This window comes from Metallibacterium scheffleri (assembly GCF_002077135.1).
Classification (GTDB): Bacteria; Pseudomonadota; Gammaproteobacteria; order Xanthomonadales; family Rhodanobacteraceae; genus Metallibacterium; species Metallibacterium scheffleri.
Genome location: NZ_LDOS01000001.1, coordinates 1,012,501 through 1,125,454, shown reverse-complemented (window position 1 = coordinate 1,125,454; position 112,954 = coordinate 1,012,501). Strand labels below are relative to the sequence as shown.

The window sequence follows — 112,954 nt, the reverse complement described above, 5'->3', positions numbered from 1 at the left end:
CTCGCGCCGGCCCAGCGGAAACACCAGCACACGCAGCAGCCACGCCACCGGGCGGATGGGGAAGTTGCGGATCACGCCGTCCAGCGCGTTCTGCAGGCGCCAGATGCTTTCGTGGAACGCGAATGCCAGCAGCGGACGCTCGGCCTCGGGGCGACCGTTGTCCTCGTAGCGCTTGAGCAGGGCGCTGCCGATGTACAGATAACTGAGCACATCGCCGAGGCGCGCGGAGAGTTTCTCCTTGAATTTCAGGCGCCCGCCCAGCGTGCCCATGGCCACGTCCGCGCACAGCGCCAGCGCGGCCGAGTAGCGGTTGAGCTTGCGGTAATAGCGCTGGATGTGCGCGTCACCCGGCGCATTGCTGAGCCGCCCCAGACTCATCGCCAGAACGAAACTGCGCACCGCGTTGGACAGGCCGAAGCCGACGTGGCCGAACAGCGCCGCGTCGAAATCGCGCAGCGCCTTGCGCCGGTCGGGCTCGGCCACGGCGGCCATTTCCTTGAGCACCCAGGGATGGCAGCGAATGGCCCCTTGGCCGAAGATCATCAGCGAGCGCGTCATGATGTTGGCGCCCTCGACGGTGATGCTGATCGGCGCGCCCTGCCAGTTGCGCCCCAGATAATTGCCCGGGCCGAGGATGATGCCCTTGCCGCCGTGCACATCCATGGCGTCGCGCACCACCTCGCGGCCGATCTCGGTGGCGTGGTACTTGGCGATGGCCGAGGTGACCGCCGGCTTCTCGCCACGATCGACCGCCGCCGCGGTGGAACGCGACAGCGCGGTGACCAGATAGCTCATGCCGCCGATGCGCGCCAGCGCTTCCTCGACACCCTCGAAACGCGCGATGGACAGCCCGAACTGCTTGCGCAGGCGCGCGTAGGCGCCGCTAGCGGCGACCGCCAGGCGCGCGAAACCGGCGGCATTGGATGGCAGCGAAATCGCGCGCCCGACCGACAGGTTCTCGACCAGCATGCGCCAGCCGTGGCCGGCCATATCCGGCCCGCCGATCAGTTGCGTCAGCGGTACGAACACGTCCTTGCCGCGCACCGGGCCGTTCTGGAACGGGATGTTCAACGGCATGTGCCGGCGCCCGATATCCAGCCCCGGCGTCTCGCGCGGGATCAGCGCGAGGGTGATGCCGCGATCCTCGCTGTCGCCGATCAGGTGTTCGGGGTCATACAGGCGAAACGCCAGGCCGATGATCGTGGCGACTGGTGCCAGGGTGATGTAGCGCTTGTCGAAGGTGAGCCGCACGCCGGGCACTTCCTCGCCCTTCCACAAGCCCCTGCAGACGATGCCGTAGTCAGGAATCGACGTGGCATCCGAGCCCGCATACGGCCCGGTGAGCGCGAAGCACGGCACCTCGCGGCCATCGGCGAGGCGCGGCAGGTAATAGTCCTTCTGCTGCTCGCTGCCGTAGTGCAGCAACAGCTCGGCCGGGCCCAGCGAGTTGGGCACGGCGATGGTCGATGAGGCCGTGGGGCAGATGCTGGAGACCTTCTGCAGCACCGCCGAATGCGCCAGCGCCGAGAACTCCAGGCCGCCGTAGCGCCTGGGGATGATCATGCCGAAGAATTTTTCGCGCTTGAGGAACGCCCACACCTCGGGCGGCAGATCGGCCAGCTCGTGGGTGATGTGCCAATCGTCGAGCATCGCGCACAACTGCTCCACCGGGCCGTCCATGAAGGCCTGTTCCGCGGCGCTGAGCACCGGCTTGGGCTCGGCCAGCAGCTTGTGCCAGTCGGGCTTGCCCGAGAACAGCTCGGCCTCGAAGCCCACGCTGCCGGCATCCAGCGCGGTGCGCTCGGTCTCCGACAGACGCGGCAGCGCATGCGCGAAGGCTTTCAGCAAGGATCGGCTGAACAGCACGCGGCGCAGCGGCACGATGGCGAACGGCAAGCTCAGCACGGCCAGCACGATGGCGGCGATGAGCGCCTCGCGCGCACTGCCCTCGATCAAGCCCATGACCGCCGCCAGCACGATGCTCGACACCGACCACAACCAGGCGCTGCCGCGCAGGAACGCCAGCAGCAACGACAGCGCCAACAGCGCCAGCACGATCAACACGATGGTCATGACTCTACCCCGGCAGGTGTGCGCGGCAACGCGCGCACGAAATCGGCGATGGCGGCGACGAAGGCATCATTGGCGTCGCCCGCCAGCATGTGCGTGGCACCCGGCACGTTCACGTGAACAGCGCCGGGCAGGAGCTGCATGAACTCGTCCACGGTAGTCGCCGAGACGACATCGCTCAAGCCGCCGGAGACCAGCAGCGTCGGCAGGCGGATGCGGCGCGTGGCATCCAGCAGCGCCTGCTGTTGCGCGCGGCCCTCGTGCTCGACCACGTCCAGCAGCGCCGGATCCCAGTGCCAGCGCAGGCGGCCATCGTCGCCACGGCGCAACAAGGCATGCAGGCGCGCCTCGCTTTTGCGCGCGCCGCGCTGCGGCAGATAGGCGGCGACCGCCTGCGCGGCGGCCTCGTAATCGGCAAAACCCTGCGGATGCGCGCGCATGAATTCGAGGATGCGCGCCACGCCGGTCGGTTCCCAGCGCGGGGTGATGTCGATGAGTGCCAGCGCCGAGAACGGCACCGGACGCTGCGCATCACCGGCCACCACAATGCCCAGCAGACCGCCCATCGATGCGCCGATCAGCACCGGTGGCGTCGGCTGCGCGGCTGCCAGCGCGCGCAAATCCTCGATGAACTGCGCGAGGTGGTAGCGGCCATCGGCCACGCGCCCGCTGTCGCCGTGGCCGCGCGCGTCGAAGCTGACGCATTGCCAGCCCGCGGCCGCCAGCTTGCGGGTCGCGCCGCGCCACGCCTGCCGGGTCTGGCCGAAACCGTGCGCGAACAGCAGGACCGGCGCATCCGCCGCGCCGCAGCGTTCCACCGCGAGGCTGAGGCCGTCGGGGGCGATGAAGTGCTGCGTCTGCAGCGCTGCGTGTGCGTTGAGCGAATCCATCGCGACAGTGTGCGCAGGCTGTGGCGCGCACGTCAATACGCTTGCGTACGGGGTAATTGGGCGCGCGCCGTCCTACCATACGTGCATGCCCAATCCAGGTATGGTCAAAATCGAACGCTCGCGTCTCAGCGCCGCCGACTGGGAACGCGCGGCACTGGCGTTGATCGCTGAGCAGGGTGTCAACGCGCTCAATGTCGAGGGTCTGGCGCGCGAGCTGGGCGTGACCAAGGGCAGCTTCTACTGGCATTTCCCGAGTCGCGAGGCGCTGCTGAACTCCGCGCTCGAACGCTGGGAATCGGACGTGGAGCGCGAGCTGAGCGCCGAGGTCGAGTCGGTCAGCGACCCGCGCGCACGCCTGCGCGAGCTGTTCCGCCGCATCGCGCACGAGGTGCAGCCGCATCGCGTGTATGCCGCGCTGCTGCGTGCGCTGGATCATCCACGCATACAGTCATTGATGGCGCGCGTGTCGCAGCGACGCATGGATTTTCTGGCCCTGGCCTACCGTCAGGCCGGCATGGAGCGCAGCGCCGCGAGCCATCGCGCGCGCCTGACTTACGCCGCCTACGTCGGCTTCCTGCAAATGAACGTGCACCTGGGCGTGCCGCGTCTGAGCCAGGACGACTACGAGGCCTACGTCGAACACGTGATCGACACCTTGATCGCACCATGAGCCGCGGCCGGCGCAGCGCCGCTGCAGGCGCGCTGGCAATGCCGTCTGCGGCGCCCGCACGACCCGCGCGACGCGGCCTGCGGCCGTAAACGTTTCCATCGATTCGCGCGCTGCACTGCGGCGTGATCATGCTCGCGCACGGCCGTTATGGTCGGGTGCAACCGCCTCGGAAACCGCCGCATGCCCAGCACGCTCGCCGCCTTGAATCAGTGGCTCGATGAAGTCGCGCTTCTGACCCAACCCGCACGCATCCACTGGTGCGACGGCACGCAGGCCGAATACGCCGCGCTCGGCGCGCAGATGCTCGAACGCGGCGAACTGCACGCGCTGAATCCGCACACGCATCCGCGCTGCACCCTGCACCGCTCGCATCCGGGCGATGTGGCGCGCGTCGAGCACCTCACCTACATCTGCACGCGCGAGCGCGCCGATGCCGGCCCCAACAATCCGTGGTTGGCGCCCGCGGAAGCGCACGCGAAGATGGATGCGTTGTTCGCCGGCTGCATGCGCGGGCGCACGCTGTACGTGGTGCCGTACTGCATGGGCCCGATCGACTCGCCGCTGGCGCGCTGTGGCGTGGAGATCACCGACAGCGCCTACGTGGTGGCCAACATGCACCTGATGACGCGCATGGGCGCGCCGGCGCTGGCGCGCATCGAGCGCGAGGGCCGCTTCGTCAAGGGTCTGCACTCCACCGGCGAGCTCGACCCCGAGCGCCGCTTCATCATGCACTTCCCCGAAGAGCTCGCCATCAAATCCTACGGCTCGGGCTACGGCGGCAACGCACTGCTGGGCAAGAAGTGCCACGCGCTGCGCATCGCTTCGTGGCAGGCGCGGCAGGAAGGCTGGCTGGCCGAACACATGCTGATCGTCGGCATCCAGAGTCCGCAGGGGCAGACGCACTACATCGCCGCGGCGTTTCCCTCGGCCTGCGGCAAAACCAACCTGGCCATGCTGGTGCCGCCCGCGGACATGCGCCGCGCCGGCTGGAAAGTGTGGACGGTGGGCGACGACATCTGCTGGATGGCGCCCGGCAAGGACGGCCGCCTATGGGCGATCAACCCCGAGGCCGGGTTCTTCGGCGTGGCCCCCGGCACCAGCGCCAAGACCAATCCCAACGCGCTGGCCATGCTCGATCACCACACGATCTTCACCAACGTCGCCGTCACCGCCGATGGCCAGCCATGGTGGGAAGGCCTGGACGCGCGCGTGCCCGCGCTGGACTGGCAGGGGCGCCCGTTCGACCCCGCACGCGGTCCGGCGGCGCATCCCAATTCGCGCTTCACCGTCAGCGCGCGGCAGTGCCCGAGTTTCTCGCCGCACGCCGAGGATGCGCAGGGCGTGCCGATCAGCGCCATCGTCTTCGGCGGCCGCCGCGAATCGCTGCTGCCCCTGGTATTCGAGGCCCGCGACTGGGCGCACGGCGTCATGCTGGGCGCGGCCATGGGCTCGGAAACCACCGCCGCCGCCAGCGGCGCCGTCGGCGTGCTGCGCCGCGATCCGATGGCGATGAAACCCTTCTGCGGCTACAACTTCGCCGACTACTTCGCGCACTGGCTGAGTTTCGACCGGCCCGGCCTGCAGTTGCCGAGAATCTTCCACGTCAACTGGTTTCGCAAAGGCAGCGACGGCAACTTTCTATGGCCGGGCTTTGGCGACAACCTGCGCGTGCTGGCGTGGATGCTGGCGCGCTGCGAGGGCGGCGCCGCGGCCGTGGAGACACCGATCGGCCGGATGCCGCACGCGCACTACCTGGACACGGCCGGGTTGCGCCTGCCCGCTGCGGCGCTAGAGGCGCTGCTGCATGTCGACCCGGCGGGCTGGCAACGCGAAATGGCGGCGCTGGGGGATTATTTCAGCGAATTCGGCGCGCGCCTGCCGGCCCGCCTGGAAAGCGAACGGCGGCGCGTGCTGGAGGCGCTGGAGGCCAATAAACCAACGCGACGCGCGGCGCAGGGCTGATGAATCAGTCTGTCGTGTAACCCGCCTGGCGGATCGATTCCGCCAGCGTCGGCAGCAACGGCGCGAAGACCCGCGCGTAACGCCGCCAACGTCCGATGCTGTCGGCGCGCAAGGACTCGACCACCTGCGCATAACTCGGCGTACTGATGTAGCCGCGCTGCTGCGCGCTGGACGCGAAGTGGGCCATCGCAGTCGTATCCAGGACACCAAGGCAGTTGCCAAGACCTTGCAACGCGGCTTGCGGATGGGTCACCAGGTCCTCGTAGCGCAACTCGAATGGCGTGGCGCCCAGCAGCGCGGCCTGCTCGCGAAATTGCGCATCGAACGCGGCATAGGCGCGGGCAAGACTGGCAGGCGACGCGCTCATTTCCGCAACCTCTGGATCCGCAAACGGCTGCATATAGCAACTCAGGACCACATCGCATGGATGGCGTCGACAGATGACCACGCGCGCAAGCGGAAACAGCCGCAGGATCATCGGCAAGGCCAGCATGTTCAGCGGATTCTTGTCCACCAGACGCTGTCCAGGCGCGCGCGTGGCCAGGGCATCGGCCGCGCGCCAGTAGCCGGCGCGCAAATCCTCGATCTGTTCCGCGCGCAGCGCGCCCAAGCCCTGCGGATAGGCAATGCCTAGCGCCTGCATGCGGCGTATGGCGGACAACACCAGCGGGCGCTCATCGATGCTGGCGAAATCCGGGTGTGCCGCGAGCATCTGCTCCAGCAGCGTGGTGCCGGAGCGCGGGAAGCCCAGCACGAACACCGGAGATTGTGCAGCGGATGGTGCGGGGGCCCGCTGCGAATACGCGGTCTCCGCCGCTGGCAATCCCGTGGTCAGCACAGGCAGCCAGCGTTCATGGATCGTGCGCTGCGCGCTGGTTGCCGCGAGCAAGGCATGCGCCTCGCGCAACACGGCAAGCGTGGCATCGACATCACCCAGGCGATCACACGCACGCGCCAGGGCGAAATACATCGCCGCGCGACCGCGCGTGCTGCCGGCGATGGCCAGCGCTTGTTGCAACGCCTGCCGCGCAGCCGGCCAGTCCTTGCGCCGCGCCGCCAGGATGCCGCGTGCATGCAGCAGTTCCTGTCGTGCTTCCGCTGCCGCGATCTGGTCGGGATCAGGCAGGTCTGCAAGCAGCCGTTCGGCTGCATCCGGCTGATTGATGCGCTCGAGCAGCAATGCATGGCGTGCCTTGGCACGGATTCTGGCCGCAACTCCGGCGAACGCACTCGCGAAAACGTGCTCGGCATCGTCAAAGTGGCCCAACTCGAGCAGCAACCAGCCCAGTTCCAGCCAGGCCTCGTCGGAATCGCGTGGCCAATGCTCCCAGCCCCGCACCAATTCTTCCGCCGTGACGGCGTCACCCGCCGCATGGGCGGCCACGGCGGCCCAGATGCGCATGCCCGGTTCCGCATCGGGCGCCGCGCTGGCGGCGCGCAAATGCGTCGCGGCCTGCGCTGGATTGCCGGCATTGAGCAGCAATAATCCGAGGTTGGTGCGCACCCGCGGCGCGGCCGGATTCAATTCCAGCGCGCGTTCGAAGGCCAGGCGCGCGTGCTCGACCTGACCCAGCGCGCGCTGCGCATTGCCGAGGTTGTTCCAGTATTGCCAGGTGCGCGGATGCGCCTGCGTCAGGCGCGCAAAAAGCACGGCCGCCAGATCGTGATTTCCAGCCTGCTGTTCGCAGCTCGCGCACAGCGACAAGGCGCTTTCGTCATCGGGGTAGTCGGCGAGCAGCACGCGCGCGGCATGCAGTGCAGCGTCGATGCGCTGCTCGCGCAGGGCCGTCAGCACCTGCCGGGCGCGGTCCTGCAGCGAGATGCGATCCATGTCAGTACCCCGCAGGCAGGTAATTGAATCGGCGCATGACTTCGCGATGGTCGGCGATGATCCGCGCGACCTGCTCGCGACCGAGGCGCTCGCGCCATTGTTTGGCGAGGCCCTTGCGAAAAAACGGCACCGCGCCGGATACCGCCTCGCGAAAGCCATCGCTGCGCTCCATGCGCTGCAGACGCTTGAAGTCACTGAACTCGATGGCGCGCATGATGCGCGCGCGGTCGTCGCCCAGCTTGAGCATGCGCGCGACGCGGGTGAAGGTCTTGAGTGGTTTGTCCAGCATGTCCTCGTAGCGCACCAGCAGCACGCCACGTGCCTCCAGCGCGGCCCAACTGGCGACATGCTGCGACCACGAGCCGATGATCTCGCTGACGAACAGCGCGTCATTGCCGGTGGCGAGATTGGCATCCGCCATGCGCGCGATGGCGGTGTCGAGCGTCAGCCCGAAATGTGCCGCGAAGCTGATACACACGTCCAGCGGATTGCGTATCACGTAAATCGCCCCCGCAGTCACCGTCCAGTTCTGCAACGCGTGTCCGTCGAAACTGCCGGCGAGATTGTGCGTTTTGACGAATACCGTGCCACGCGCTGCAGCGGCGATGTCTGCCTGCACGGCAACGCGCGACCGGCACAGGGCATCGACATCGAGATCGGTGGAAGGCGCGCCCGCGACACGGCTGAAGCGCTCCGGATTGGCCTCGTCCACGGCATATCGTGGCCACGTGTCGAATGCCAGCGGCGCGCGCGCGTCGGCGACCAGGTTCGCGATGAAAGCGCGTAGCCAGGTGTTCCCTGACTTCGGATAGGACGACAACCAGACGATGTTGCCCATGATGCTCCCGGCGCGCGCCCGCGAATGCCACGCGCAGCAGATGGTAATGGCCCCTGGAAATGCACGGGCCGCCGTGATCAGGCCAGATTCAATTCCTGCCCGGCCGCCTTGCCGAATTCACCGATGGCGATGACCAAGTCGCCGATCGCCAGGCGCTCGGCGTCGGTCAGATGCGGATTCCAGGCATCCATCAGCACGATGACGCGGTTGTGCTCGCTGCGATTCCACGCTTCATGCTCGTAGGTATCGTCGAACGCCACGGCCTCGCCCTCGCGCCATGCGTGCAATTCACCGCCGACATTGAGCGCGCAATCGGCAGGCACCAGCAAAGGCAAATGCACCACCGTGCGCGTGTTGGTGACGCCGCGATGCGGCAGGATGTGCGAACCCGGCGTCAGCAAGGAGAAGCAGATCTCCGGCGCATGCTCGCGGATGCGCAGCAGTGGCGCGGCTTCGAGCGCGGCAAAGGTTCGCGGACACTGTTCGCTGTTGTCCGCATAGCGCTCGCCGTGGCGGTAAAAGAAATACGCGTTCCAGTGCCCCGTGCCGTCCTTGCCGGTCAAGTAATTCCTGGCTTCTTCGGTCTTGTGAAAACGCAGAAACGGCTCGAATCCGCGTTGCTCATCCAGCACACGCAACATCTCTTCGCGAATGACGGAGGTGCTGGCTTCAAGCCGGTCGAGCCAGCGCATGGCGGCTTTCGGCAGATACGGTGCTGTCGGCAGGCCCGGGAAATACAAGAAGGTCGGCCGCTGGCGTGCATCCTGATACGGCGGTGGCTGCAGGTGCAGATAAATGCGCAGGCACTGCTCGACGCGCGCCAGTTCCGACGTCCCGAAACGCTGTCGCAAAGGTTCGAGTACCTGGTCATACAGGGCCAGCCGGCCCTTGTCGACGTAGGCCATCGCGCGCTGCAACGGCGCGCGCAGCGAGGGGTGCGTGGTGGCATCGTTGAGCCAGCGCCCACTGCCTTGGGCCTCGCTGATCGCGCGGAAATAGTGCACCAGCGCGCCATGCGCATCGCCACTGCGTTCGAGTGTCTGCGCCAGATGAAAACGCGCGACAAAGGCATCGGGCGCCAGCGCCAGAGCCGCACTCAACGATGCGCTCGCCTCGGCAAACTGGCCGGAGGTCAACTGCGCCTGACCGAGACCGGTCAGCGCGGTCACATCACCTGGCTGCGCCGCGACCAGGCGCGCGTACAGGCTCAGCGCATCACCCGCGCGCCCGCTGGCCAGCGCGCGAGCGGCCACGAAGGCCAGCGCCTCCGCATGCGCCGGCTCGATATCCAGCACCGCGGCATACGCGCGTTCGGCCTCGATCATCACCCCACGCGCGAGCGCGGCCTGCGCGGCCTGCACGAGGCGGGCTACCGCTCCCGCACCATCAGCAGAAATTGGATTCATCCGGATCGATGCTTGGCAAATCAGGTGATGGGCGACTGTAACTGATGCATTCAACACCCTCAAACCGCACCGGCAACCGCTGCGGGCGGATGCTTTACAGGAACGATTTCAGCTCAGGGATGAATTCCAGGTAGTGCCGGTAGCGCCCGATCGAGCTGGCATACACCGGCTGGCGCGCTTGCCACAGACTCGAGGTGGCAATCTGCCCGGTCGGCGCCACCGGCGCGACAGCAGACACGGACGCGGACGCAGCGGCGTCATAGCCGATGTGCGCCAGCACGCGCACCATCGCGGCGTGCCGATCGTGCACCAGATCCTCGTAAGCCACACGCAGAATGCTCGCGCGTGCGGACCAGTAAGACACGATTTCCTCGCAGCCGGCATCGACTTCCCTGATCCAGGCGAAGTCGTGGCTGAAGCGTGTCGCCGGACTCTCGAAAAACTGGAACCACAGCGACAGCGCGACATCGGCTTTGTGCCGTGCGCAGTAAATGATCCTTGCCTCGGGAAGCGCGGCCGTGATCCAGTCGAGGTGCAGAAAGTTCATGGGGTTTTTGTCGATATAAACCCGTGCCGCTGCATCATCCCGGATGATGTGCGTCCGGTACATGGCGGCACTGGAAGTCAAGGCATCCTCCCATGCCTGTCGCGGCGTGCCGGTGACGGCGCGATCGATATGCTCGGCGAAGTTGAGTTCTCCGCGCGACACGATGCCGGCGTGGCGCGCCATCAACTCGGACAACAGCGTGGTGCCACTACGTGGCATGCCGATGACGAAAACCGGCACGCATGCCCGATCAGGTGCCCGATTGCGCGGCAACTGCCCCTGCAAGGCACGCGCCTTGTCACGCAACCACTGCGCGCGATCCCATGGCTGCACGGCGCGCGCGGCGGCGTTGGCGATGCGCAAATGCTCCGCGGCAGCGCGGTAATCACGCAAATCGTCACTGATCTTGGCGCGCGCGAAATGGACGCTGGCCTTCGTGCTGGCGGGAGCCGACCTCTGTAGCATGCCATCGATGAGCGCGATATCCGTGTCGGCCGCATTGTCGAAGCGCTTGCTCAACGCCAGGCCAAGTGCCGCAAGCCGAGCCCGCGCAGCATGCGGACCAAGCGCGAGGTCGCGATAGAAATTTCGCGCCTCATCGAATTGCCCTGTCTCCAGCGCCGTTTTAGCCAGCAACTCCATGAGGGGAAGGTGATGTGGATGCGCCACCATTGCCGCGCGACCCAACGCATGGGCCAAGCCTGACTCGGCGCATTCGATCATGAACTTCATGCAGGTGCAGACCGTGTCGACATCTTTCAGGATTTCAGGCTGCATGGCGAAATCACACAGCATCGATGCCGCTGCATGCGTGCGTCCGCGCTCGCGCAATCCATCCGCGACGAACCAGACCGGCTGCAGCCACTGCGGTGCCGCGCGCGCGGCCGCCCGCGCGCAGGCAGCCGCATTGTCCATGTCGCCGATGGCGCGATAGGCTAAGGCGCGATGAAACTCGATCAGTGCCTGCCTGCCGAAACGCACCTCGGCCTCGGCCAGAACGGCAAGTGCCGCCTTGGGCCACGATTGCCGTACCAGCCCGTCGGCGACAGCGGCCCAGACTTGCACGGGCAGCGGCGACAGGCTGCCGACCAGATCCAGCAAAGGATTGGCGGGGTCCGCGCGCGCAATCGCGTCCGCGAATCGCGCCAGCATTTTTTCAACATCGACCATTGCCCCGCCTTGCCCTGGTTTCAAATTCCGCGGATCACCGCGGTATCGCATCCATCACAGCGCGTACCACGGCATCATGTCACCGGATGAATCACGCGTGCCTGCAGGCGCGCCAGCACGCCCAGCCTGGATCTCGGCGCTGGAGCTAATCGACGCACTCCCCTGCGAAGTGGCCTGTGCACAACTGACCGCAGCGCTCGCCGATGCAACCGTAACCGAGTGGCTGCAGTGCATTCAACAGCTGCGCCTGCGTCGGCAATCGGCACTCGCCGGGCACGTCGCGCGGGCCGCGCTCGCGCAGTATCCGGACACACTGGATCTACGCCGCACACTTGCCATGGTCCTATTCGAAAGTGGCCAGCTCGCATTGGCCACGGCAGCGCTCGAAACCATCGAGCGCGATTTCCCGGGCGATGCCGCGACGACCTTGACCCTGGCGCGCGCCCTGGCGCAGGCCGGCCGCGCCGGGGCCGCGGCCAGCGTGACATCGCAGCTGTTTGCCGCGACTACACAGCCAGTCGATGTCTTGATCCAAGCAGTGGAAATCCTTGATGGCTGCGATCGCAAAACTGAAGCCCTACGCTTATGCGAGAACGCCATCGCTGGCGGTTGCACGGATGCGCGCCTGCACATGCAGGCCGGAAGCCTGGCCAACCAGCTCGGGCACTTTACCCATGCGCGCGCCCATTTCATGCAGGTCGTGGCGCATGACGAGCGGGCCCACGAATGGTTTGTCGCCAACGGGCTGGCCATCGCGCAGCGTTATGCCGAGGCATCGCATCCAGATTTCGCGTTGTTCGAACAGGCGCTCACGCGCAGCGATCTTTCGCTACGTGCACGCGCATCCCTGTTGTTCGCGCTGGGCAAGGGCTTCGATGATATTGATGAGATCGGGCAGGCGGCCACACGGTTCTCCGAAGGCAATGCACTGCGCAGGCAACTGCGATCCTGGTCGCGCGATGATTGGGAGCGACTGGTGCAATCGCGTCTGTGCGCACAGGCACCGGCGCCGATGCCACGACCGGCTGACTGGACCCCGGTCTTCATCGTCGGCATTCCACGTTCCGGCAGCAGCCTGGTTGCCGCGCGTCTTTCGAGTCATGCGGGCGTGCGCAATCGCGGCGAGTTGCCATGGCTGCAACACTTGGCGCGGCAACTGCCCGACCCTGCCAGCGCCGCCGCGTCGCGTTTGCACGAGCTTGCCGACATCTATCAATCGCACTTGCTGCAGGATGACGCGCCGGCACGCTTCTATCTCGACAAACAGCCCTTGAACCTGCTGTTTCTCGACCTGATCCTGAGCCTGTGGCCGCACGCGAAAATCGTGCATTGCCACCGCGCAGCGCGCGCTACGGCGCTGTCGCTGTGGATGCAGGACTTCGCCGACGCGCAGCATGGCTACGCTTTCGATTTCGACGAGATCCGCGCCTTCATGCATGGCTGCGAACAATTGATGGCGCACTGGCAGCAACGCTATCCGCGTGCGATCCACCGCGTGGATTACGAAACATTCATCGCCAGACCCGACTCGTGCATTGCTGCACTCGGCGCATGGATCGGCATCGATCCGCTGCAATCCTCGCCCGATGCAACCGCGCCCGGCAGTATCGCCACGGCAAGTTTGTGGCAGGCGCGACAACCCGTTTATTCGCGCTCGATTGGTCGCTGGCGCGCGTATGCGCAAGCGATTCCGGAACTCGCCATGTTTCCTGATGCGTGATGGCATGCGCGACGAACGCATCTCGCGCTAGTCGATAGCGTAACCCCAGTGCCGCAACATCGGCTCGAGGATCGGCAGGGCCGGCTGCAGCGCCTCGCGATAGCGCTGCCAGCGATTGACCCGGCGCGGCGTGATCGGCTGGATGACCTCGGTGTAACTGGGCGTGGCGATGTAGCCCTTCTCCTGGGCGCGCGCCTGCGAATTGAGCAGGGGCTGCGCATCCATCAGCCCGAGGAACGCCGCCAGGCGCCTGGCCTGCAATTCCGGTTCGGCGACCAGCGTCTCGTAACGCGACACGAATACCTGCGGTTTGAACAGCTCGACGTGGTGCAGCCAATACGTCATGGCAGTGACATAGCCGCGCGCCAATGATTCGACATCGGCGCACACCGCGCCCAGCACTACCGAACGAAAGTTCTGGAAGTAATTGCTCAGCAGCACATCGCGCGGATCGCGCAACGCGAGAATGTAACGTGCGTTGGGAAACAGCCGGTGGATCAGCGGCAGCCACAGCATGTTCAGCGGATTCTTGTCGACCAATTGCGTGTCCGGCTTGCGCGCAATCTTCGAGCGCACCAGTTCCCAGTAACCCTCGCGCAGCAAATCGCAGTCGCTTTGCTGCATGCGCGCCAGCTCACGCGGCACGCGCAACCCTGCAGCGGACAGCCGATCACCCAGCACATTGAAGAACGGACGCTCGTCCATCGACTGCAGGGCCGGATGTGCGTCGAGCATTTGCTCAAGCAGGGTCGTGCCGGAGCGCGGGAAGCCGACGATGAAGATTGGTGACTGCGCGGTATCCGGTGCACGCAACTGCGGCCAGGCTGTGTAGTCCTCGTTGCTGAGCGTGTAGTTGGCAGCCGGAAACATCGGTGCATCGGGCAGGAAACGCTGTGGCGCGGCGCGGCGCATGTCCTCGATCTGCAGCGCATGCGCGGTTTGCAGCGCCTGCAGCGCCGCCGTGCGCTCATCCAGCTTGTCGCAAACCTGCGCCAGCGCGAAGTAGTGATCGAAATCCTCGGGGCTGCGCGGGCCACGCGCATCGAGCAACGCGCGCGCACCGGTGAAATCACCGGCACGCTCGGCCAGTCTGGCCTCGCTGTGTGCGATGTCGTGCGCCACCGATCCCGCTGGATCAGGCACCTGCAGCTTGATGCGCTCGATCAGCACGCGCGCGTCCTGCAGCCGGTTGCTACGCTCATAGACGCTGGCCAGCAGCGCGATCGCGTGAAGATGTCCGGGCGCGCGCGCCACCAGATCCTCCAGCAATTCCTGCGCGGCTGCTGCGTCGCCGATGGTCATCAGAGCGAAGGCGAGATCGAACTGGGGACCATCGGCCAGCGGCAACCATCCGCGCCAGCCCTGAATCAGATCTTCAGCAAAATAATCGCGGCAGGCGAGCGCGGCCTGCGCAGCCTGTATGGCGATGTCGGCCGCTTGCGGCTTGAGCGCGTGCGCATGCAGCAGCAGATCGCGCGCGGTTTCATACTCGCGCAGGCGCAAGCGCATGCTGCCCAGGCTGGCCAGCAACTCGGGGTCGTCGGGCGCGGCCCGCAAACCTTGCTCGCAGGCGCTGATGGCCTCGGGCACATGCCCGCTCTGACGCAACGCCACGGCAAGATTGGCCCAATGCAAGCCGGCATCCGGAAACAATTGCGTCAGTTGCTGGTGCACGGCCACGGCTTCTTCATTGCGACTCTGGTGGTGCAGGCTTAGCGCGAGCAGCACCAGCAGATTCTCGTCGCCTGGTTGAGCGCGCAGGCGTTCGCGACTCAGTGCTTCGGCATGCGCCGGGTCGCCGGACCGCAACGCGTGAACGATATCCTGCATGGGTATCCCCGCAAAAAAAGAGCCGCGCGGACGCGCCGCGCGGCTCGATTCTAAAGGCAAGCGTAGCGTCAGAACTTGACGGTCACGCGACCCCAGTAGTAGCGCCCGATCAGGTCGAAATCGGCCGGATCCGTGTTCGCATTCAGCGTGTTGTTCGCATACAGGAACGGCGGCTGCTTGTTGAACACGTTGTTGATGCCCACCTGGATCTTGGTGTTGATCGGCTGGATCTCGTAGGCAAGCGAGACGTCGTTGTAGGTGGTCGAGCCGAAATCAAGCTCCTGCGGATTGTTGGCCGCGAAGCTCGGAATCGCGCTCATGCCCTGCGACGGATCGGTGGAACCCAGGCGGAACTTGCCGATGTAGCGCATGCGCCACGACGCTTCCCACGGGCCCATCGTCCAGCCGATGTTGGCCTGCGCACGCCAGCGCGAGAACAGGCAGATGCCGCCGACCGAGGTCGGGCACGCACCCTGTGCCGCGGAACCAAACGGCAGGAAGTGACCCGCCATGTGGTACACGCTGTTGCCCGGCAGGCCCGGCGCGGTCTGTACATCGAACTTGGACAGGTAGGTGCTGTTGAGGCCGACCGTGAAGTGGCCAGGATCCACACCCATCACGTCGAACTGCGGCAGGTTGTAACGGAAACCGAAGTCCACACCACTGGTGTCCGTCCGCCCCAGATTGACCGTGGGCTGCAGGATCTGCGCGATCTGACCCTGGTTGGGGCCGGGTCCGAAACGCGTGATCAGCGGGCAATACTGGGTCTGACCCGCGGAGCACAGATCCAGGATCGTCTGCGCGCCAACGCTGGTGATGGTGTTGTTCAGGTAAACGCGCCAGAAATCCAGCGAGGTGGAGAAGCCAGGCAGCCAGCTCGGGTCATACACCAAGCCCCAGTCGAAGGACTTGCCCTTCTCCGCGCCCAGCGGGAAGCCCGCGTAGGCCGAGCCGGAATTGACCGCCTTGATCTGCTGGCCGGTGGCCACGTCGTTGTTCACGAAGGTGCCATTGGTCGGCACGTTGACGCAGGCCGGATCGACCGGGCTGCCGGTATAGCCGTTGCAGGGATCGCTGCTGAGCTTGGGCGCGCTGCTGACGGGCGAGCCGTACACATCGCCCACCGTGGGCGCACGGAACACCGTGGTCACCGTGCCGCGCAGCAGCAGGTCGTTGATCGGACGCCACTCGAACGCCAGTTTGGTGTTGTTGGTATTGCCGAAGGTGCTGTACTTGGAATAACGATCACCCAGGGTCACGTTCAGCGACTTGGCGAAGGGCAGGTCCTTGAGGATCGGGACGAACAACTCGCCGTAGGCTTCCTTGACGTTGTAACCGCCCTGCAGATTGGCACTGCACTGGCTGCCCAGGGTGCAGTTGCCGGTGGCCGGATTCAACAGCAGGACCGGGTCGACGATGCTGTTGGAATACTCCTGCCGATAATCCGCACCGACGGCCAGACGTACCGTGCCGCCCGGCAGATCGAACAAGGCGCCGTTGGCGTCGAAATGCTCGTAACGCTGCAGGCTGTAGGCGTTGCTCACGGCCTCGGCCGCAGCCGCCCTGAGCAGCGCAGCATTGGCACCATCATTCACGGCGAATCCATTCAGCGGGATACAGCCCGAGATGATGTTGGCGGTCGGAACGACCCCAGCTACAGGTACACCGCAGACCACATTGCCGGCTGCATCAAGGCCTGACGGACCCATCTCCTGATTCAGTGTCTGCACGTTGGGCAGGCCGCCGGTGATCGTCACCTGCGAGGTGTGGCCGTAGCCCAGGCCCAGGTTCCAGTCCCAGTCGTGCCCGAGTAGCTGCAGGCTGCCCTTCAAACCGGTGAACAACTGGTCAGTCGTCGTGCCGTACTGCGCGAAGCGGTTGCCCGCGCCGGTGAGACGCGCGCGGAAGTCCAGACCATTGACACCGTTGTAAGCCACGCCGAAGGGGTTGTAATAGCTCTGCGCCGAGATCGAAGCGCCGTATAGCGAACCCAGCAGCGCCGGAGCCAGCTGGAACGCCGAGGATGCCTTGGTGTGATAGAACTGCAAGTACGCGTCGACGTTGTCCGACAGATGGTAGTCGCCGCTCAACCACGCATAGGTGCGCTCCTGCGGGGTCATGATCAGGTTGAGCGGCGCGTAGTTGAATTTGTCGCTGTTGCCAAAGCAGTGGTAATTGGCGGTGCTGACGACCTGGCTGTTGCCACCCGGATTCAATGACACGCGCGAGCAGCCAAAGGTGCTCTGCATGGCGGTGGGCAACTGAATGTTCTCGGCCGGGTTGAAGGTCGAACCACCGACATACTGATACGGCGGGGTGTTGGTGCTGCCGGTGAGCGAGACCGAGTTCTTGGAGAAACTGCGGTTGCCGGCCAGGATCGCATCCTGCTTGTTGTACTGGATGCCGCCCATGATGCTTCCCTTGTCGCCAGACTGGCCGAAGGTGAAGCTGTAACCCTGACGCGCGCCATCGCTGTGATCGGAGATGCCGTAGTCGGTGCTGAACTCTGCGCCCTGGTAGTTCCTGCGGGTGATGATGTTGACCACGCCGCCGATCGCGTCGGCGCCATAAATGGCCGAAGCGCCATCACTCAGCACCTCGACGCTCTCGACCATGGAGGTCGGGATCGAGTTCAGATCATTGTTGATGATGCGGTTGCCGTTGAGCAGGACCAGTGTGCGGTTGGAACCAAGGCCGCGCAGATTGACGGTGGATGCACCGGTGCCGCCGCCGTTGTTGGTCTGCGGATTGGCAAAACTGCCGGTGTTAGCCGGGATCGCCTGGATCACGCTGCCGAGGGTCGGGCTGCCGGTGCTCTGGATCGCCTGACGGCTGATCGAGATGACCGGGTTCGAGGTTTCGATGTCCACGCGGCGGATGCGCGAACCGGTAACCACGATGGTCTGCAGTTCTTTTGCCTTGGTGCTGCTGGGTGGAGTGGTGGTGGTGTCCTGCGCCATGGCGCTGCCGGCGACACCTGCAGTGGCAACCGCGCCCAGCGTGAGCGCCAGGCGTACGGCTGATGAAAGCTTGTTCGTATCGAGGTTCATTAAACTCTCCAACGTCGGTGGTGTGACGTGTGTCGGGACATTGTGGTTTCGTCCTTGAACGGCCTAGGGAGGCCCTACCCTTACCCTGGTGCGACCGACTCTAACAACTTTCTAACCCCGTTGGAATACCCACTTCACTTCGCCACCGTAAGCATCGTGGCAGCCAGCGCTGCCCCGCAGCCCGACGACGCAAGCATGCAGCGCCATGCGCGAAGTTCAGACAGGCTGGAGATAATCTTGCGGGCGGAGCACGACCCCGCTCGCGATCAAGCCACGGAGCCGTCATCTGATCGCAAGCGCGTGAGGCACGCAGGCCACGCGCATGCCAACTCGCCGCCGGCATCAGCGGCCCGAGCCTGGAACGGCGTGCCTCAGAGATCCTGTTGGTATTGCACGTAGGGAATCCGCGCGGCAGCACCGGGCACGTTGGCGCCCGGCGGTGGTGCACCCTGCGACCACAGGTTTTGTGCACCGACGCTGAAAGCGCCGTGCCATGGCAGACGCCAGGTGATGCCGAGGTCCACCGTGGTCCAGGACTGCAGATCAAGACCGTTGCCCAACGCGCTGCCGGGGGTGAGCACGCGACCGGTCACCACCCCGGTGATGGAGCCGCGGCCGATGCCGAAGTGCAGGGACTTTTCGTTCAGGCCATCGAGGCCGGGCAGCAGGGTGGCGTCGGTGTTGATGCGGCCGTAGCTGGCGCCGAGTTCAAAACGCAAGCCACCCATGGCGAGGTCGCTGTTGGCGCTGAACCGCGTGGTGCTGCCGAGTAAATCCAGGGGCAGGCCAGCCATCACGCCAGCGCCGCCGTACAGCGGAGCCAGCGTGGGCGCAACCAGCGGCCCGCCGAGAGTGCTCGGACGCGACAAACCCAGCGAGAACGCCATGCCCACGGGGCCGCGCGCATAGCCGGCGCCGAATTCCGCCGTGGTCACGCTGCCCAGATTGGTTTGCCCGTCCGCGCACAGCCCGTCGCGCATGCCCGCCTGCGCCACGGCGCACCCAGGCGCGCGCCAACTGCGTTGCGCGATGCGTGCATCGGCGCGCAAGCCGTTGTCGAACTGATAACGCAGCGTTTCGGTGAGCAGCGGTGAGGCATCGACCGCGCGCAGATTGAGTGCGCCGCCAAGCAAGGGCGCACGCCAACCACCTGCGTCACCCGCCGGACTGGACGCCACGATGGCCAGCAGCTTGCCGTCGTTGCCGCGCCACAACGGCAACACCACGCCGGGCGCGATTTCGGTGATCTGCGCCGGCACACGATGCAACAGTGAACTGGCCAGAGCTTCCTGCGAGCGCGCATTGCTCAGCGGCCGCCCAAACGCCAGCGCTGGCGCGGAAAATCCGACAGCCAGTGCCACGGCAGGCAGCAACAACGAGAGCAGGCGGGACAGCTTCATGGCGGGGTTCAGGACGATGCAACAGCGCTCAATGCATGTGTCGCCGAGTTTACCGCTTTTTACATTTTTCTAATAGCAGGGCTACGCACCACCCCATGAATGCGTGGGCTGTATCACACATCCCATACAATGATCTGAATTGCCGGGCAATGTTGGCACTTCGTCCATTGCGGGCAGTATGCAGGGCGGTGGGGTGATCCGCCGATGCCATGGGCGACACCTCACGATTGGCACACTCGACTGCGCGTTGCGCCGCGCCGCACTGGCCGAAGTAGGACTCGAACAAACCGTCCAAGTCACTGTCATGCAAGCGCTTTCCAACATGAAGTTTTTCGAGTTACTCCAAAAGTTACTCACGCCAGAGCAAAGTGACCCCTGCCGGCAGACTCACTCACGCCTGCGTGTAGTCCTGCACGAAGTCACTCGCGCCCGCGTGTACTGGTCGGTAAATCTCCGGGCCTGCCGCGCAGGTGGAGACCGCGCAACTGAAGACCTCAAGGCGCGGGTGGGGTGACATTGGCGGCGATGATGCGCAACGCATCCACGATGGCCGCGAGCGCGTAGAACAACGCGCAAAACACAATCCCCTCGCCGATTGCCTCACCCAACACCAGAAAGCCGGCTGCGGTTTGGTTTGCAAACTCGATGGCGTTGAACAGGCCGCCAATCACGCCGCCGACCACGCTTAAGATGCCCAGGGTCCGCAGGCTGTGCTGGAGAGTGGTCGAGATTCCTTCATGCTGTTTCGGCGCTGCAGCCTCAGGCAGCGGGTCGGACGCAAACGCCTCTTTCAAGATGCCCATTTCACTTTCTCCTCTAGGTAACTGACAAAGGCAGCCGGCGCCACACTTGCCCCGCACGGCGCCGGGGCTATCGGTCATCCTGAAATGTGGATCAGCAGGCAGTGACGCCGCCGCACTCATTCGTTTTCGTTGTGCTGACGCTCGCAAGCACCCCATTTGCGGTGAACTTGAGCGTGGTGCCGCGCACGGTCGAGTTGGCGTGCCCTACGAATGGACCCACGAACGGGATGAAGCTGGACGCGCTGGGCGTCGCATGGATGTAGCTGTATTGAATGGTCGTTGTGCCACCGCGTTGTGCGTGACGGTGTTCGGCTTGCCCAACTGAGCTTCGACCTGCGCCAGCGTAGTGACACCGGGCTTGAGTGCCGAAAGCTGCGACGGCTTGATGTCGGTCCCGACGTTCATACAGCCGGCGAGCAAAAGGACTGCTGCAACAATGATCAGAATTCGCATGGCGGTCTCCCCTGTTGACGCCACCAATCTAGCACTGCACGTTCGTGAGGAGCTGCAGACTCAACCGCGCCGCGTGTACTGTGCGGGAAATCGCCGGCTGACTCATTCGCACGCATACGCGCGCATGGCCGGAAGGTACACATCGGCTAGCATTTCGCCCATGGCAAGTTCGTCGTGCATCGCGCCTTGCCTTCAGCCGTGCGCGGGCCAGTCGATAGGCCGCCATGCCACTTGCACCGACCGCCGCGAAGCTTGAGTGCGCGGCACGGCCTGCCGGACTTGGTGCGGGCGTTGCACAGGTTCGGATTGGTGCCGTCGTAATCGTCCGCCACGCCGCGCTTGGTGCTGCCGGCTTTGCGCTGGCGGATGGTCGCTGTCATAGGCCCAGCACTTGCAGCCAGCGCGCGACGGTCAAGGCGATCAAGAACAGGCGGGTGCTGACAACGCTATTCATGGGCGCGTGTCCGCTTGTCCGTAGCGTGCCGCAGACAGCCGGGACGGGTTTATGGTGCGCGCACGATAAACAGTTGCGGTGGTCATGGCTGGGACTCGGCTGCTGCGTGGGCGCCTTGCGCTCGGTCAATGGCGAGCTGCATGCAGCCGCGTTCGATGGCGCAGAAAGCCGCATCCATTTCCGCGAGCAGCTCGGGCGAGTCGGGTTGCAGAGTACCGGCGAGTATCTGTTCGTTGCGGGCCGGGAGTAACAGGCGTCTGGCCCGTGCCTGCATGACCATCGAAACGGTTATGTCGTTGCCGCCCATGCCCGCGAACAGCGCTGCCAGGCGCTTGAGTTCGCCCGTTCGATGTCCACGTGTCCGGCACGCTGGCGAGCAAGTCACTGCGTCGCTGCGCCGGGTGTCGAACAACCCGTCGCAGATGGCGCAGCACGTAATGCGACGGATGCGGGTATCCGTTACGGCGCTCATGCGACAGCCTCGGGCATGTGCGCCGCGCTCGGGATCAGCCAGCCGTGCTTGAGGGTGCCTATGCGGTACGCCTCACGGGTGCCGGTGATGTTCAGCCAGCGCGTCAGCGCCGCATCGGACATCGGCATGCAGAAGCCCAGCGCTCGATCGGTGGCGACGGCCCGCACAATCTCCGGGCCGATGCCGTGCACCTTGGCGATGGCGTGCAGGCGCTCGCGTGTGGCGGCGTGGGCGTCGGGCAGCAGGGCCAGCAGTTCGGCCTTGTGCTTACGGGCAAGCTCGATCAGGGCAACGGGCAGCGGTTCGCCGGATTGCGTCGAAATCTCGATCACATCCCCGTCACGGCGGACGCTGACGCCGGCGTGTTGCAGTTGGCGCAAGGCATTCATAGGCGCACCCTCGCCGGTAGGGGGTTTCTATCCGCCACACCGCCACAAGCCGCGTCGTGCTTAGGTTTGGGGGCTTTTTCATCCGCCACAGGCGGCACTGTGTGGCGGATGTCGAAACCGCTGGAACCCGCGTCCTGTCTACGTTGTGGCGGTGTGGCGGATAGAAGGGGGGTATCTGGCGACGCAAGGTATCTGGACCACGCATCTTCGAACGCGTGTCGGTGGTAGCCCTTTGGGGTCGCGCCGCTCGGCAGCCTGATATTGACGGGCGAAATGCCGAATTCGCCCAGCTTGCGGGCTACCTGCCGGGGCGTGATCGGCTTGCCGCGATTCCAGGTTGCCCAAGGCCCTTCGGCGTCGGCCGCGAGTGCCTCCACAACATCGGCGGATGCGATTCGGTCAACACCGCGCGCGTCGAACGCCTCGCGGATGGCGGCAAGCAGTTCATCGGCAGGGGCGTCCGTAGGCTGTCCACAAAGCGCCATGGCCGCATCACGCGCAAGCTTGGGCCAGTCACCGCCGGCCACCTCGGCAATCGCCAGCAGCGGCTCGAAATTGTCTTGCGCACGATCGTTCAAGCCCGGCACTGAAGCAGGCAGCGTGCGCCCGATGCGCTCGGCATTGTCGGCGGTCCACCGGATGATCTGCGCGCGAACGATGCCGAAGGTTTCCGGCGGGGCACGGCGCAGAGACTCCACGCGCTCGCCCTGCAACTTGCGGCGCATGCGCAGCGGGATGGCTCGATCTTCGAGTGTGTCAGCAATCCTGCCAATGCCCGAAATGGCTTTTCCCGCCCATGTGCTGAAGCGCTGCGGCTCGAAATCGTCGCCCTCGCACCTGATGACAAAGGCAGAATCTCGCGTGTGACCTGAATTCAGGATTCCGCGGAGTGGTTCGTTGTCGCGCAGGAATGAATCGGCTTCGTCGATCAGCAACGTTGGCCGCCACTTTTCTACAGCCCTGAAAACTGCGGCTGGGCTGATGCTGCTTGCTTGCAGTGGGCGGTGCGCGAGCTTGCCCACACACGAAAGCATGACAGTCTTGCCGCAACGTTTTTCGGGTGCGGAAATATGCGCGATCGGGCTGACTGTCAGCACGTCCAGCAAGTGCGTGTGGACCGTCCAGAGTGCCGCTGCGTGGATCGTCGGCAGATCGGCGACCACGAAGCGGCTGAAGGTCCCGGCGATCTCCGTCAGCAGCCGCGCGCCGTCCACCGGATGCGGCCAGGCGGCGGGTTCGTCGAACATGGCTGCGGCGCTTTCCACTTGATCGGGCTTCTTGCGCTGGGCTCCCACCTGATCGTCAAGCACCGACGCTCGCAACCCAAGTTCAAGTGCAGCGTCGGTGCGCTGGCGTTCGTAATCTACGGGGCCAAGCTGGGCCAGCTCCGCGATGCGCTCGGCGGTCGTGTCGGGCTGGGCGTAGGTGGTCTCGGGGTCAACTTGACCGGGCCGGTTGTCGCGGAACACGCACAACGCGGCGCGGTCGGCGGTCATCGCTCACCGCCGTTGCCGCGTGCGCGGATTCGGTCGGCGATCCAGGCGGTAACTTCGACTTCAGGCCAGGCGCTCAAGCGCGCAAGTTTGACCGGCTTCGGGAACGTGCCGCCGCGGATGCCGTCGTAAATGGTCGAACGTTGCAGGCCGGTCGCGGCGATGACTGCGGGCAGTCTCAAAAGTCGTTGCGTGTTGTCCATGATAGTCACCGGTGCCGCGCGGATGTCGCCGGCTTCGGATTCGCAAGCTATGCGCCCGACCGGCGCTGCGCCACAACAGCAGCCTGCTATTTTTCTGGGCTGGTGTTGTTGCTTTCGGTCAGGTATTGACGTACCGCCCGCAGCGGGTCACCAGCGCCGGCGGCGTCGTAGGCCAGCACGGCGACTTCGAGGAATGGCGAACCTGCGCATGCACTCACGGGGACCGCTGGGCCGTCTGCCGACAGCGCGGCATCGATCAGTTGCACCGGGTAGGGGGGCGAGACTCGGCGCGTCTGCTGGCGTGGCATGTGCTCGACCGCGTGGCTGGCGGCTTGCTCCACGTCTTGCAGCGTCGCCAGCAGGCGCAGTGCTTCCGGCTCGCGGCGGTCGTAACGATGGAAAAACGACACGCGCGCAGGGTCCGCTTGGCAGCGCTCGGGGTGCCGCGCTTCGATGGCTTCCAGCAGTCGCAGCCGGCTTTCCTGCATGGCCTCGTCGCTGGCATCCAGCAGCACGCGCAGCGCAGCAGCGGCCTTGTGTGCATCGGTCGCGAGCTTGACCAGCGGCGCGCGTGCGTCCGCCAGGCGCGGCCCTTGCGCGGTGTAGTAGGCAATCGCCGGCAGGATGCGTTCCAATCGCTCAACCTGCGCAGGGGTGACTTGCAGCCGGTGCAGTTCGCGCTTTTGGGCATCAGTGAACGTGCGTCGCCAGCAGTCCTTGCGTGCGTCGGGTGGCAGTGCATGCGCCAGCAGGTGCTGGGCCTGCTGGACAGTCATGGACCCGGATGCTTTCTGCTTCGGCATGCTGGCCTTCTCCAGCCCTTCAAGGATCGCCACGGCAGCCGGTGAAGGTGACCGGCGTTCGGGAGCTACCCTAGCCGTGGCGAAGTCGGGTCATTGGCTGCGCGTCCAGTTTTCGCAGCGCAGCCCCGGCACGCGTCGGAACTCGCGCAGGTTGTCCGTCACCAGCACCAGGTTGTGCGCGACGGCCTGCGCGGCAATCAGCAGGTCCAGCGGGCCGATACTGGCGCCCTTGCGTTCCAGCACGGCGCGGATGCGCCCGTAGGCTTCCGCGTCCGCAGCCTCGAACGGCAGTGCAGAAAATCCCTGCGTCACGATATCCAGGGCGCTGCGCACTTGCGCGGCACGTTGCGACTTCTCAGCGCCGTACAGCAATTCAGACAGCACGATCCCTGACATGTGCAGACGGTTCGGCGCGAGTGCCGCCAGACGATTCAGCAGCGCATGCGGCTCGCCCTTCATCGCAGCGATGATCGTGCAGGTATCCAGAAGGTAGGCATCCGCCACGGCATCAATCCAGCGCAGGCACGGGACGTGCGACGCCTTGTCCGGGCCGCTCCCAATCCTTGAATGCGTCCCCAGCTTTGGCACGGGCCAGCGCGAACACGTCGGCAGCAGTGCGCGGCTTCGGGCGCAGGATCAGTGCGCCATCCTCGGTGCGACTGATCTCCACTTCCTCGGCATCGATGCGGAAACGCGCGGGAATACGCACGGCCTGCGAGTTGGCGAGCGTGAACAGTTTGGCGGTGGCGTTCATGGGTAGGCTCCCGGCATCCGCAGTGGACGCCTACGGTTCAGTATAGACCGCTGCGGATATGGTGCACAGATATGAGTCAAGCGCGCCGGATCGGCACCACGTCAGCACCGATGCGCAGGCCGTCCAGATAGTCAGCCCACGCCTGCATCATGGCCTTGCGTTCGGGCAGGTGCTGGGCGCGGTTGTAGGCATCCTTGACTGCGTTGCTCTCCTTATGGGCCAGCTGGCGTTCGATCACGTCGGACGGGTAACCCTGTTCGTGCAGCAGCGTGCTGGCGGTGCTCCTGAAGCCGTGGCCGGTCATGGTGTCGCCCGCAAAGCCCAGCGCGCGCAGGGCCACCGTGATTGCATTCTCGGACATGCAGCGGCCGGGGGTGCGTGGTGACGGGAACAGGTACTGCCCGCGTCCGGTCAGCGCGTGCAGGTCGCGCAAGATGGCGACGGCCTGCGATGACAGCGGCACGATATGCGACGCGCGCATTTTCATCTTGTGGGCGGGAATGCACCACGTGGCCTTGTCCAGATCGATCTCTGACCATTCCGCATGCCGCAGTTCGCCGGGGCGGGTGAACACCAGCGGCGCGAGCTTGAGCGCGGAGGCCACCACGAAGCCGCCTTGATAGCTCCACAGCGCGCGCAGCAGATCGCCCAGCTTGCGCGGATCAGTGATTGCAGCGTGGTGCCGGACCTTGGGCGACTTGATCGCACCGCGCAAGGCAATCGTCGGGTCAGTCTCAGCGCGACCGGTGGCGATGGCGAAACGGAACACGGCGGACAGTTTCACCTTGATGCGCTTGGCCGTTTCCAGCTTGTCGGCATCCTCGTACCTGCGCAGCATGGTCAGCACCTCGGGCGACGTGATCGCGGCAACAGGCCGATGCCCCAGCGCAGGAATCGCCACCTTTTCGACGAGCCACGCATCTTTGGCGGCGGTGGCTTCGGACACGTCGCGCCGGGCCAGCCAGTCGCGGGCGACGGCCTCGAACGTATCGGCGTCGATGGCCTTGGCGGCCTTGCGCTCGGCGCTGGGGTCGATGCCTAGCGCCACCAGTGCGCGCGCCTGATCGCGGCGCTCGCGGGCTTGGGCCAGTGACACAGCCGGCCATGCGCCCAAACTCAGCATGCGTGCCTTGCCGCTGTGCAGATACCGGAAGCGCCACAAGCGCGAGCCGTTCGGCGGCACCTCAACGCATAGGCCTTTGTCATCTGTGACCCTGTAGAGCTTGCCACGCGGGCGCATGGCCTTGAGCTTGGTATCGGTCAGCATTTGAGTAACTCGAAAAGCCGCTTTTTGCGGGTTACTCAGAATCCTACTCAAGCCAGAGGCCGGCTGCAAGCGCACAGCCTCGGACCTTCCCGGACGGGAAAGTGAGCATTTTGCTGGGTTTCTGCCGGGTTTCTGGACGTCTGCGGACGTGCCCGGAAGTGCTTGTGGCGCCCGAAGTAGGACTCGAACCTACGACCCCCTGATTAACAGTCAGGTGCTCTAACCGGCTGAGCTATTCGGGCGTGAGCTGCGTATTGTTGTGTCCGGCGTGCAGCGCGTCAAGCCGCGGTGACCAGCGTCAGCCGTCCGTCGTGATCCGGTAACAGGGCTGGTAACCCTTGCCGCCGGGCAGCTTCATGCGGTGCTGCGCGACAAAGGCCTGCAGCATGGCGTCGAGCGCGCGCATGATCTCGGGTTCGCCGCTGATCGCATAAGGGCCGTCGGACTCGATCGCGCGCATGCCTTCTTCCTTGACGTTGCCGGCAACGATGCCGGAGAAAGCCCGGCGCAAATCAGCGGCCAGTTCGTGCGCGGGTCGGTCGCGATGCAAGCGCAGCGCCGCCATCGCCGCATGCGTGGGCTGGAACGGCTGCTGGTAGGCGAACGGCACGTTGAGCGACCAGTTGAAGAAAAACGCATCCTTGTTGTCCAGGCGCTGCTCACGCACGCGGTCGACGCCTTTCGACATGGCCTTGGCCACTGCCTGCGCGTCGTCGATGATGATCCGATAATGGCGTGCGATGCCGGCACCCAGAGCCAGGCACAGAAAGCGATCGATCTGTTCGAAATAGGCCGCCGATTCGCGCGGCCCGGTGAGGATCAGCGGCAGGTTCTGTCCGGTGTTGTCCGGATGCAGCAACAAACCCAGCAAATAGAAAATTTCCTCGGCCGTGCCGACGCCACCGGGGAACACGATGATGCCGTGACCGATGCGCACGAACGCTTCCAGGCGCTTCTCGATGTCCGGCATGATCACCAGATGGTTGACGATCGGATTGGGCGACTCGGCGGCGATGATGCCGGGCTCGGTGATGCCGATATAGCGGTTGTGGTGCCGGCGCTGCTTGGCATGCGCGATGGTCGCACCCTTCATCGGCCCTTTCATGGCGCCCGGCCCGCAGCCGGTGCAGATGTCCAGCCCGCGCAGGCCGAGCTGGTAGCCCACCTGCTTGGTGTAGTCGTATTCAGCGCGCGCAATGGAATGCCCGCCCCAACACACGACGAGGTTGGGATCGGCATGCGGGCGCAGGATGCGCGCGTTGCGCAGGATCTCGAATACGGCGTGGGTGATGCCCACCGAGTCATCGAGATCGAAGGCGCCGGCCGCGAGGCTGGTCGAGGCATAGACGATGTCGCGCACGACCGCCACCAACAGCTCGTTGATGCCGCGGATGATCTGCCCATCGACGAAAGCCTGCGCCGGGGCGTGGCGCAATTCCAGCTTGATGCCGCGATCCTGCTGCAGCACCTGGATGTCGAAATCGGGGTAGCGCTCGAGTGTCGAACGCGGATCATCGCTTTCGCTGCCCGAGGTCAGCACCGCCAGCGCGCAGCGGCGCAGCAAGCCATGCAGCCCTGATGCGCTGACATCGCGCAGCAAGGCCACCTCGTTGCGCGACAGCACATCCAGGCCGCCCGACGGTGAAATGCGCGCGCTGACCACGCCTTTGACCGGCGGTTGCGGCGGCAGGTAGTCCTCGTCGCGCGCTTCCCTGTTGCTATTCATGGCATCGACTCCGCTGGCGCGCCGCGTGCGCGCAAATTTCGACCGGGCAGCATCAGCCCTGGCGCTGGCGATTGCAAGCCGCTGGCGGGAAAACGCCCAATGGAAACAAAAAGCCGGCATCCTTGCGGACGCCGGCCGTGCTGGCAACAAAACACCGGTCAGAATTTGTAGCGCACCGTCAGCTGCACCGACCAGCGCGACAACACATCGGATTTGTTGGAGCCCACGCTGTCGAGCAAGCCGAAGGTCTGCGGCGTGTAGTTGCCGTTGGCGTCGGTATAGCTGCTCAGGTCATAGATGTACTTGCCGGTGGCCGGATCGATGCCGGCAAGATTGGCCAGGGTGCGCGTTTGCGGGTCATAGCCGAGCGCCGGCAACTGGCCCCACTTCTTGTCGAGCATGTTGAGGAAGTTGTAGATGTCCAGCACCACCTCGCCCTTGTTGCCCTTGAACAGGCCCGGGATCTCCTGACTGACGCGCAGATCGAGTTGGTGTGTCCAAGGCAAATAGCTGGAATTGCGTGGTACGTCGCGACCGGCGTATTGCTGCAGACCTGGCTGTGACTTGATGTAGTTGAAGAACTGCTGTTGCAACTGCGCCGAGGTGTTGCTGGTGAACTCGACATCGCCGGGGCCACTCGGCACGTAGACCAGATCGTTGTAATACACGCTGTCGCCATTGCCATCGCCGCCATAGACCCAGCTGTACGGCGTGCCGCTGGAAATGTTGAGGTAGGCGCCGAAGCTGGTGCGGTAGTCGCGGAAGAACTTGTGCGACCACGACAGATAGCCGCTGAGTCGATCCCGCACGTTGTAGTTGGCCGGGTAGGCCACATCGGCATTGGGATTGACGGCCGGGTTGTAACGCCAGTTGGAGTAGGCCACCGACGACGAGCCGGCATTGACGCTGCTGGCGCGGCCGTGGGTCCACGCCAGTGACCAGCCAAACCCGTCGTTACCGCCCGGATGCTGCAAGCGCAACGTGGTGTAGGTGGCACTACCCAGGTCCGAATTGCCCAGATACATGACGCTGCTATAGGCCGGGTTGGCGTTGGCCATCGCGCAGCTCGAGCTGGTGCAAAGAGTGCCATTGCTGTTGAGCTTGAAAAAAATGGGCCGGCCATCCGGGCCGATCGCCGTCGGCTTGCCAAGGTTGAGGTTCTGGTACCAGATCGCGTTTTGATCCTTGACGTAGGAGATCTCTGCACTGGCCACCATACCCCACCACGGTAACTCGTGGTCCAGCGCCAGCGAGGTCTTCATCACAGTGGGCTGCTGGAAGTTATTGGCCAGCAGATCGATGGTCTGCTTGGGTTGGTTGGTGGCTGGCTTGGGCTGGTTATATGGATTGGATGACAGCGGGCCACCGGTCGCCTGGTTGTAGGCGGTGTAGGTGACGACGTTGATGCCATTGTTGGTGAACGGATTCGACTGCCACACCGCCGGCGTGGCGCCCATGAACAAGCCGATACCGCCACGCAACTGCGTGGGCAGTGCGGTGTCGAAGGTGTAGTTGAACGACAGCCGCGGCTCGAGCACCGAATGGCCGTTGATGGTGTTGTTGTTGGGCATGCCAAAGGCCTGCGCGAATCCGGCGTTGTAGGCCGGCTTGGTGCCGACCTCGGGGATATCCCAACGCAGACCGTATTGCAGGTTCAGCGCATCGTTGATCTGCCACACGTCCTGCGCGAAGAGGCCCCAGTTTTCGTAGGACCAGATCGCCGAGGCATTGGCAAGGTTGCCGCCGGTCGGCTGGCGCAATTGATAGTAGGAATAGTTGCCGGCCTGGAAATTGGCGATGCTGTTGAACTGGTAAGCACCGGCGAAATACTGCAGGAACAGGTTGTTGTAGTCGTTGCGCAGATAATCAACGCCGAACTTCACGGTGTGGTCATTGAGAAACAGCGTGCCCGCCCAGAATCCGGTCCAGGTCTTGGTGTCGAGGCTGTTGGCCTGATACGAATAGTTGGTCCCCATGTACACGCTGGGGCCACTGGTGCCGTTCACGTAGACCTGCACCTGCGGCGACAGCGGTCCATTCAACTGCGGCGTGCGCGCGTAGCTGCCATAGGACACGGTGGCCTCGGATGAAAACGTGTCCGACCAGTCGTCATAGCTGTTGATGACGTAGTTCCTGAAATCGCGCAACTGCGAATAGTTGGCACTGGCCAGGTTGATGGTGCCGCGCGAACCGCCGCTGCCGCCGACCACGGCCAGCGTGCTCTTGTCGCGGTCGTAGCGAAAACTCATGCGATGGTTGTTGTTGATGTTCCAGTCGAACTTGGCGAGGTAGCGCTTCTCGTCGGTATTGGGCGCGCCGAGCGCACTGCTGCCGGTGACCAAACCATAGCCCTGCGCGATTTGCGTGATTTGGTCGAGCTGCGCCTGGGTGATCGGCACGATGCTGCCCTTGCCCGAGCCGATGATGCCGACGTCCGGCGCCGGCGCCGTGGTCTTGCTGTCCTCGTAAGCCACGAAGAAGAACAGCTTGTCCTTGACGATGGGGCCACCGAGGGTGAAGCCGGCCGTGGTCTGCTTGTTGAAGCCCGAGAAACCGTTGCCGGACTGGTCATCACCGACCCATTTGCTGGGCAGGTACACGTAGTACAGGTCACCATGGAACTGGTTGGTGCCGCTCTTGGTCACCGCGTTGATCTGCGCGCCGGTGTTGCGTGCGTTGGTGACGTCGTAGTTGTTGGTGGCGACGTTGACCTCGCTGATGGTGTCGATCGAAATCGGCGAGCCCAGCGACGGCGTGCCGCCGGCCTCGAGGCCGAACGGGTCATTGGTCGGCACCGCGTCGATGCTGATGTTGTTGTAGCGGCTGTTCTGGCCCAGCGCGGAAATAGCGTTGCTGCCGGGCGTGACGTTGACCATCGGATCGAGGCGCACGTAATCCTGCAGACCGCGCCCGGTGCCCGGCAAGGTGTCGATCTGATGCTGCGTCACCGTGGTGCCCAGGCCGCGATTCTCGGGCTGGAAGATGCTGTTCATCGCGGTAGCCGTCACGGTGACCGCGCCGAGTTCCTTGGCCTGCACGCCGAGGGTGAAATCCAGCGTGCTGGTTTCCGCCAGCTTGAGGTAGATGCCGCCCTTCTCCGAGGTCTCCATGCCCTGCTTCTTCACCGTGATGTCGAACGGGCCACCCACGCGCAATCCCTGTGCGTTGTAGTTGCCCTTGGCATCGGTGGTGAGCACGCGCGTGGTGCCCGATGGCACGTTGACGATGGTGACGGTGGCGCCCGCCACCGGCTTGCCCTGCGCGTCGACCACCTGCCCGGTAACCGATGAGGAGGTGTTTTGCGCGAGCGCGCTGGAAAATGCCAGCAGCGACGCGATGGCGAACGGCAGTGCCTTGACCCGGATGCGATGATTCATGGATGTGCCCTTGATCACGGAAGAGAGGGATGGGGCACAGTCGCGCTGATCCGCGCATGCGGACGCAATGACGTGGCTGCGAACCCCTTACGCGAAGCTTTCGGACGCGTAACAAAAGGCTAACAGCTTCGCATGACAGTTTTGTAAAACATGCCGGATTGTAAACAAGCAATCCATGCCGCACCCGGCGGCTGCCGACTGCGCCAATCGACACTGGCCGGCATCCGCGCCGGCAATGGCGGCATCTGGATGCCAGAGTGCTCGGGTCATCACGGCCAGCCGCTGCGCGCAAACGGATGAGTCCGGCGATATCGCACCCGCCGCGCCCGTTGGAACACGCGCGAATCAGTGGCTACGATCAGATCACGTTTTGGCCTGGCGCCGCACCGGCCGCCGTCCGCGCCGCCGCCAGACCCTGATGCCGGACGCTGCGCCCGCGCAACCGCGCGCAGCAGGGTCTTCACGCAGGCCCATTCGTCACCTGGCGGACATGATCGATGACCCCGCGTGAGGTGGATCCGCTTGCCAGCGGTCGCTGCAGCGGCGTTTCAGCGCGCCGCCAGTCCGGACTGTCGATCAGCCCGCGAGCCGGCGCGTCTTGGCATCATCCGAACGCGTGATTTCAAGGGCTTCGAGATAGCCCGCGTCCAGTCCGGTGACGTATTCGCCGTTGAAGCACGAAGCATCGAAGTGCGTCAGCGCTTCGTTACCCTCGGCGACCGCCGCTTCCAGATCGGCCAGATCCAGATAGACCAGCCAGTCGGCGCCCAGCAAGGCCTCGACTTCGGCCTCGCTGCGCCCGTGCGCGACCAGCTCGTGCACCGCCGGCATGTCGATGCCATAGACATTCGGGTAGCGCACCGGCGGTGCGGCCGAGGCGAAGTAGACTTTGCGCGCACCGACTTCGCGTGCCATCTGGATGATCTGCTTCGAGGTGGTGCCACGCACGATCGAGTCGTCCACCAGCAGCACGCTCTTCTTGCGGAACTCAAGCTCGATCGGATTGAGCTTGCGGCGCACCGACTTCGCGCGCTCGCCCTGCCCCGGCATGATGAAGGTGCGGCCGATGTAGCGGTTCTTGACGAAGCCCTCGCGGAACGGCACGCCCAGCACTGCCGCCAGCGAACTGGCCGCGGTGCGCGCCGTGTCGGGAATCGGGATCACCGCGTCGATATCGTGGTCCGGGCGCAGGCGGCGGATCTTGGCGCCGAGGCGCTCGCCCATGCGCAGCCGCGCCTTGTACACCGACACGTCCTCGATCATCGAATCCGGCCGCGCCAGATACACATACTCGAAGATGCACGGCGCATGCACCGCACCGCGGGTGCAGACGCGGCTGTGCAGACTGCCGTCGAGACCGACGAACACCGCCTCACCCGGTGCCACGTCGCGCAAGCGCTTGAAACCGAGTATGTCGAACGCCACCGATTCGGAGGCCAGCGCATAGTCGTTGCCGGCGCTCCCTTCGCGCACGCCCAGCACCAGCGGGCGGATGCCGTTGGGATCGCGGAACCCCAGCAGCCCCTGCCCCATGATCAGCGCCACGCAGGCATAGCCGCCGCGCGCGCGCCGATGCACCTGGGCCACGGCGTCGAACAAAGCCTCGGCGCTGAACTTGAGCGGCGCCGCGGCAGCCAGTTCGTGCGCGAGGACATTCAGCAATACCTCGGAATCGGAATCGGTGTTGATATGCCGACGGTCATCCTCGAACAGCTCGCGGCGCAACGCATCGGTGTTGACCAGGTTGCCGTTGTGCGCAAAGGCGATGCCGTAGGGTGAGTTCACGTAGAACGGCTGCGCCTCGCCAACCTCGGCGCTGCCAGCGGTCGGGTAGCGGCAATGGCCGATACCGGCGCGACCCCGCAGCATGCGCATGTGCTCTTCGCGGAACACATCGCGCACCAGGCCGTTGTGCTTGTGCAGGCGCAAGCGCGCGCCGTCCAGCGTGGCGATGCCGGCGGCGTCCTGGCCGCGGTGCTGCAGCACGGTCAGGCCGTCATAGAGCTGTGGTGCAACATCGCTGCGACCAACGATGCCAATGATTCCGCACATGGTTTCAGGACTCGGGGGATGCTGGGGGCGGAGTGACGCGGCGGGGCAATGCAAACGGCAACTTGACGGCTGCCAGCGGTGATGGATCAAAACGCACGTAGCGCGCCACCTCGGGCGGCAGGTGTGCCTGCAATGCTTCGGCCGCGCGCTGAAAACCGGGCAGCAGGACCGAATGACGCCACCAAGGATCGCGCGGAAACGGCGTCATGCCCAGCAGCAGTACACCCAGGGTCACGATCAGCACGCCGCGCGCCGCGCCGAACAGCATGCCCAGCATGCGATCGGTGCCGGACAGGCCGGTACCTTGCACCAGCATGCGCAACAGCCAGCCGAGTACGGCACCCGCGATCAGCACCAGCACGAAAATCAACGCCCACGCCGCGAACAATCGCGCCGCCGGCGCGCGCAGCGCCGCGGGCATGTAGGCCGAGACCGCCGCGCCGAATTGCCATGCGGCCCACAGCGCCACGATCCAGACCGCCAGCGCCAGCACCTCGGCGATCAAACCGCGCCACAGTCCCAGCAGCACCGAGATCACGATGATCGCGATGATGATGTAATCGGCAGTGCTCACGGCAATCCCGCCGGCTCAATGCGCAACGGCCACGATGCCATCCTGCGCCAGTTTGGCCTTCAACTGCGCGCGCAAGGCCACGGCGGCATCGCGGCTGGCCTCCGGCCCGACGCGCACGCGCCACAACGTGGCTCCCTGCGCGGTGCGCACGGTGTCGGTATAGGCCGCGAATCCGGCGGCAAGCGCACGGCTCTTCAGGGCCTGCGCCACGGCAGCGCTGTCGAAGGCGCCCAGTTGCACCACCCAGCCGCCGGGCTGCCCGGCCGGCAAGGCACTGGCCGCCTGATCGGTGCCAAGATTGCCCGGACTGGAAACCAGTACCGCCGGCGCGTTGGGCTCGTGCGCGCGGATACGCAAGCGCGCCGCCTCGGCCAGCGCACGATTGGGATAGGGCCCGGCGGTCACCCGCGTCATCGCCTGCGCCTGGCGCAGGATCGGGTGGATGGTGGCGTGGATGCCGAGCTTGGCCAGGCGCCGCACCAACTCGCGTGCATTGACCGAATTGATGTACACCCCGAGGTCGATGATGTAACTCGAGCGTGCCGCGGTACCCACCGGCAACGGCACCGAGAGTTGCTTCGGCTTCACCACGGTGGCGGCCCGCGGCGGCTGCATGGCCGGCGCGGCAAGTGGTGCGGTGGCGTTCTCGCCCGCGACCGCGGACGCGCCCCCGCGAGGCATGCGCGGCGGCGGTGCGAACGCCTGCGCCATGCCGGGCGCCGGGCGCGGCAGCGCCTCGCTGCTGGCGGCATCCGGCGGCGCACCGGGCAGGGTGACCGTCGCCAGACGTTGGCCGGGCAGCGCCGAAGCCGCGGCGGCCTGCGTCATGGGCGCCTGGCCCGTGCTGGCAGCCGCTGCCGTCGGCGCCGGCGCGCCCAGCTCCAGCGTCTTGCTTTGCAAGGGCGGCTCGGGCTGCGCCGGAATGCCGAGGCTGACCGAGGTCGTGGCGCTGCCACCCTGCTCGTGCCCGGAGAAGAACATCGGCACCGCGATGACAACCAGTGCCAGCAACACGGCGGCACCGATCAAACGCTGTTTCAGGCGTGTATCCACGACGGTGCTCGCGGGCGGGAAAGGCGGCAGATTATAGCGCCTGCGCCGTGTCCCTTCGCTGCCAGCGCCAGCGGATTCAGGCCTGCGGCGGCGATCGCTCCAACACCGCGCCGGCAATATGGAACGAGCCGAAGGCAAGTACGCGCCCGCGCATGGGCAGCGCCGCACGCGCCGCGGCCAGCGCGGCGTGCACATCGGCATGCAGGCTGATCGCCGCCTGCGGCAGTGCCATCCGCAAGCGCGCGGCGACGCTGGCCGCGTCAAGACCGCGCGCGCCGGCATCCAGGATGCCGCAGACGTGCCAGTGCGCGATGCGTGCGCCGAGCGCGGCGCCGATGCCGGCAATGTCCTTGTCGGCCAGCGCGCTGAACACGGCGTGGGTGAGCACCCACGGTTGCGCATCCAGCCACGCCGCCAGCCCGGCGGCGGCCTGCGGATTGTGCGCAACGTCCACGATCAAGTCGGGGGTGCCGCCCAGATCTTGCAGGCGGCCTGGCAAACGCACCGACGCAATACCCCTGGCGTAGTCTTGCGGCGCCCATCCGAGTCGCTGGCGCAGCGCCCACAGCGCCGCCAGCGCGGCAGCGACGTTCTCGGGCTGGCGCGGGCCGGCCAGCGACAGTTCGAGCAGGTCGACGGCGGCGATCTCTCCGGCCGCGGGCAAGGCATGCCCAGCGCCTGCCGGGGTGCTCCAGCGCCAGCCGTCGACCTGCGCCACGATGGCGAAATCCAACCCCAGCCGCAGCAGCGTGGCGCCCGCATCCGCGGCGCTCCCGGACAGTCCGTCAGGCACGTCGCTGCTGCCCAGGATCAACGGCCGCCCGCTGCGCGCGATGCCGGCTTTCTCGCGGCCGATGCTGTCGCGATCCGTGCCCAGATACTCGGTGTGGTCGATGCCGATCGTGGTGACGATGGCGGCATCGGCGTCGATGATGTTGACCGCATCCAGGCGCCCCCCGAGGCCCACTTCCAGCAACGCGACCTCGAGCCGTGCATCTGCGAACAGCAGCAGCGCGGCCAGGGTCCCGTACTCGAAATAGGTCAGCGGAATGGCGCCGCGCGCCTGCTCGATGCGCGCGAAGGCCGCGCACAGGGCGGCATCATCGGCCTCGCGTGCGTCGATGCGCACGCGCTCGTTGTAACGCAGCAGGTGCGGCGAGGTATAGGCCCCCACGCGCAACCCGCGCGTGCGCAACATGGCTTCGAGAAACGCCACGGTCGATCCCTTGCCATTGGTGCCACCCACGCTGATGACACAGCGCGCCGGCGATGGCGCACCCAGCGCCTGCCAAACCATGCGCACGCGCTGCAGGCCCAGTGCGATCGGCTGGGCGTGCTGGCGTTGCTGGTATTCCAGCCAATCGGCAAGCGTGTCGGGCAGGGTCATCGGTGAGTTCCGCAAGGCGGCGCGCAGCATGCGCAGCGCGCGCGGCGTGTGCAAGCATGGCGCGCATGTTGCGTTTGCCGCGCGGCTTTGGCCTGATGCACCGCATGACCCGTGATCTGCGCACCCGTCTCGGCGCCGCGCTTGCGGCCGCGCCGCCTGGCGCATTGCGGGTGGCGTACAGCGGCGGACCCGATTCCAGCGCGCTGCTGCATGCGCTGAGCCTGCTGCCGGCGGCGCGCGCGCGCGACCTGCAGGCGCTGCATGTTGATCACGGCCTGCACCAGGACAGCGCGCGCTGGGCCGCGCACTGCCTGGCGCAATGCGCGTGCTGGCAGGTGCCCGTCACCCTGTTGCGCGCGCGCGTGGATACGCGCACTGGCAGGGGCATGGAGGCCGCAGCACGCAGCGCGCGCTATGCCGCGCTGGCCGATCGATTGCCGGCGGGTGGCCTGCTGGTGCTGGCACAGCACCGTGAAGATCAGGCCGAAACCGTGCTGCTCAAGCTGCTGCGCGGCGCCGGTCCCGAAGGTCTGGGCGGGATGCGCGACCTGCGCACCTTCGCCGGCGGCTGGCTGTGGCGGCCACTGCTGGAGGTGCCGCGCACCACGCTGCATGCGCATATCGAAGCGCACGGATTGCACGTCATCGACGATCCCGCCAATCGCGATCCCGCCCATGCGCGCAGTTTTTTGCGCCAGCACGTCATGCCGCAACTCGGACGCCACTGGCCCGCGGCCTCCACCGCGCTGCTGCACGTCGCGCGCGTGCAGCGCGCGCTGGCCGATGATCTTGCACAGCGCAGCGCGGAAGCCTTGCGCACGCTGCTGGATGCACCGACGCAAACACTCGACATCGCCGCCTGGCTGGCCTTGCCGGAAGTGCTGCACGCCCCCGTGTTGGCACGTTGGCTGCACCCGCTCGGCCTGGATGCGCCCGGCAGTGCGCAGCGCAGCGCGCTGCAAACCATGCTGCGCGAGGCCGCGCGCGATCGCAACCCGCAGCTGCGTTACGCCGGCAGCGTGCTGCGCGCCTGGCGCGGCCGACTGTATGCGGAACCTTGGTCGCCGCCACCGCCAGACGAGTGGACTCTGGCCTGGGATGGCGCGCCGCTGGCGCTGGCGGGCGGCGCTTCGCTGTACCTGGATGCCGCCGCGCGATTCAATCCGCTGTTGCGCGTGCGTGCGTGCCGCGTGGGCGAGCGCGTGCGCCCGGCCGGCGCCGCACATGCGCGCGATCTAGGCAGCCTGTTCCAGCGCGCCAACGTGCCGCCATGGCAGCGTGCGCGCTGCCCGCTGGTCGAGACCGCCGCGGGCGAGATGCTGGCGCTGGGCGATATCGCGCTGAGCGCAGCCGGACAGGCTTACTTCAACGCGCACGGCGTGCGCCCGCGGTGGCGGCGCAGCGCGCCGCTGCCACCCGCTCAATCGATGCCGGCGATTGAATCGCCGCCTGCGCTGCGCTAGCGTTCGCGGCCATGGCCAAGTCCACGCGCAACGCAACAACCGTCCCCGGCCCAGCGGCCGCCTTCGAACAATCCCTGGATGAACTCGAGGCCCTGGTCGCACGCATGGAACAAGGCGATCTGAGTCTGGATGATTCGCTGGCCGCGTTCGAACGCGGCGTTGCCCTGTACCGCAACTGCCAGGGCGCGCTGGACCAGGCCGAACTGCGCGTACGCAAACTGCTCGATCCCGAAGCCCCCGATCTCGCCGAACCCTTTGAATCCGACGCACCTTGAGCTGGGCCCTGCGTTCGTTGCGTTGATCCGCCGCAGCGAAGCCGCACTCGAACGCGCCCTGCCACCCGCCCATCCCGGTCCCGGTCGCCTGCAGCAGGCCATGCGTTACGCCGCTCTGGGCAGCGGCAAGCGCCTGCGGCCGCTGCTCACCTATGCCACCGGCGTGCTGCTGCAAGCGCCGCTGGCGCGCCTCGATGCGCCGGCCGCGGCGGCCGAGCTGATCCACGCCTATTCGCTGATCCACGACGATTTGCCGGCAATGGACGATGACGACCTGCGCCGCGGCCGCCCCACCTGCCACGTCGCTTTCGGCGAGGCCACGGCGATCCTCGCCGGCGATGCGCTGCAGGCACTGGCCTTCGATCACCTCGCGCATGACGCCGCGCTCGATGTCGATGCCGACACGCGCCTGGCCATGTTGTGCACCCTGGCCACAGCGTGTGGTGCCGAAGGCATGGCCGGCGGCCAGGCGCTGGACCTGGCCGCGACCGGCGGCGATCTGGATGTGCCCGCGCTGGAGCATCTGCATGCGCTGAAGACCGGCGCGCTGATCCGCGCCTGCGTGCGCATGGGCGCGCTGGCCGCCGCGGCCGATGCCGCCACGCTACACGCGCTGGATGACTACGCGGCGGCGTTCGGCCTGGCTTTCCAGATCCGCGACGACCTGCTCGATGTCGAAGGCGCCACGGCGACGCTGGGCAAGACCGCGGGCAAGGATTCGCGCCAGGGCAAACCCACGTTTCCGACGCTGCTGGGCGTGGACGGCGCGCGCCAGCGCCTGCATGAAGTCACCGCGCAGGCGCTGCAAGCCCTGGCGCCGTTCGCTGCCCGGGCCGACTTGTTGCGCGAACTGGCGCAGCACGCCGCGGCACGCGCGCGCTGAGGCACGCGACCGCGGCGCATGCCTCAATTGATGAAGCGGATCGTCAGCGGATAGCGGTAACGCGTGCCGTTGCTGGTCTGCACCGCGGCGATGATCGACATCACGACATCGAACACCACGACCAGCGGTATCAGCAAGAAGCCGATCAGCATCAGCATCAGCACCCAGGAAACGAGGAATGCGATGAGCATGGTGAGCTGGAAGTTCACCGCTTCCTTGCCGGCCTCGTTGACCAGCGGCATCTGCTCCTTCTTGATCAGCCACAGCACCAACGGGCCGAGAATGAATCCTAAGCCGCTGACCAGGCCGAGCAGCGCCGACAGGTGCGTGAACATGGCCCAGTTGCGCTGATCCATCTCGCTGGATTGCGCCGGCGCGCTGGCGGTCGGTGGTGGCGGTGGTGGTGGCGTGGTGTACTGGGTTTCTTCGCTCATGGCAGGCTCCCCGTGGTCATGCCGGCAAGCCTCACGCGCGCCGCGCGCAGTGTCAATCGCAACCTCGCCGCAGGCGCCTCACGCCGCCAGGGCTGCACGCAACAAACCACCCTGCGGAGCCAGCGCGGCACTGCCTGGAAACACGCGTGTGGCCAGCACGCGCTCGCCGATGCCCAGGTGTGCGGCCAGCAAACCCTTGAACACGGCGCGGAAATCGGTGGTCGCGTGGATGTCGCGATTCTGATACAGCTGCTGCGGGCGCATGCCCGGCCACTGCCCGCCGACGCGCCCGCCGGCCACCGCGCCGCCGGCCACGAACATCACCCCGCCGGTGCCGTGGTCGGTGCCGTTGGTGCCGTTGATGCGCGCGGTGCGGCCGAATTCGGTGACCACCACCATGACCATGCGCGACCACACCGGCTGCGCCGCCTGCGCGAAACTGGCGAAGGCGTTGTCGAGCTCCTTGAGTTTGCGCGACAGGATCGCGGCCTGATTGGCGTGGGTATCCCAGCCATAGTCCTCGACGAAGCCGATGCGCGGACCGTCGGCCCTGGCCATGAACGTGCCTGCGGCCTGCATCAATTGCGGCAGGCGGCCGCCGCTGCCCATGGCCTTGGCCTTGCCGGCCGCCATCGCGTCAGCCGGAGCCAGCGCCGCGCCACCGCTGGCACCCTGATTGGCCAGTGCGTCGGCGAAGGCCACTGCCAGCCGCGGGTCCTCGGCGTACAGCGGTTCCAGGCGCTGCAACAGAATCGGATTGACGCGCATCGGCAGCGGCGGCGACCACGTCGTGATGCGGCCACCGCCGCGCATCATCAGCGGCATCACCGTGCTCACCGCCAGGCCATCGATGCCCGGCAGTGCGGCGACGGCGCGATTGAGCCAGCCGGTCTGCGCGCCATCCGGCGTGGCGGTGCCGTTTTCCACGCAATCCTGTGCCTCGAAATGCGAGCGCCCCCAGTACGGCGGTGCGGCCGCGACGATCGGCAGCAACTGGCCACGCTGGTAGAGCTGCTGCGCGAAGCGCAGCGCCGGATGCAGCGCGAAGGTGCCGTCCAGGCGCAGCGCAGCCGGGTCTTCCGCGGTGGGGCCGCTGGGTGTCAGCGCCAGCGGCCCGCGCAGCTCGGCATAGCCCGGATCGCCATACGGCGGCAGCGCATGGATGCCATCCAGACCCCCACGCAGCATCAGCACCAGCAGGCGCGTGTCGGCGCCCGTGGCGGCAAGGGTGATGCCCGGCCACAGCGTCAACGTGGCGGCGGCCGTGGCGGACAGTCCCATCAAGCGCAGGAATTCGCGGCGCGTGCTCATCTCACACCCTCCACTGGAATTCGGGGCTGGCGAACAGCAGCGCCAGCGCCTGCTCGGGCGCCTCGGCGCGCGCCAGCGCGGTGAGCGTGTCGGGGCGCAGCGCGGGGCCGATCACGCCCGCCGCCAGCGCCCGCGGCTCAAGGCCCACGCGCACGACACGCTCGGCCAGTGCCTCGGCCACCTGCACGCGCTTCCACAGCGCATCCGGCGCCACCCAGTCGGCGGCGACATCGGTGTAACCGGCCGGCGAGCGCGGCATGAAGGTGGGCTGTCCCAGGCGCATCAGCAAACCTTCCCACGGTTGCGGCTTGTCGCCCGGATCGATGGCGCCGGCGCGCAAGCCGGCAACCAGCAGATCCTGCGGCGTGCGGATCTTGCGCGCCTCCGGCGCCCACGTCACCGCATGCTGCAGTAGTGCGGCATATAGCGCCGGCAGCAAGCCGCCACTGGCGCGATAGGCCTGCGCCATGGCATCGACCAGTTCCGGCGGCGGCGTATCGCTGACGCAGTGCGTGGCCAGTTTGCTCGCCAGATGCCACGCGGTGGCCGGATGCATGGCAAAGTCAGCGAGGATGGCCTTGGCCTGATCCTCGCCGCGCTGATCGTAGACCTTGCCCAGCACGCTGACGTTGCCGGGCTCGTGCGCGAACGGGCGGAACTTGAACGCGGCGGTGACCTCGCCCTGCTCCAGCTCGCGCGGTGTCGGCAGACTCCAGCCAGTCAGCGCGCGCGCGAACTGGGTGACGTCGGCCTGGGTGTAATGCGCGCCGACGCCGAGCGTGTGCAGCTCCATGATCTCGCGCGCGAGGTTTTCGTTGAGTCCCAGCTTGCGCGCGGGCTGTCCGTCGGCACGGCGCGCCAGGCGCCGGTCGACACGCTCGGCCAATGGCGAATCCGGGCCCACCGACTGCGCCTGATCCAGATAGCGCAGCATGGCCGGATGCTGCTCGACCGCGATCAGCATGTCGTAAAAGCGCCCGTTGAGGTGCGGGCGGATCGCCTCGCGCTCCATCGGCGCGGCGTACAAGCGCACCGGGAACTTGTCCACCGATACCGCGAAGTGGTTGGACCAGAAGCGCACCAGGCGCTCGGCGAAGGGTGTTTCGCTGCGCGCAGCCAGCTGCCAGCGCGCGCTGGCCTCGCGGCGCAGATCGGCGCCAAACATCTGCACATACAAGCGCGCCAGCGGATTGACCGGCTTGCCGTCCTTGCCAATGGCAGGCGGCCGTGGCGTGCCTGCGTCCGCACGCTTGAGCGCACGCCGCTGCTGCTGCAACTGCGCCTCCTTGCGCAGGTAGTCGAGGCTATCCGGCAGGCCGGTGAACACGCCCAAATCCTCGGCGCGCTGGCTGGATTGACGCAACGCCCAGGCCTCGGCATCGCCCAACGCCACGATCTCGCCGTTGTGCGCACCCAGACCGAGACGATTCAGCGCGCTCGCAGCGCGTCTTGCATCGGCAGCACCCATCACCGCACTCCGCAGCCAGAACACGGCCGCATCTGTCCATGCACAACGCGCGGCCAGGTTGCGCGTTGACGCGGACCGGGCTAGTCGGCGCCGGCGACGGTCATCGCGCCGATCAGCAGCGAGGGCGTCATCAGGCCGCCGCGCGCATCCAGATCGCGGCCCACGGCTTCGATGCCGGCGAACATGGCGCGCAGGTTGGAGGCGATGGTGACTTCCTCGACCGGGTACGCGATCACGCCGTGCTCGACCCAGTAACCGGCGGCGCCGCGCGAGTAATCACCGGTCACGGTGTTGACGCCCTGCCCCATCAGTTCGGTCACCACCAGCCCGCTGCCCATGGCATCAAGCATCTGCGCGAAGTCCAGCGCACCCGGCTCGAGAATCAGGTTGCGCACGCCGCCGGCGTTGGCGGTGCTGGACAGGCCCAGTTTGCGCGCCGAATAGCTGCCCAGGACATAGCGCCCGAGTACGCCGTTTTCGATCAAAGGCTGCTCACGCGTGGCCACGCCTTCGGCATCGAACGTGGCCGAAGCCGGGCCGCGCGGCAGACGTGGCCGCTCGATGATGTTGATGTGCGCCGGGAACAGACTCTGCCCGATCTGATCGAGCAGGAAACTGGCACGCCGGTACAGCGCACCACCGCTGACCGCGCCGACCAGATGTCCGAGCAGCGAGCGCGCCGTATCCGGCGTGAACAGTACCTTGCAGGTGCGCGTACCCAGCGTGCGCGCACCCAGTCGCGCCAGCGTGCGCTCGGCGGCGCGGCGGCCCAGCGCGGCGGCATCCATCAGATCCTCCTGCGCGCGCGCGCTGTCCCACCAGTAATCGCGTTGCATGCCATCCGCGCCGTTGCCGGCGATCAACGCACACGACAGCGAGTGCTGCGTGGCGTGCTCGCGGCCGAAGAAGCCATGCGAGTTGGCATAGACCTCGAGCGCGCTGCCGCTGCCGACGCTGGCGCCTTCGCTGTTGGCGATACCGGCGATTTCGAGCCCGGCGGACTCGCAACGTTGCGCCAGCAGCACGGCGTCCTCCACGCTCAACGGCCACGGATGCCACAGGTCGAGGTCGGGAAACTGCGTGGCCATCAGCGCGGCATCGGCAAGTCCGGCGGCCGCATCGGACTCGGTATGCCGCGCGATGGCGCAGGCGTGCTCCAGCGTCGCCGCGATCGACGCGGGCTTCAGATCAGCCGTGCTGGCGCTGCCCTTGCGCTGACCGAAATACACGGTGAGGCTGAAGCCGCGATCGCGCGTATGCTCGATGGTTTCCACCTCGCCCATGCGCACATTGACGTTGAGTCCGGTCTGCACGCTGGCGCTGACTTCGGCCGCACTGGCGCCGGCACCGCGCGCGCGCGCGATCACCTCCGCGGCGATGGCGCCAAGCCGGTCGAGTTCAGCGGCGGGGTTCAAATCGGCATCGCCGGCGGCGATCACGGCACTGGGCATGGATAGGTCTCGCATCGCGGGCGCGCTACGCTGCGCGTCCCATCAGCCGCGCAGTGTGCCACGACATGCCATCCGACCACGACGAAACCGAAGGCTTCGAGGCACCCAGTCGCAGCCAGCGGCGCCGCGATGCGCTGGCGCTGTTCGATCTCGGCGAAGCGCTGCTGACCCTGCCGCCTTCGCGCCTGGCAGGCATCGATCTGCCCGACGACGTGCGTACGGAAATCGCCCACGTGCGCCGCATCACCGCGCCGGTGGCGCGCAAGCGGCAATTGCAGTTTTTGGCCAAGCTGATGCGGCGCCATGATGAGGATGCTTTCGCAGCGGCGCGCGCGGCGCTGGGCGGCGACATCGTGGCGCATCGCCGCGAGGTGGCCGTTGCGCATCGGCTCGAGGCGCTGCGCGAGCAGCTTCTGGCCGAGGGCGATGCAGCGCTGGGTGAACTGCTGCAGCGTCATCCGCTGGCCGACCGGCAGAATCTGCGCGCGCTGATCCGTCAGGCCCGTGTCGAGCGCGCCGGCAATCGCCCGCCACACGCGTATCGCGAGCTACTGCGCCAATTGCGTGCGCTGGAATCCGCAGTCGCCAAAGCGACCACGGATTCGACTCCGGAAGACGCGACGGACTGAAGCAGCCTCAGCGTGTCGCGGGCTCGTGATCGGTACTGCGGATGAACTTGACGATATTGGCGTGCACCTTCACCAGGTCCTGCGGCCGCACGTAGAGCATGTGCCCGACGTGGTAGTAGTGGAACTGGATGTTGTGCATCAGCTTGCGTTGCATCGGCAACTGCTCGAACTGGTACCACGCCGCGTAGTACGGCGTCGCCAGATCGTAATAGCCGGCATTGACCATCACCTTCAGATCCGGGTTGTAGCTCATCGCTGCGGCCAGATCGGGCATCACGTTGGTCGCGATATAGGCCGGCGTGGTCTGTCCTGGCGGCGTATGCAGCAGGTTCCAGTCGTTGCCCACGGTGTTGGAGACGATCTTGTAGGTGTGCTTGCCGCCGAACTTGAGCGTCTTGCGCACGTAGTCGTTGAACGCCGCCGTGTAGGCCGAACTGATCGCCGCGCTCTGCGGGTCGTACATGGCCGACTCCGCCAGCGGATCCATGGTCGGGCCGGAGAAGCGCGCATCCAACCGCCCGGTGGTCTCGCCGCGCGGCAACAGCAGGGTCTGTTCGAATTCGGGCCCGGTCACGCGCAGATCCGCGCGCAGCACATAGCGCTCCGGCAAGCCGGTGTAGGTCGCCATCTGCCTGGCGATGGCGTCTTCCTGCGCCACCGGTAGCGCGGCGCCCTCGTTCAGCGCCTGCAGGTATGGCCCCATCGCCCAGGTCTGCACCTGGTCCAGCCAGGGATGCAGCGTGGCTGGAGGATTGGCCAGTGCCTTGTGATACCAGGCGATCGCGGCATACGAGGGCAGTGCCAGCGCATAAGGCAGGTTGATGCCGGGATTGAGGTTGGGCTGATCGATGCTGGTATCGAAGTTGAGGATGCTCGACATCATCACCACGCCGTTGAGGTCAATGTTGTCCTGCTGCTCGAGGATGTTGGCCAGCACTGCATTGCGCGTAGTGCCGTAGCTCTCGCCGATCAGGTATTTCGGCGAGTTCCAGCGCCCGTATTGCGACAGGAAATTGCTGATGAACTGGGCGAAGGCCTGGCCGTCCGGATCGACGCCGTAGAACATCTTCGGCGTACCCACGCCACCCTCGGCCTTGCCGAGGATGCGGCTGTACCCGGTGCCCATCGCATCGACGAACACCAGATCGCTGGCATTGAGCAGACTGTAATCGTTGTTGACCAACCGGTACGGCGCCGGCGGCGTGTGGATGTGACTGTCGGTAACCACGCGCACCGGGCCGAATGCGCCCATGTGCAGCCACACCGAGGACGAGCCCGGACCACCGTTGTACAGGAAGGAAATCGGACGCTTGGCGGCATCCACGCCGCGCTTGATATACGCCACATAAAACATCTCGCCGGTGGGCTTGCCCTGCTTGTCGTGCAGGATGATGGTGCCGGTATCGGCGGTGTAGTCGATGTGCTTGCCGTTGATGGTGACCTCGCCCGTCGTCGCCGAGGTATGCGGCATGGCCCAGTAATGATCGATGTTGGTTGCATGCGCGCCCGGTTTGGCTTCCGGTTTGGCGGCAAATGCAGAAATCGGCAGCAGCGCGGCGGCGATGGCCACGGCCAGTGCAAGATGGCGAGCAGACATGGAGGACTCCTGGGGCAGACTGGGTAGGGATAGGACGATGCGACGCAGAACAAGAGTCGCGCGGCGCGCGCAAGTTCCGCGCGCCTGAGCACCCGGCAACGGCGCCTTACGATTCAGCAATGCGCATCGCTGCACGCATTCGACGTCGGTATGCGCAGCGTCCGCGCGCAGGAACCGTCGGACCGATGCAAAACAGTGTTTTCTATTACGCCTTTGTAGCCTGCGCATCCGCGCTCCGCCCGCGGACCGGGCCGCGCGCTCTTGCATGGGCGTCTGCCCGCCCCAAGCCTGAGGGTTCTCCCTCATCTGGAATTGCCATGGAATACCGTCGTCTGGGTTCTTCCGGTCTCAAACTCTCCGCGCTGTCCTTCGGCGCCTGGGTCACGTTCGGGCGTCAGGTCGACCAGCGCGCCGCACGCGACATGCTGGCCTATGCGCACGCGCAGGGCGTCAATTTTTTCGACAACGCCGAGGTCTATGCCCACGGTGTGGCGGAGGAGGTGATGGGCGCCGCGCTGCACGAACTGGCCCTGCCACGCGACAGCTACTGCCTGTCCAGCAAGGCTTACTTCGGGCGCTTGCCCGATCCGGCCCCGACCCAGCGCGGCCTGTCGCGCAAACACCTCACCGATGCCTGCCATCAGGCGTTGCGCAGGCTGCGCGTGGATTATCTCGATCTCTACTATTGCCATCGCCCGGACGAGGACACCCCGGTCGCCGAAATCGTGCTGACCATGGACACGCTGGTACGCCAGGGCAAGGTGCTGTATTGGGGCACCAGCGAATGGCCGGCTGTACTCATCAACGCAGCCGCCGAATTCGCGCACGCGCACCACCTCATCGGCCCGCAGATGGAGCAGCCGCAATACAACATGCTGCACCGCGAGCGCGTCGAGCAGGAATACGCGCCGATCTACAACTCGCTGGGTCTCGGCATCACCACGTGGTCGCCGCTGGCTTCCGGACTGCTCACCGGAAAATACGCCGCCAAGGTTCCGGCGGACTCACGCCTGGGCCAGAGCGATAATGCTTGGCTACGCGAGGCCGTGCTCGATGCCGAAGGCGGTGCGCACGCGCGCCGCGCCGCCGCGCTGCCGGCGCTGGCCATGGAATTCGAATGCAGCCCGGCGCAACTGGCCATCGCCTGGTGCCTGAAGAATCCGCATGTCAGCACGGTGATCCTCGGTGCCAGTCGCATCAGCCAGCTCGAGGAGAATCTCGCCGCGCTGGCCGTCGCGCAGCGCCTCGATGCAGCCGCGTGGCAGCACATCGAGAACAACCTCGCCGCAAGCTGAAGAAACCACGCAGCAACAATGCGGCTTCATGGTCACGGGCGCCCGATGCCCGCGGGCTGCGATCGATCGACAGCGGTGTCCATCATGATCGGGCAGCCGCAAGCTTTCGCATGCCTTGATTCGTGGCTGGCGGCGAGCAGCACTTGCATTGCAGATAGGAATGATTATTATTTGCTGTGCCGATCGGAGAATCCCCATGCTGCTGCACACCCCGCCTCTGACCTCTCACCTTGCCAGCGTTGTCCGCACACCCGCACCAACTGCACCGCAGCGAGCGCGGCAAGTCGACAGCCATCAGCTGCTGGCCGGCGCGCGCGAACTTGCCATCGAGCACCTGGGTCAGACTTACCACTTGCGCCTGACACGCAACGACAAGCTGATCCTGACCAAATAAAGCCACGGCGACCCGCGGCAGATGGCGTGCGGATGACGCCATGGCACCGAACCACGTCTCGAGCGAACCAACCATGAACCTGCGCGCAGTGAACGGCATCGCGCCTGACGAACAGGATGCAGGCACTTTTCATGATGGCCATGCCGCGCCGCTGCAGGCGTTCCTGCATCAGCGTGCCTTGTGGCTGCGCGGACTGGGGCCACTGTTGTGCTGCGCGCGCGCGGGACGCATCGCGCGCGAGCGGTGCCTGCCTGATGGCGCGCTGCTGGTGAGCGTCAGCGCCGAGGTCCGCGCCGCCGGTCCGCGTGAATGGCTGAGCCTGGAAACACTACGCGGCGAGATTCAGGCGCGGCTCTATCTGCTGCCTGATACCGATTTCTGCCAATGGGACGCGCTGTGCGCCAGGCTGCCTTGCCGCAATGACACACTGCCGGGCCAGCGCGCGCTGGCCGGCACCGCCCTGGTCGTGCAGTGGACACGCACCGCGCCGCGCTTACGCGCATTGCGGACGCGGCAGCTATCGACGCCGGGACAGGTGCTGGCCCTGCAACTGGCGTGCGAGGAAGCCTGCCAACTCGAACGCTGACTCTGCGCGCGTGACAAGCCGCGGCGCAACGCGCGCCGAGGCCCGGGCGCGGCATGGCTTCTGTCCACCGTGCCTGAGCGAACGCGCTTTATACTGGACCCCACATCGGGGGAGAGTGACATGCCATTGGTTTTTGCACTGATTCTGGTCGTGGTCGCGGTGATCGTGCTGGTCAAGCTGGTGCGCATCGTGCCGCAGGGTTACGAGTGGACCGTGGAGCGCTTCGGCAAGTACGTCGCCACGCTCGATCCCGGCCTGCATTTCCTGATCCCCTTCATCTACGCCATCGGGCGCAAGGTCAACATGATGGAGCAGGTGCTGGACGTCGCCAGCCAGGATGTGATCACCAAGGACAATGCGGTCGTCAAGGTCGACGGCGTGGTGTTCTACCAGGTGCTCGACGCCGCCAAGGCCGCCTACGAGGTGGCCAACCTGGAGCTGGCGGTGATCAACCTGGTGATGACCAACATTCGCACCGTGCTGGGCTCGCTGGATCTGGACGAATCGCTGAGCAAACGCGACGAGATCAACACGCGCCTGCTGCGCGTGGTCGACGAGGCCACGCATCCATGGGGTCTGAAGATCACGCGCATCGAGCTCAAGGACATCCAGCCGCCGCGCGATCTGGTCGACTCGATGGCGCGACAGATGAAGGCCGAACGTGAGAAGCGCGCCAACATCCTCGAAGCCGAGGGCTTCCGCCAGGCCGCGATCCTCAAGGCCGAGGGCGAGAAGCAAAGCGTCATCCTGGCGGCCGAAGGCAAGCGCGAAGCCGCATTCCGCGAAGCCGAGGCGCGCGAGCGTCTGGGCGCAGCCGACGCCAAGGCCACCGAACTGGTTTCGGTGGCGATCGCGCAGGGCGATGTCAATGCGCTCAATTACTTTGTCGCCATCAAATACATCGAAGCATTGAAAGTGTTCGGCGATTCGCCCAACCAGAAAACCATGCTGCTGCCGATGGAAGCCACCGGCGTGCTCGGCGCGCTGGCCGGCATCACCGATCTGGTGCGCACCGCGCAAAGCGAAAGCAGCGCACGCAAGGCGGTTGCAGCAGGCCCAAGACCATGACCCAGTTCATCGTCAACATGCCAGGTCACTTCGTGTGGTGGTCGCTGGCGCTGGTGCTGGCCGCAGCCGAGGTGCTGGCTCCCGGCTATTTTCTGCTGTGGATCGGCATCGGTGCCGCGGCCACTGGCTTCGTGGTGATGCTGCTGCCGCAACTGGGCGTACTGGCGCAGGCAGTTGCCTTCACCGTGCTGGCGTTTTTGTCCTGCGTGGCCTACTGGCGCTGGCTGCGCCCGCGCCTGCAGCGCAGCGAGTACAGCGACACAACCCTCAACCGTCGCGGCGCCAGCCTGATTGGGCGCCGCCTGGTGCTGAGCGAGGCCATCCACGAAGGCCGCGGTCGTGTGCGCGTCGGCGATGGCGTGTGGCTGGCAACGGGACCGGATCTCCCCGCCGGCAGTGAGGTCGAGGTTATCGCCGCCGAAGGCATCCTGCTCAAGGTGCGTGCTGTGCAAGACGCAGCGTCGACAACGGCCGAAGCTGCCAACCGCGGCTGATCAGGCCAGCAGCAGGCAGGAAACACCGGCCAGCGTGCAACTCACACCGATCAACTTGCGTGGCGTCAGCGGCTCACGCAGCAGCAGTGCCGCCAGCAGCACGATGAACGCCGAGCTGGTTTCATTGAGGATCGCGGCCACCGTGGCCGGCGCATACTTGTAGCCGCCGACCCACAGCAGCACGGCCACGTACTGGCCAATGAACGCGGCCAGCAGCAGCAGCGGCCAGCGCAGGCGCCTACCGCGCAGGCAGTGCAGTGGCGACTGCCGCCGCCACGTGAACACCAGACCCAATCCCAGCAAGCCACCCAGGGTGCGCAACAACACCATCCACAGCAACGGCTGCCAGGCCAGCCATGGTTTGATCAGCACGATGGCCACTGCCATCAAGAAAATCGCGGCGATGCCCTGGATGAATCCGCGCCGCGCACGTGCCCTGTCCACGGCCGCTGCCTGCCCCTGCGCATGACCCACCACCAGCACGCCCAAGCTGACCAGCACGAAACCCAACCATTGCAGCGGACGCATGGTTTCGCCCAGAAACAGCACCGACAACACGATCACGAATGGGCTGTACAGGTTGCCCAGAATCCCGGCACGCCCGGCACCGAGCTTGTTGAGCGCGGCAAAATACAGGCTGTCGGCCGCCGCCATGCCCAGCAACCCGGACAACAACGTCACACCCACGCCGAGCGCGTCCAGATGCGGCAGCGGCGTGCGCAGTGCCAGCACGCTCAGCAGCAGCATGCCCAGCACCAACAGGTTCTTGAGCAGATTCAGCAGCAGCGGCGGCAGCGTCTCACCCAGGCGTTTGTAGATAATGACCGCCACCGCCCACGCCAGTGCACTGCCAATGGATAGCGCCTCACCCAAGCCCATGGCGCCCTCCGCCCCACACGCACCAGCGCTGCATTATCCGTTGGATTGCGCACGCCGCCTATCGCTTTGGCCTGGCGTTCGCACCCGGACCACCCCTGAATTGCGAGGCCGCGCATGAGCGCGCACCGTTCACCGTTCAATACGCGCGTGGCTTTTGTCGTCGAGACGGCACGGCGTCTGCATCAATACGGCACCGCGGCGCCACGCCTGGAAATGGCCGTGTCACGCATGGGCGAGCGCCTGGGACTGCGCATCGAGGTCTGGTCGAGCCCGACCGCGATCATCCTTTCGGCCAGCACGCTGGACGCAACCAACGCCGCTGCCCTGGCCGAAGTCACGCAGGTAATGCGCCTGCCGCCAGGCGATGTGGATCTGGCGCGCCTATGCAGGGTCGATCGCATCGCCGACGAGGTGATTGCCGGCACGCTCGACGTCGAGGACGGCTTCCGCCAGTTGCGCGCGTTGACCGAGCCGCGGCCGCGCTGGTGGTGGCCGCTGAGTGTCGCGGCATTCGGCATTGCCGCGGCCATGGTGGCGGTCTTGCTGCACGGCGCGTGGGTCGATCAACTGGCTGCGGGCGTGATCGGCATCGTCATCGGCCAGGTCACCGTCAGCAGTGCCGGGCATCCGCGCATGGCCGTGGCCAGCGAGGCGATCGCGGCTTTGCTGGCCACGCTGATCGCCGGTGCCATCGGCGCCTTCATCGTGCCATTGGCGCTGAAAACGGTAGTGATCTCGGGATTGATCGTGCTGATGCCAGGTCTGGCCCTGACCAATGCGGTGCGCGAGATTTCCACGCAACACCTGGTCTCGGGGACGGCACGCCTGGCTGGAGCGCTGTCCAGTCTGCTCAAGCTCACCTTCGGCACGCTGGCCGGCGCGCAGATCCTTGACCTGCTCGGCTGGCACGCCCTCGGCGCGCCGCTGGCGGCGGCGCCGAACTGGATCGAGTTTCCGGCGCTGCTGCTGGGCAGCGCAGCATTCGGCGTGCTGTTTCAGACCGCGCCACGCGATTGGCCACTGGTCATGGGTGCGGCGATCATTGGCTATCTGAGCACGCGCATGGGCACCGGGTTGTACGGGCCAAGCTTCGGAGTGTTCGTTGGCGGATTGATCATTGCCGCGTTGAGCAATCTCTATGCGCGCTACCGGCATCGTCCCGGTGCGCTGCTGCGTGAGCCAGGCATCATTCTGCTGGTACCGGGAGCGGTCGGCTTTCGCAGCGTGTCCTTGCTGCTGGAGCGCAATGTGCATATCGGCACCGATGCCGCCGTGCTGCTGATTTCATTGCTGGTGGCGCTGGTCGCGGGACTGCTGTTTGGCGATTTGCTGATCGGCCCGCGACGCAGCCTGTAGGCCGCAAATGAAACGCCGGCACATGACCGGCGTCGCATGGCGTTCAACAATTCGCCTGGGCGAATCGATCCATTGCAGATCGGTCTGCACGGCTTGGCATTCTGCCGCGGCTTGCAAGCCATTCGGCATTGCAGAGCCGCGCCGCTTCTGTCTGCACCATCCTTGGTTCCGGCGCGCAGCGGGCGCTGGCCCACTGCGCTCTGTGCCAGGGCGGTTTTGCAAACCGCTCTGATACTTACTTGATCAGCATGTCCGCTTCTTTCCTGCCGGCGGCCAGCGCTTCGTGGAACCAGCGCGGGCGCTTGCCACGGCCACTCCAGGTTTGCTGGGCATTGGCTGGATTGCGGAACTTGGGCGCCACGACGCCCATGCTCTTGCGCGCACGCCGCGCGCGGCCACCAAAAACATCCTCAAGGCTATAGCCTTCCTGTTTGACGATATTCTCAATGCGCTCACGCAACGCGCCCAGCTTTTCCTTGGCCAACTCCGCCTGACGCACTTTGGCGTGCTCGATCAACTCGTTGAGCTGGTTGTGATTGAAGGTTTTCAGATCGATGGCCATGACTCGTCTCCTGAATGGATATGGATTATGCGGATCAACGGCTGACCCGCTGCAGCATGAGGATTTTTGCACGCTGCATGCAATTGCACAATATTCAGTCAATAACCGCAACCATGAAATAGCTGTAATGCGCGGTTTACAAGCAACCGTGCGCGGCGGAACCAGACCACTCGTGTTGCCGGGTGCATTGGCAGTGGGTCACGGCCTGTGCGTCGTACTGCACGCCATCATTGGCTCGCCGAAGGCTTGCACTTGATCAGGCCTTTGCCAATCAGGGCGAATCCGCGCGGATGCGTGTCATCAGTTGCTCTTTATTCAGCATTTCACTGTCCGCAGCATCGCGCCGGCGGTATTCTAACTGGCCGGTAGCCAGACCACGCTCGCTGATGACGACGCGCTGCGGAATGCCGATCAGTTCAATATCGGCAAACATCGCGCCCGAGCGCAAGCCGCGATCATCCAGCACTACTTCAATGCCGCATCCTTGCAATTCGGCATACAGCGCCGCCGCGGCCTGATCGACAGCCGCGACGCTTTTGGGATTGATGACGCAGATCGCCACCTGCCATGGCGCCATGGCACGCGGCCAGCGGATGCCTGCAGCATCGTGATTCTGCTCGATCGCCGCAGCCACGATACGGCTCACGCCAATACCGTAGCAGCCCATGAATGGCGTTTGCGCCTTGCCTTGCGCATCGAGTACCTGCGCGCCCATGGCCGCGGCGTATTTCTGACCCAGTTGAAAGACGTGCCCCACCTCGATGCCGCGCGCGATTTGCAGCGCGCCGCTGCCATCCGCGGCGGCATCGCCGGCTTGCACGTTGCGAATATCGGCGACGTGATCCGGCTCGGGCAAATCGCGGCCCCAGTTGACGCCCCGCAGGTGATAACCGACGGCATTGGCGCCAATGACAAAATCGGCCATGGCGGCAACGCTGCGATCGGCAACGAGGGTAATGGCCTTGCGCGGTTCCCGCGGTCCGATGAAGCCTGGTTCGCTGCCCAGGTGTTCGACAATTTCGGCCTCATTGGCCAGACGAAATTCAGCCAGCCCCGGCAGCTTGGCCAGCTTGATTTCGTTGAGCAGGTGATCTCCGCGCAGCAGCGCCAGCACAAAACCGGATTCGCTGACCAAGGCAATGGATTTCACCGTGCGCGCCAGATCGACACCTAATAGCGCGGCCACCTCGGCGCAGGTTTTCTGCGTCGGCGTGGCCACGCGCTGCAGCGCTTCGGCTGGCGCTGCGCGTGCGCCCGGCGCCAGTGCTTCGGCCATTTCCACATTGGCGGCGTAACCGGATGCGCTGGAAAAAGCGATGGCATCCTCGCCGGAATCGGCCAGCACGCTGAACTCATGACTGGCGCTGCCACCGATGGCGCCGGTGTCGGCCTGCACCGCACGAAAGCGTAAACCGAGCCGGGTGAAAATGCGCGTGTAGGCGTCGTACATGTTCTGATACTCACGCGCCAGACATTCCGGTGTGAGGTGAAACGAATACGCGTCCTTCATCAGGAATTCGCGCGCGCGCATCACGCCGAAGCGCGGGCGGATCTCGTCGCGGAACTTGGTCTGGATCTGGAAGAAATTAATCGGCAACTGGCGGTAGCTTTTCAGCTCGTTGCGCGCAAAATCGGTGATCACTTCCTCGTGGGTAGGGCCATAGCAGTATTCCTGATCCTTGCGGTCGCGGATTTTCAGCAACTGCCCGCCGAATTTTTGCCAGCGCCCGGTTTCCTCCCACAGCTCGCGCGGCTGGATCGAGGGCATCAGCAATTCGATGGCACCGGCGCGATTCATTTCCTCGCGCACGATGGCCTCGACCTTGCGCAGCACGCGCAGCCCCAGCGGCGTCCACGTGTAGATGCCGGCGGCAAGCTTGCGCAGCATGCCGGCGCGCAGCATCAGCTGGTGGCTGACGATCTCGGCATCGGCTGGCACTTCCTTGACGGTATTCAGGTGAAACTGGCTGAGGCGCATCTTCGAAGTCCGCGTAAAGGGTGCAGAGTGTAACGATGCCGCCGGGATTCAGGCGCGCAGCCGTGCCAGCGCCTGGCGATAGCGCCGTGCGATGGCTTCGCCATGCACGTGCCGCCCGGCGCGCACCAAGTGCTGCCCGGCGACGCAGACATCGCGCACGAGCGCTGCGTTGCCGGCAAAGATCCAGCTGTCCAGCACTTCCTCGGGGCGACGCTCCGCCAGCAGCACATGCGCACCATCCAGATGCAGCAATGCCGCATCCATCGGCGTGTCGTCGAGACCGGCCGCCTGGCGCCCGCCCGCCAGCGCCAGCGCAACCAGGCGCGCGCCGGCATGCGGCTGTTGCGCACTGGCGGCGAGATTGCGGGCGCGTCGGGCCAGGCGCTGGCCGTACTCCAGCCAGCGCAATTCCTCCACTGGCGAAATCGACACATTGCTGTCCGAGCCGATGGCGATACGCCCGCCCGCGTCCAGATAGGGACCGAGCGGAAACAGCCCGTCGCCGAGATTGGCCTCGGTGCTCGGGCACAACGCCACCACCGCACCGCTGCGCGCAAGGCGCGTGGTTTCAGCGGAATCCATGTGCGTGGCATGCACCAGGCACCAGCGCGCGTCGAGCGGTGCATGGTCGAGCAGCCAGGCCACCGGGCGCTGGCCCGTGGCCGCCAGGCAATCATCCACCTCGGCGGTTTGCTCGGCGATGTGGATGTGCAGCGGGCCCTGCGCGGCCAGGCCCGATTGCAGCAGCTCGTGCAAGGCCTCGGCCGGCACCGCGCGCAGCGAGTGCAAGGCAATGCCGACATTCAGCCCCGGGCCTTGAAGCGCGCGCAATTCGGCCAGCAAATCGAGGAATGCATCGAGCGTGTGCGCGAAGCGTTGCTGGCGTGCCGCCAGAGGGCGCTGATCAAAACCTCCACTCATGTACAGCGTCGGCAACAAGGTCAGCCCGATGCCGGTTTCGCGCGCGGCGGCGATCAGGGCCGCGCTCATCGCGCTGGCCGGGGCATAGGGTTTGCCGTCCTGCGCATGGTGCAGATAGTGGAATTCGCACACCTGCGTGTAGCCGGCTTCGAGCATTTCCACGTAGGCCTGTGCCGCAACCGCGTGCAGAGTCTCCGGATCGAGTCGCGCAGCGAAGGTGTACATGGTCTCGCGCCAGCTCCAGAAGCTGTCCCGCGCATCGCCAGCACGCACGACGCGACGCTCGGCAAGTCCCGCCATCGCGCGCTGGAATGCGTGCGAATGCGCGTTGACCAGGCCTGGAATCACCCAGCCGTGCCAGCTCGTCTCGGCGACGGCGGCGTCGCAACCGCAGCTGTGCGCGCGCCAGCTCGCGCCATCCCAGAAATTGGGCATCGAAAGATTTGCATTCACCGGATCACTCCGCTTGCCGTCATGGCGGCCCGCACGCGACGCGCGGGCGAGCGAGCCGTCAGGTTAAGCCATAATCGAGTGATGCACGATGCCAATCCGCCACTCGATACACGCCATCCTGTTCAAGGTGAGCACGAGCCTGAAACTTCGCCATGGCGGCGGCGACTGGTACTGTGGGGCGGCGGAATCCTGGTGGGCCTGGTCGCGGTGGCTTTCATGAAGCTCACCAACCTTGCCTACGCGATCTTCGCCGCGGCCATCGCTGGACGCGCCTGGCTGGCGCTGCTGATCACCCCGCCCGGTTTCGCCCTGATCGCCTGGTTCATCTCGCGCCACATGCCGGATGCCCGCGGTGGCGGCATCGCCGAGGTCATCGCCGCACAGGACGAGCAAAGCCACGCGCTGAGCGAGCGCCTGGTCAGTTGGCGCATGGTGCTGGCCAAGTTTTTGCTGACACCACTGGCGCTGCTTACCGGCGCCTCGATCGGCAACGAAGGGCCGACCGTGCAGATCGGTGCGGGCATCATGTACACGCTGGGCAAGCGCTTCGGCTTCGACGATCCCAAGGCAGCGGCACGCTTCATCTTGGCCGGTGGCGGCGCCGGCCTCGCGGCGGCCTTCAACGCGCCGCTGGCCGGCGTGATGTTCGCCATCGAGGAATTGGCCGGCGCCTTCGAACATCGCCTCAGCGGCATCCTGATCGCGGCAGTCTTGTTTTCCGGCGTGGTCTCGCTGGGCCTGCTCGGCAACTACAGCTACTTCGGCAATGTCCCCGCCAGCCTGCCGCTGGGCGCAGGCTGGCTGGCGCTGCTGGTGGTCGGGGTGATCTGTGGACTGGCCGGCGGCCTGTTTGCGCGGCTGATGCTGCTGGATATCGGCCCCCTGCACCACCTGGCCAAGCTACGCACGCGCTTTCCGGTGTGGTTCGCCGCAACCGCCGGGCTGGCACTGGTGGCGCTGGGGCTGGCCAGCCACGGCAGCGTGTATGGCACCGGCTACGACCAGGCGCGCGCGCTGCTGCAGGGCGCACCGCAGAATCCGGGCGAAAGCTTCGGCGTGCTCAAGTACATCGCCAACGCCATCAACGTGTGGTCGGGCGTGCCCGGTGGCTCGCTGTCACCCGCGCTGGCCGTGGGCACCGGTCTGGGCCACAACGTGGCGCACTGGTTCCCGCACGTGGCACCGGCCGCGGTGATGCTGATGGGCATGGCGGCGTATCTGGCCGGCGTGGCGCAAACCCCGCTGACCGCCGCGGTGATCTGCCTGGAGATCACCCCCAATCAGGATCTGGCGCTGCCGATCCTGGCGGCCGCGCTGCTTGGTCGCGCCAGTTCGGCGCTGATCTGCCGCACGCCGATGTACAACGTGTTCGCCGCGCGCCTGATGCGCGAGTACGAGAACCAGCGTGCCGCGGATGCCCGTACCGCCGCAGCTCAGGAACCCGCGCCATGAATCCCGCCGCGGCGCAGGGTTTGATCCTGCACGCACATCTGGCCACGTTGGCCGCAGATCATGGCTACGGCCTGATCGAGGATGGCGCCATCGCCTGGCGCAAGGGCCGCATTGCCTGGCTGGGGCCGACAGCGGAATTGCCGCATGCATATGACACGTTGCGCGCGACCGCTGTCGACGCCCATGGCGCACTGCTCACCCCGGGCCTGATCGACGCGCACACGCACCTGGTGTTTGCTGGCGAGCGCGCACAGGAGTTTGAGCAGCGCCTGCAAGGCGCCAGCTACGAGGCGATCGCTCGCGCCGGCGGCGGCATCCTGGCCACGGTTCGCGCCACGCGCGCGGCCGATGAAACCGGTCTGCTGGCGGCATCCTTGCCGCGCGCGCGCGCGTTGCTGGCGGACGGCGTCACCACATTGGAGATCAAATCCGGCTACGCACTGGACCTGCCCGGCGAGACGCGCATGCTGCGCGTGGCGCGGCGCATCGGCGATGAACTGGGCATCGAGGTGCGCACCACGCTGCTGGGACTGCACGCACTGCCAGGCGAATTCCACTCCCGGCGCGCGGATTATGTGCGCGAGGTCTGCACGCACTGGCTACCGCATCTGCATACCGAAGGACTGGTCGATGCCGTGGACGCATTCTGCGAAGGCATCGGTTTCAGCGCCGCGGAGACGCGCGCGCTGTTCATCGCCGCGCGCGCGCTGGGCCTGCCGGTCAAATTGCATGCGGATCAGCTGTCCAATCTGCATGGCGCCGCGCTGGCCGCCGAGTTCGCGGCGCTCTCGGCCGATCATCTCGAATGCACCGACGCCGCGGGCGTGGCGGCTCTGGCCGCGGCGGGCACCGTGGCAATGCTGTTGCCCGGCAGCTTTTATGTACTGCGCGAAACGCGCCTTCCGCCCATTGCGGCGCTGCGTGCGGCGCAAGTGCCGATGGCGGTGGCGACCGATCTCAACCCCGGCACCGCGCCACTGCGTTCGCTGCGCGTGGCCATGAACATGGCCTGCACCTTGTTCGGACTGACGCCGTTGGAGGCCTTGCGCGGCGTCACCGTGCATGCCGCGCGAGCACTTGCACTCAACGACCGCGGCCGGCTGGCGCAAGGGCTGCGCGCGGATCTGGTGCTGTGGGATGCCACGGCGCCGGCCGAACTGAGCTACTGGATCGGCGGTACGTTGGCACGCACGGTCATTGCCGCCGGCCAGCGCGTGGTCTGAGCAGCACGCGCTGGCGTACGGACTTGCAGGTCAGGCTTTCTTGGCGGCAGTTTTCCTGACTGCGGTCGTGGCTGCTTTCTTGGCCACGGCTGCAGGCTTTTTCGCCGCGACGGCGACCACCTTGCTACCGGCGACCGTCTTGGCCGCATGTGGCCGGGTGTTGCCGTAATTGCCGCGATAAGTCTTGCCGCGGCGGGTCTTGGGATCGCCCTTGCCCATGGATGTCCTCGTGTATGCGCAATGCAAAAAGGTTGCTGAGCATAGCAGCGCCCAGCGCCGCGACCAAACGCGGCCCCTTCAACGCGCGACGCAATCCGGGCTGGTCTCGACACAGCCGGCGCTTTCGATTTGCACCGTGGTGTGGCGGATGCCGAAGCGCTCGGCCAGCGTCGTCCGCACCAGCCGCAGAATACGCTCGCCCTGGTCCGAAGCAGCCACACGCACGTGCAGGGTGGCCATGCGCTGCCCCGCACCGACCTGCCAAAGGTGCAGATGATGCACATCGACGATACCCGCATCCAGCACGCGCAACGCGGCCACCACGGCCTCGACGCTGACGCCATCGGGCACCCCCTCCAGCAGGATGTGCGCCGAACGCCGCACCAGCACCCAGGCACTGCGCAGCAAGAGCAGCGAAACCAGCAAGGACAACACCGGGTCGGCCCACAACCAGCCCAGCCATCCCACCGCCAGCGCCGCCAGCACGGTAGCGACCGAACCAAGCAGGTCGCCGAGCACGTGGAGGCTCGCCGCCGCCATGTTCACGTCGTCGGCATCATGCCGATGCAGCATGCGCAGCACCACCACATTGACCAGCAGCCCCACCAGCGCCACCGCGAGCATCTCGCCCGAGGCGATCGCACGCGGCTGCTGCAGGCGACGCACCGCCTCCCAGACAATGAATCCGACCAGCACGAACTGGGTCAGTGCGTTGAAAAAGCCCGCCAGGATCTCGCCGCGTGCCAGACCGAAGCTGTAGCGCGCGCTGGGCGGATGCAGCGCGATGCGCGCGCTGGCCACGGCCAGACCCAGCGCCATGGCATCGACCAGCATGTGTCCGGCATCGGCCAGCAGCGCCAACGAACCCGACCACCAGCCACCCACGGCTTCGATCACCAGCATCAGCAGCGTCAATACCAGACCGATTCCGAGGCGCCGCGCACGGCCATCACCATGCGCGCGAACGTGAAACGAATGTTCATCGTGCACGTGTTCATCGTGCACGCGAGCACGTTCGTGCGCGGCGCGTGGCGCATGCCGATGCGGAGACCAATCGTTCATGCGGTCATGCTAGGTGCGCGTCCCCGCGTTACACAATCACCCCATGCACGTGCACACCTTTCGAGCGCAGCCGTTGGCCGCAGCACATGACAATCACTGCGCGCGCCTATCGCCGAGCGCGGCAGCGCGCGCACAGGCCATGCACTTCAAGGGTCTGCGCGCGGGGTGCGAAACCACGCCGCTGCGCTTCACGCGCGATCAGCGCCGCCATGTGCCCGTCGTCGCATAGCTCCTCGGCCTCGTTGCACTCATCGCAAATCAGAAACGGCACCTGATGCGCCTGCTCGGGGTGATGGCAAGTGACGAAGGCGTTGATCGAATCGAGGCGATGGATGAACCCGTGCGCGAGCAAGAACTCCAGCGCGCGATACACGGTCGGCGGCGCCGCCGTGGCGTGCAGTTGGCGCAGGCTTTCGAGCAAGTCATAGGCCTTGGCCGGCCGGCCCTGCGCGGCCAGCAACTGCAGTATCTCGCGCCGCGATTCGGTGAGTCGCAAGCCACGCTCGCGGCAGGCGCGCTCGACCGTCGCGAGGTATTCGCGCGCATCATGACGGTGGCTATGCGGTTGAATTTGCGCACTCATGCGGACAGCATACAACCGGTGGCCCATGCGCCCGGGACACCACGACCGATTGCGCGCTATCGCGTACGCGCCAGCGCCGTATCGATGCGACGCAGCGCTTCCTGCTGGCCGGCGAGATAGACCGTGTGCTCGATCGAGGGCGAAACCTGGCTGCCGGTGATGGCCACGCGCAACGGTTGCGCGATCTTGCCCATGCCCACGCCCAATGCGGCGGCGGTGGCGCTGATCGCCTCGCCCACCTGCCCGGGTGTCCACGCCGTCAGCGCGGCCAGGTGTGTGTGCACGGCCAGCAGCGCAGCGCGTGCTCCGGCGCCGCCGAGATGCTTGGCCACGGCTTGCTCGTCCCATGCGCTGATCGGCGCGTACCAGATGCGCGCACGCATGGCCATCTCCTTGAGCGTCTGCACGCGTTCGCGCAGCGCCACGATCACGTCTTCCGCCGCGGGGCCCTGCGCCGGTTCGATACCGCAGCGCTGCAAATGCCAGACCAATTCTGGTGCCAGCGCAGCGGGATCGTCGGTCTTCAGGTAATGCTGGTTGAGCCAGCCCAGTTTGGCCAGGTCGAAACGCGATGCCGACTGATTGACCGCACCGATGTCGAATAACGTGATCATCTCGGCGCGCGAGAAGATCTCCTGATCGCCGTGCGACCAGCCGAGGCGCACCAGATAATTCAACAACGCGTGCGGCAGGAAGCCATCCTCGCGGTACTGCATCACGCTGACCGCACCGTGGCGCTTGGACAGTTTCTGCCCATCCGCTCCAAGGATCATCGGCAGATGCGCGAAACGTGGCACCGCCGCGCCCAGGGCGTGATACAGATTGATCTGCCGTGGCGTATTGTTGACGTGGTCGTCACCACGAATCACCTCGTCGATGCGCATGTCGATGTCGTCGACCACCACCGCGAAGTTGTAGGTGGGATAGCCGTCGGATCGGATCAGCACCAGATCGTCCAGCTCCTCGTTGCGCCACTCGACCCGGCCCTTGACGGCATCCTCGAATACCACGCTGCCATGCAGCGGATTCTTGAAGCGCAGCACGCGATTGGGATCTTCGCGGTACGGCGCGGCCAGCTCGCGGTAATGACCGCTGTAGCGCGGCTTGCCGCCGCGCGCCATGGCGGCGGCGCGCATCGCATCGATCTCGTCCTTGCTCTCGTAGGCCCAATAAGCCTTGCCGGCCTCCAACAGGGCGCGCGCGACCTCGCTATAACGCGCCATGCGCTGCGTCTGGAAGATCGGACCTTCGTCGAAATCGAGCCCCAGCCACGCCATGCCGTCGAGGATGGCCTGTACGGCGGCGTCGGTGCTGCGTGCGCGATCAGTGTCCTCGACGCGCAACACGAACGCGCCACCGCGCCGACGCGCTTCCAGCCAGCAATACAGCGCGGTACGCGCACCGCCAATATGCAGATAGCCCGTGGGGCTGGGGGCGAAACGGGTACGTACGGACATGGACATTCAATGACTTGTGGTGGTGGCAAAGTCTAGCTGGCGTTGCGATTGTTTACGTGGATCGGTGCATTTTCCGATTGACGCGGCGGGCGGCCACCCCACAATGCCGCCATTCGCGATGCGTGCGCCAGGGGCGCACGCGCCTGCATGCAAAGGTTGACGACAGCATGAGCACTTACGGTTTGGCTTTGTCCAGTTTCGAGGAGTCCGGCGCCGCACATATCGCCGCGCTGCTGCGCGGGCTGCGCGACGAAGCTGCGCACTGGCGCCTCGATGATGAGGCCAAGGCGGATCTGGTGCTGGTCAATGCCGACAGCGTCTGGGGACATATGTCGTGGCTCAAGCTGATTGGCGCAGGCCGTCACGCGGTGGCATGCAGCGCCAAGGCTGCCGGCACGGGCTTGCGCGACGCGCGCCTCAGCCTCGATCTGCCCGTGCAGGCCGACGCCCTGGTGCGGGTGCTGGAGCAGGTGCGCGTTCGGCTTGGGGAAGCACCGCAGGCAACCAAACCGGCCCCAACGCAAACCCAAGCCAAGGCGTTCGCGCAGCCATCATCGATGGCAGGCATCGCCAGCAGTCGCGCAACCACCGAAACTGGCGCCGAGGCGAGCGTGGCCGACTGGTTGCTGGACGGTGCCGCCATGGCGCCATTGCTCGTTGAAGCCGATGGCTGCAGCCTGCTGCTCGATCCGCAGACTGACCGCTGGTACGGCGCCAGCGCGCTGCGGCCGCAAACGCCATTGCTGGCGCGCCCACTCAGCACGGCGCGCCAACCAGCGCCCGGCGTGTTGGCCGCGGCGCGCGCCGTGGGCGGACAACCGTTATCACGACTGCGCTGGTTCGTTGCGCTCAGCGCCCATCCCGGTGCGTTCCCGGATGGCGCCAACGCGGACAGCCGCTTGCGCCTGACGCGCTGGCCCGAGATCGAACGCGAATTCCCGCGCCACTTTCGCATCGCCACCGCGTTGATGCGTCAACCTGCGACGCCAGCCGCCATTGCCGAACAGATCGGCGGTGATGTGGCCGACGTGGCCGATTTCGCGCGCGCCTGCCAGGCGCTGGGCATCCTCGAAATCCTGCCACCCGCTGCTTGAAAGCATGCCGGTTCAAACCGCTGCGGCGCGCAGATAGGCCACCACGCCGCCGAGAAACATCTGCACCGACAGCGCTACCAGCAACATGCCCATCAAGCGCTCCAGCGCGATCAGCACCTGTTCGCCCAGCCAGCGATACAGATAAGTCGACGACAGCAGGATCACCGCCACCGCCAGCCATGCCGCGAACAGTGCCAGGCTCCACGCGCCCAAACGACCCGGATGCTGGTTGGTCAGCAAGAGCAGCGCCGCCATGGTGCTGGGTCCGGCCACCGACGGAATCGCCAGTGGCACGATGAACGGCTCGCCGCTGCCGGTGTCACCGAACAGGCCCTCCTTCGGCGGAAAAATCATGCGCACGCCGATCAGAAACAGCACCAGGCCACCGGCAATGCTCACTGACTCCTGCTTGAGCTGCAGCACGCGCAGGATGAAACCACCGCCGAGCAGGAACGCGAACAGCACCCCCAGCGCGATCAGCAATTCGCGCACCAGCACCCAGCGGCGGCGCTTGGGCGCGACGTTCTTGAGCAGGCTGAGGAACAGTGGAATATTGCCCAGCGGGTCCATGATCAGGAACAGCAGGATCCCCGCCGAGAGCGCGTTGACGTGGCTGTCCACGACTCAGTCCGGCACGCGCAAATCGAGCACCTGTCCGCGCAGCGACGCAGCCTGCGGACTGAGCAACGCGGCCAACGCGGCGCCCGCGAGGGTCGGCTCGGACTGTGCCTCGCCATGCTCACCGAAATAGGCGAGGCGGCGCAACGCCGTGCGCATCGGCGCCGGCAGCAGCGCATGCACGCGCAACGGACCTTCGTGATGCTCCTCGGCGAGAATCGCGAACAAACCTTCCAGCGCGCACTTGGCCACGCCGTAGCCGCCCCAGTGCGCGCGACGCACGCGCGCCGGATCATCCAGGACAAAGACGATGGCGCTGTCCGCGCTTTGCCGCAGCAGCGGCAGCAAAGCCTGCACGATCAGCAGCGGCGCGCTCAGATTGACCTGAATCTGGCTCAGCCACAGTTCGGGCTCAATCAGTTCCAGTGGCGTGAGGCCGTCAAAGCGCGCGGCGGTGAACGCGACGCCATCCACGCCGCCCAGATCGCGCGCCAAGGCCTCGGCCATGACCGCATAATCGCGCGGTGTGGCGCCTTCGAGGTTCAACGGGTAAATCGCGGGCTGCGGCGCACCGACGGCAAGCAGTTCGTCGTACAGGTCCTCGAGCGCACGCACCTGCCGGCCCAGCAACACCACGGTCGCCCCGGCGCGGCCGCAGGCCAGCGCAGCAGCGCGACCCAGACCACCGGCTGCGCCCACCAGCAGTACCACGCGTCCGGACAGTGCGCCCGGCACCAATGCAGGCACTTGCTGCCGCATCGGCGACACACGGCTCAAGCCGCGTCTCCGCGCAGCGTGGCTTCCTGCGCGAGCCGCTGCAGCTCGCCCGAGGCTTTCAATTCCAGCGTGATATCGCAGCCACCCAGCAACTCGCCGTGCAGGAACAACTGCGGAAATGTGGGCCAGTTGGCGTAGCGCGGCAGCGCCGCGCGCAGCTCGGGATCCTCCAGCACGTTGACCGCGTGGAACGGCGCACCCACCTCGCGCAGCATCTGCGCGGCCCGGCTGGAAAAGCCGCACATCGGAAACTGTGGCGTGCCTTTCATGAACAGCACCAGCGGGTGCGTGTCGAGCACCGCCTTGATCCGATCGTTCACATCCATCGCAGCACCGTTAGACTAGGCTTACGTCGAAGCCGCACCGGGCGCGCAGTCTAGCAGCGCCGAGCCTTGGCTCCCTTCCCGCGCGGCGTTCTCCATCTCCCGCCAACAGGAGCAACACATGGCCATCGAACTTCCCGCACTTCCCTACGACCGCGCCGCGCTGGAGCCCCACATCTCGGCCGAGACGCTCGACTACCACTACGGCAAGCACCACCAGACCTACGTCACCAATACCAACAACCTGATCAAGGACACCGAGTTGGCGGCCATGGACCTCGAACAGATCGTGCGCAAGTCCAGCGGCGGCCTGTTCAACAACGCCGCGCAGGTGTGGAACCACAGCTTCTACTGGCAGTCGCTTTCGCCCAAGGGTGGCGGCGACCCCAGCGGCAAGCTGGCCGATGCGCTGATCAAGGCCTTCGGCTCGATCGAGAAATTCCGCGAGGAATTCAGCAAGACCGCGATCGGCACCTTCGGCTCCGGCTGGGCCTGGCTGGTGCAGCGCCCCGACGGCAGCCTCGGCCTGGCCAGCACGTCCAACGCCGCCACGCCGCTGACCGGCGCCGACCGCGCGCTGCTGACTTGCGACGTGTGGGAGCACGCCTACTACATCGACTACCGCAACGCGCGTCCCAAGTACCTGGAAGCATTCTGGAAGCTGGTCAATTGGGAGCACGCCGCCAGCCGCATGCGTTGAGCCATTCGGCCACGCAAGCCACGGCTCTCACCCGCGCGGCGCTGCACCCGCATGCAACACCGGCAGCGCCGGCGCGAGTTGCGGCTCGCGCCCCAGCGCCTGCGCCAGCGCCTGAGCGCGCGCCAGCAACTGCACGCTATCGGCGCAGGCAATGGTGGCGTGGCCGACCTTGCGCCCGGGCCGCGGGTCCTTGCCATAGTCGTGCCAGTGCACATCGCTCAGTGCCAGCGCGCCGGTCACTGGCTCGGGCAAGGCGTCGATCCAGTTGAACATCACGCTGGGGGCACGCAGCGTGGTCGCACCCAGCGGCAACCCCAGCACCGCACGCACGTGGTTCTCGAACTGGCTGGTGACCGCGCCTTCGATGGTCCAGTGACCGGAGTTGTGCACGCGTGGCGCCATCTCGTTGCCCAGCAGATGCCCCGCGTGCTCGAACAGCTCCAGTGCGAACACGCCGACGTAGTCGAGCTTTTCGGCCAGCGCTTGCGCCTTGTGCAGAGCCAGCGCCGCCAGCTCGGGGGCAACCGTGGCCGGCGCGCAACTCAGCGCCAGAATGCCCTGGTGGTGCCAGTTCTGTGTCAACGGCCAGGTGCGGAATTCACCGTCGCGGCCGCGCACCGCAAGCACCGACAACTCGCGCGTGAACGGTACGAAGGCTTCCAGAACCAGCCCGTGCGGCGTGGCCTGCGCGCCCAGCGCCGCCCACGCGGCATCAACGTCGGTGGCACTGCGCAGACGAAACTGGCCCTTGCCGTCGTAACCCAGGCGGCGCGTCTTGAGGATCGACGGCACGCCGATCCGGGCGACGGCCGCGTCCAGCTCGCTACGCGTGGATACTGCGGCGAATGCCGGCGTGTCCAGTCCGATCGCGCGAAACAGCATTTTTTCGCTGATCCGATCCTGCGCCACGGCCAGTGCCTCGGGACTGGGGTGCACCGGCACGCGCTGGCGCAGCCATTCGGCAGTGGCCGCGGGCACGTTCTCGAAATCGAAGGTGACCACATCCACCGCTGCCGCGAATTGCTCCAGGCTGGCCAGATCGCGCCAGTCGGCCACGCGCAATGGCGCGAGTTGCCCGGCGCAGGCGTCGGCACTGCCGTCAACCACGCTGCAGCGCACGCCCAGCGGTGCCGCAGCCAGCGCCAGCATGCGCGCCAACTGACCACCACCGAGGATGCCGATGACCGGCAGGCGTCTGCTCACGACATGGCCTTGCGGGGGTCGGGCGCAGCCAGCACCGCGTCCGTCTGCGCACGGCGGAAATCGGCCAGGCGCCGACCCAGCGCCGCGTCGTGCAGCGCCAGAATCGAGGCAGCCAGCAGCGCGGCGTTGATCGCGCCGGCGCGACCGATGGCCAGCGTGCCCACCGGCACGCCGGCCGGCATCTGCACGATCGACAGCAGTGAATCCATGCCATTGAGCGCCTGCGACTGCACCGGCACGCCCAACACCGGCAGTGGCGTCTTCGCCGCCAGCATGCCCGGTAAGTGCGCGGCTCCACCGGCACCGGCGATGATCACCGCCAGACCGCGCGCCACCGCCTGCTCGGCATAAGTGAACAGCAGGTCGGGCGTGCGGTGCGCGGACACCACCTGCACCTCGTGCGCGATGCCGAGTTGCTGCAACGTCGCCGCGGCGTGCTGCAGGGTTTCCCAGTCGGATCGCGAGCCCATGACCACGCCGACGCGCGCGTTGGATACTGACTCAGGCATTGGCCAGCCTCGATAAAAAGACTATCGTACACGCGCTCCGCACGGCCACGCATCATGGATTCCCGCTTGCTCGACATTCTCGTCTGCCCACTCAGCAAGATGCCTCTGCGCCCGCTGAAGCGTGCTGAACTCGATGCGCTCAACCACGCCATCGCGGCGGGTCAGGTGCGCAGCGTCACCGACATGCCCGTGGATGCGGCACTGCGCGAAGGACTGATCACGCGCGATGGCAAGATCATCTACCGCGTTGATGACGGCATTCCGGTGCTGCTTGGTGACGAGGGTATCGGTACCGTGCAATTGAACGATTTTCCACGCTGACGCCATGGCGTGACTGCGGTCACATTGTTCGCGCGGCAATGCAAGAAAATGTCACACTGAATCCGCTCGCCCGCTGCCGCCATGAATGCCCCTGAAGACACTACCCCCGCCAAGGTCATCCCGATCATTCCGCGACGCGATGAGCGCGGCGAACGACCGGGCGAGTTGCTGGGCAGCGTGCGCTCGATAGCGTCGCGCAATCTGCAGGGCCTGACTGCGATGTTGTTCGACAATCTCGACGATGCGCTGTTCGACCTGGCCGAGAAAGCCGCCAGCAACGCGCTGCAGGTCGAGTACTTCGATGGCATGCGCGAGCTGCGCAAGAAGCGCGGCCTGATCGAACGCATGTTCATCGATGACATTGCCAAACGCATTGCCGATCTCGGCGCCGGGCGCCTGCGCGAACGCCGCATGCTCAGCGATTCGAACGCACCGCGCGGCGAACTGAGTCTGGTCGAGGATGCCGAGCTGGAGGAGTCGCTGGCGGTCAGCAGCATGGCCAGCAAGGCCGAGCAACGCCTTGCGCGCAATCTGTTCGCGCTGAATGAGCGCCTGGCCATGCTGGCCGGCGGGTTGCGCTTCGACAATGCATTGGGCCCGCTCGACCCTGGAGCGCTGGCGCAGGCGTTCCGCCAGACGCTGCGTGATCTCGATACCGGCATGCGCGTGAAGCTGATCGTGTACAAGCTGTTCGACCGCTACGTGATGAGCGGCGCCGAGGCCATGTATGAGGAACTCAACCTCAGTTTGGCGCAGGCCGGCGTGTTGCCACAGATCCGCCAGCCCGCAGCCAGTCGCACCGGCAGTGGCAGCAGCCCCGCGAACATGGCTGCGGCTACCGGCGCGGCCAGTGTGGCGCGTGGCAGTGGACAAACCTATGGCGAGGATCTTGCCGCGCAGGCCGATTTGCTCACCCAACTCGGCAACCTGCTGGCCGCACGTCGCGCCCCTGGCGAGACGGGCATGGGTGCGACCCTGCAAGTCGGTGGCAATTACGCTGGCGGGTACTCCGCGGGCAGCGCGATGCCCCTGCCAGGCCCCGCCGAACTGCTTGGCGCATTGACCCTGCTGCAGGCCGAGATCGCGCGCGCCAACCTGGCCACGCGCAATGCCAATGAGGCCATGGGCGAGGTGCGCCACGTCAAGGCCGACCTGCTTGATCAGGTCTCGCGCATCAGCGGTCACGCGCGCGCGCGCCTGTCGGAGGCGGATGAAGACACCATCGATCTGGTCAGCATGCTGTTCGAGTTCATCCTGCAGGACCGCAACCTGCCGACCGAAATGCAGGCGCTGCTGGCACGCCTGCAGATCCCCTACCTCAAGGTGGCGATCCTCGATCGGCGCCTGTTCGCGCAACGCGCGCATCCGGCGCGGCGCCTGCTCGATACCCTCGCTGATGCGGCCAAGGGCTGGTCGCGCGAGTCCGATCCCGACCTGCGCCTGCTCGGCGACGTACGTGCCGTGGTGGAGCGGTTGCTGCAGGATTTCGACGACGATATCGATGTGTTCGAGCGCTTGCTGAAAGAATTCGGCGCGCAACTCGAAACACACCGCAAGCGCGCGGAGCTTACTGAATTGCGCGCCGCGGAAGCCACGCGTGGACGCGAAAAGCTCGAACACGCGCGCCGCAGTGCCGCCAATGTGGTTCTGGATCGCCTGCAGGGTCAAAATCCGCCGCAACTGGTACGCAGCTTGCTGACACGCCCATGGGCCAATTACCTGGTGCTGGTGCTGCTGCGCCAGGGTGCTGAATCGCCGGAATATCGTTCCGCACTGCACTTCATGGACGACCTGCTGTGGAGCTTCACGCCCAAGCCGGATGCTGCATCCAGGCAGCGTTTGCGCACACTGCTGCCCGAACTGGAACGCAGTCTGCGCCTCGGCCTGGCCACGGTGGCTTTGCAAGAGCCGGACCAGAACCGCCTGCTGGAACAGCTCAATGCCTTGTATCGTCCGCTGCTGGGCGAGGCCGCCGCCGAGCCCATTGCCGACGCGGCCGATGCTGCGCGCGCGCAGCAGGCCAACCAGGACGTCGAAACCTTCCTGCCGCCCGCGCTGGAACCAGAACCCGTCATTGCGCTTTCCGTGCCACCTGGCAGCGCCGGACCCGAATCCACCGTGAGCAGCGAGGCGCTGGACGGCGTGCGCGCGTTGAAAAGCGGCTGCTGGTTCGAGTTCTGCAACGACGATGGCAGTCGCGAGCGCGCCAAACTGTCGTGGATCAGCCCGATCAGTGGTCGTTATCTGTTCGTCAACCGGCGCGGTTTGAAGGTGGCAGACAAGGCCGCCGCGCAACTCGCCGCCGAGATCGAGTCCGGCCATGCGGTGCTGCTTGAGGAAGTTCCGCTGTTCGATCGCGCCCTCGATGCCATCGTCGAACGTCTGCGCAACGCACAAACACAAGCCGTACCCGATCACGGCGGCGCATGAGTCACAGCGAACTGCGCCCGCAGGAAGCAGCGGCCATCGAGGGCGATGTTGCGCGCGCGCTGGCCGAGGATCTTGGCGGCGGCAGCGATCTCACCGCGGACCTGCTGCCGGATGTGCCACTGCGCGCCCAACTGGTCTGCCGTGAACAGGCAGTTCTCGCCGGCACGTCCTGGTTCGAAGCCTGTCTGCGTGCGTTCGACTCCAGGATGCAGTGCAACTGGCGGCTCGCCGATGGCGATGTCATCCTTGCCAACGCCACGGTGTGCGTCATCACGGGCCGCAGTCGCGCCCTGCTCAGCGCCGAGCGCTGCGCAATCAATTTTCTGCAAACCCTGTCTGGCACGGCCACCATCACCGCGCACTATGTCGCCGCGGTTGCAGGCACGCGCACGCGCATTCTGGATACACGCAAGACCCTGCCGGGCCTGCGTCTGGCGCAAAAGTACGCGGTGCGCTGCGGTGGCGGCAGCAACCATCGCGTCGGGCTGTTCGACATGGTGTTGATCAAGGAAAACCACATCGCCGCCGCGGGCGGCATCACGGCCGCGGTGACGGCGGCGCGCACGCTGCATCCCGGCGCGCCGCTGGAGGTCGAGGTGGAGACCTTGCAGCAACTCGATGAGGCCTTGCCGCTGCGCCCCGATCGCATCCTGCTGGACAATTTCACCTTGGCCGACATGGTCGTCGCGGTGCAACGCGGAGCCGGACGCGTGCCGCTGGAGGCTTCGGGCGGCGTCGAGTTGCAGCAGCTGCGTGCAATCGCCGCAACCGGCGTCGATTTCATTTCGATCGGCGCGCTGACCAAGCACCTGCATGCCGTGGATTTCTCACTGCGCGTCATGCAGTGAACACGCATGTTTGATGATTGGCGTCCGCGCAAGGCCGGCGCACGCCAGTCGGATTACTTGATCACGCGCAAATGCGGAGGTTTTTTCGGCGGCGCGGCCGTGGCACTTTCGGCTTGCGGCGTTGCGGCGCCATCCGCTGTGGCCGGTGCAAGCGCAGGTGCAGCGCCCGCTTGCGGCTCGGGTGGAAACACCATGCCTTGCCCGTTTTCACGCGCGTAAATCGCCTCGATGGCCGCCATTGGCACGTAGACACTGTGACTGACACCGCCAAAGCGCGCCTGAAAGCTGATCGCGTCGTTGTCCATCTGCAAATGCGCAACCGCGCGCAATGCGATGTTGAGCGTGACCTTGCCACCGCGTACCGCGAATGCCGGTACGCGCACGCCAGGCGCGTGCGCATCCACCTGCAGGTGCGGTGTCAGGCCATTGTCGTTGATCCATTCCACCAGCGCGCGCAGCATGTAGGGCCGGCTCGAGCTCATCGTGGCCTCGGATTCACTCACTGCCGCAGCGCCTTCTCGCTGGCGGTGAGGCTGCGCGCAAAACCCTGGCTGGCGAACAGGCGCTCGCCGTAGTCGATGACTGGCGCGGCGCTGCGCGGTAGATCAATGCCCAGCGCGGGCAACCGCCAAATCAGCGGGGCAACCAAACAGTCGGCCAGACTGATTTCCGGGTTGAGCAGAAACTTGGCCATCTTGAACAGCGGTACCGAGGCCAGCAACGATTCGCGCAGCTGGCGCCGTCCCGTCTCGCCATGGCGCCCGCCACCCTCGATTGCCGCCACCATCGGCAACCACTCGCGTTCGACACGCGTCTGCACCAGGCGCAGGCGTGCGCGCGATTGCGGATCGATCGGCATCAGCGGCGGATGTGGAAAGCGCTCATCGATGTACTCGCAAATCACCGATGTTTCGTACAGCGTCAGATCGCGGTCGATCAGTGTCGGCGCGCTGGCGTAGGGATTCAACTCGCCTAATTCCGCGGGCGGTTTGCTCGGATCAACCAGCTCGCGCTCATAGGCAACCCCCTTGGCCGCCAGCACCAGACGCACTCGATGGCACTGGATATCGTCGGACAGCGTGTACAGCGTCAGCACATTGCGCATGCGCGGATTCTGCGCCATGGGGCTCCTCCTCTCAGCGTCACGTCTGTTCCGCGACAGTCAATGGATGTCTTTCCAATACTCGCGTTTCAGGAACACGGCAAGCAACGAGAACGCCACCAGATAAAGCAGTACCCACAGGCCGACGCGCTCGCGCTCGTAGACATTGGGCTCGGCCACGTAGGTGAGGAACGTGGTGACATCGCGCGCGGTGCGGTCGAACTGCTCGGGCGTTTCCATGCCGGGCTGGCTGAGATCCAGCTTCTCGACCCTGGCATCCTCACCCGGCTTGGATGGCGCATAGACGGCGGTCTGCACGCCCTGCAATTCCCACAAGGGATTGGGCATGGAGGCGTTGGCGAACACGGTGTTGTTCCAGCCCACCGGACGCGTGGGGTCGAGATAGAACGACTTCAGATAGCTGTAGACCCAGTCCGCGCCCTTGGCGCGCACTTCCAGCGAGAGATCCGGCGGCGCCTTGCCAAACCACTTCGCGGCATCAGCGGCAGGCATGCTGGAAATGGCGTGATCGCCAAACTTGACCCCGTTGAAATCAAAGTTGGTCATGACTTCCTGCTCACTCAGCCCGAGGTCATGACTGATGCGCGAGTAGCGCATGTATTGCAGCGAGTGGCAACCGGCGCAGTAATTGAAAAAGATACGCGCGCCGCGCTGCACCGAGGCCATGTCATGCACATTGACGTGCGCCTCATACAGCGCTGGCGTGGCCTCCTGGGCCAGCACCGGGCCGGAAACCAGAGCGAGTGCCAGCAGCAATCCAGGAAACATGCGCTTATTCATGCATCGTCACCCGTTCGGGAACCGGCTTGGTGCGTTCCCAGCCGAAGTAGGTATAAGCCCACAGGAACACGAAGAATCCGAAATACACGCCGGTCAACGCGCGTGCGATATAGGTATCGCCAATCCAGGTGCTCTCGCCGATACCGATCTTGCCCAGCCAGATGAAGGTGAGCGCGAAGATCGCCAGTGCGACCTTGTAGCTGGCACCGCGATAACGCATCGCCTTGACCTTGCCGCGGTCGATCCATGGCAGGAAGAACAGCACCGCGATCGCCGCGAACAGTGTGATGACGCCCAGGCCTTTGCTCGGCACCGAACGCAACATCGCGTAGAACGGGGTGAAGTACCAGACCGGGTGGATCGCCGCAGGGGTCACCAGCGAATTGGCTGGCACGTAGTTGTCATGCTCCAGGAACAGCCCGAAAAATGTCGGCTGATAGAAAATGATGAATGCCGCCAGCAGCAGAAAAAATCCCACGCCGACCAGGTCCTTCACCGTGTAGTACGGGTGGAACGGAATGCCATCCAGCGGCTTGCCGTCGGCGCCTTTGTGCTGCTTGATCTCGATGCCATCGGGGTTGTTCGAGCCCGAGGTGTGCAACGCGCCCAGATGCAACACCACCAGCAGCAGCAGCACCAGCGGCAGCGCGATCACGTGCAGCGCGAAGAAGCGGTTGAGGGTGGCGCCGGAGGGCAGAAAATCGCCCATGATCCACTCCACCAGCTGGTTGCCGATCACCGGCACGGCGCCGAACAAGGAAATGATCACCTTGGCGCCCCAGAACGACATCTGCCCCCAGGGCAGCACGTAGCCCATGAAGGCCTCGGCCATCAGCGCCAGATAAATCAGCATGCCGATCACCCACAGCAGCTCGCGCGGCTGCTTGTACGAACCGTACATCAGCGCGCGGAACATGTGCAGGTAGATCACCACGAAAAACAGCGAGGCTCCGGTGACGTGCATGTAGCGGATCAACCAGCCCCACTCGACATCGCGCATGATGTATTCGATCGAGGCGAACGCCCCGGCCGAGGTGGGGTTGAAGTTCATCGCCAGGAAAATGCCGGTGACGATCTGGTTGACCAGCAACAGCAGTGCCAGCGAACCGAAGAAGTACATGAAGTTGAAATTCTTCGGCGCGTAGTACTCGACGGTGTGCTCACGCAGGAAGCCGAAGATCGGCAGGCGATCCTCAATCCAGCGCAGCGTCCTGTTCCTGGGCTTCCAGGCATCCGGTGCAGCGGCCATCACGCGGCTCCTTTGGGATTCACGCCGATGCGCACATGCACGTCGTCGATGTAGTGATACGGCGGGATCACCATGTTCAAAGGCGCCGGCACACCATCGAACACGCGACCGGCGACGTCGTAACGCGACTTGTGGCAGGGGCAGAAGAAGCCGCCTTTCCAGTGCGGATCGAACGGCTCGGGTTTGATCTGGCCGTAGTAATCCGGCACACAGCCCAGGTGCGTGCAAATGCCGATCATCACCAGCCACTCCGGTTTGATCGAGCGCCAGGCGTTCTGGCAATAGGACGGCTGCTGGCTGGTCTCCTTGCATTCGGGGTCGCGCAGACGCGGATCCAGGCCCGGCAGATCGGCCAACTGCTCCTTGGTGCGATTGACCACGAAGATCGGCAGTTTGCGCCAGGCGAAGCGCACCATCTGTCCCGACTCGATTTTGCTGATGTCGATGGTCACCGGCGCCCCTGCAGCCAGGGCGCGCGCGCTGGGCTCCCACGATTTGATGAAGGGCAGCGCGGCGATGACCACCCCCGCGCCGCCGACCACGGCCGTGGTCACGGTGAGGAAACGCCGCCGACCGTGATCGACCTCGTCATGATTCTCGCCAGGGTGGGGCATCGCGGACTCGGTTGTATGGGCCATGGCTGAAAATGAACCGATGTTAAAAACCCAGTTAGTTTAGCCAAAGCATTCATCTGCATACAATGCGCTTCGGCACGCGTTTTGCTGCGCCGCAGCGCCCGAGGCGCTGCTCGAACGGCGTTATCCAGCGCCACGGATGCACTGCATCAGCGGAATGGCGGATCCTGCCTGTCATTTCGATGCAACGGGACGACCGGCGGCTTCGGGCAACCTGCCTCAGCCATTCTGCGCCAGCGGCACGCCGCGCTCGGCGGCATCGTAACGGTCCTTGAGAATGCGCACGCGACGCACGTACAGTCGGGTTTCGTCATAAGGCGGCACCGCATCGTTGTACTTGCGCACTGCCGCCGCACCCGCGTTGTAAGCCGCCGTGGCCAGGGTGATGTTGCCACCGAAATCATGCAGCAACCGGGCCAGATAACGTGCGCCGCCGAGGATGTTCTGCGCCGGGTTGAACACATCCCGCACCCCCATGTCGATGGCCGTGCCCGGCATCAGCTGCATCAGCCCCTGTGCGCCTTTGTCGGACATTGCGTAGGGATTGAATGCGCTTTCGGCGTGGATCACGGCGCGCAGCAGCGCAGGGTCGAGCCGGTAGCGCGCAGCCGCGACATCGATCTCACTGGCATAGGCATGCAGACGCAACGGCACCGTGTACCAATCGATATTTGAATGCGGATTGCAGGCATAGCAGGTCGAAAGGTAGGTAAACAGGGCATCCACGCGCCGCGCCTGGATGCCGACCGGGCGCACATTGGTGTATTCCACCGCGCCGCTCGCCAGAGTGACCTTGTAGACCGTGCCACGCAGCACGCGCGCGTTGCGCTGCATGCGCGGCAGCGTGGTCACCAAGGCTGGACTCAGCGTCGCCACCACTGGCTGCGCCGGCGCAACCTGCACGCTGCTCGATTGCGCGCCTGGCCGCTTCGCCGCGGGCTGGAGCGGCCCCCGCAGCGCACGCGCTGGCGAGAGGGTCTGCACACTTTCGTCATGCAGCGCCCTGCAATCACGATAACCGGTGCGGCTGGAGCTGAACACGATCTCGCCGCGCTGGCCGACACATCGCCACAGTGTCGCCGCCTGGGCGCCAGGGCACACGCAGGCAAGCCCCAAGGCCAGCAGCGGCAGCAAGCTCCAACACGTGCGCAAGAACTTCCCCATGACGCACAGTCTGCCCGCACCCGCGCGTACTGCCAAGCGCGCGGCTGGCGACACCGGTGCCGCACGATTACCATGACGGGTTGATTCGAGGTGCAGCATGGCGCGCAAACTGTTCATCAAAACCCACGGTTGCCAGATGAACGAGTACGACTCGGCGAAGATGGCCGCCGTGCTCGGCGCCAGCGATGGCCTCGAGTTGACCACCGATGAAACCACAGCCGATGTGATCCTGATCAATACCTGCTCGATCCGCGAAAAAGCGCAGGATAAGGTGTTCAGCCAGCTCGGGCGCTGGAAACAGCTCAAGCAGGAGCACCCCGGACTACTGATCGGCGTCGGCGGTTGCGTGGCCAGCCAGGAAGGCGAGGCGCTGCTGGCGCGTGCGCCCTACGTGGACGTGGTATTCGGCCCGCAGACCCTGCACCGCCTGCCAGAGCTGCTGGACGCGCGCCGCAGCAGCGGCCGCGCCCAGGTCGACATCAGCTTTCCCGAGATCGAGAAATTTGACCGGCTGCCCGAGCCGCGCGCGGAAGGCCCCTGCGCATTCGTCTCGATCATGGAAGGCTGCTCGAAATACTGCAGTTACTGCGTGGTGCCGTACACCCGCGGCGAAGAAATCAGCCGGCCATTCGACGACGTCATCGCCGAGGTCGCCAGCCTCGCCGAACAGGGCGTGCGCGAAGTCAACCTGCTGGGGCAGAACGTCAACGCCTACCGCGGACCCCTGCACGAGGGCGGTAGCGCCGACCTCGCGCTGCTGATCCGCACCCTCGCCGAGCTGCCAGGAATCGGCCGCATCCGCTTCACCACTTCGCACCCGCTGGAGTTCTCCGACAGCTTGATCGAGGCTTACCGCGACGTGCCCAAGCTGGCCAATTACCTGCATCTGCCGGTGCAATCCGGCAGCGACCGCATCCTCGCCGCGATGAAGCGCGGCTATACCGCGCTGGAGTTCAAGCACAAGTTGCGCAAGCTGCGCGTGGTACGACCCGACATCACCCTGAGCACCGATCTCATCGTCGGCTTCCCCGGCGAGACCGAGGCCGAATTCGAGCAAACATTGAAGCTGATCGAGGACGTCGGCTTCGACCAGAGCTTCAGTTTCATCTACTCGCGCCGCCCCGGCACGCCCGCTGCCAACCTCGCCGACGACACGCCCGATGCGGTCAAGCACCAGCGCCTGGCACGCCTGCAGGCATTGCTCAACGCCAACGCGCAGCGCTACAGCGCGGGCATGGTCGGCAGCGTGCAATCCGTGCTGGTCGAAGGCCCGAGCAAGAAAAATCCGCAGGAACTCAGCGGCCGCACCGAGAACAACCGCACGGTCAACTTCCCCGGCCCGGCCAGCCTGCGCGGCCAGTTCGTGGACGTGACCATCACCGCCGCACTGAGCAACTCGCTGCGCGGGCGTCTGACCGAAACCGCCAGCAACGCCGCTTGAGGATTCACGCCACGCTCTCGGCGCTATACCGCGCCAGCAGGCCGCTACGGATGGCACCGCGGAACACGCGCACGAAAAACCCCAGCGCCAGCGCGATCTGCAGCAAGGCCAGCGTCGTGGCCAGCAGCAAGGTCCCGGGCTGCACGCCATGCCCGGCCGCCAGCGCGCGCAGCCCCTCGAATACATAGGCCGGCGGTAGCGCGTGCGCGACCCACTGCATCCACTGCGGCAGTACGTGCAATGGATAAAACACCGCCGCGAACGGCGACAGCAGCGCCGGGATCGGCCACACCAGCCACTCCGAGGCCGGCCCCAGACGCAGCACCACGGCGCTGGCGAAAATGCCCAGGGCGATGCCGAACAGGAACAGCACCGCCAGGAATCCGGCGGCGGGCAACCCGAACGCCAGCAGCGACAGGCCGAAGGCGAAGCGCGCCAGCAGCAACATCACCGCCAGGCTGATGCAACTGGTGAGGACGCTGGTGGCGACCAGGCCGGCCACGTACTCGCTGACGTTGATCGGACTGGCGAACAGATTGAGAAAACTGCGCGACCACACATCCTCGAAAAACGCCGTGGTCACGCCCTGCATGATGCGGCCGAAGAAATCCCACAGCAGCACCGCGCCCAGCAGGGTGAGGGTGAAATCCGGGCCGTGGGCGCTGAGCGAGCCCAGATAGCGGGTGATGAAGCCCCACAACACGATGTCGATCGCCACCCACGCCACCAGCGGCACCACGCGCGTCGGACTGGAGCGCATCAGGTCGATCTGACGCAGCACGATGGCGCTGACCCGGCGCAGGTTCATGCGTCAACCCCATGGGCCAGCGGCTCGCGCGCGATGCGGATGAACAGGTCTTCGAGCGAGGCATCGCCATGTTCGGCGGCGAGCCGTCGCGGATCGCCCTGCAGCAACACGCGGCCGCGCGCCAGCAGCAGTACGCGATCGCATACCTGCTCGACCTCGAGCATGTTGTGCGAAGTCCACAGCACCGCGCAACCGTTACGCGCGGCCAGATCGCGGATCATCCGGCGCAAGTCGTCGGCGGTGGCCGGATCGAGCGAGGACGTCGGCTCGTCCAGCAGCAGCAGGCGCGGTCGGTTGAGCAGGGTCTTGGCCAGCGCCACGCGCGCCTGCTCGCCGCTCGACAACAGGCCGCAGCGCGTGTGCGCCAGCGCCGTCAGCTTGAATGATTCGAGCAGCTCGCCCACGCGTCGCGCCGGCTGCGCCAGCGCGTACAGCCGTGCGAAGAACAGCAGATTCTGGCGCACCGTCAAATTGCCCGGCAACGGCGCGTAGCTGGCCTGGAAGTTGACCATCGCCAGCGCCGCCGTACGCTGCCGGGCCAGATCCAGTCCGGTGATCAGCACCTGCCCCGAATCGGGCGCGAGCAGGCCGAGGATCATGTTGATCGTGGTGGTCTTGCCGGCACCATTGGGGCCGAGCAGTCCGACGATCTCGCCGGCTTCAACGCGCAGCGAGATGCCGCGCACCGCGGCCTTGCCAGCGTAGCGTTTGGCGATATCGCGCACCTCCAGCGCGGGCGGAGCGGCGGTGGCTGGCGCGGTGATCGGAGCAGTCATCATGCGATGGTGCCACGCGGCGCATGCAAATCCAGCATGCCCGATGCACGCCCGTGCCCGCGCTATGCTTGCGCGCATGTCCGCATCCACCATTGCCCGCGATTTTCAGCTCGAACCCGACGACACCGAGCGCCTGGCCAATCTGGCCGGGCCGCTCGATGCACACCTGCGCATGATCGAACTACGCCTGGGCGTGGAGATCGCCGCGCGCGGCAGCGCGTTCCGCGTGATCGGCCCGCCGCAAACCGCCAGCGCCGCCGAGCGCTTCATCAAAAACCTCTACGCGGAAACCAGCGACACCGCGCTGGACGAGCATCAGCTCAACCTGCGCCTGCAGGATGCCAGTCTCGATGCAGCGGCGCAGGCACTGGTCGAACAGGCCCAGGACGTGGCGATCAAGGTCAGGCGCGGCCTGATTCGCGGACGTGGCCCCAGCCAGGCGCGCTACCTGCACGCCATCGCGCGTCACGACATCAATTTCGGCATCGGTCCGGCCGGCACCGGCAAGACCTACCTTGCCGTGGCCAGCGCGGTCGAGGCGCTGGCGCAAAACCGCGTGCAACGCATCATCCTCACGCGCCCGGCCGTGGAGGCCGGTGAAAAGCTCGGTTTCCTGCCCGGCGACCTCAGCCAGAAGGTCGATCCGTATCTGCGTCCGTTGTACGACGCGCTGTACGAAATGCTGGGCTTCGAGAAGGTCGCCAAACTCATCGAGCGCAATGTCATCGAAGTCGCGCCGCTGGCCTACATGCGCGGGCGCACGCTCAACGATTCCTGCGTGATCCTCGACGAGGCGCAGAACACCACGGTCGAACAGATGAAGATGTTCCTCACGCGCATTGGTTTCGGCTCGGTGGCCGTGATCACCGGCGACGTCACCCAGGTCGATCTGCCGCGCAACGTGCGCTCCGGGTTGCGCCACGTGGTCGAGGTGCTGCGCGATGTCGAAGGCGTGAGCTTCACGTTTTTCAGCGCGCGCGACGTGGTGCGCCACCCGGTGGTGGCGCGCATCGTGCGCGCATACGAGGCGTCCGAGGACGCCGAGGCGGCGACCCGGGAGCAGGGGCCCGGGACTCACAAAATGCATCGCGCCGTGGACTGATCCGCGATGGCCCCGCGCATTGCCCGCCCGACGCATCGCAATGGCGTATCCCGCGCCCCGCTCCTGCACTTGCATCTCAGCTACGCCGTGACGCGTCGCGGTCTGCCCGCGGCGGTTTCATTCCGGCGCTGGATCGAGACAGCGCTGCGTGTCGCCGGGCGTGGCGAAGCCGTCGAACTATCGGTGCGCATCGTCGGCGCGCGCGAGGGACGCCTGCTCAACCGGCGCTACCGCGGCCGCGATTACGCCACCAACGTGCTGTCGTTTCCGGTCGAACTGCCCGCGGGCGTGGATCTGCCGCTGCTTGGCGACATCGTATTGTGCGCGCCGGTGCTGGCAGGCGAGGCAAGCGCGCAAGGCAAGCGGCTGGCCGCGCACTGCGCGCATCTGAGCATCCACGGCGTACTGCATCTGCTTGGTTACGATCACCGCAAGCGCAGCGACGCGGCGCGCATGGAGGCGCTGGAAGTCGCCGCGCTGGCCGCCGTGGGCATCGAGGACCCTTACCGTTCGCGCTGAGCGCATGGCACTGCCGTCATCGACGCGGCGCGATTTTCCGCTATGCTTTCACGTCCTGCCCCGCGTGGGCGTGGTGCACACAGGCAATGAACGAAGGTCCGAGTACCAGCGGTCCGGTGCGGCGCTCTTTCTGGGGCCGCCTGGGCCAGATGCTCGCGGGCGAGCCGCGCAACCAGGCCGACCTGCTCGAAGAACTCCGCCTCGCCGCCGACAACGGCCTGATCACGCGCGACACCTTGGCCATGGTCGAGGGCGCGCTGGAAGTCAGCGGCTTGCGTGTCGCCGATGCCATGGTGCCGCGCGCGCAAATGGTGATGATTCCGGCCGACGCGAACTTCACGCAGATCCTGGCCACGGTCACCGAAACCGGGCACTCGCGCTTCCCGGTGCATGGCGAGGACAAGGACGAGATCCTCGGTGTGCTGCTGGCCAAGGACCTGCTGCGCTTCCACGATCGCAGCACCGATTTCGTGCTGTCCAGTCTGCTGCGCCCGGCCGCGCTGATCCCGGAATCGATGCACCTCAACGTTCTGCTGGGCGAGTTTCGCCTGACCCACAACCACATGGCCGTGGTGGTCGATGAATATGGCGGCGTGGCCGGCCTGATCACCATCGAGGACGTGCTCGAGGAGATCGTCGGCGAGATCGATGACGAACACGATGACGAGGAGGCGCCGCAGATCCAGGCGCAACCCGACGGCAGCTTCCTGGTCGACGCGCTGACCCCGATCGAGGATTTCAACGAGCGCTTCGGCACGCAGTTCTCCGACGAGGATTTCGATACGGTCGGCGGCCTGGTCACCGATGCCATTGGCCACCTGCCGGAGCACGATGAGGAAACCGTGCTCGATGGCCACTCCTTCCGCATCACCGCGGCAGACGACCGGCGCGTGTTGCAGGTACGCGTGACGCACCCGGCATGATGAAACCGTTGCGGCATCTGCTGATGCTGGTGCTGCTGCTCGCACTGGCGCCGCTGGCGCATGCCGGCATCAGCAACGCGCCCGGGCGCGATCTGCGGGTCGAACTGGTCACCTATGGCCCCGGGCGCGTGTATTGGGAGCGTTTCGGCCATGTCGCCATCATCCTGCGCGACACACGCAGCGGCGAGGCGGTGAGCTTCAACTACGGCGTGTTCGATTTCGACACGCACGATTTTTTCCTCAAGTTCATCCGCGGCCACATGCTGTACAGCATGGACGCCGAATACGCCGGCCCCGAGGTCACCAGCTATATCGACGCCGGGCGCGCGGTGCGCATCGAGAAACTCGCCTTCACCCCGGCGCAGGCTTCGGCGCTGCGCGATTTCCTGCTGTGGAACGATCAGCCGCAGAACCGTCGTTACCGCTACGACTACTTCTATGACAACTGCGCCACGCGCGTGCGCGATGCGCTCAACCGCGCGCTGGGCGGCGCGATCCAAGCGCAGACGCAACAATCAGCCGGCGCGCGCACCTTCCGCAGCCAGTCCGAACGCATGCTGGCGCACGACCTGCCGCTGATGCTGCTGGTCGACCTGGGTCTCGGCCCACGCGCCGACCGGCCGCTGACGCAGTGGCAGGACAGCTTTTTGCCGGTCACACTTTCCGACCTTGTGCGGCACGTGCGTGTACCCGACGGACGCGGCGGCACGCAGCCGCTGGTGACGTCCTCGCGCCTGATTTATGCCGGCGATGTAGCGCCGCCCCCGCCGGCGCCACCGGCGTTGCGCTGGCCGCTGCTGGCAATCGGCCTGGCCTGGGCCGCGCTGCTGCCGTGGGGTGCACGCGAACACGCAGGCGCCTTGGCGCGCTGGCTCGGCGCCGCGGCGGCCGGCCTGTATGCGCTGCTTGGCGGCTTGACCGGGCTGATCATGCTGGCGCTGTGGACGCTGACCTCGCATCGCGCGGCGTGGGCCAACGAGAATCTGCTGCAGTTCGATCCCATGCTGTTGTTACTGATCTGGCCGCTGCTGCGCGGCTTGGGCACGCGCCGCGTGGCGCGCCACTGGACGCGGGTCCTTGCGCTGGCGCTGGCCGCGCTCAGCGTATTCGGCCTGCTGGCCAAGTTCAGCCCATGGTTCGTGCAGGCCAACCTGCACTGGATCCTGTTCGCGCTGCCCTTGAATCTGGCGCTGGCATGGACGCTGTGGCGGCCACGCGTGACGCGCTGAGCGCGCGCCACGCAGTTCGGCCAGAATCGCGGCATGGCCAACCCCGTGCCCGCGCAGCATCCCGCTGAAAACCTGCCTGCAGCCGTGCCCGGCGTAGTCGCCTGCGTCGCCTACGAGCGCAACGGCCAGCGTCTGGGCGACATCGATCTGGCCGCGATCAGCGACACGCTGCGTGAACGCGGCCGTTTCGTGTGGGTTGGCCTGTACGAGCCGGACGACGCGCTGCTGGCGCGGATGCAGGAGGAGTTCGCGCTGCATCCGCTGGCCGTGGAGGACGCGCGCAACGCGCACCAGCGGCCCAAGATCGAGCCCTACGGCGAAAGCCTGTTCGTGGTGGCACGCACCGCCGCACGCGCGGGGGCGCGCATCAGTTTCGGCGAGACGCATGTGTTTCTCGGCGCCAATTACATCATCAGCGTGCGTCACGGCAGCTCGCCCAGCTACGCGCCGGTGCGCCACGCCGCCGAGCAGAATCCGGCGCTGCTGGCGCAAGGTCCGGGCTATGCGCTGTACTCGGTGCTTGATGCCATCGTCGATGGCTTCATGCCGGTCCTGGAAACCTACCAGGCCGAGCTGGAGGATCTGGAAAGCGCGATCTTCGCCAAGCAGTGGAAGCGCGGCACGCTGAAACGACTGTATGGCATGCAACGCGAACTCACGCGCCTGCGCCTGGCGGTGGCGCCGCTGCAGGACGTGCTGGCCCAGCTCGAACGCTTGCACCCGGCGTTCATCCCGGAAACCGTGCGCCCCTACTTCCGCGACGTCAACGACCACGCCAACCGCATCAACGACGCGGTCAGCGCGATGCGTGAAATGCTCGGCGCGGCGATGAACGTGTCGGTCTCGCTGGTCACACTCAACCAGAACGAGGTCGTCAAGCGCCTCGCCGGCTGGGCCGCGCTGCTGGCCGTACCGACCCTGCTCACCGGCTGGTTCGGCATGAACTTCCGCCACATGCCGGAGCTTGACCAGCCCTGGGCCTACCCCGCACTGATCGCGTTCACCCTGACCCTTTGCGGCGGGCTGTACCTGATGCTCAAGCGCGCGCGCTGGCTATGACGCGGCTGCCCCGTCGTGCGCGGCCAGCAGCGCGCGCAGGAACGGGATGGTGATGCGCCGGCGTCCGGCCAGCGCGGCACGGTCGATGCGTTCGAACAACTCGTGCAGGCTGCGCAGATCGCGCGCCGCGCGTGCGAACAGCCAGTCGAGCACGGCCGGTTCCAGGTCGATGCCGCGCGCGGCGGCCCACTCCTGCACCAAGGCGCGCCGCGCGGACTCATCCAGCGCGCTCAGCGCTGCCTGCATGCAAGCGCCCAGGCGCGAGCGCAAATCGGGCAGGCCCGGCGCCAGTGCCGATAGCGGCAGCGCGCTGGCCAGCAGCAGGCTGGAGCCCTCAGCGCGCAGGCGATTGTAGAGGTCGAACAACGCGTGCTCGGCCTCGGCGTGGCCGGCCAGCGCCTGCACATCGTCCAGCGCCAACAGTTCGGCGCCGCCGAGCGCGCGCAGCGCGCCGGCATCAGCGCGCAGGCGCGCGGCATCCAGATATTGCGCACGGCGACCAGCCGCTTGCGCGGCCTGACAGGCGGCGACCAGCAGATGCGTCTTGCCGCTGCCGGAAGGACCGCTGAGCAATACCCACGGCGCCTGCGTGCCGAGCGCCAGCGCCTGCACCGCGGCCAGCGCGGGTGCGTTGCCAGGCGCGCTGCGGAAATGCTCGAAACGCTGGCGCGGCGGCCAGCGCAGCGCCAGCGGCAATTGCCGTGCCTCAGCCGGGTTCATGCACGTCGACTTCGGACTTGTCCGCAGTGGGCGCACCCATCTCCGGTGCGGATTCGCTGTCTGCACGAGGCGTGGCCTCCTCCTCCCGTGTATACAGCGCACTGGCCATGTAGCGCTCGTGGGCGTAGTTCAGTACCACCACCGCCACCGCCGCCAACGGCAGCGCCATCAGTATCCCGAAGAAACCGAACAGCTGCGCGCCGGCCAGCACCGCAAAAATCACTGCGACCGGGTGCAGGCCGATCCTGTTGCCGACCAGGCGCGGCACCAGCACGTAACTTTCCAACACTTGGCCGACGGCGAACACCCCCAGCACCAGGACGATGTGCAGCCAATCGCCACCGTACTGCGCCAGCACCGCGATCAACGCCGCGATCAGGCCGGTGATGAAGCCCAGATAAGGCACGAAGCTGACCAGCCCGGCGAGCACGCCGATCAAAGGTCCCAGGCCCAGTTGCGCGACCAGGCTCAGCCCCAGTGCGTAGTAGATGCCCAGGCCCAGCATCACCAGCAACTGGCCTTTGAAGAATGCACCGAGCACCGCGTCGGACTCGCGCGCCAGACGCGTGACCGTGGGCTCGACATGGCGCGGCAGCAGCTCGCGCACGCGCTCCACCAGTACGTCCCAGTCGCGCAGCAGGTAGAAAAACACCACCGGCACCAGCACCAGATTGGTGGCCCATTCGAGCAACGCCAACCCCGAACGCGTGACATGCCCGAGCAACGCGGCGGCGATGCCACCCGCCTGCTGCCAGTGCTGTTGCAGCAAATTGATGACGTGCTGCGGATCGAACGTCTCCGCGGGCAGATGCAGGTGCTGCGCGAGCCATGGCGTGGCAATTCCGCGAAACCACGCCAGCGCGGCAGGCAGCGCCGCCACGGCGCGCGCTAACTGGTGCTCGAGCAGCGGCAACAGCAGTGCCAGCAGAATCAGTACCGCGACGCTGAACACCACGAACACCAGCGTCACTGCCAGCGTGCGCGACATGTGGCGCTGCAGGCGATCGGCCAGCGGATCGGCAATGTAGGCCAGCAATGCGGCCAGCACGAACGGCGTCAGCACCGGCGCCAACAGCCACAGCACGTAGCCGATGACCGCGACCAGCAAGGCCAGTTGCAAGCGGTACAGTGCCTCCGGGCCCATCAGCGCCGCTCCTTGTTGCGCCAGGTGCGGCGCGCGCGCACACCCCAGCGCAATACGTAATCGATGCCGCTGGCCACGGTCAGCGCACCCACCGCCCACGCCGGACCGCGCAACGGCAGCGTTGCCTGCGACCAAACCAGAGTCAACAGCACCGCCAGCACGAAGGCGATCTGTGCCAGCGTGTTGAGCTTGGACAGCAGGCTCGGACGCGCAGTCAGCGGTCCCAGCAGCACGCGCCAAGCCAGCGCACCGGCGATGATCACCACGTCGCGCGCCAGCACCAGCAGGGTCAACTCCAGCGGCACCGCGCCGACATAAGTCAGCGCGATGAAGCAGCCGACCAGCAGCAGTTTGTCGGCCAGCGGGTCCAGCGTCGCGCCGAGCCGGCTTTGCCAGCGAAAGCGCCGCGCCAGGAATCCGTCCAGCGCATCGGACAGCGCCGCCAACGCTGCCAGTACGAGTGCAGTCGGATAGTCACGGTAGCCGATTGCCAGTGCCACCGGCAGCGCCAACAGCAGGCGCAGCGCGCTCAGCAGGTTGGGCAGGTGGCGCCAGCGCGTGGCGGCGCCTGGCGGCGAGGCGGCAACACGCTGCATGGGGGCCTCAGCGCACCCAGTCCAGGGTCACATCGGCGCCGGGTTGCGCCGCCGCATTGACCAGGTGCCCGCTGGCCGCCAGGTCAGCGGCGACCGTGGTCAGCGGCGCATCCAGGCGCAACGTCAGCATCAGGCTGTTGCCGGAGGCCTGCATCGGCAGCGCCGCGCGGATGCGTGGATCGCGGCGCAGCAGCGCCATCAACGCGGCATAATCCTCGGCGCTGCGCAGGTGGCCCACCCACAAGTGTTCGGGTACGCCGGATGCCGCGCCGGGTGCGGCCGCGAAGCGCGCCAGCAAACGATCGGCAGAGGCATTGCCAGCCGCGGCCAACATATCGGCCATGCTGCCGGGCGGTGCCTGCCAGGTTTTGCTGGCGGCGCCCATGACCAGGGTCCAACTGCCGCCGCCGGGGGTGATGTTGCCGATCAGCGCGAGGCCGGTTCGGTACTGACGCGCCAGCGCATCGAGGGCCGTCGGATCGGCAGCCCGCAGCGCCGTGGCCGCCGGCGCGCCCGCTTGCGGCAGCACGAATTCGATGCCACGCGCGGCGCCTGCGGCCAGCAGGGGCGCGGCCGTGGCCGCGGCCAGCGGCTGTCCATTGAAACTGATCTCGGCCAGCACCGGCGGGCGCGGTGCCGGCCAGATCGGTAGCGCCAGTTGCCGCGCCAGGCCCAGCAAGGCCTGCGGATCGAAGCCCACCTCCAGCATCAGCGCACCTGCGGAGCCTTGCGCATAGCGGTAATCATTGACCAGTGATGGAGCATTGCTCAGCGCCGCAGCCACATCCGGCAACGCCATGACCTGCGGGTTGCCGCTGAGCCGCACCAGCACCGCAGCCGCGGCCTGCACGATGGCCTGATTGCGCGCCACGCTGGTGGTGCCGGCCACGGGCACGGTGGCGTGATACAGCGCAGCGGACGCGCGCGCCACGCCACCACAAGCGGCGCAGAGCAGCAGCAGCACAGTCAACCCGATCGCGCGCATGGCGCCTCCGTATGTACGCAGCGGACAAAGCCCAAGCAGTCTGCCCAATCGCGGCGGCGGCGTCCAATGCGCGGCGCAAGCGCGCGCGAGGCCACTGCTATCATGGCGCGCTGATTTTCCCGCTGCCCGTGCCTCCCAGGACCGCCATGAGCTCCGAGCCCGATCGCCTCACTTACCGTGCCGCTGGCGTGGACATCGACGCCGGTGCGGCGCTGGTCGAGCGCATCAAGCCGCACGTTGCGCGCACGCTGCGTACCGGGGTCATGGGCGGACTGGGCGGGTTCGGCGCACTGTTCGAGCTCGGCGGCCGCTATCGCGAGCCGGTGCTGGTGTCCGGTACCGATGGCGTCGGTACCAAGCTGAAACTGGCGCAGGAGCTGGGGCGCCACGACGGCATCGGCATCGATCTGGTGGCCATGTGCGTCAACGACGTGCTGGTGCAGGGCGCTGAACCGCTGTTTTTCCTGGATTACTTCGCCACCGGCAAGCTCGATGTGGATGTGGCCGAACGCGTCATCGCCGGTATCGCGCGCGGCTGCGTACTGGCTGGCTGCGCGCTGGTCGGGGGTGAAACCGCGGAGATGCCGGACATGTACGCAGCCGGCGAATACGACCTCGCTGGATTTTGCGTCGGCGCGGTGGAAAAGAGCGCGCTGCTCGACGGCAAGCGGGTGCAGGTCGGCGACATGTTGCTCGGCATCGCTTCCAGCGGCGCGCACGCCAACGGCTTCTCGCTGGTCCGGCGCATTCTCGAACGCGCCGGCAAACCCTGGGATCTGGATCTTGGCGGCAGCACGCTGGCCGAAGCATTGCTGGCGCCCACCACGATTTACGTCAAGCCCATGCTGCAACTGCTGGCTGAACTGCCGCCACACGCCATGGCGCACATCACCGGCGGTGGCCTTACCGAAAACATTATCCGCGTGGTGCCCGCGACGCTGGCGCTGGACATCGACGCCAGTGCTTGGCCGCTGCCGCCATTGTTCGCATGGCTGGCCGAAACCGGACAGCTCAGCGATGCCGAGCTGTGGCGCACCTTCAATTGCGGCATCGGTTTCGTGGTGCTGGTGGCTGCGGAGCAGGTCGCCGCCAGCAGCGCCTGGCTGACGCGCGCCGGCCTTGCGCACTGGTCCATCGGCAGCGTGGTGCCGGCGCGCGCCGGGCAGCCGCGCGTGCATATCGCGCGCCGGTGAATGACACGTCGCGCATGCCGCGTCTCGCGGTACTGGTGTCCGGCCGCGGCAGCAATTTCGATGCGCTGCGCGCGGCCATCGCGGCCGGACGATTGCACGCTGAAATCGCGTTGCTCGCCAGCAACCGCGCGGATGCGCCGGCACTGGTGCGCGCGCGCGCGGCGGACATCGCCACCTTCGCCAGCGACAGCCGCGGCAGTGGCGACCGCGCCGCATGGGACCGCGCCTTCATGGCCGCGGTGGCCGCCGCGCAACCCGATCTGATCGTGCTGGCCGGCTTCATGCGCCGCCTCGATGCCACTGCCGTCGCGCCGTGGCTGGGGCGCATGCTCAACATCCACCCCTCCCTGCTGCCGAAATACCCTGGTCTGGATACGCACCAGCGCGTGCTCGCCGCCGGCGATGCCGAGCACGGCGCCAGCGTGCATTTCGTCACCGCTGAACTCGACGGCGGTCCGGTGCTGGCGCAGGCGCGCATGCCGGTACTGCCCGGCGACACCCCGGCCGACCTCGCCGCGCGCCTGTTGCCGCTGGAGCACCAGCTATTGGTGGCCGCCGTGGCCGCCGTGGCCAGTGGTCGTTGCCGCATGCAGGGTACGGCGATCCTGTGCGGCGGCCAGATCCTGCATGCACCCCTGCAACTGCAGGACGATGCCAGCCTTGCTTGAGCGCGGATTCAGCCAGCGCACGGCAAGCTCGCCCCACTTTGCCGGATGAACCGCCATGCGCTTGCTGAAAACCTCGCCCCGCCGACTGCCGCCACTGCTGCTGGCGTTCGTCTTACTGCCACTGGCGATCGCCGCGCAGGCCGCCGCGCCGCCGCCCTTCAGCGCGCAATACCGCGTACTGCGTGACGGCGACGCCATCGGCCAGGCCACGCTCAGCCTGAGTGGCGCACGCGACGGCGAGTATGTGTTCAGCAATGTCACGCGCGGCAGCGCCGGGCTGGCCGCGCTGCTCGGGCTGGATGTCAGCGAGTCCTCGCGCTTCCGCTGGCACGATGACGCCGTGCAGGATCTGGGCTATCGCTACCACATGCAGAGCGCGTTCAAGTCGATCACGCGCAGCACGGCGTTCGATTGGCCCGGCGGCCGGATCACCCTGCGCGACGGGCACGCGCAGCAACACTACGCCGCCGTGCCCGGCACGGTCGATCGCAATCTGGCGGTACTGGTGCTGGCACTGCACGTGGCTGCCGGCGCGCGTGGCACGGTGGTGGTGCCGGTGGCCATGTCTGATCGGGTATCGCGGCAGCACTACGCGATCGCCACCATGCCGGTTGCGCTGCACGTGCCTGCCGGCGATTACCAGGCTTACGCAGTGCAGCGCAGCGATGCCGACAACGGCTTGCGCGCCTGGTTTGCCCCGCCGATGCTGGCGCCGGTGCGCATGGAACAGCGCGACGGCAAGGGCACGGTGTATTTGCTGGAACTGGAGCGCGCACCGCGCTAGTGCGGCGTGTGCGGCGCGATGGAGCGGTCAGCCCGGCAGGCGGCGGATATGCGCGCCAAGACCGGCAAGCTTTTCCTCGATGCACTCGTAGCCGCGATCGATGTGATAAATGCGATCGACCGTGGTGTCGCCCTGCGCCACCAGTCCGGCCAGTACCAGCGAGGCCGATGCGCGCAAGTCGGTCGCCATCACTGGTGCGCCACTCATGCTGGGCACGCCCTGGATGACGACCGCGTTGCCTTCCATGCGGATGTCGGCGCCGAGGCGCTGCAATTCCTGCACGTGCATGAAGCGGTTCTCGAACACCGTCTCGGTGATCACGCCGACGCCCTCGGCCACGCAATTGAGCGCGGTGAACTGCGCCTGCATGTCGGTGGGAAACGCCGGATACGGCGCGGTGGTGATATTGACCGCGCGCGGGCGCTGGCCGTGCATGTCGAGGCTGATCCAGTCCGCGCCAGTGCTGATGTCGGCGCCAGCGTCCTCGAGCTTGGCCAGCACCGCGTCCAGCGTATTCGGGCGCGCGCGCTTGGCCAGCACCTTGCCGCCGCTGATCGCACCGGCCACCAGAAACGTGCCGGTCTCGATGCGATCCGGCAACACGTCGTACTCGGCGCCGTGCAGGCGCTCGACGCCTTCGATCACCAGTGTCGAGGTGCCCGCCCCCTCGATGTGCGCGCCCATGGCGTTGAGGCAGTGCGCGAGATCGACCACCTCGGGCTCCTGCGCGGCGTTGTCGATGATCGTGGTGCCCTGCGCCAGCACGGCCGCCATCATGATGTTCTCGGTGCCGGTCACGGTGACCACGTCCATGGCGATGCGCGCACCGCGCAGGCGCTTGGCGCGCGCCTTGATGTAGCCGTTCTCGACGGCGACCTCGGCGCCCAACGCCTCGAGGCCGCGCAGGTGCTGATCGACCGGACGCGAGCCGATGGCGCAGCCGCCCGGCAGCGAAACCTCGGCCTGACCGAAGCGCGCCACCAGCGGTCCCAGCACCAGGATCGAGGCACGCATGGTCTTGACCAAGTCATACGGCGCATAAAAGTTGGTCGCGCCACGCGGATCGGCGTGGATGCGCATGCGCTCGTCCACCACCAGTTGCACGCCCATCTGGCCGAGCAGTTCCATGGTCGTGGTGACATCGTGCAGATGCGGCACGTTGCCGATCACTACCGGGCCATCGGCCAGCAGCGTCGCAGCGAGGATCGGCAGCACCGCGTTCTTGGCGCCGGACACGCGAACTTCGCCGTGCAGGGGGGAGCCCCCGCTGATCACGATCTTGGCCATGGACCTCAGTACTCCAGGCTGGCAATGCTGCGCATTCCCGCTGCGCACGCGCGTGCGTCTTGTTCAAGCACGCGCAGCCTCCTCGGGGGTGAGAGTTTTCAGGCTCAACGCATGGATGGCACCGCCCATCAGCTCGCCCAGCGCGGCGTAGACCATGCGGTGGCGCGCCAGCGGCAGTTGGCCGGCAAATGCAGCGCAGATCACGCGCGCCTCGAAATGCACGCCATCCGGACCGCTGACCTCGGCACGCGCGCCAGGCAGGCCTTGCTCGATCAATGTCTGAATCTGCTCGGGGTGCATGGGCGAGGATCAGCGTCAGGCGCGGCCACGCGCGCGCGAAGGGTTAGAATGCAAGCTGCTCATGGTAGCGGATCGCGTTCGCGCCCGATACCGTCGCGCCCTCCCACGGACCCGCACGTGTCTGCGAAACCGCACGTCCAAGTAACCGATGACGCCGCGCTGATCGCCAGCGCGCGGCGCGTGATCCTCACCGAGGCGGGCGCGCTGCACGCCCTGGCGCCGCGTGTCGACGCTACCTTTGCCGCCGCCTGTCGCATCATTCTCGGCGCGCGCGGGCGCGTGGTGCTCAGCGGCATGGGCAAGTCCGGCCATATCGCGCGCAAAATCGCCGCGACACTGGCCTCCACCGGCACGCCGGCATTCTTCGTGCACCCGGGCGAGGCCAGTCATGGCGACCTCGGCATGATCACCGCCAGCGATGTAGTGCTGGCCCTTTCGTATTCGGGTGAAACCGAGGAACTGCTCACCATCATGCCGCTGCTGCAGCGCCAGGGCATCCCGCTGCTGGCGATGACCGGCAAGCCGCACTCGACGCTGGCACGACAAGCCAATGTGCACATGGATGTCAGTGTCCCGTCCGAAGCCTGCCCGCTGGGTCTGGCGCCCACCGCCAGCACCACGGCAGCGCTGGCGCTGGGTGATGCGCTGGCGATCGCGCTGCTCGAAGCGCGCGGCTTCACCGCCGAGGATTTTGCCTACTCGCATCCGGCCGGCAGCCTGGGCAGGCGCCTGCTGCTGCGCATCGAGGATGTCATGCACCGCGATGCCGCGGTGCCGGCAGTGCGCGCCGAGGCCAGCCTGAACGAGGCACTGACCGAGATGAGCCGCAAGGGCCTGGGCATGACCGCCGTCATCGATGAACAGCGGCGCCTGCTGGGCGTGTTCACCGATGGCGACCTGCGCCGCGCACTGGACAATCGCGATGTGGACCTGCGCAGCACGCCGCTGGCGCAGCTGATGACGCACTCACCGCGCACCATCGCACCGCAGCGTCTTGCAGGCGAAGCCGCGCAATTGATGGAAACGCACAAGATCCAGGGCTTGCTGGTGGTCGAGGGCGAACGCCTGGTCGGCGCCGTGACGTTTCTGGATTTGCTGCGCGCCAAGGTGGTCTGAGATGCAGGGCGAGATTCCCGCAGCGGTGCTGCAGCGCGCGCGCGCCATCCACCTGCTGGCGCTGGACGTGGACGGCACGCTCACCGATGGCCGTCTCTGGTATGCCGAGGACGGGCGCGAACTGAAGGTGTTTCACGTGCGCGACGGGCTGGGGATCAAGCTGGTCCAGCGCCACGGCATCGCGGTCGCCATCATCACCGCGCGCGTCAGCCACGCATTGGCCTTGCGCGCGCGCGAGCTGGACATCGTGCATCTGTATCAGGGACGCGAGGACAAGCGCGCCTGCCTGGGCGAGATAGCCAACGCGCTGGGCCTGCCGCTGAGCGCCTGCGCCATGGTTGGCGACGACCTGCCCGACATCGCCGCGATGCGCAGCGCCGGACTGGCGATTGCGGTTGCCGACGCGCATCCATGGGTCGCGGCTGCGGCGCACTGGCAAACGCAGCGGCACGGCGGCGCTGGCGCAGTGCGCGAGGTTTGCGACCTGCTGTTGCGCGCGCAGGATCTGGCCACCGCCGAACAGGCGCACTGGCAATGAGCCGGCGCATGCTGCTGGCATTGTTCGTGCTGGGCATGGCGGCGGCGCTGACCCAACTGGCACTGTGGTGGCTGACCCCGCCGCCGCCGCCCAGCACGTTTGCGGGGCCACCACGCTCGTCCTACACCCTGTACGACTTCCACCTCACCGCGCTCGGTGACGACGGCCGTCCGGCGCTGTTTCTGCGCGCACCACAGCTCGACCGCCGCAATGGCGACGACGCGCTGTACATCAATGCACCGCGCTTTGTCCTGCCGCAAAACAATGGCCCCGCCTGGCAAGGACATTCGCGCTTCGGCTGGGTCAACGCGCAAGGCACCGAGCTCAAGCTGCTGGGCGATGTGCACATGCTGCAACCGGCTGTCGACGGCGGCCCGCCCAGCACCATCACCAGCCACGACATCACCGCCTGGCCACGCGAGCACCGCCTGGCCAGTGCTGCGCGCACCGAAATTCAGCAGCCCAACGCTACACTCGTGGGCATCGGCTTCCGCGCCAATACCGCCACCCGCACCCTGGAGCTGCTCGATGACGTGCACGGCACCTTCCTGCCCACGACGCACCACGCGCCCTGACCGGCGCGCGCTGCTGCCTGCACTGGCCCTGCTCGCGCTGTTGCTCGCGCCGACGGCGCAGGCGCTGAAATCGGATCGTCAGCAGCCGTTGCGGGTGAATGCGCAACGCTTCGTGGCGGCACAGGATCAGCACATCACCAAGCTGTTCGGCGACGTCACCCTGCAGCAGGGCTCGCTGCGCGGCGTCGCCAGCAGGGGAACCGTCTATACCGACGCCAAGAACAAGGTTACGCGCGTGGTGCTGGAGGGAAGCCCGGCGCAGCTCTCGCAGCAGCTCGACGGCGGCGGCGAGATGCGCTCCACGGCAGCCACCATCGATTACTCTCCGGCCACCGAAACCGCGATCCTGATCGGCGCCGCGCACGTTGATCAGCCCGGCCGCGGCAGCTACAGCGGCGCCAGACTGGTGTACAACACGAATACCGGCGCCATGCAAGGCGAAGGCGCCAGCGGCGGCCAGGTGCATCTGATCTTCCAGCCACACGACAAGACCGCCACGCCGACTCCGGCCAAGCCTGCCACGGTCGCGCCGCCTGCCGTGCAACCTGTGCGCACCCACAGCGGCGGCCAGCACTGATGCTCAGCGCACAAGGCTTGCAAAAGCGTTTCCGCAGTCGCGCCGTGGTGCGAGATTTCGACTTCGAGCTGCAGCAGGGCGAAGTGGTCGGGCTGCTCGGTCCCAATGGCGCCGGCAAGACCACGTGCTTCTACATGATCGTCGGGCTGGTGCAGGCCGACGCGGGTGCGATCCGCCTCGACGAGCGCGACATCACCGGCCTGCCCATGCACGCGCGCGCGCGCCTCGGTATCGGCTATCTGCCGCAGGAGCCGTCGGTGTTCCGGCGCCTGAACGTGGCCGAGAACATCCTCGCCGTGCTCGAACTGCGCGACAACATGAATCGCGCGCAGCGCGAGCTGATGCTGGAAGCGCTGCTGGATGAACTCAAGATCGCGCACCTCGCCGGGCAACAGGGCCAGAGCCTGTCCGGCGGCGAGCGCCGGCGCGTGGAGATCGCACGCGCGCTGGCCGCGCAGCCGCGCTACATGCTGCTGGACGAGCCCTTCGCCGGCGTCGACCCGATCTCGGTCGGCGAGATCCAGCGTATCGTGCGGCACCTGAAGGAACGCGGCATCGGCGTGCTGATCACCGACCACAACGTGCGTGAAACCCTCGGCATTTGCGACCACGCCTACATCCTCAACGAGGGCAGCGTGCTCGCACGCGGCTCACCGCAGCACCTGCTCGCCGACGAACAGGTGCGTCAGGTCTATCTGGGCAACGAATTCAAGCTCTGAGATCGGCGCAGCATGGCGGCCCTGCCCGCAGCCAGCGTTTGCAAAGTCGTGATCGCGCGATTCGCCGTACCCGTCGCCACGTGCCGCGTGCGACGCTGGCTCTGGCTGGCGTACGCCGCGGGCGCTAGGATGCAATCGGGATCATTCACACGCAGAAGGCGCGCATGAAGCCAGGCCTGCAGCTGCGGCTCAACCAGCAGCTCACCCTCACGCCGCAACTGCAACAGGCGATCCGCCTGCTGCAGCTTTCGCGGCTGGAACTGGAAACCGAGCTGCGCGAGCTGGCCGAATCCAATCCCCTGCTCGAGCTCGACGGCGAGGGCGTGGACGAATCCGAAGTGGAAGTCGCTGACGGCACGGCCGCCGAGGTCGCCACCCCCGACGCCGACGCTGGCGCTGGCGCTGGCGACAGCATCGAGTTCGGCGAAATGCGCAGCGATGGCGCTGGCCAGGATGATCGTGCTGCCGACGAACGCAGCGACGACCGCGGCAGCGAGGCCTGGGACGGCGAGGAATTCGGCGCCACGTCCTACGGCAACGGCGCCGGCCATGACGATGACGACGGTTTCGAGGCGCAGGACGCCGCGCCGGTGAGCTTGCATGAGCACCTGCTGCACCAGGTCAACCTGCTCAACCTGTCAGCGCGCGATCTTGCCATCGCCCTGGCGCTGATCGATGCCGTGGATGAGGACGGTTACCTGCGCGAGGGTCTTGCCTCCGTGCAGGCTGCGCTGCGCGAACCCAACATGGGACTAGACGAGATCGAAGCCGTGCGTCACCGCCTGCAGCAGCTCGATCCCGCAGGCGTGGCCAGCCTCGACCTGCGCGATTGCCTGACCGCGCAGTTGCGCGGCATGGCGGCCGACACCGAGCACCTGCATCTGGCGCAGGCAATGATCGCCGAGCACCTGGAAACCCTGGCGAAGCGCGATTTCGCGCGCATCGCGCGCAGCCTGCAGGCGCCGCCGGAAGCCGTGGCCGAAGCCGCGGCGCTGATCCGCACGCTGGATCCGCGCCCCGGCGCGGCGCTGGGCGCGCCCGCGGTCGAATACGTCGCGCCCGATGCCTACGTGCTGCGCGAGCACGGCCGCTGGCAGGTGCGTCTGGCCGCGGGCAACCAGCCCAAGCTTGGCCTCAATCGCCACTATTGCGGCCTGATCGCGCGTGCGCGGCGTGAAGACGCGGCCTACCTCAAGGGCCAGCTGCAGGAAGCGCGCTGGCTGATCAAGAGCCTGCAGGCGCGCGCCGATACCCTGCTGCGCGTGGCCGAAGCCATCGTGCGGCAGCAGAGCGCGTTCCTCGACTTCGGCCCGGAGGCCATGCGCCCGCTGGTGCTGCGCGAGATCGCCGAGGAAGTCGGCATGCATGAATCCACCATTTCGCGCGTGACCACGCGCAAGTACCTGCGCACCCCACGCGGCACCTTCGAGTTCAAGTATTTCTTTTCCAGCGGCGTGTCCACCGACGATGGCGGCGCGGCCTCGGCCACTGCCGTGCAGGCGCTGATCCGCAAACTGGTGGACGCGGAAAGCCCGCGGCGGCCGCTGTCCGATCAGGCATTGACCACCGAGCTCAACCAACGCGGCATTCAGGTGGCGCGGCGTACCGTGGCCAAGTACCGCGAAGCGCTGCGCATTCCCAGCTCATCCGAGCGACAACGCGCCGGTTGAACCGGCAAGGAGCGTCCCCACCCATTCACTGCAGGCTTGCGCCCGGCCCAAGCGCGCGGGCTGGACGCCACGACGACCAGCGCGCCCACGATGACAAATGGAGAGCACCATGCAAATCCAGATCAGCGGCCATCAGATCGAAGTCACCCAGGCACTGCGCGACCATGTGCAGAATCGCCTGAAGAAACTCGACAAATACTTCGACAACGTCACCTCGCTCGCCGTGGTTCTTTCCGTGGAAAAGCTTGAACAGCGCGCCGAGGCCACCCTGGCCGCCGCCGGCCGCACTCTGCACGCCGAGGCTAGCGATGGCGACATGTACGCCTCGATCGACACGCTGCTGGACAAGCTGGTCGCGCAGTTGCGCAAGCACAAGGAAAAACTCACTGCGCACCACCGCGAGGAAGGGCGCGAGCTGCGCGCCGAGTAAGCGCACGCTCACCCAATGCACACCCGGTGGCGTGCGTCACGCGCTCGCCACCATTGCTCCACCGCAGTCCATCTGGCCGTGCACCACATTTGCGCAGGCCGCGATCGCGGCGTAGCGTGTCCGCGCATCGCTCGCTCGCACGCGGAGCCCGTCCATGCATGCCAACCCCTAATGCCCCGATCGAGATCATCCTGACGCTCACGGCATGCGCCGCGACTGCGTTCTGGTGGCGGGGCCTGCGCAAGCTGCGGCATGAGTCGTCGGATCACGCGATCTGGACGCTGGTCGTTGGCGGCTTGCTGATGCTGCTCATCCCGCCACTCGCGGCGTGGACTTTATCCAGCCTGTGGCTGGAAGGGCCCAGTGCACAGGCGCCCCAAGTTGCTGCGTTCGCCTTGTTTGCCTGCATGTACGGGTTGCCGGCCTTGCTGCCACCGCGCTCCCGATTGCAGGCTACGTCCGGCACGCCAGCCCGCGTGTCGAGCGGCTATATCGCGCTGGCGTTTGCGTTCTTGCTGGTGTCGGCTGCGCTGCGCTGGCTCACCCGTGACACCCTTGGCCCCTGGCTAGGCGCTGTTTTGCTTGTGGCTGCTGGCGTGTCGCTGCTGCCGGCCAGCACACGCGCCAGAGTCCGGCTTGCGGGCCTGTGGAATCCGTCCGCACATTGAGGAATCCGGCAGCGTGCGGCAACGGTCCCAGGTCTGCAGGATCGACCATCACCGGGATCAGTCCCCGGCCTGCGCGCGATACAAAACGTTCTGAAAAGGCGTCAACGCGGCGATCACCGCATCGCGAAACACCCCGTCGCGCGTGATGCGCCCCGCGCTGAGCAGGCCGTAGGCGCCCTCGTCGTGGTTGCTGCCGACGCGACCGAACAGCGCGTCCATGACCTCCGACAGCTCTACGCCACCTGCAGCCAAGCGCGCACCGACGCCGTCCGGCAAAGGCATATGCACGCCATGCGCCACGTATAGCATGCGGCCATCCCAGGCCGCGCACACCGACACCAGATACCAGTGATGCGTGAGCCGGTCGTCGTAATCGACGCCGCCCTCCAGGCCCAGACCGATGTCCGCGCCGGGCGCTGCCGCCAGTGCGCTGCGCGCACGCGCCATGGCGCCACGCACGGTTTCCTCCACGCGCAACGGCTGGCTCGCGACACCCGAGGGCACCGACACGCAGATCGGTTCGCAACCCGTGGCCAGTCGCACCGCGCGGCGTTTGGCCTGATTGGTGCTGCCCAGGGCGAACTGCATGGTGCCAGTCCTTGCGTACGGGGGAGGATGTGTCGTGTACCCATGCCAGCGCGGATGCATCCAGTGGCAAGCGCGTGACGCCGGGGCGCCTCGGCGCATCACATCATGCCGGTTTCCAGACGCGCGGCGTCGGACATCATGGCGTGGTTCCAGGGCGGGTCGAACACCAGTTCGACATCGGTTTCGGCCACCGTGGGAATCAGCTCCAGCTTGCTGCGCACGTCATCGACGAGGATGTCGCCCATGCCGCAACCAGGCGCGGTGAGGGTCATGCGCACGGCGACCTTGCGTCCGGCATCCTCGGGCAGCGGCGTCAGTGTCACCTCGTAAACGAGGCCCAGATCGACCACGTTGACCGGGATCTCCGGATCGAAGCAGGTGCGCAACTGGTCCCAGACCAGGCGTTCGATGTCGGCATCACCCGCGCCAGCGGGCACCTCGATCGGCGGCGGCGGTGTTTTGCCCAGCGCGTCTGCATCCTTGCCGGCGATACGGAACAAGTTGTAATCGACCACCACGGTGAAGCTGGCGCCCAGCGCCTGGGTGATGTAGCCCGTTTGACCGGCTGGCAGCGTCACCGCGGCACCATGTGGCACATGTACCGCCGCGCAATCGCGCTGCAGGGTGAAAGGTTCGCTGCTGGGACTGTATCCGCTCACGGCATGGGCTTTGCATGAATTCAGGCATGGCTATTATGCCCCCAGCCGCAAACGGTTCGTGACGATGCCCGGTGCCGCCAGACAGGAACGCTTGCCTCAGCCCATCCGCGCCATCGTCGGCCGGCGCGGCATGGCGTGGATCGCGCTGCTGCTGGTGCTGCTGATGTCGGCGCCGGCCAGCCACGCGCTGGACGCCAACACGCGCTTCCGCGATTACGTGCTCAACAACTGGAGCAGCGCGCACGGCTTGCCGCAGATCAGCGTGCTGAGCATCACCCAGGATCGCGACGGATTCCTCTGGCTGGGCACGCAGAACGGTGTCGCACGCTTCGATGGCCAGCGCTTTCAGAGTTATGAACGCGGCAACACCGGCGTCGACCTGAGCATGGTCGATGCCGCATGGGCCGATGCCGCGGGCGCGGTCTGGTTTGGCACCGGCCAGCATCTGGTGCGCGAATATCGCGGCGACTTCGAACATTGGCCCAGCGCGGCGATCTACGCCATCCGCGGTGACGCGCAGGGGCAGCCGCTGCTGGCCACGGCTGCCGGCGTGGGGATCTGGCGCAACGGCCGCCTGCAACCGATCGCCGGCCTTGCCGGGCCATTTTTCGCGCTGTTGCGCCAGGGCGACGTGCTGTGGGCTGGCGGCCTGAACCGGCTGTGCCGCAATAACGCAGGCCACACCCGGTGCTTTGCGCTGCCCGCCGGCGCAAGCCGCCGCGTGACTGCACTGGCCTGGGATGCGGGGCGACTGTGGGTGGGTACCAGCGCCGGCCTGCTGCAGTTCGATGGCCAGCATTTCAGTGCGCGGCCACCTTTGCCGCGACTGGCCACGATCGACATCCAGAGCCTGCTGTGTGATCGCGCCGGCAACCTGTGGATCGGCAGCATCGCCGCCCTGTACCGGCGCTATCCCGATGGCCGCGTGGAACAAATCGCCAAGGGGACTTTTCCGCCGAATCCCTGGATCGATGCGATCTTCGAGGATCGCGACGGCAATCTGTGGCTGGGCAGCCACACGCAGTCGCTGTACCGCGTGGCCGACAGTTGGACCGCGCGCTATGGACAGGATGCCGGCCTCGATGATCCCTTCGTGTGGACACTGGCTGCCGGCGCAGACGGCAGCATCGATATCGGCACCAATGGCGGTCTGAGCAAGCTGGCCGATGGCAAGGTAACCACGCTGGTGCCGGCCGGCGCCCTGCCCAATCCCGGCGTCTATTCGCTGTATCGTGACGCGCAGGGCGCGTTGTGGATCGGCACGCGCGGTGGCGTGGCGCTGTGGCGTCAGGGCAGGCTGAGCCTGCCACCGGTGCTGGCACCGCTGCGTGCCTGGCAAATCAACCTGATCGACGAATACCCGCGCGGAACGTACTGGTTCGGTACCCAGGGTGGCCTGTACCGGCTGCAGGCCGGCGCGCTGACACGCTATGGCGCCAGTCCCGGCAGCGCGGCGGCGCGCATCCGCGCGTTGCTGCCGCTGGCCAATGGGGCATTGCTGCTGGGCACCGAGGATGGCGTGCGCGAGCTGCGTGCCGGGCACATCTCGGCACCCGCATGGGCAATGCCGCTGCGCGGGCATTTCGTGACTTCGCTGGGCTGGCTCGATCACGACACGCTGCTGTTGACCACGCTTGATGCCGGGCTTGGCCTGTTGCGCAACGGCCATCTGCGGCTGCTCACGCAACAGGACGGTCTACCCACGGACAATGCCTGGGCCTTCGCGTCACACGGCAGCGAGGTTTACTTCTCCAGCATCAAAGGGGTGTGGCGTGTGCCGTTGCGCATGCTGCTGCAGCCTCCGGCCGCGGCTCCAGGCATCCGCGCGCAGCGGGTGCTGACTGGCAACAACCGCATCGGCAGCGAAGAGCGCACGCGCTGCTGCAACGGCGGCGGCGGCGGACGCATGCTGCGCGTCGGCGACACCTTGTGGCTGCCCTCGATCAACGGCGCGCTGGCGCTGGATATGGCCGCCGTGCGGGCGCCACCGGCACCAGGCACGCCACGCATCGAGCGCCTGCATCACGTACAAGCCTGGTATGCAACGGGTGCGACAACGCGCATACCGCTGGGCGCACGCAACGTCGAGATCGAATACACCGCGCCATATCTGAACAACGCCGCGGCACTGAATTTTCGTTATCGCCTGACCGGTTATGACAACGCCTGGATCGCGGCCGGCGCACGCCGCGTGGCTTGGTACACCCACCTGCCTCCCGGGCGCTACCGCTTCGCCGTGCAGGCACGCGTCGACCACAATGCATGGTCGGCGCCTGCGACGCTGCAGATCGCGATTCCCGCGTACTGGTACGAATGGCGCTGGCTGCAAGTCCTGGCAGGACTGCTGCTGGTGGCGCTGCTGCTGCTGGCCGCGCGTTGGCGTTGGCAGCGCCAGATGCAGCAACAGCAACAGTTGGAAGCGCTGGTCGCGCAGCGCACCGAGGAACTGCGTCGCGCCAATCAGCGCCTGCGTCAGGCCAACGACGCGCTGACCGCGGAAAGCCTGAGCGATCCACTCACTGGCCTCGGCAACCGGCGCCTGCTTGCACAAAGCTGGCACGAACTGCGGCGCCAGCCGCGTCTGGCGGTGATCCTGATCGATCTGGACCATTTCAAGCGCATCAACGACCGTTACGGACACGCTGTGGGCGATGTCGTGCTGCGCGAAGTGGCGATGCTGATCCAGCGCCTCAAGGAACCGCAGGATATGGCGCTGCGCTGGGGCGGCGAGGAATTCCTGCTGTTGTTGCCGGGGTTCGATGCGCAGCGTGCATTGATGCTGGGCGAGCGCATACGCCTCGCGGTACGCGCGCACCGGTTCAGTGACCCGTCACTCAACGATGTGCAGGTGACCTGCTCGCTGGGCATCTCGCACTGGCCTCTGCTGCCCACGCTGCGCGAGCGCGATCTCGGCGGCAGCATCGAATTGGCCGATTTTGCCATGTACAGGGTCAAGAGCCATGGCCGCGATGCCACCGCTGCGCTGGTCCCTGGCGCACAGGCCACGCCGATGCTGCTGACCGCGCCGGCCACCGATATCGAGCGCCTGGTCCATGCCGGCGTGCTGCATTGGCTGGCTCCCTGCTGAGCACATGACTTCGTGTAGCCAAAGCCTGTTCCGTGCTGCACGCGGCTGCGCGACAATGAGCGACCTTCGCGTCACCCGAGTCCGCGCCGATGCCCGCCCATGCCTGTGACGACCCGCTGCAGATCGGCGTGCGTCAGTTCAACTCCCGCCTACTCACCGGCACGGGCAAATTCAAGGATCTGCGCGAGACCCGTCTGGCCACCGAGGCGGCCGGCGCCGAGATCGTCACCTTCGCCGTGCGGCGCATGAATCTGGGGCAAGACGCGACGCAACCCAATCTGCTCGATGCGCTGCCGCCGACGCGCTACACCCTGCTGCCCAATACCGCCGGCTGCTACGACGCGGCCGAAGCGATACGCACCTGTCGTCTCGCACGTGAATTGCTTGATGGCCATACCCTGATCAAGCTTGAAGTGCTGGGTGATGCGCGGACGCTATTCCCCAACGTGATCGAAACGCTCGCCGCCGCCGAGCAACTCGTGGCGGAAGGCTTCGAGGTGATGGTGTACACCAGTGATGATCCGATACTGGCACGGCGTCTGGAGGACATCGGCTGCGTGGCAATCATGCCGCTGGCGGCGCCGATCGGTTCGGGACTCGGTATCCAGAATCGCTACACGTTGCTGGAAATCATCGAAAACGCCAAGGTGCCGGTGATCGTCGATGCCGGCGTCGGCACGGCATCGGATGCCGCCATCGCCATGGAGCTGGGCTGCGCCGGGGTGCTGATGAATACGGCGATTGCCGGCGCGCGCGATCCTCTGCTGATGGCGCGCGCGATGCGCGCCGCGGTGCAGGCCGGACGCGATGCCTACCGCGCCGGGCGCATTCCGCGCAAGCGCTGCGCCAGTGCGTCCAGCCCGATCGACGGCATGGTCGGGTGAGCATGCAAGTCGCAAATACCTCGGGCGCGCAAACGCGGCCGATCCGCAGCTTCGTGCGTCGCGAGGGCCGCATCACCCCGGCGCAGCGGCGTGCTTTCGCGCTGCATTGGCCGCGCTATGGCCTTGATTACACCGGCCAGCTCCGCGACCTCGATCAGTTATTCGGGCGCCACGCGCCACGCGTGCTGGAGATCGGCTTTGGCAATGGAGAGGCCATGGCCGCGAGTGCCGCAGCCGATGCCGCACGTGACTATCTTGGCATCGAGGTGCACCGCCCCGGCGTAGGGCGCCTGCTCAATGCGCTGGCCGCAGCGAACGCGAATAACGCGCGCCTCTACTCGCATGACGCCGTCGAGGTGCTGCGCGATGAGTTGGCAGCGTCCAGCCTCGATGAAGTGCGCATCTGGTTTCCCGATCCATGGCACAAGAAGCGCCACCACAAGCGGCGCCTGATCCAGCCGGAGTTCATCGCGTTGCTGGCCAGCCGCATGGCACCGGGCGGGCTGTTGCACCTGGCCACCGACTGGGCCGACTATGCGGCGCACATGCTCGCGGTGCTGGACGCCGCGCCGGGCTGGAGCAATTGCGTCGGCGCCGGCATGGCTGCGGCGCGGCCGACTTGGCGCAGCGCCACGCGTTTCGAGCAGCGCGGCCTGCGCCTGGGCCACGGCGTGTGGGATTTCCTGTTCCGCCATCAAGCCGACTGACTGAAGGAAGCGATCGACGTGCAAGGGGTCATGCAGCTCACGCCGGAAATGATTCTGGTCCTTGGCCTGGTCGTGTTCACCGTACTGATGCTGGCGCTGGAGTGGGTGCGCTCGGACATCACCGCGATTCTGGTGCTGGTGGTCATTGGTGTTACCGGACTGATCCCCACGCAGCAGGTATTCGAGGGCTTCGCCAACTCCGGTGTGCAGGCGATTCTGGCGGTGATGATCATGGGCGTCGGCCTGGATCGAACCGGCGCGCTCAACGCCGTGGCCACGGTGATCCTCAAGGCGGCGCAGGGTGCGCAGTGGCGATTGCTGGTCGTCATCAACAGCGTCACGACGGTGCTGAGCTCGATCATCCCCAGCCAGGCGCTGGCCGCACTGATGATCCCGGTGGCCTCGCGCGTATCCACGCGCAGCAAGGTGCCGTTGTCCAAGCTGCTGCTGCCGATGGCCTGCGTGATCCTGACGGGCACCAACACCACGTTGATCGCCAATACGCCGCTGATCATCCTCAATGGCCTGATCGAGAGCACCAACCGCAATTTGCCACCGGGCGCCAACACCATTCCATTGTTCGGCATGTTCACCGTCACCCCGATCGGCGTGGTACTGGCGGTGATGGGCGTGGGATTTTTCTGGCTGTTCACCGACAAGCTGTTCAAGCATGCGCCAGAGGACACCAGCACCACCACGCCAACGCGCACCGAGAGCTATTTCGCCGAGACCTACGGCATCGATGGCGATGTGCTGGAATTGATTGTCACCGCCGATAGCCCGCTGGTTGGCATGAGCGTGGTCGAGACGGAAGCATTGCCCGGCGCGCCGCTGATTCTGGCGATGAAGACCGGCAACGAATCGCGTCTATCGCCACCCGCCGACAGCATGATCTGGGTGGGCACGGTGCTGGGTGTGATGGGTCCACGCGAGTCCATCGGCAACTTCGCCAACGCGCACCAGTGTCGCGTGTCACCGCGACTGCGCCAATTGTCGGACATGTTCAATACCACGCGCGCAGGCATCTCCGAGGCCGTGGTGCCGCCCAGTTCGCGCTTCATCAAGCAGACCGTGAACGATCTGCACTTGCGCAAACGCTATGGGATCTCGGTGCTGGCGGTGAATCGCGGCGACAAGGTATTTCGCGATGATGTGCGCAACGTGAGCCTGCGCGGCGGTGACACGCTGGTGCTGCACAGCGCCTGGACCGACTTGACGACGCCACGCGAGGAACACGACATCGTCGTGGTGACCGACGTGCCGCAGGAAGAGGCACGGCCCGGGAAGATCCGCGAAGCACTGTTCTTCTTTCTGTTGGCCAAGTTCCTGGCGCTGACCGAACTGTTGCCGCTGCAGGTGGCATTCTGGGTTGGCGCCGCGGGCATGCTGGCCACTGGCGTGATCACGCCCAACGAAGCCTATCGCTCAGTCAACTGGAAGACCATTTTCATCACCGCGAGCCTGATGCCGCTGGGCTGGGCCATGGATCAGACGGGCGCCGGATCCTGGTTGGGACAGGAATTGATGGTGCACATCGGTCACCTGCCTCAATGGGGCATTCAGGCCAGCGTGGCGGTGCTGGCGCTGGCGCTGTCGCAGGTGATGCAGAACGTTGGGGCAACCGTGGTGATGGTGCCGATCGCGATCAATATCGCGCTGGCCACGGGCGGCAATCCGACGGCTTACATCCTGATCACCGCGATGTCGGTATCCAATACGTTCTTGATTAGTTCTGCGCATCCGGCGCTGACCATGGTGGCCGGACCTGGCGGCTATCGCGGCAAGGACTATCTGCGCGTCGGCCTGCCGCTGACGCTGGTGTATCTGCTTACCACCATCGTCGGCGTGGATTTGCTGTACAAGGCGTTTTAGCTAAATTGCGTCGTCGCTAGCCAGCCACAACTCGTCGCCGCGGCGCTCGATCGCTACCGGCTTCAACGCCTCGCCACGGCATGGGCCGCCACGGCATGCACCGGTCAATGCAGCGAAACTGGCGCCGTGCGCGGCACAGGTCAACACCCCATCCTGCAGCAGGAATTCACCAGGCGCCCAATCCAGGCGTCGACCCGCGTGTGGACATACATTGAAGAACGCGGCAACCCGCCCGCCCGCGCGCGTCAAGAGAATATCCGCGCCGCCCAGCGCGGTCAGCGCATCCAGCGCCAGCGCACCACCATCGGGAATCTCGTGCCAAAGACACAGGCGCCGTTCATCGGTTTGGTGCACCATGCGTATCTTGCCGTTCGCCAAACGGCCATTTTTGCACGGAGCCTTCGCCATGCGTTCGCGCGTATTCATCATCAATCCGCCGCGTAGCACGCTGGCACGCATCCTGTGGCTGCTGGCACTGGCTGCGCTGGCGGTGATCGCACTTCTGTTCGGCGCTGTGATCGTGGTTGCCGCGGTGTTGCTGTTCGGCTTGGCCTGGCTGGTGCGGCGCGTCCTCCGCCCACGCCAAGCGGTTTCGCGTCATGCGGCTGCGGAGAACAGTGGCACGGTGATTGAAGGAGAGTTCGTGGTGGTCGAGAATGAACGCCATCAACTCCCCTGAGGCATTTCGTGCATCCGGGGTGCACCTGAGGCATTTGCGCGAGCACATCAACTCTGATGCGAGGTGCATGTGACGATCTGCGCGCCAACAGGCATCATCGGTGTGCCCTTGGCGTTGTGGGTGGTCGTCGTTCCGCGCTGCGACTATCCTTGATGCTTCCCTGCCACACCCGTGCAATTCATGACTTTCATGCAACAGCTTGCTGCTGCCTGGCAACGCAACGACTCCCTGCTATGTGTCGGTCTTGATCCTGAACCAGGGCGCTTTCCGGTCGCGCTGCGTGGACGACCCGATGCGCTGTTCGAATTCTGCAGCAATATCGTCGACGCCACGGCTGATCTGGTGTGCTGCTTCAAGCCGCAAATTGCGCACTTCGCGGCTAACCGTGCCGAGGATGCGCTCGAACGCCTGATTGCTCATATCCACGCACGGCACCCGGGCGTACCTGTGATCCTGGACGCCAAACGTGGCGATATCGGTTCAACCGCCGCGTATTACGCGAGCGAAGCGTTTGATCGTTACCAGGCCGATGCGGTCACCATCAACCCCTATCTGGGCGGAGATGCGCTGGCGCCATTTCTGCAGCGCGCCGACCGCGGCGCGATTCTGTTGTGTCGCACGTCGAATGTCGGTGCACGCGATTTGCAGGATTTGCTGGTCGACGGCAAGCCGCTGTACCAGCATGTGGCGCTGCGCGCCGCACGAGACTGGAATACTCACGGCAATTGCGCGTTGGTAGTAGGTGCTACCTATCCGGCCGAACTGGCGCAAGTGCGCGCACTGGTAGGTGACATGCCGCTGCTGGTGCCTGGCGTCGGCGCACAAGGCGGTGATGCTGAAGAAGTCGTCCTGCGCGGCAGCACGCCATCGGGTACTGGTCTCATGGTCAGCGCTTCGCGTGCAGTGCTATATGCCAGCAGTGGCGCCGACTATGCTGATGCGGCACGCGCGGAGGCGCAACGATTGCGCACGACATTGGGTGCAGCACGGTTCAAGACCCAGACCGTGGCTGGATGCTGAAACCGCACTGAACTTTCTTCGCTTCGACATGAACACGAGCCTGTCAAAAATTTTGTGTGTGAGGCATACCATGACGAACCAGAGCATGTATGCCAAGCAAGACGAAGAAGGCGGGGAAGGCCGCAGTGACCTTGCCCCCGGATTTCGTATCCCATAACCGTAGTGAGGGTCAGGCTTGGTTTGCCTGCTGGATTTGCCAGTGTTGCTCGAACTGCATCGGGCTGAGGTAGTTCAAAGTGGAGTGTAGTCGGGACTGGTTGTACCAGAGCAGCCAGGCGATCGTTTCATCCTTGGCATGGCGACGTGTGGCGAAGTGTTGTCCGTGCAGGCGCTCCACCTTCAGTGAACCGAACAGTGTTTCGCTGCACGCGTTGTCCCAGCAGTTGCCACGGCGGCTCATCGAGGCGGTGATGCCGTAATCCTTGAGTACATTGCGGAAGTCGTCGCTGGCGTACTGACTGCCGCGGTCGCTATGGAAGATCAGGCCGGCGTCCTTGCCCGGATGACGCTTGAACCACGCCATGCGCAGCGCATCGATGACGATGGTGCGGGTCATGTCCGCGCGCATCGACCAGCCCACCACCTGGCGGCTGAACAGGTCGATCACCACGGCCAGGAACAGCCAGCCCTCGTCGGTGGGGATGTAGGTGATATCACCGACCCACACCTTGTCCCGAGCGGCCACGGTGAACTGACGGTTGAGCAGGTTGGGCGCGATCGGCAAGTCATGGTTGCTGTCGGTGGTGACCTTGAACCGTTTCTTGCCCTTGGCGCGAATGCCGTGTTTCTGCATCAGCGTTTGCAGCCGCTGCTTACCCACGCGCACGCCATCGTTGCGCAGCTCTCGCCAGATACGTGGCCGGCCGTAGCTGCCGCGGCTCTGGCGGTGGACCGCCTTGATATGCACCAGCAGCGCCTCGTCGCTCAGGAAACGTCGCGGTGCGATGCTGGCCTGGCGTGCCACATGCGCGTGATAGCCGCTCACGCTGGCCCGCAGCACCCGGCACTGCACGGTGATCGGCCACTCCTGCCGATGCCGTTGGATGAAGGCGTACTTCACTTCGCACCTTTCGCGAAGTACGCCGTCGCTTTCCTAAGAAACACCCATCGCCGGAGCCTGCTGCAGCGTGAAGCCGAACTCAGCCGCGCGCCGATGCAGCTGCTTGACGACTCGCTCACGGTACTTGCGCTCGTAGCTGTCGGCTCCTGGGTCTTGATAGTTCATGCCGAAGCGCATGGCGTTGTAGAGCAGCACGGCAATCTTGCGGGCCGTTGCCGTGACGGCCTTGGCCTTGCCAACACGAGCGGATAGTCGACGATAGAACGCCCCCAATGCTGTGCTTGTGCGACCGATCGTGACGGCCGCGAGGCGAAGGTGCGCGCTGAGGCGATTACTGGTCTTGCGCGTACGCGACGACAGAACTTTGCCGCCGCTGATCTTGCACCCGGGAGACAAGGTCAACCACGACGTGAAGTGCTTGGCTGTTGGCCATCGACTGAGATCGGTACCGCACTCAGCGACCATCCGCAGGGCCAAGTAGGGGCCGACGCCATGGATCTGCGTGAGATCGACGCCCGTTATTTGGTAGAGAACGGGACGCGTGTCGAAGCTCATCGCGTTGGGCTGGATCGTCCTGTGTCGCGGCTTCTTGAGCGGCTCAGCGGGCGCTGACTTGTCAGCACTCAACATTGCCAAAACACGCTCGACCTCGGAGTCGCATTCGGCGATGCGGGCCTGGTAGAAGTCGTAGAGTTTCAGGGCCTGAGTCAACGCGAAGACGTGCTCCGACCTGTAGTTGCCAACCAGCGCAGCGCAAACCTTCTCGTTGTCCGCCTTGCAGCGGATATCTCGCATTGCAGCGAGTATTGCCGGATCACGCTCTCCGCCGACGATCGCGCGAATGATCTTCATGCCCGTCGCGCCGGTGACGTCGGAGACAACGTGCTGCAACTGCAAGTTCATCAGCGTCATCGCTTTCTGCATGTGCATGATGTGCGACGCCGCGAAGTCGGTAAGCCGCTCGCGCAACCGCAGATAGACGCGCAACGCGGCAATGTCTTGCCCAGGCCGGAAACTGGCGCGCAACAGACCGCAAGCGTGGAGCCGCTGAAGCCACTGCGCGTCGTTCACATCGCTCTTGCGGCCAGGGACGCTTCGGGCATCACGGGCGTTGGCAACGATGACGTCAATGCCATGGCTCTCGAGTACCTCGTAGACAGGCATCCAGTACACACCGGTGGATTCCATGGCAACCGTCGCGATGCCTACCGACGTTAGCCACTTCGCCATACGCTCCAGATCGCCGGTGAACGCCTGGAACGTCTGCACCGGTTCCTCACATAGATCGGGCGCCACAGCAACAACATGGAAGCGCGAGCCGACGTCGATGCCGGCCGCACGCTCATGGATGACGGGCAGTCCGGTTGGCCTTTCAGATCGCTTGGACATGATTTCCTCCGAGGTTGAGTGCGCCGGACGGGGACTCGGATCAGATCAATTTCCTAAACGGGGTCACACGAGGCGCCACCACAGCTTGGTCCGCAGCTTCCCCTGGGCCATGTTTTCTCACGGGGTCAAATGCCTCCAAAAAGCAAGCGGCCACTGCCCAGCGCAGTCGAAGCTTAGACCATGCTTGTTTCTATGCATCCGGGACGCGGCGAGTCGCGTGGGCGGTTTCCCAGGATGTCGCGCTCCATCTTGACCCGCGCCAGCTCGGCACGCAGACGGGTAATCTCCATCTGTTCGGTGCTCACCGGTTTGCTGTCAGCGCCAGTAAGACGGCCTTGCCGGCTTGCCTTGACCCAGTTGAACAGCGTTTGCTCGACCAACCCCAGTGTCTTGGCAACGGAGGCTTGGCTTTGTCCACCTTCGACCAGCCGCACCGCTTCTTGCTTGAATTCGAGCGTGTAGCGCGCCCGTGTCGTCTTCGTCATGTCGTTCTCCTTGCGTAGAGTGAATCACACGGCAAGGGATACGTTTCTCGGGGGCAAGGTCACACACACAAAAAACCTGACACGCCCTGACACCCCATGAACACTCCTGATGGCCTCTATTAGCCTTTTCGTAAGTGTCCGTGAAATCGGGGTAGAACCCCACAAAATCCTGGGAACTCCAAATGATATCGGCGGGGCAGCGCAAGCTGCCCCGCCGATACGTAGATGCACTGCATTAGGCCGACTGACCTCACGCAAGTGCGCACTAACTCCATCGGCTACATCGCACCAAAGCGGTATTCAGCCGAGATTGACGTCAAGCTGCCCGACAGCGGGAAGCCACTCTTGCTGGCGTGGTAGTAGTTGTAATTCCAGCCCAGGCTCCAGTTGCTATTGAAGTTGTAGCCAAATCCTGCACCGGTGTACCAACCCGTACCATTGCCGCTGTAAGCAACCGGAACTCCTCCGATTGGCTCTGCAGTGCGGCCGCTCCAGCGCAACAGCCCAGCACGGCCGCTGACATACCAGTTACTGGTGATGTCGTATTTGGCGGTTCCACCGAGGGTCCAGCCATGCAGCGTGGCATCGGGCAGAGCGACACCCGGATAAACCGAGCGCACACCATAATTACCCAAATTCACATAGCCAGCCTCGACTCCGACTTGAAATGCCGGAGCAACTGACCACCGGTAGCCGAGGTTAGCGTCATAGCCCATGTGATGGCGGCCGTAGTAGCTCTGGCCGAACCGAGCCTGACCTACCGAGCCATTGACGTACAGGCCGCTGTCTTCCGCATGGGAAACCATCGGTAGCGCAAGCACACCAGCCAAGGCAAGGGCAGCAAAGATCTTGTTCATGCAATTCTCCATCTTCTGTTGGGGGCGTCGCCGCGTGGGAATCGCGACGGCGGCGAACTCTGGCAGCAGACGGCTGAACACTCACTTGCCTGCCTGCGCGATACGCCGCAGCCACTTGAGTGAGGTTCATCAAGCTTAATTTCAATACTTGCAAGTTTATATATTCAGGCCTAAGACAGCCCCGTACGCGTTGCGCGCGCAGGACTATCAACGCTGCAATGTGATGTTCCCCAAAGCCGACGGGCCGATCGACTGATCGGCCCGTTGGGGGTATGAAGACCTTGGCGGTGACCTACTCTTGCATGGCTAGAGCCACACTACCATCGGCGCAGGTGCGTTTCACTTCCGAGTTCGGGATGGGATCGGGTGGGACCACACCGCTGTAGCCGCCAAGGAGGGGGAGCGGGCGGCGCTCAGAGCGCCGGCCCGGCAGGGGGTGGGAAGTGACAAGTGTGACTCTGGGTCGGCGTGACGCCGAGGCGAAGCACTTTGGGGTTATATGATCAAGCCGCACGGATCATTAGTACGCGTAAGCTGAACGCATTGCTGCGCTTACACATCGCGCCTATCAACCAGGTCGTCTACCTGGGTCCTTCAGGAGCCTTGAGGCTCGGGAGATCTCATCTTGGGGCGTGCTTCCCGCTTAGATGCTTTCAGCGGTTATCACTTCCGTTCATAGCTACCGGGCAATGCCTCTGGCGAGACAACCCGAACACCAGCGGAACGTCCACTCCGGTCCTCTCGTACTAGGAGCAGCCCCCCTCAAATCTCCAACGCCCACGACAGATAGGGACCGAACTGTCTCACGACGTTCTGAACCCAGCTCGCGTACCACTTTAAATGGCGAACAGCCATACCCTTGGGACCGACTACAGCCCCAGGATGTGATGAGCCGACATCGAGGTGCCAAACACCGCCGTCGATATGAACTCTTGGGCGGTATCAGCCTGTTATCCCCGGAGTACCTTTTATCCGTTGAGCGATGGCCCTTCCATACAGAACCACCGGATCACTAGGACCTACTTTCGTACCTGCTTGATCCGTCGATCTCGCAGTCAAGCGCGCTTATGCCCTTGCACACAGTGCACGATGTCCGACCGTGCTGAGCGCACCTTCGTGCTCCTCCGTTACTCTTTGGGAGGAGACCGCCCCAGTCAAACTACCCACCACACGCGGTCCCTGACCCGGATCACGGGTCGAGGTTAGAACGTCAAGCACATCAGGGTGGTATTTCAACGTTGGCTCCATGCGATCTGGCGACCACACTTCAAAGCCTCCCACCTATCCTACACAGACGAACTCAACGTTCAGCGTGAAGCTATAGTAAAGGTTCACGGGGTCTTTCCGTCTTGCCGCGGGAACGCTGCATCTTCACAGCGATTTCAATTTCACTGAGTCTCGGGTGGAGACAGCGCCGTTGTCGTTACGCCATTCGTGCAGGTCGGAACTTACCCGACAAGGAATTTCGCTACCTTAGGACCGTTATAGTTACGGCCGCCGTTTACCGGGGCTTCGATCAAGAGCTTCGCTTGCGCTGACCCCATCAATTAACCTTCCGGCACCGGGCAGGCGTCACACCCTATACGTCCACTTTCGTGTTTGCAGAGTGCTGTGTTTTTGATAAACAGTCGCAACGGCCAGTTCACTGCGACCCGCAGCTGCTCAGTGACGCACGTCACCACAGCCACGGGCGTACCTTCTCCCGAAGTTACGGTACCATTTTGCCTAGTTCCTTCACCCGAGTTCTCTCAAGCGCCTTGGGATTCTCACCCTGCCTACCTGTGTCGGTTTGCGGTACGGTCGTCGTCATCTGAAGCTTAGAGGTTTTTCCTGGAAGCGTGGCATCAGTGACTTCGTCCCATGCGGGACTCGTCTCGGTGCTCGGTGTATGAACCCCCGGATTTGCCTAAGGGTTCCACCTACCGCCT

Annotated in this window: 107 protein-coding genes, 1 tRNA gene, 2 rRNA genes and 2 pseudogenes (2 of these 112 running past the window's edge); 44 read left to right on the top strand and 68 right to left on the bottom strand. The window is 65.8% G+C overall.

Translation table 11 applies throughout. The features are described 5' to 3' along the window. Together Mschef_RS05020 and Mschef_RS05015 are read right to left on the bottom strand one after the other, a co-directional pair. Window positions 1-2,073 carry the 5' portion of an acyl-CoA dehydrogenase gene (locus Mschef_RS05020; RefSeq protein WP_081126682.1) on the bottom strand. The gene continues 405 nt to the left of window position 1, outside the view, so only the first 2,073 of its 2,478 coding nucleotides appear in the window; the start codon lies at window positions 2,071-2,073; its stop codon lies beyond the left edge, outside the window. Further along, window positions 2,070-2,960 (bottom strand): alpha/beta fold hydrolase, encoded by an 891-nt coding sequence (locus Mschef_RS05015; protein ID WP_081126681.1) that lies wholly within the window; start codon window positions 2,958-2,960, stop codon window positions 2,070-2,072. Before Mschef_RS05015 ends, Mschef_RS05020 begins: the two co-directional genes overlap by 4 nt. Window positions 2,961-3,060: 100 nt before the next feature. On the opposite strand from Mschef_RS05015, the gene Mschef_RS05010 reads away from it, so the two are divergent. Together Mschef_RS05010 and Mschef_RS05005 are read left to right on the top strand one after the other, a co-directional pair. Then, window positions 3,061-3,630, top strand: coding sequence for a TetR/AcrR family transcriptional regulator (locus tag Mschef_RS05010; protein ID WP_081126680.1), 570 nt, complete (start codon window positions 3,061-3,063; stop codon window positions 3,628-3,630). Window positions 3,631-3,810: 180 nt separating this feature from the next. Then, a complete protein-coding gene (locus Mschef_RS05005) occupies window positions 3,811-5,592 on the top strand; it encodes a phosphoenolpyruvate carboxykinase (GTP) (RefSeq protein WP_081126856.1) in 1,782 nt (593 codons plus the stop codon). 4 nt (window positions 5,593-5,596) lie between these two features. On the opposite strand, the gene Mschef_RS05000 is transcribed toward Mschef_RS05005, so the two are convergent. The 4 genes from Mschef_RS05000 to Mschef_RS04985 form a co-directional block, all read right to left on the bottom strand. Then, on the bottom strand, window positions 5,597-7,423 hold the full coding sequence (locus Mschef_RS05000) for a tetratricopeptide repeat-containing sulfotransferase family protein (RefSeq protein ID WP_081126679.1): 1,827 nt from the start codon (window positions 7,421-7,423) through the stop codon (window positions 5,597-5,599). Window position 7,424: 1 nt separating this feature from the next. After that, window positions 7,425-8,261, bottom strand: a complete 837-nt coding sequence (locus tag Mschef_RS04995) for a sulfotransferase domain-containing protein (RefSeq protein ID WP_081126678.1) — start codon at window positions 8,259-8,261, stop codon at window positions 7,425-7,427. A 77-nt stretch (window positions 8,262-8,338) separates the two neighbouring features. After that, window positions 8,339-9,667 (bottom strand): aspartyl/asparaginyl beta-hydroxylase domain-containing protein, encoded by a 1,329-nt coding sequence (locus tag Mschef_RS04990; protein ID WP_081126677.1) that lies wholly within the window; start codon window positions 9,665-9,667, stop codon window positions 8,339-8,341. A 94-nt stretch (window positions 9,668-9,761) separates the two neighbouring features. Further along, complete coding sequence (locus tag Mschef_RS04985; RefSeq protein WP_168708934.1) at window positions 9,762-11,384, bottom strand: sulfotransferase family protein; 1,623 nt, start codon at window positions 11,382-11,384, stop codon at window positions 9,762-9,764. Window positions 11,385-11,721: 337 nt separating this feature from the next. Between Mschef_RS04985 and Mschef_RS04980 the strand changes: the two genes are divergently transcribed. Continuing rightward, complete coding sequence (locus Mschef_RS04980; protein ID WP_168708935.1) at window positions 11,722-13,104, top strand: tetratricopeptide repeat-containing sulfotransferase family protein; 1,383 nt, start codon at window positions 11,722-11,724, stop codon at window positions 13,102-13,104. 27 nt (window positions 13,105-13,131) lie between these two features. On the opposite strand, the gene Mschef_RS04975 is transcribed toward Mschef_RS04980, so the two are convergent. The 21 genes from Mschef_RS04975 to folC form a co-directional block, all read right to left on the bottom strand. Beyond that, window positions 13,132-14,934 (bottom strand): tetratricopeptide repeat-containing sulfotransferase family protein, encoded by a 1,803-nt coding sequence (locus Mschef_RS04975; protein WP_081126674.1) that lies wholly within the window; start codon window positions 14,932-14,934, stop codon window positions 13,132-13,134. A gap of 68 nt (window positions 14,935-15,002) precedes the next feature. After that, window positions 15,003-17,984 (bottom strand): TonB-dependent receptor plug domain-containing protein, encoded by a 2,982-nt coding sequence (locus tag Mschef_RS04970; protein WP_081126673.1) that lies wholly within the window; start codon window positions 17,982-17,984, stop codon window positions 15,003-15,005. A 371-nt stretch (window positions 17,985-18,355) separates the two neighbouring features. Beyond that, window positions 18,356-19,384, bottom strand: a complete 1,029-nt coding sequence (locus Mschef_RS04965; protein ID WP_081126672.1) for a hypothetical protein — start codon at window positions 19,382-19,384, stop codon at window positions 18,356-18,358. A gap of 494 nt (window positions 19,385-19,878) precedes the next feature. Then, complete coding sequence (locus Mschef_RS04960) at window positions 19,879-20,187, bottom strand: hypothetical protein (RefSeq protein ID WP_081126671.1); 309 nt, start codon at window positions 20,185-20,187, stop codon at window positions 19,879-19,881. 204 nt (window positions 20,188-20,391) lie between these two features. Continuing rightward, complete coding sequence (locus Mschef_RS17095; protein WP_136256473.1) at window positions 20,392-20,640, bottom strand: hypothetical protein; 249 nt, start codon at window positions 20,638-20,640, stop codon at window positions 20,392-20,394. Window positions 20,641-20,786: 146 nt separating this feature from the next. Further along, the gene (locus tag Mschef_RS18365) at window positions 20,787-21,020 is read right to left on the bottom strand and encodes an HGGxSTG domain-containing protein (protein ID WP_425480102.1); all 234 of its coding nucleotides are present in this window, start codon (window positions 21,018-21,020) and stop codon (window positions 20,787-20,789) included. 156 nt (window positions 21,021-21,176) lie between these two features. Next, window positions 21,177-21,566, bottom strand: coding sequence for a hypothetical protein (locus Mschef_RS04950; RefSeq protein WP_081126670.1), 390 nt, complete (start codon window positions 21,564-21,566; stop codon window positions 21,177-21,179). Continuing rightward, entirely contained in the window at window positions 21,563-21,955 is a 393-nt protein-coding gene (locus Mschef_RS04945; RefSeq protein WP_081126669.1) for a hypothetical protein, read from the bottom strand. The genes Mschef_RS04950 and Mschef_RS04945 overlap by 4 nt, the downstream gene beginning before the upstream one ends. Further along, window positions 21,952-23,451, bottom strand: a complete 1,500-nt coding sequence (locus Mschef_RS04940; RefSeq protein WP_081126668.1) for a DUF3631 domain-containing protein — start codon at window positions 23,449-23,451, stop codon at window positions 21,952-21,954. The genes Mschef_RS04945 and Mschef_RS04940 overlap by 4 nt, the downstream gene beginning before the upstream one ends. After that, entirely contained in the window at window positions 23,448-23,651 is a 204-nt protein-coding gene (locus Mschef_RS04935; RefSeq protein WP_081126667.1) for a helix-turn-helix transcriptional regulator, read from the bottom strand. Before Mschef_RS04935 ends, Mschef_RS04940 begins: the two co-directional genes overlap by 4 nt. 86 nt (window positions 23,652-23,737) lie before the next feature. Then, window positions 23,738-24,427 (bottom strand): hypothetical protein, encoded by a 690-nt coding sequence (locus tag Mschef_RS04930; RefSeq protein WP_081126666.1) that lies wholly within the window; start codon window positions 24,425-24,427, stop codon window positions 23,738-23,740. Between the two features lie 117 nt (window positions 24,428-24,544). Beyond that, window positions 24,545-24,958 carry a type II toxin-antitoxin system VapC family toxin gene (locus Mschef_RS04925; protein WP_197686716.1) on the bottom strand — a complete coding sequence of 138 codons (414 nt, stop codon included), beginning with the start codon at window positions 24,956-24,958 and terminating at the stop codon, window positions 24,545-24,547. Window positions 24,959-24,962: 4 nt separating this feature from the next. Beyond that, the gene (locus Mschef_RS04920) at window positions 24,963-25,208 is read right to left on the bottom strand and encodes an antitoxin (protein WP_081126665.1); all 246 of its coding nucleotides are present in this window, start codon (window positions 25,206-25,208) and stop codon (window positions 24,963-24,965) included. A 76-nt stretch (window positions 25,209-25,284) separates the two neighbouring features. After that, complete coding sequence (locus tag Mschef_RS04915) at window positions 25,285-26,475, bottom strand: tyrosine-type recombinase/integrase (protein WP_081126664.1); 1,191 nt, start codon at window positions 26,473-26,475, stop codon at window positions 25,285-25,287. A gap of 165 nt (window positions 26,476-26,640) precedes the next feature. Beyond that, window positions 26,641-26,717, bottom strand: a tRNA-Asn gene (locus tag Mschef_RS04910). A 56-nt stretch (window positions 26,718-26,773) separates the two neighbouring features. After that, complete coding sequence (gene ppnN / locus Mschef_RS04905) at window positions 26,774-28,201, bottom strand: nucleotide 5'-monophosphate nucleosidase PpnN (RefSeq protein ID WP_081126663.1); 1,428 nt, start codon at window positions 28,199-28,201, stop codon at window positions 26,774-26,776. 158 nt (window positions 28,202-28,359) lie between these two features. Beyond that, the gene (locus tag Mschef_RS04900; RefSeq protein WP_081126662.1) at window positions 28,360-31,578 is read right to left on the bottom strand and encodes a TonB-dependent receptor; all 3,219 of its coding nucleotides are present in this window, start codon (window positions 31,576-31,578) and stop codon (window positions 28,360-28,362) included. Window positions 31,579-32,154: 576 nt separating this feature from the next. Beyond that, window positions 32,155-33,630, bottom strand: coding sequence for an amidophosphoribosyltransferase (purF, locus tag Mschef_RS04895; protein ID WP_081126661.1), 1,476 nt, complete (start codon window positions 33,628-33,630; stop codon window positions 32,155-32,157). Between the two features lie 4 nt (window positions 33,631-33,634). Next, window positions 33,635-34,204 (bottom strand): CvpA family protein, encoded by a 570-nt coding sequence (locus tag Mschef_RS04890; RefSeq protein ID WP_081126660.1) that lies wholly within the window; start codon window positions 34,202-34,204, stop codon window positions 33,635-33,637. A 15-nt stretch (window positions 34,205-34,219) separates the two neighbouring features. Next, window positions 34,220-35,257, bottom strand: coding sequence for an SPOR domain-containing protein (locus Mschef_RS04885; protein WP_136256474.1), 1,038 nt, complete (start codon window positions 35,255-35,257; stop codon window positions 34,220-34,222). A 76-nt stretch (window positions 35,258-35,333) separates the two neighbouring features. Then, on the bottom strand, window positions 35,334-36,644 hold the full coding sequence (gene folC / locus Mschef_RS04880; protein ID WP_081126853.1) for a bifunctional tetrahydrofolate synthase/dihydrofolate synthase: 1,311 nt from the start codon (window positions 36,642-36,644) through the stop codon (window positions 35,334-35,336). 65 nt (window positions 36,645-36,709) lie between these two features. On the opposite strand from folC, the gene tilS reads away from it, so the two are divergent. The 3 genes from tilS to Mschef_RS04865 are packed head-to-tail and all read left to right on the top strand — an operon-like array spanning window position 36,710 to window position 39,265. After that, window positions 36,710-38,107 carry a tRNA lysidine(34) synthetase TilS gene (gene tilS / locus Mschef_RS04875; RefSeq protein ID WP_242426450.1) on the top strand — a complete coding sequence of 466 codons (1,398 nt, stop codon included), beginning with the start codon at window positions 36,710-36,712 and terminating at the stop codon, window positions 38,105-38,107. A gap of 11 nt (window positions 38,108-38,118) precedes the next feature. Further along, window positions 38,119-38,382, top strand: coding sequence for an exodeoxyribonuclease VII small subunit (locus Mschef_RS04870; RefSeq protein ID WP_081126658.1), 264 nt, complete (start codon window positions 38,119-38,121; stop codon window positions 38,380-38,382). Next, window positions 38,363-39,265, top strand: a complete 903-nt coding sequence (locus Mschef_RS04865; protein WP_081126657.1) for a farnesyl diphosphate synthase — start codon at window positions 38,363-38,365, stop codon at window positions 39,263-39,265. The genes Mschef_RS04870 and Mschef_RS04865 overlap by 20 nt, the downstream gene beginning before the upstream one ends. Before the next feature lie 23 nt (window positions 39,266-39,288). Here Mschef_RS04865 and Mschef_RS04860 read toward each other — a convergent pair whose 3' ends face one another. From Mschef_RS04860 to pmbA, 4 genes are all read right to left on the bottom strand, one after another. After that, window positions 39,289-39,699, bottom strand: coding sequence for a DUF4870 domain-containing protein (locus tag Mschef_RS04860; RefSeq protein WP_081126656.1), 411 nt, complete (start codon window positions 39,697-39,699; stop codon window positions 39,289-39,291). A 78-nt stretch (window positions 39,700-39,777) separates the two neighbouring features. Further along, window positions 39,778-41,010: a DUF1501 domain-containing protein gene (locus Mschef_RS04855; protein ID WP_081126655.1), complete on the bottom strand. Its 1,233-nt coding sequence runs from the start codon at window positions 41,008-41,010 to the stop codon at window positions 39,778-39,780. Between the two features lies 1 nt (window position 41,011). Beyond that, window positions 41,012-42,478: a DUF1800 domain-containing protein gene (locus tag Mschef_RS04850; RefSeq protein WP_081126654.1), complete on the bottom strand. Its 1,467-nt coding sequence runs from the start codon at window positions 42,476-42,478 to the stop codon at window positions 41,012-41,014. Window positions 42,479-42,558: 80 nt separating this feature from the next. Further along, a complete protein-coding gene (pmbA, locus tag Mschef_RS04845; RefSeq protein WP_242426449.1) occupies window positions 42,559-43,929 on the bottom strand; it encodes a metalloprotease PmbA in 1,371 nt (456 codons plus the stop codon). A gap of 65 nt (window positions 43,930-43,994) precedes the next feature. Between pmbA and yjgA the strand changes: the two genes are divergently transcribed. Further along, entirely contained in the window at window positions 43,995-44,558 is a 564-nt protein-coding gene (gene yjgA / locus Mschef_RS04840) for a ribosome biogenesis factor YjgA (protein ID WP_081126652.1), read from the top strand. Window positions 44,559-44,565: 7 nt separating this feature from the next. On the opposite strand, the gene Mschef_RS04835 is transcribed toward yjgA, so the two are convergent. Further along, on the bottom strand, window positions 44,566-46,155 hold the full coding sequence (locus Mschef_RS04835; RefSeq protein WP_081126651.1) for a S10 family peptidase: 1,590 nt from the start codon (window positions 46,153-46,155) through the stop codon (window positions 44,566-44,568). Between the two features lie 317 nt (window positions 46,156-46,472). On the opposite strand from Mschef_RS04835, the gene Mschef_RS04830 reads away from it, so the two are divergent. From Mschef_RS04830 to Mschef_RS04810, 5 genes are all read left to right on the top strand, one after another. Then, on the top strand, window positions 46,473-47,450 hold the full coding sequence (locus Mschef_RS04830; protein ID WP_081126650.1) for an aldo/keto reductase: 978 nt from the start codon (window positions 46,473-46,475) through the stop codon (window positions 47,448-47,450). A 196-nt stretch (window positions 47,451-47,646) separates the two neighbouring features. Then, the gene (gene hemP, locus Mschef_RS04825; protein WP_081126649.1) at window positions 47,647-47,844 is read left to right on the top strand and encodes a hemin uptake protein HemP; all 198 of its coding nucleotides are present in this window, start codon (window positions 47,647-47,649) and stop codon (window positions 47,842-47,844) included. 73 nt (window positions 47,845-47,917) lie between these two features. Then, window positions 47,918-48,430: a hypothetical protein gene (locus Mschef_RS04820; protein WP_081126648.1), complete on the top strand. Its 513-nt coding sequence runs from the start codon at window positions 47,918-47,920 to the stop codon at window positions 48,428-48,430. A 120-nt stretch (window positions 48,431-48,550) separates the two neighbouring features. Next, window positions 48,551-49,498 (top strand): SPFH domain-containing protein, encoded by a 948-nt coding sequence (locus Mschef_RS04815; RefSeq protein WP_081126647.1) that lies wholly within the window; start codon window positions 48,551-48,553, stop codon window positions 49,496-49,498. Continuing rightward, window positions 49,495-49,992 carry an NfeD family protein gene (locus tag Mschef_RS04810; RefSeq protein WP_242426448.1) on the top strand — a complete coding sequence of 166 codons (498 nt, stop codon included), beginning with the start codon at window positions 49,495-49,497 and terminating at the stop codon, window positions 49,990-49,992. Before Mschef_RS04815 ends, Mschef_RS04810 begins: the two co-directional genes overlap by 4 nt. Here the strand turns inward: Mschef_RS04810 and Mschef_RS04805 are convergent, their stop codons facing one another. After that, the gene (locus tag Mschef_RS04805; protein WP_081126646.1) at window positions 49,993-50,871 is read right to left on the bottom strand and encodes a DMT family transporter; all 879 of its coding nucleotides are present in this window, start codon (window positions 50,869-50,871) and stop codon (window positions 49,993-49,995) included. 114 nt (window positions 50,872-50,985) lie between these two features. On the opposite strand from Mschef_RS04805, the gene Mschef_RS04800 reads away from it, so the two are divergent. Further along, window positions 50,986-52,227: a threonine/serine exporter family protein gene (locus Mschef_RS04800; protein ID WP_081126645.1), complete on the top strand. Its 1,242-nt coding sequence runs from the start codon at window positions 50,986-50,988 to the stop codon at window positions 52,225-52,227. A gap of 235 nt (window positions 52,228-52,462) precedes the next feature. On the opposite strand, the gene Mschef_RS04795 is transcribed toward Mschef_RS04800, so the two are convergent. Continuing rightward, entirely contained in the window at window positions 52,463-52,789 is a 327-nt protein-coding gene (locus Mschef_RS04795) for an H-NS histone family protein (RefSeq protein ID WP_081126644.1), read from the bottom strand. Here Mschef_RS04795 and Mschef_RS17090 point away from each other — a divergent pair. Further along, window positions 52,788-53,045 (top strand): hypothetical protein, encoded by a 258-nt coding sequence (locus Mschef_RS17090; protein ID WP_136256475.1) that lies wholly within the window; start codon window positions 52,788-52,790, stop codon window positions 53,043-53,045. The genes Mschef_RS04795 and Mschef_RS17090 overlap by 2 nt on opposite strands. A gap of 15 nt (window positions 53,046-53,060) precedes the next feature. Here the strand turns inward: Mschef_RS17090 and Mschef_RS04790 are convergent, their stop codons facing one another. Together Mschef_RS04790 and Mschef_RS04785 are read right to left on the bottom strand one after the other, a co-directional pair. Continuing rightward, complete coding sequence (locus tag Mschef_RS04790; protein WP_081126643.1) at window positions 53,061-54,767, bottom strand: proline--tRNA ligase; 1,707 nt, start codon at window positions 54,765-54,767, stop codon at window positions 53,061-53,063. Window positions 54,768-54,815: 48 nt separating this feature from the next. Then, entirely contained in the window at window positions 54,816-56,141 is a 1,326-nt protein-coding gene (locus Mschef_RS04785) for a formimidoylglutamate deiminase (RefSeq protein WP_081126642.1), read from the bottom strand. A gap of 216 nt (window positions 56,142-56,357) precedes the next feature. On the opposite strand from Mschef_RS04785, the gene Mschef_RS04780 reads away from it, so the two are divergent. Together Mschef_RS04780 and hutI are read left to right on the top strand one after the other, a co-directional pair. Beyond that, a complete protein-coding gene (locus tag Mschef_RS04780) occupies window positions 56,358-57,593 on the top strand; it encodes a chloride channel protein (RefSeq protein ID WP_168708936.1) in 1,236 nt (411 codons plus the stop codon). Then, a complete protein-coding gene (hutI, locus tag Mschef_RS04775) occupies window positions 57,590-58,816 on the top strand; it encodes an imidazolonepropionase (RefSeq protein WP_081126640.1) in 1,227 nt (408 codons plus the stop codon). Before Mschef_RS04780 ends, hutI begins: the two co-directional genes overlap by 4 nt. A gap of 30 nt (window positions 58,817-58,846) precedes the next feature. On the opposite strand, the gene Mschef_RS04770 is transcribed toward hutI, so the two are convergent. From Mschef_RS04770 to gltX, 4 genes are all read right to left on the bottom strand, one after another. Beyond that, window positions 58,847-59,035 carry a 30S ribosomal protein THX gene (locus tag Mschef_RS04770; protein WP_081126639.1) on the bottom strand — a complete coding sequence of 63 codons (189 nt, stop codon included), beginning with the start codon at window positions 59,033-59,035 and terminating at the stop codon, window positions 58,847-58,849. Between the two features lie 78 nt (window positions 59,036-59,113). Next, window positions 59,114-60,097 (bottom strand): cation diffusion facilitator family transporter, encoded by a 984-nt coding sequence (locus Mschef_RS04765; RefSeq protein WP_081126638.1) that lies wholly within the window; start codon window positions 60,095-60,097, stop codon window positions 59,114-59,116. A gap of 106 nt (window positions 60,098-60,203) precedes the next feature. Next, the gene (locus tag Mschef_RS04760) at window positions 60,204-60,680 is read right to left on the bottom strand and encodes a transcriptional repressor (RefSeq protein WP_081126637.1); all 477 of its coding nucleotides are present in this window, start codon (window positions 60,678-60,680) and stop codon (window positions 60,204-60,206) included. 56 nt (window positions 60,681-60,736) lie between these two features. Beyond that, window positions 60,737-62,137, bottom strand: coding sequence for a glutamate--tRNA ligase (gene gltX / locus Mschef_RS04755; protein ID WP_081126636.1), 1,401 nt, complete (start codon window positions 62,135-62,137; stop codon window positions 60,737-60,739). 167 nt (window positions 62,138-62,304) lie between these two features. Between gltX and Mschef_RS04750 the strand changes: the two genes are divergently transcribed. Further along, window positions 62,305-63,231, top strand: coding sequence for a hypothetical protein (locus tag Mschef_RS04750; RefSeq protein WP_081126635.1), 927 nt, complete (start codon window positions 62,305-62,307; stop codon window positions 63,229-63,231). Between the two features lie 12 nt (window positions 63,232-63,243). Here Mschef_RS04750 and Mschef_RS04745 read toward each other — a convergent pair whose 3' ends face one another. Genes Mschef_RS04745 through grxD form a run of 3 tightly spaced genes read right to left on the bottom strand, consistent with a single transcriptional unit; the run spans window position 63,244 to window position 64,952 of the window. After that, window positions 63,244-63,852, bottom strand: a complete 609-nt coding sequence (locus Mschef_RS04745; RefSeq protein ID WP_081126634.1) for a YhgN family NAAT transporter — start codon at window positions 63,850-63,852, stop codon at window positions 63,244-63,246. Window positions 63,853-63,855: 3 nt separating this feature from the next. After that, window positions 63,856-64,617 carry an SDR family NAD(P)-dependent oxidoreductase gene (locus Mschef_RS04740; RefSeq protein ID WP_338093158.1) on the bottom strand — a complete coding sequence of 254 codons (762 nt, stop codon included), beginning with the start codon at window positions 64,615-64,617 and terminating at the stop codon, window positions 63,856-63,858. Between the two features lie 5 nt (window positions 64,618-64,622). Further along, entirely contained in the window at window positions 64,623-64,952 is a 330-nt protein-coding gene (gene grxD / locus Mschef_RS04735) for a Grx4 family monothiol glutaredoxin (protein ID WP_081126632.1), read from the bottom strand. Between the two features lie 118 nt (window positions 64,953-65,070). Here grxD and Mschef_RS04730 point away from each other — a divergent pair, with 118 nt between their 5' ends. Then, window positions 65,071-65,649, top strand: coding sequence for a superoxide dismutase (locus Mschef_RS04730; RefSeq protein WP_081126631.1), 579 nt, complete (start codon window positions 65,071-65,073; stop codon window positions 65,647-65,649). 27 nt (window positions 65,650-65,676) lie between these two features. Here Mschef_RS04730 and Mschef_RS04725 read toward each other — a convergent pair whose 3' ends face one another. Both Mschef_RS04725 and purE read right to left on the bottom strand, forming a co-directional pair. Further along, a complete protein-coding gene (locus tag Mschef_RS04725; RefSeq protein ID WP_081126630.1) occupies window positions 65,677-66,852 on the bottom strand; it encodes a 5-(carboxyamino)imidazole ribonucleotide synthase in 1,176 nt (391 codons plus the stop codon). Further along, entirely contained in the window at window positions 66,849-67,361 is a 513-nt protein-coding gene (gene purE / locus Mschef_RS04720) for a 5-(carboxyamino)imidazole ribonucleotide mutase (protein ID WP_081126629.1), read from the bottom strand. Before purE ends, Mschef_RS04725 begins: the two co-directional genes overlap by 4 nt. A 54-nt stretch (window positions 67,362-67,415) precedes the next feature. Here purE and Mschef_RS04715 point away from each other — a divergent pair, with 54 nt between their 5' ends. The 3 genes from Mschef_RS04715 (at window position 67,416) to nadC (ending at window position 70,960) form a co-directional block, all read left to right on the top strand. Next, window positions 67,416-67,682 carry a Trm112 family protein gene (locus Mschef_RS04715; RefSeq protein WP_081126628.1) on the top strand — a complete coding sequence of 89 codons (267 nt, stop codon included), beginning with the start codon at window positions 67,416-67,418 and terminating at the stop codon, window positions 67,680-67,682. A gap of 81 nt (window positions 67,683-67,763) precedes the next feature. Beyond that, window positions 67,764-70,112, top strand: coding sequence for a DUF1631 domain-containing protein (locus Mschef_RS04710; RefSeq protein ID WP_081126627.1), 2,349 nt, complete (start codon window positions 67,764-67,766; stop codon window positions 70,110-70,112). Next, window positions 70,109-70,960 carry a carboxylating nicotinate-nucleotide diphosphorylase gene (gene nadC, locus Mschef_RS04705; protein WP_081126626.1) on the top strand — a complete coding sequence of 284 codons (852 nt, stop codon included), beginning with the start codon at window positions 70,109-70,111 and terminating at the stop codon, window positions 70,958-70,960. Before Mschef_RS04710 ends, nadC begins: the two co-directional genes overlap by 4 nt. Before the next feature lie 53 nt (window positions 70,961-71,013). On the opposite strand, the gene Mschef_RS04700 is transcribed toward nadC, so the two are convergent. The 6 genes from Mschef_RS04700 to Mschef_RS04675 all read right to left on the bottom strand — a co-directional run bounded on the left by Mschef_RS04700 (window position 71,014) and on the right by Mschef_RS04675 (window position 75,911). Beyond that, window positions 71,014-71,463, bottom strand: a complete 450-nt coding sequence (locus Mschef_RS04700) for a ClpXP protease specificity-enhancing factor (RefSeq protein WP_081126625.1) — start codon at window positions 71,461-71,463, stop codon at window positions 71,014-71,016. Further along, the gene (locus tag Mschef_RS04695) at window positions 71,460-72,083 is read right to left on the bottom strand and encodes a glutathione S-transferase N-terminal domain-containing protein (protein ID WP_081126624.1); all 624 of its coding nucleotides are present in this window, start codon (window positions 72,081-72,083) and stop codon (window positions 71,460-71,462) included. The genes Mschef_RS04700 and Mschef_RS04695 overlap by 4 nt, the downstream gene beginning before the upstream one ends. 39 nt (window positions 72,084-72,122) lie before the next feature. Further along, the gene (locus Mschef_RS04690) at window positions 72,123-72,863 is read right to left on the bottom strand and encodes a cytochrome c1 (protein WP_081126623.1); all 741 of its coding nucleotides are present in this window, start codon (window positions 72,861-72,863) and stop codon (window positions 72,123-72,125) included. Continuing rightward, a complete protein-coding gene (locus tag Mschef_RS04685; protein ID WP_081126622.1) occupies window positions 72,856-74,112 on the bottom strand; it encodes a cytochrome b in 1,257 nt (418 codons plus the stop codon). The genes Mschef_RS04690 and Mschef_RS04685 overlap by 8 nt, the downstream gene beginning before the upstream one ends. Further along, window positions 74,112-74,726: a ubiquinol-cytochrome c reductase iron-sulfur subunit gene (gene petA / locus Mschef_RS17890; protein ID WP_081126621.1), complete on the bottom strand. Its 615-nt coding sequence runs from the start codon at window positions 74,724-74,726 to the stop codon at window positions 74,112-74,114. The genes Mschef_RS04685 and petA overlap by 1 nt, the downstream gene beginning before the upstream one ends. 240 nt (window positions 74,727-74,966) lie before the next feature. Next, window positions 74,967-75,911, bottom strand: a complete 945-nt coding sequence (locus tag Mschef_RS04675; protein WP_081126620.1) for a lytic transglycosylase domain-containing protein — start codon at window positions 75,909-75,911, stop codon at window positions 74,967-74,969. A gap of 97 nt (window positions 75,912-76,008) precedes the next feature. On the opposite strand from Mschef_RS04675, the gene miaB reads away from it, so the two are divergent. Further along, a complete protein-coding gene (miaB, locus tag Mschef_RS04670; protein WP_081126619.1) occupies window positions 76,009-77,352 on the top strand; it encodes a tRNA (N6-isopentenyl adenosine(37)-C2)-methylthiotransferase MiaB in 1,344 nt (447 codons plus the stop codon). A 4-nt stretch (window positions 77,353-77,356) separates the two neighbouring features. Here miaB and Mschef_RS04665 read toward each other — a convergent pair whose 3' ends face one another. Both Mschef_RS04665 and Mschef_RS04660 read right to left on the bottom strand, forming a co-directional pair. Continuing rightward, window positions 77,357-78,160 carry an ABC transporter permease gene (locus Mschef_RS04665; protein ID WP_081126618.1) on the bottom strand — a complete coding sequence of 268 codons (804 nt, stop codon included), beginning with the start codon at window positions 78,158-78,160 and terminating at the stop codon, window positions 77,357-77,359. Then, window positions 78,157-78,939 (bottom strand): ABC transporter ATP-binding protein, encoded by a 783-nt coding sequence (locus Mschef_RS04660; RefSeq protein WP_197686715.1) that lies wholly within the window; start codon window positions 78,937-78,939, stop codon window positions 78,157-78,159. The genes Mschef_RS04665 and Mschef_RS04660 overlap by 4 nt, the downstream gene beginning before the upstream one ends. Window positions 78,940-79,012: 73 nt before the next feature. Between Mschef_RS04660 and Mschef_RS04655 the strand changes: the two genes are divergently transcribed. The 5 genes from Mschef_RS04655 (at window position 79,013) to Mschef_RS04635 (ending at window position 83,768) form a co-directional block, all read left to right on the top strand. Then, complete coding sequence (locus Mschef_RS04655; RefSeq protein WP_081126849.1) at window positions 79,013-80,038, top strand: PhoH family protein; 1,026 nt, start codon at window positions 79,013-79,015, stop codon at window positions 80,036-80,038. A gap of 6 nt (window positions 80,039-80,044) precedes the next feature. Then, the gene (gene ybeY / locus Mschef_RS04650; protein WP_081126617.1) at window positions 80,045-80,557 is read left to right on the top strand and encodes an rRNA maturation RNase YbeY; all 513 of its coding nucleotides are present in this window, start codon (window positions 80,045-80,047) and stop codon (window positions 80,555-80,557) included. An 86-nt stretch (window positions 80,558-80,643) separates the two neighbouring features. Continuing rightward, a complete protein-coding gene (locus Mschef_RS04645; protein WP_081126616.1) occupies window positions 80,644-81,480 on the top strand; it encodes a CorC family transporter in 837 nt (278 codons plus the stop codon). Then, window positions 81,477-82,709: a lipoprotein N-acyltransferase Lnb domain-containing protein gene (locus tag Mschef_RS04640; protein ID WP_339325987.1), complete on the top strand. Its 1,233-nt coding sequence runs from the start codon at window positions 81,477-81,479 to the stop codon at window positions 82,707-82,709. The genes Mschef_RS04645 and Mschef_RS04640 overlap by 4 nt, the downstream gene beginning before the upstream one ends. Window positions 82,710-82,742: 33 nt before the next feature. Then, a complete protein-coding gene (locus tag Mschef_RS04635) occupies window positions 82,743-83,768 on the top strand; it encodes a magnesium and cobalt transport protein CorA (RefSeq protein WP_081126614.1) in 1,026 nt (341 codons plus the stop codon). Here Mschef_RS04635 and hda read toward each other — a convergent pair. The 4 genes from hda to Mschef_RS04615 are packed head-to-tail and all read right to left on the bottom strand — an operon-like array spanning window position 83,763 to window position 87,213. After that, entirely contained in the window at window positions 83,763-84,488 is a 726-nt protein-coding gene (hda, locus tag Mschef_RS04630) for a DnaA regulatory inactivator Hda (protein ID WP_081126613.1), read from the bottom strand. The two genes, Mschef_RS04635 and hda, sit on opposite strands and share 6 nt — an antisense overlap. Next, window positions 84,475-85,632 carry an AI-2E family transporter gene (locus Mschef_RS04625; protein ID WP_081126612.1) on the bottom strand — a complete coding sequence of 386 codons (1,158 nt, stop codon included), beginning with the start codon at window positions 85,630-85,632 and terminating at the stop codon, window positions 84,475-84,477. Before Mschef_RS04625 ends, hda begins: the two co-directional genes overlap by 14 nt. Then, a complete protein-coding gene (locus Mschef_RS04620; protein ID WP_081126611.1) occupies window positions 85,632-86,228 on the bottom strand; it encodes a CDP-alcohol phosphatidyltransferase family protein in 597 nt (198 codons plus the stop codon). The genes Mschef_RS04625 and Mschef_RS04620 overlap by 1 nt, the downstream gene beginning before the upstream one ends. 7 nt (window positions 86,229-86,235) lie before the next feature. Beyond that, window positions 86,236-87,213 (bottom strand): DUF2066 domain-containing protein, encoded by a 978-nt coding sequence (locus tag Mschef_RS04615; protein ID WP_081126610.1) that lies wholly within the window; start codon window positions 87,211-87,213, stop codon window positions 86,236-86,238. A gap of 146 nt (window positions 87,214-87,359) precedes the next feature. Here Mschef_RS04615 and purM point away from each other — a divergent pair, with 146 nt between their 5' ends. From purM to Mschef_RS04600, 3 genes are read left to right on the top strand one after another with little or no spacing between them, the layout of a single operon-like run. Beyond that, the gene (gene purM, locus Mschef_RS04610) at window positions 87,360-88,406 is read left to right on the top strand and encodes a phosphoribosylformylglycinamidine cyclo-ligase (protein WP_081126848.1); all 1,047 of its coding nucleotides are present in this window, start codon (window positions 87,360-87,362) and stop codon (window positions 88,404-88,406) included. Between the two features lie 14 nt (window positions 88,407-88,420). Beyond that, window positions 88,421-89,074 carry a phosphoribosylglycinamide formyltransferase gene (gene purN / locus Mschef_RS04605; RefSeq protein ID WP_081126609.1) on the top strand — a complete coding sequence of 218 codons (654 nt, stop codon included), beginning with the start codon at window positions 88,421-88,423 and terminating at the stop codon, window positions 89,072-89,074. 55 nt (window positions 89,075-89,129) lie between these two features. After that, complete coding sequence (locus tag Mschef_RS04600) at window positions 89,130-89,858, top strand: DUF3108 domain-containing protein (protein WP_081126608.1); 729 nt, start codon at window positions 89,130-89,132, stop codon at window positions 89,856-89,858. 27 nt (window positions 89,859-89,885) lie between these two features. Here the strand turns inward: Mschef_RS04600 and murA are convergent, their stop codons facing one another. Then, window positions 89,886-91,145, bottom strand: a complete 1,260-nt coding sequence (murA, locus tag Mschef_RS04595) for a UDP-N-acetylglucosamine 1-carboxyvinyltransferase (RefSeq protein WP_081126607.1) — start codon at window positions 91,143-91,145, stop codon at window positions 89,886-89,888. Window positions 91,146-91,208: 63 nt separating this feature from the next. Next, window positions 91,209-91,445: a BolA family protein gene (locus Mschef_RS04590; RefSeq protein WP_081126606.1), complete on the bottom strand. Its 237-nt coding sequence runs from the start codon at window positions 91,443-91,445 to the stop codon at window positions 91,209-91,211. A 117-nt stretch (window positions 91,446-91,562) separates the two neighbouring features. On the opposite strand from Mschef_RS04590, the gene Mschef_RS04585 reads away from it, so the two are divergent. From Mschef_RS04585 to Mschef_RS04550, 8 genes are all read left to right on the top strand, one after another. After that, window positions 91,563-92,561, top strand: coding sequence for a KpsF/GutQ family sugar-phosphate isomerase (locus tag Mschef_RS04585; protein WP_242426447.1), 999 nt, complete (start codon window positions 91,563-91,565; stop codon window positions 92,559-92,561). Window position 92,562: 1 nt separating this feature from the next. Next, a complete protein-coding gene (locus tag Mschef_RS04580; RefSeq protein ID WP_081126604.1) occupies window positions 92,563-93,099 on the top strand; it encodes a KdsC family phosphatase in 537 nt (178 codons plus the stop codon). Window positions 93,100-93,107: 8 nt separating this feature from the next. After that, window positions 93,108-93,674: an LPS export ABC transporter periplasmic protein LptC gene (gene lptC / locus Mschef_RS04575; RefSeq protein ID WP_168708937.1), complete on the top strand. Its 567-nt coding sequence runs from the start codon at window positions 93,108-93,110 to the stop codon at window positions 93,672-93,674. Beyond that, window positions 93,628-94,251 (top strand): lipopolysaccharide transport periplasmic protein LptA, encoded by a 624-nt coding sequence (lptA, locus tag Mschef_RS04570; RefSeq protein ID WP_081126602.1) that lies wholly within the window; start codon window positions 93,628-93,630, stop codon window positions 94,249-94,251. The genes lptC and lptA overlap by 47 nt, the downstream gene beginning before the upstream one ends. Beyond that, window positions 94,251-94,970, top strand: a complete 720-nt coding sequence (lptB, locus tag Mschef_RS04565) for an LPS export ABC transporter ATP-binding protein (RefSeq protein ID WP_081126601.1) — start codon at window positions 94,251-94,253, stop codon at window positions 94,968-94,970. The genes lptA and lptB overlap by 1 nt, the downstream gene beginning before the upstream one ends. A 164-nt stretch (window positions 94,971-95,134) precedes the next feature. Further along, window positions 95,135-96,640 (top strand): RNA polymerase factor sigma-54, encoded by a 1,506-nt coding sequence (locus Mschef_RS04560; protein WP_081126600.1) that lies wholly within the window; start codon window positions 95,135-95,137, stop codon window positions 96,638-96,640. Window positions 96,641-96,749: 109 nt separating this feature from the next. Then, window positions 96,750-97,070: a ribosome hibernation-promoting factor, HPF/YfiA family gene (hpf, locus tag Mschef_RS04555; RefSeq protein ID WP_081126847.1), complete on the top strand. Its 321-nt coding sequence runs from the start codon at window positions 96,750-96,752 to the stop codon at window positions 97,068-97,070. A 158-nt stretch (window positions 97,071-97,228) separates the two neighbouring features. Further along, window positions 97,229-97,738 carry a hypothetical protein gene (locus Mschef_RS04550; RefSeq protein WP_081126599.1) on the top strand — a complete coding sequence of 170 codons (510 nt, stop codon included), beginning with the start codon at window positions 97,229-97,231 and terminating at the stop codon, window positions 97,736-97,738. Window positions 97,739-97,795: 57 nt separating this feature from the next. Here Mschef_RS04550 and Mschef_RS04545 read toward each other — a convergent pair whose 3' ends face one another. Further along, complete coding sequence (locus Mschef_RS04545) at window positions 97,796-98,326, bottom strand: DUF84 family protein (protein WP_081126598.1); 531 nt, start codon at window positions 98,324-98,326, stop codon at window positions 97,796-97,798. A 98-nt stretch (window positions 98,327-98,424) separates the two neighbouring features. Beyond that, complete coding sequence (gene sufT, locus Mschef_RS04540; protein WP_081126597.1) at window positions 98,425-98,985, bottom strand: putative Fe-S cluster assembly protein SufT; 561 nt, start codon at window positions 98,983-98,985, stop codon at window positions 98,425-98,427. Window positions 98,986-99,076: 91 nt separating this feature from the next. Here sufT and Mschef_RS04535 point away from each other — a divergent pair, with 91 nt between their 5' ends. The 4 genes from Mschef_RS04535 to Mschef_RS04520 all read left to right on the top strand — a co-directional run bounded on the left by Mschef_RS04535 (window position 99,077) and on the right by Mschef_RS04520 (window position 105,536). Further along, complete coding sequence (locus tag Mschef_RS04535) at window positions 99,077-102,073, top strand: ligand-binding sensor domain-containing diguanylate cyclase (protein ID WP_206780149.1); 2,997 nt, start codon at window positions 99,077-99,079, stop codon at window positions 102,071-102,073. An 89-nt stretch (window positions 102,074-102,162) separates the two neighbouring features. Further along, window positions 102,163-102,957 (top strand): thiazole synthase, encoded by a 795-nt coding sequence (locus Mschef_RS04530; protein ID WP_081126595.1) that lies wholly within the window; start codon window positions 102,163-102,165, stop codon window positions 102,955-102,957. Between the two features lie 2 nt (window positions 102,958-102,959). Further along, entirely contained in the window at window positions 102,960-103,664 is a 705-nt protein-coding gene (gene trmB / locus Mschef_RS04525; protein ID WP_081126594.1) for a tRNA (guanosine(46)-N7)-methyltransferase TrmB, read from the top strand. A gap of 30 nt (window positions 103,665-103,694) precedes the next feature. Then, window positions 103,695-105,536, top strand: a complete 1,842-nt coding sequence (locus tag Mschef_RS04520; protein WP_242426446.1) for an SLC13 family permease — start codon at window positions 103,695-103,697, stop codon at window positions 105,534-105,536. Here the strand turns inward: Mschef_RS04520 and Mschef_RS04515 are convergent, their stop codons facing one another. After that, a complete protein-coding gene (locus Mschef_RS04515; RefSeq protein ID WP_081126846.1) occupies window positions 105,537-105,893 on the bottom strand; it encodes a Rieske (2Fe-2S) protein in 357 nt (118 codons plus the stop codon). A gap of 49 nt (window positions 105,894-105,942) precedes the next feature. On the opposite strand from Mschef_RS04515, the gene Mschef_RS04510 reads away from it, so the two are divergent. Both Mschef_RS04510 and pyrF read left to right on the top strand, forming a co-directional pair. Further along, complete coding sequence (locus tag Mschef_RS04510) at window positions 105,943-106,215, top strand: hypothetical protein (protein ID WP_081126592.1); 273 nt, start codon at window positions 105,943-105,945, stop codon at window positions 106,213-106,215. 180 nt (window positions 106,216-106,395) lie between these two features. Then, window positions 106,396-107,235: an orotidine-5'-phosphate decarboxylase gene (pyrF, locus tag Mschef_RS04505; protein WP_081126591.1), complete on the top strand. Its 840-nt coding sequence runs from the start codon at window positions 106,396-106,398 to the stop codon at window positions 107,233-107,235. 169 nt (window positions 107,236-107,404) lie between these two features. Here pyrF and Mschef_RS04500 read toward each other — a convergent pair. The 6 genes and pseudogenes from Mschef_RS04500 to Mschef_RS04475 form a co-directional block, all read right to left on the bottom strand. After that, a pseudogene (locus Mschef_RS04500) lies at window positions 107,405-108,328 on the bottom strand (IS3 family transposase); the annotation flags it as partial. Then, entirely contained in the window at window positions 108,329-109,684 is a 1,356-nt protein-coding gene (locus Mschef_RS04495) for an IS110 family RNA-guided transposase (RefSeq protein WP_081126590.1), read from the bottom strand. A gap of 230 nt (window positions 109,685-109,914) precedes the next feature. Next, window positions 109,915-110,169: pseudogene (locus Mschef_RS04490) on the bottom strand (transposase); the annotation flags it as partial. Window positions 110,170-110,447: 278 nt separating this feature from the next. Next, window positions 110,448-111,026: an outer membrane protein gene (locus Mschef_RS04485; RefSeq protein ID WP_176212398.1), complete on the bottom strand. Its 579-nt coding sequence runs from the start codon at window positions 111,024-111,026 to the stop codon at window positions 110,448-110,450. A gap of 279 nt (window positions 111,027-111,305) precedes the next feature. Continuing rightward, window positions 111,306-111,420 (bottom strand): 5S ribosomal RNA (rrf, locus tag Mschef_RS04480). A gap of 105 nt (window positions 111,421-111,525) precedes the next feature. Further along, window positions 111,526-112,954: ribosomal RNA gene (locus tag Mschef_RS04475) — 23S ribosomal RNA — on the bottom strand (it continues 1,446 nt past the right edge of the window).

Bases quoted from the DNA above. Each gene is read 5' to 3' on its own strand.
- Mschef_RS05015 (WP_081126681.1), bottom strand. From the start codon at position 2,960: ATGGATTCGCTCAACGCACACGCAGCGCTGCAGACGCAGCACTTCATC.
- Mschef_RS05010 (WP_081126680.1), top strand. From the start codon at position 3,061: ATGGTCAAAATCGAACGCTCGCGTCTCAGCGCCGCCGACTGGGAACGC.
- Mschef_RS05005 (WP_081126856.1), top strand. From the start codon at position 3,811: ATGCCCAGCACGCTCGCCGCCTTGAATCAGTGGCTCGATGAAGTCGCG.
- Mschef_RS05000 (WP_081126679.1), bottom strand. From the start codon at position 7,423: ATGGATCGCATCTCGCTGCAGGACCGCGCCCGGCAGGTGCTGACGGCC.
- Mschef_RS04995 (WP_081126678.1), bottom strand. From the start codon at position 8,261: ATGGGCAACATCGTCTGGTTGTCGTCCTATCCGAAGTCAGGGAACACC.
- Mschef_RS04990 (WP_081126677.1), bottom strand. From the start codon at position 9,667: ATGAATCCAATTTCTGCTGATGGTGCGGGAGCGGTAGCCCGCCTCGTG.
- Mschef_RS04985 (WP_168708934.1), bottom strand. From the start codon at position 11,384: ATGGTCGATGTTGAAAAAATGCTGGCGCGATTCGCGGACGCGATTGCG.
- Mschef_RS04980 (WP_168708935.1), top strand. From the start codon at position 11,722: ATGGTCCTATTCGAAAGTGGCCAGCTCGCATTGGCCACGGCAGCGCTC.
- Mschef_RS04975 (WP_081126674.1), bottom strand. From the start codon at position 14,934: ATGCAGGATATCGTTCACGCGTTGCGGTCCGGCGACCCGGCGCATGCC.
- Mschef_RS04970 (WP_081126673.1), bottom strand. From the start codon at position 17,984: ATGAACCTCGATACGAACAAGCTTTCATCAGCCGTACGCCTGGCGCTC.
- Mschef_RS04965 (WP_081126672.1), bottom strand. From the start codon at position 19,384: ATGAAGCTGTCCCGCCTGCTCTCGTTGTTGCTGCCTGCCGTGGCACTG.
- Mschef_RS04960 (WP_081126671.1), bottom strand. From the start codon at position 20,187: ATGGGCATCTTGAAAGAGGCGTTTGCGTCCGACCCGCTGCCTGAGGCT.
- Mschef_RS17095 (WP_136256473.1), bottom strand. From the start codon at position 20,640: ATGCGAATTCTGATCATTGTTGCAGCAGTCCTTTTGCTCGCCGGCTGT.
- Mschef_RS18365 (WP_425480102.1), bottom strand. From the start codon at position 21,020: ATGACAGCGACCATCCGCCAGCGCAAAGCCGGCAGCACCAAGCGCGGC.
- Mschef_RS04950 (WP_081126670.1), bottom strand. From the start codon at position 21,566: ATGAGCGCCGTAACGGATACCCGCATCCGTCGCATTACGTGCTGCGCC.
- Mschef_RS04945 (WP_081126669.1), bottom strand. From the start codon at position 21,955: ATGAATGCCTTGCGCCAACTGCAACACGCCGGCGTCAGCGTCCGCCGT.
- Mschef_RS04940 (WP_081126668.1), bottom strand. From the start codon at position 23,451: ATGACCGCCGACCGCGCCGCGTTGTGCGTGTTCCGCGACAACCGGCCC.
- Mschef_RS04935 (WP_081126667.1), bottom strand. From the start codon at position 23,651: ATGGACAACACGCAACGACTTTTGAGACTGCCCGCAGTCATCGCCGCG.
- Mschef_RS04930 (WP_081126666.1), bottom strand. From the start codon at position 24,427: ATGACTGTCCAGCAGGCCCAGCACCTGCTGGCGCATGCACTGCCACCC.
- Mschef_RS04920 (WP_081126665.1), bottom strand. From the start codon at position 25,208: ATGAACGCCACCGCCAAACTGTTCACGCTCGCCAACTCGCAGGCCGTG.
- Mschef_RS04915 (WP_081126664.1), bottom strand. From the start codon at position 26,475: ATGCTGACCGATACCAAGCTCAAGGCCATGCGCCCGCGTGGCAAGCTC.
- ppnN (WP_081126663.1), bottom strand. From the start codon at position 28,201: ATGAATAGCAACAGGGAAGCGCGCGACGAGGACTACCTGCCGCCGCAA.
- Mschef_RS04900 (WP_081126662.1), bottom strand. From the start codon at position 31,578: ATGAATCATCGCATCCGGGTCAAGGCACTGCCGTTCGCCATCGCGTCG.
- purF (WP_081126661.1), bottom strand. From the start codon at position 33,630: ATGTGCGGAATCATTGGCATCGTTGGTCGCAGCGATGTTGCACCACAG.
- folC (WP_081126853.1), bottom strand. From the start codon at position 36,644: ATGACCCTGCCCGACACGCTTGCCGATTGGCTGGAATACCAGCAACGC.
- tilS (WP_242426450.1), top strand. From the start codon at position 36,710: ATGTTGCGTTTGCCGCGCGGCTTTGGCCTGATGCACCGCATGACCCGT.
- Mschef_RS04870 (WP_081126658.1), top strand. From the start codon at position 38,119: ATGGCCAAGTCCACGCGCAACGCAACAACCGTCCCCGGCCCAGCGGCC.
- Mschef_RS04860 (WP_081126656.1), bottom strand. From the start codon at position 39,699: ATGAGCGAAGAAACCCAGTACACCACGCCACCACCACCGCCACCACCG.
- Mschef_RS04855 (WP_081126655.1), bottom strand. From the start codon at position 41,010: ATGAGCACGCGCCGCGAATTCCTGCGCTTGATGGGACTGTCCGCCACG.
- Mschef_RS04850 (WP_081126654.1), bottom strand. From the start codon at position 42,478: ATGGGTGCTGCCGATGCAAGACGCGCTGCGAGCGCGCTGAATCGTCTC.
- pmbA (WP_242426449.1), bottom strand. From the start codon at position 43,929: ATGCCCAGTGCCGTGATCGCCGCCGGCGATGCCGATTTGAACCCCGCC.
- yjgA (WP_081126652.1), top strand. From the start codon at position 43,995: ATGCCATCCGACCACGACGAAACCGAAGGCTTCGAGGCACCCAGTCGC.
- Mschef_RS04835 (WP_081126651.1), bottom strand. From the start codon at position 46,155: ATGTCTGCTCGCCATCTTGCACTGGCCGTGGCCATCGCCGCCGCGCTG.
- Mschef_RS04830 (WP_081126650.1), top strand. From the start codon at position 46,473: ATGGAATACCGTCGTCTGGGTTCTTCCGGTCTCAAACTCTCCGCGCTG.
- hemP (WP_081126649.1), top strand. From the start codon at position 47,647: ATGCTGCTGCACACCCCGCCTCTGACCTCTCACCTTGCCAGCGTTGTC.
- Mschef_RS04820 (WP_081126648.1), top strand. From the start codon at position 47,918: ATGAACCTGCGCGCAGTGAACGGCATCGCGCCTGACGAACAGGATGCA.
- Mschef_RS04815 (WP_081126647.1), top strand. From the start codon at position 48,551: ATGCCATTGGTTTTTGCACTGATTCTGGTCGTGGTCGCGGTGATCGTG.
- Mschef_RS04810 (WP_242426448.1), top strand. From the start codon at position 49,495: ATGACCCAGTTCATCGTCAACATGCCAGGTCACTTCGTGTGGTGGTCG.
- Mschef_RS04805 (WP_081126646.1), bottom strand. From the start codon at position 50,871: ATGGGCTTGGGTGAGGCGCTATCCATTGGCAGTGCACTGGCGTGGGCG.
- Mschef_RS04800 (WP_081126645.1), top strand. From the start codon at position 50,986: ATGAGCGCGCACCGTTCACCGTTCAATACGCGCGTGGCTTTTGTCGTC.
- Mschef_RS17090 (WP_136256475.1), top strand. From the start codon at position 52,788: ATGACTCGTCTCCTGAATGGATATGGATTATGCGGATCAACGGCTGAC.
- Mschef_RS04795 (WP_081126644.1), bottom strand. From the start codon at position 52,789: ATGGCCATCGATCTGAAAACCTTCAATCACAACCAGCTCAACGAGTTG.
- Mschef_RS04790 (WP_081126643.1), bottom strand. From the start codon at position 54,767: ATGCGCCTCAGCCAGTTTCACCTGAATACCGTCAAGGAAGTGCCAGCC.
- Mschef_RS04780 (WP_168708936.1), top strand. From the start codon at position 56,358: ATGAAGCTCACCAACCTTGCCTACGCGATCTTCGCCGCGGCCATCGCT.
- hutI (WP_081126640.1), top strand. From the start codon at position 57,590: ATGAATCCCGCCGCGGCGCAGGGTTTGATCCTGCACGCACATCTGGCC.
- Mschef_RS04770 (WP_081126639.1), bottom strand. From the start codon at position 59,035: ATGGGCAAGGGCGATCCCAAGACCCGCCGCGGCAAGACTTATCGCGGC.
- Mschef_RS04765 (WP_081126638.1), bottom strand. From the start codon at position 60,097: ATGAACGATTGGTCTCCGCATCGGCATGCGCCACGCGCCGCGCACGAA.
- Mschef_RS04760 (WP_081126637.1), bottom strand. From the start codon at position 60,680: ATGAGTGCGCAAATTCAACCGCATAGCCACCGTCATGATGCGCGCGAA.
- gltX (WP_081126636.1), bottom strand. From the start codon at position 62,137: ATGTCCGTACGTACCCGTTTCGCCCCCAGCCCCACGGGCTATCTGCAT.
- Mschef_RS04750 (WP_081126635.1), top strand. From the start codon at position 62,305: ATGAGCACTTACGGTTTGGCTTTGTCCAGTTTCGAGGAGTCCGGCGCC.
- grxD (WP_081126632.1), bottom strand. From the start codon at position 64,952: ATGGATGTGAACGATCGGATCAAGGCGGTGCTCGACACGCACCCGCTG.
- Mschef_RS04730 (WP_081126631.1), top strand. From the start codon at position 65,071: ATGGCCATCGAACTTCCCGCACTTCCCTACGACCGCGCCGCGCTGGAG.
- purE (WP_081126629.1), bottom strand. From the start codon at position 67,361: ATGCCTGAGTCAGTATCCAACGCGCGCGTCGGCGTGGTCATGGGCTCG.
- Mschef_RS04715 (WP_081126628.1), top strand. From the start codon at position 67,416: ATGGATTCCCGCTTGCTCGACATTCTCGTCTGCCCACTCAGCAAGATG.
- Mschef_RS04710 (WP_081126627.1), top strand. From the start codon at position 67,764: ATGAATGCCCCTGAAGACACTACCCCCGCCAAGGTCATCCCGATCATT.
- nadC (WP_081126626.1), top strand. From the start codon at position 70,109: ATGAGTCACAGCGAACTGCGCCCGCAGGAAGCAGCGGCCATCGAGGGC.
- Mschef_RS04695 (WP_081126624.1), bottom strand. From the start codon at position 72,083: ATGGCGCAGAATCCGCGCATGCGCAATGTGCTGACGCTGTACACGCTG.
- Mschef_RS04690 (WP_081126623.1), bottom strand. From the start codon at position 72,863: ATGAATAAGCGCATGTTTCCTGGATTGCTGCTGGCACTCGCTCTGGTT.
- Mschef_RS04685 (WP_081126622.1), bottom strand. From the start codon at position 74,112: ATGGCCGCTGCACCGGATGCCTGGAAGCCCAGGAACAGGACGCTGCGC.
- petA (WP_081126621.1), bottom strand. From the start codon at position 74,726: ATGCCCCACCCTGGCGAGAATCATGACGAGGTCGATCACGGTCGGCGG.
- Mschef_RS04675 (WP_081126620.1), bottom strand. From the start codon at position 75,911: ATGGGGAAGTTCTTGCGCACGTGTTGGAGCTTGCTGCCGCTGCTGGCC.
- miaB (WP_081126619.1), top strand. From the start codon at position 76,009: ATGGCGCGCAAACTGTTCATCAAAACCCACGGTTGCCAGATGAACGAG.
- Mschef_RS04665 (WP_081126618.1), bottom strand. From the start codon at position 78,160: ATGAACCTGCGCCGGGTCAGCGCCATCGTGCTGCGTCAGATCGACCTG.
- Mschef_RS04660 (WP_197686715.1), bottom strand. From the start codon at position 78,939: ATGATGACTGCTCCGATCACCGCGCCAGCCACCGCCGCTCCGCCCGCG.
- Mschef_RS04655 (WP_081126849.1), top strand. From the start codon at position 79,013: ATGTCCGCATCCACCATTGCCCGCGATTTTCAGCTCGAACCCGACGAC.
- ybeY (WP_081126617.1), top strand. From the start codon at position 80,045: ATGGCCCCGCGCATTGCCCGCCCGACGCATCGCAATGGCGTATCCCGC.
- Mschef_RS04645 (WP_081126616.1), top strand. From the start codon at position 80,644: ATGAACGAAGGTCCGAGTACCAGCGGTCCGGTGCGGCGCTCTTTCTGG.
- Mschef_RS04640 (WP_339325987.1), top strand. From the start codon at position 81,477: ATGATGAAACCGTTGCGGCATCTGCTGATGCTGGTGCTGCTGCTCGCA.
- Mschef_RS04635 (WP_081126614.1), top strand. From the start codon at position 82,743: ATGGCCAACCCCGTGCCCGCGCAGCATCCCGCTGAAAACCTGCCTGCA.
- hda (WP_081126613.1), bottom strand. From the start codon at position 84,488: ATGAACCCGGCTGAGGCACGGCAATTGCCGCTGGCGCTGCGCTGGCCG.
- Mschef_RS04625 (WP_081126612.1), bottom strand. From the start codon at position 85,632: ATGGGCCCGGAGGCACTGTACCGCTTGCAACTGGCCTTGCTGGTCGCG.
- Mschef_RS04620 (WP_081126611.1), bottom strand. From the start codon at position 86,228: ATGCAGCGTGTTGCCGCCTCGCCGCCAGGCGCCGCCACGCGCTGGCGC.
- Mschef_RS04615 (WP_081126610.1), bottom strand. From the start codon at position 87,213: ATGCGCGCGATCGGGTTGACTGTGCTGCTGCTGCTCTGCGCCGCTTGT.
- purM (WP_081126848.1), top strand. From the start codon at position 87,360: ATGAGCTCCGAGCCCGATCGCCTCACTTACCGTGCCGCTGGCGTGGAC.
- purN (WP_081126609.1), top strand. From the start codon at position 88,421: ATGCCGCGTCTCGCGGTACTGGTGTCCGGCCGCGGCAGCAATTTCGAT.
- Mschef_RS04600 (WP_081126608.1), top strand. From the start codon at position 89,130: ATGCGCTTGCTGAAAACCTCGCCCCGCCGACTGCCGCCACTGCTGCTG.
- murA (WP_081126607.1), bottom strand. From the start codon at position 91,145: ATGGCCAAGATCGTGATCAGCGGGGGCTCCCCCCTGCACGGCGAAGTT.
- Mschef_RS04590 (WP_081126606.1), bottom strand. From the start codon at position 91,445: ATGCACCCCGAGCAGATTCAGACATTGATCGAGCAAGGCCTGCCTGGC.
- Mschef_RS04580 (WP_081126604.1), top strand. From the start codon at position 92,563: ATGCAGGGCGAGATTCCCGCAGCGGTGCTGCAGCGCGCGCGCGCCATC.
- lptC (WP_168708937.1), top strand. From the start codon at position 93,108: ATGCTGCTGGCATTGTTCGTGCTGGGCATGGCGGCGGCGCTGACCCAA.
- lptA (WP_081126602.1), top strand. From the start codon at position 93,628: ATGACGTGCACGGCACCTTCCTGCCCACGACGCACCACGCGCCCTGAC.
- lptB (WP_081126601.1), top strand. From the start codon at position 94,251: ATGCTCAGCGCACAAGGCTTGCAAAAGCGTTTCCGCAGTCGCGCCGTG.
- Mschef_RS04560 (WP_081126600.1), top strand. From the start codon at position 95,135: ATGAAGCCAGGCCTGCAGCTGCGGCTCAACCAGCAGCTCACCCTCACG.
- hpf (WP_081126847.1), top strand. From the start codon at position 96,750: ATGCAAATCCAGATCAGCGGCCATCAGATCGAAGTCACCCAGGCACTG.
- Mschef_RS04550 (WP_081126599.1), top strand. From the start codon at position 97,229: ATGCCAACCCCTAATGCCCCGATCGAGATCATCCTGACGCTCACGGCA.
- Mschef_RS04545 (WP_081126598.1), bottom strand. From the start codon at position 98,326: ATGCAGTTCGCCCTGGGCAGCACCAATCAGGCCAAACGCCGCGCGGTG.
- Mschef_RS04530 (WP_081126595.1), top strand. From the start codon at position 102,163: ATGCCCGCCCATGCCTGTGACGACCCGCTGCAGATCGGCGTGCGTCAG.
- trmB (WP_081126594.1), top strand. From the start codon at position 102,960: ATGCAAGTCGCAAATACCTCGGGCGCGCAAACGCGGCCGATCCGCAGC.
- Mschef_RS04520 (WP_242426446.1), top strand. From the start codon at position 103,695: ATGCAGCTCACGCCGGAAATGATTCTGGTCCTTGGCCTGGTCGTGTTC.
- Mschef_RS04515 (WP_081126846.1), bottom strand. From the start codon at position 105,893: ATGGTGCACCAAACCGATGAACGGCGCCTGTGTCTTTGGCACGAGATT.
- Mschef_RS04510 (WP_081126592.1), top strand. From the start codon at position 105,943: ATGCGTTCGCGCGTATTCATCATCAATCCGCCGCGTAGCACGCTGGCA.
- pyrF (WP_081126591.1), top strand. From the start codon at position 106,396: ATGACTTTCATGCAACAGCTTGCTGCTGCCTGGCAACGCAACGACTCC.
- Mschef_RS04495 (WP_081126590.1), bottom strand. From the start codon at position 109,684: ATGTCCAAGCGATCTGAAAGGCCAACCGGACTGCCCGTCATCCATGAG.
- Mschef_RS04485 (WP_176212398.1), bottom strand. From the start codon at position 111,026: ATGAACAAGATCTTTGCTGCCCTTGCCTTGGCTGGTGTGCTTGCGCTA.